The 115,343-nt window shown below is 60.9% G+C and carries 104 protein-coding genes (2 of these 104 running past the window's edge); 48 read left to right on the top strand and 56 right to left on the bottom strand.

Annotation, left to right across the window (positions count from 1 at the left end; all coding sequences use genetic code 11):
- Positions 1–867: the final stretch of a hypothetical protein gene (locus BM403_RS19750; RefSeq protein ID WP_093544312.1), read on the top strand. It extends 957 nt beyond the left edge of the window; the window shows 867 of its 1,824 coding nt (coding positions 958–1,824); the start codon falls outside the window, past its left edge; it ends in the stop codon at positions 865–867.
- 7 nt (positions 868–874) lie between these two features.
- Here the strand turns inward: BM403_RS19750 and BM403_RS19745 are convergent, their stop codons facing one another.
- Both BM403_RS19745 and BM403_RS19740 read right to left on the bottom strand, forming a co-directional pair.
- Positions 875–1,192, bottom strand: a complete 318-nt coding sequence (locus BM403_RS19745) for a PA4575 family protein (RefSeq protein WP_015885972.1) — start codon at positions 1,190–1,192, stop codon at positions 875–877.
- Positions 1,193–1,566: 374 nt separating this feature from the next.
- The gene (locus BM403_RS19740) at positions 1,567–4,005 is read right to left on the bottom strand and encodes a Lon protease family protein (RefSeq protein ID WP_015885973.1); all 2,439 of its coding nucleotides are present in this window, start codon (positions 4,003–4,005) and stop codon (positions 1,567–1,569) included.
- 269 nt (positions 4,006–4,274) lie between these two features.
- On the opposite strand from BM403_RS19740, the gene BM403_RS19735 reads away from it, so the two are divergent.
- The 4 genes from BM403_RS19735 to BM403_RS19720 all read left to right on the top strand — a co-directional run bounded on the left by BM403_RS19735 (position 4,275) and on the right by BM403_RS19720 (position 7,871).
- Positions 4,275–4,763 (top strand): DUF3015 domain-containing protein, encoded by a 489-nt coding sequence (locus tag BM403_RS19735; RefSeq protein WP_015885974.1) that lies wholly within the window; start codon positions 4,275–4,277, stop codon positions 4,761–4,763.
- 92 nt (positions 4,764–4,855) lie between these two features.
- Positions 4,856–6,709, top strand: a complete 1,854-nt coding sequence (locus BM403_RS19730) for an Lnb N-terminal periplasmic domain-containing protein (RefSeq protein ID WP_093544309.1) — start codon at positions 4,856–4,858, stop codon at positions 6,707–6,709.
- 246 nt (positions 6,710–6,955) lie between these two features.
- Positions 6,956–7,312, top strand: a complete 357-nt coding sequence (locus tag BM403_RS19725; RefSeq protein ID WP_093544306.1) for a hypothetical protein — start codon at positions 6,956–6,958, stop codon at positions 7,310–7,312.
- A gap of 70 nt (positions 7,313–7,382) precedes the next feature.
- Positions 7,383–7,871 carry a GreA/GreB family elongation factor gene (locus BM403_RS19720; RefSeq protein WP_093544303.1) on the top strand — a complete coding sequence of 163 codons (489 nt, stop codon included), beginning with the start codon at positions 7,383–7,385 and terminating at the stop codon, positions 7,869–7,871.
- Here the strand turns inward: BM403_RS19720 and gdhA are convergent.
- Both gdhA and ettA read right to left on the bottom strand, forming a co-directional pair.
- Positions 7,868–9,205: an NADP-specific glutamate dehydrogenase gene (gene gdhA / locus BM403_RS19715; RefSeq protein ID WP_093544300.1), complete on the bottom strand. Its 1,338-nt coding sequence runs from the start codon at positions 9,203–9,205 to the stop codon at positions 7,868–7,870. The genes BM403_RS19720 and gdhA overlap by 4 nt on opposite strands.
- Before the next feature lie 259 nt (positions 9,206–9,464).
- On the bottom strand, positions 9,465–11,129 hold the full coding sequence (gene ettA / locus BM403_RS19710; RefSeq protein WP_015885979.1) for an energy-dependent translational throttle protein EttA: 1,665 nt from the start codon (positions 11,127–11,129) through the stop codon (positions 9,465–9,467).
- 163 nt (positions 11,130–11,292) lie between these two features.
- Between ettA and BM403_RS19705 the strand changes: the two genes are divergently transcribed.
- The 3 genes from BM403_RS19705 to glyA all read left to right on the top strand — a co-directional run bounded on the left by BM403_RS19705 (position 11,293) and on the right by glyA (position 17,355).
- Positions 11,293–11,904 (top strand): LysE family translocator, encoded by a 612-nt coding sequence (locus BM403_RS19705; RefSeq protein ID WP_015885980.1) that lies wholly within the window; start codon positions 11,293–11,295, stop codon positions 11,902–11,904.
- Between the two features lie 116 nt (positions 11,905–12,020).
- Positions 12,021–15,872: a bifunctional diguanylate cyclase/phosphodiesterase gene (locus BM403_RS19700; protein WP_093544297.1), complete on the top strand. Its 3,852-nt coding sequence runs from the start codon at positions 12,021–12,023 to the stop codon at positions 15,870–15,872.
- Positions 15,873–16,101: 229 nt separating this feature from the next.
- Positions 16,102–17,355 carry a serine hydroxymethyltransferase gene (gene glyA / locus BM403_RS19695; RefSeq protein ID WP_015885982.1) on the top strand — a complete coding sequence of 418 codons (1,254 nt, stop codon included), beginning with the start codon at positions 16,102–16,104 and terminating at the stop codon, positions 17,353–17,355.
- A 118-nt stretch (positions 17,356–17,473) separates the two neighbouring features.
- Here the strand turns inward: glyA and yjiA are convergent, their stop codons facing one another.
- The 3 genes from yjiA to BM403_RS19680 form a co-directional block, all read right to left on the bottom strand.
- Positions 17,474–18,433, bottom strand: a complete 960-nt coding sequence (gene yjiA, locus BM403_RS19690) for a GTPase (RefSeq protein ID WP_015885983.1) — start codon at positions 18,431–18,433, stop codon at positions 17,474–17,476.
- Positions 18,434–18,581: 148 nt separating this feature from the next.
- A complete protein-coding gene (locus BM403_RS19685; RefSeq protein WP_003176208.1) occupies positions 18,582–18,779 on the bottom strand; it encodes a YbdD/YjiX family protein in 198 nt (65 codons plus the stop codon).
- A 15-nt stretch (positions 18,780–18,794) separates the two neighbouring features.
- Positions 18,795–20,861: a carbon starvation CstA family protein gene (locus BM403_RS19680; protein WP_046034269.1), complete on the bottom strand. Its 2,067-nt coding sequence runs from the start codon at positions 20,859–20,861 to the stop codon at positions 18,795–18,797.
- A gap of 174 nt (positions 20,862–21,035) precedes the next feature.
- On the opposite strand from BM403_RS19680, the gene BM403_RS19675 reads away from it, so the two are divergent.
- The 4 genes from BM403_RS19675 (at position 21,036) to BM403_RS19660 (ending at position 24,666) form a co-directional block, all read left to right on the top strand.
- Positions 21,036–21,404, top strand: coding sequence for a PilZ domain-containing protein (locus BM403_RS19675; RefSeq protein WP_093544294.1), 369 nt, complete (start codon positions 21,036–21,038; stop codon positions 21,402–21,404).
- Between the two features lie 376 nt (positions 21,405–21,780).
- Complete coding sequence (locus BM403_RS19670) at positions 21,781–22,926, top strand: mandelate racemase/muconate lactonizing enzyme family protein (protein ID WP_093544291.1); 1,146 nt, start codon at positions 21,781–21,783, stop codon at positions 22,924–22,926.
- A 25-nt stretch (positions 22,927–22,951) separates the two neighbouring features.
- Positions 22,952–23,881 carry a LeuA family protein gene (locus BM403_RS19665; RefSeq protein ID WP_093544288.1) on the top strand — a complete coding sequence of 310 codons (930 nt, stop codon included), beginning with the start codon at positions 22,952–22,954 and terminating at the stop codon, positions 23,879–23,881.
- 38 nt (positions 23,882–23,919) lie between these two features.
- Positions 23,920–24,666 (top strand): sulfite exporter TauE/SafE family protein, encoded by a 747-nt coding sequence (locus tag BM403_RS19660; protein ID WP_064053086.1) that lies wholly within the window; start codon positions 23,920–23,922, stop codon positions 24,664–24,666.
- 27 nt (positions 24,667–24,693) lie between these two features.
- Here the strand turns inward: BM403_RS19660 and BM403_RS19655 are convergent, their stop codons facing one another.
- The 4 genes from BM403_RS19655 to katB are packed head-to-tail and all read right to left on the bottom strand — an operon-like array spanning position 24,694 to position 28,987.
- Positions 24,694–25,428: a hypothetical protein gene (locus tag BM403_RS19655; protein ID WP_093544285.1), complete on the bottom strand. Its 735-nt coding sequence runs from the start codon at positions 25,426–25,428 to the stop codon at positions 24,694–24,696.
- 16 nt (positions 25,429–25,444) lie between these two features.
- On the bottom strand, positions 25,445–26,812 hold the full coding sequence (gene radA, locus BM403_RS19650) for a DNA repair protein RadA (protein WP_003235145.1): 1,368 nt from the start codon (positions 26,810–26,812) through the stop codon (positions 25,445–25,447).
- Positions 26,813–26,847: 35 nt separating this feature from the next.
- Positions 26,848–27,387: an ankyrin repeat domain-containing protein gene (locus tag BM403_RS19645; protein WP_015885988.1), complete on the bottom strand. Its 540-nt coding sequence runs from the start codon at positions 27,385–27,387 to the stop codon at positions 26,848–26,850.
- Between the two features lie 58 nt (positions 27,388–27,445).
- A complete protein-coding gene (gene katB / locus BM403_RS19640) occupies positions 27,446–28,987 on the bottom strand; it encodes a catalase KatB (RefSeq protein WP_093544282.1) in 1,542 nt (513 codons plus the stop codon).
- Between the two features lie 287 nt (positions 28,988–29,274).
- On the opposite strand from katB, the gene mscL reads away from it, so the two are divergent.
- Entirely contained in the window at positions 29,275–29,694 is a 420-nt protein-coding gene (mscL, locus tag BM403_RS19635) for a large-conductance mechanosensitive channel protein MscL (RefSeq protein ID WP_015885990.1), read from the top strand.
- 161 nt (positions 29,695–29,855) lie between these two features.
- Here mscL and BM403_RS19630 read toward each other — a convergent pair whose 3' ends face one another.
- Complete coding sequence (locus BM403_RS19630; RefSeq protein WP_093544279.1) at positions 29,856–30,632, bottom strand: ferredoxin--NADP reductase; 777 nt, start codon at positions 30,630–30,632, stop codon at positions 29,856–29,858.
- 382 nt (positions 30,633–31,014) lie between these two features.
- Between BM403_RS19630 and BM403_RS19625 the strand changes: the two genes are divergently transcribed.
- Positions 31,015–31,725, top strand: a complete 711-nt coding sequence (locus tag BM403_RS19625; RefSeq protein ID WP_015885992.1) for a helix-turn-helix transcriptional regulator — start codon at positions 31,015–31,017, stop codon at positions 31,723–31,725.
- 158 nt (positions 31,726–31,883) lie between these two features.
- Entirely contained in the window at positions 31,884–33,008 is a 1,125-nt protein-coding gene (locus BM403_RS19620) for a methyltransferase (RefSeq protein ID WP_093544276.1), read from the top strand.
- A gap of 66 nt (positions 33,009–33,074) precedes the next feature.
- Here BM403_RS19620 and BM403_RS19615 read toward each other — a convergent pair whose 3' ends face one another.
- From BM403_RS19615 to BM403_RS19605, 3 genes are read right to left on the bottom strand one after another with little or no spacing between them, the layout of a single operon-like run.
- Positions 33,075–33,242, bottom strand: coding sequence for a DUF2474 domain-containing protein (locus tag BM403_RS19615; RefSeq protein WP_010206690.1), 168 nt, complete (start codon positions 33,240–33,242; stop codon positions 33,075–33,077).
- Between the two features lie 12 nt (positions 33,243–33,254).
- Entirely contained in the window at positions 33,255–34,262 is a 1,008-nt protein-coding gene (gene cydB, locus BM403_RS19610; RefSeq protein WP_015885994.1) for a cytochrome d ubiquinol oxidase subunit II, read from the bottom strand.
- Between the two features lies 1 nt (position 34,263).
- Entirely contained in the window at positions 34,264–35,703 is a 1,440-nt protein-coding gene (locus BM403_RS19605; RefSeq protein WP_015885995.1) for a cytochrome ubiquinol oxidase subunit I, read from the bottom strand.
- Positions 35,704–36,019: 316 nt separating this feature from the next.
- Here BM403_RS19605 and BM403_RS19600 point away from each other — a divergent pair, with 316 nt between their 5' ends.
- Positions 36,020–37,270 carry an MFS transporter gene (locus BM403_RS19600; RefSeq protein WP_093544274.1) on the top strand — a complete coding sequence of 417 codons (1,251 nt, stop codon included), beginning with the start codon at positions 36,020–36,022 and terminating at the stop codon, positions 37,268–37,270.
- Between the two features lie 121 nt (positions 37,271–37,391).
- Here the strand turns inward: BM403_RS19600 and BM403_RS19595 are convergent, their stop codons facing one another.
- The 4 genes from BM403_RS19595 to BM403_RS19580 all read right to left on the bottom strand — a co-directional run bounded on the left by BM403_RS19595 (position 37,392) and on the right by BM403_RS19580 (position 41,606).
- Entirely contained in the window at positions 37,392–39,575 is a 2,184-nt protein-coding gene (locus BM403_RS19595) for a xanthine dehydrogenase family protein molybdopterin-binding subunit (protein WP_093544272.1), read from the bottom strand.
- Complete coding sequence (locus BM403_RS19590; RefSeq protein ID WP_046034262.1) at positions 39,572–40,561, bottom strand: FAD binding domain-containing protein; 990 nt, start codon at positions 40,559–40,561, stop codon at positions 39,572–39,574. Before BM403_RS19590 ends, BM403_RS19595 begins: the two co-directional genes overlap by 4 nt.
- The gene (locus BM403_RS19585) at positions 40,558–41,064 is read right to left on the bottom strand and encodes a (2Fe-2S)-binding protein (RefSeq protein WP_015885999.1); all 507 of its coding nucleotides are present in this window, start codon (positions 41,062–41,064) and stop codon (positions 40,558–40,560) included. The genes BM403_RS19590 and BM403_RS19585 overlap by 4 nt, the downstream gene beginning before the upstream one ends.
- 95 nt (positions 41,065–41,159) lie before the next feature.
- A complete protein-coding gene (locus BM403_RS19580) occupies positions 41,160–41,606 on the bottom strand; it encodes a DUF4879 domain-containing protein (RefSeq protein ID WP_093544270.1) in 447 nt (148 codons plus the stop codon).
- Between the two features lie 173 nt (positions 41,607–41,779).
- On the opposite strand from BM403_RS19580, the gene BM403_RS19575 reads away from it, so the two are divergent.
- Positions 41,780–43,075: an NCS2 family permease gene (locus tag BM403_RS19575; protein WP_015886001.1), complete on the top strand. Its 1,296-nt coding sequence runs from the start codon at positions 41,780–41,782 to the stop codon at positions 43,073–43,075.
- The gene (trmA, locus tag BM403_RS19570) at positions 43,072–44,151 is read left to right on the top strand and encodes a tRNA (uridine(54)-C5)-methyltransferase TrmA (protein ID WP_093544267.1); all 1,080 of its coding nucleotides are present in this window, start codon (positions 43,072–43,074) and stop codon (positions 44,149–44,151) included. The genes BM403_RS19575 and trmA overlap by 4 nt, the downstream gene beginning before the upstream one ends.
- Here trmA and BM403_RS19565 read toward each other — a convergent pair.
- The 9 genes from BM403_RS19565 to BM403_RS19520 all read right to left on the bottom strand — a co-directional run bounded on the left by BM403_RS19565 (position 44,134) and on the right by BM403_RS19520 (position 55,908).
- Entirely contained in the window at positions 44,134–44,601 is a 468-nt protein-coding gene (locus tag BM403_RS19565; protein WP_093544264.1) for a DUF2442 domain-containing protein, read from the bottom strand. The genes trmA and BM403_RS19565 overlap by 18 nt on opposite strands.
- Positions 44,598–45,026, bottom strand: coding sequence for a DUF4160 domain-containing protein (locus BM403_RS19560; RefSeq protein ID WP_093544262.1), 429 nt, complete (start codon positions 45,024–45,026; stop codon positions 44,598–44,600). Before BM403_RS19560 ends, BM403_RS19565 begins: the two co-directional genes overlap by 4 nt.
- A 135-nt stretch (positions 45,027–45,161) precedes the next feature.
- Positions 45,162–46,478, bottom strand: a complete 1,317-nt coding sequence (locus tag BM403_RS19555; protein WP_015886005.1) for a TolC family outer membrane protein — start codon at positions 46,476–46,478, stop codon at positions 45,162–45,164.
- Positions 46,475–47,800, bottom strand: coding sequence for an HlyD family type I secretion periplasmic adaptor subunit (locus BM403_RS19550; protein WP_093544260.1), 1,326 nt, complete (start codon positions 47,798–47,800; stop codon positions 46,475–46,477). The genes BM403_RS19555 and BM403_RS19550 overlap by 4 nt, the downstream gene beginning before the upstream one ends.
- Positions 47,797–49,533, bottom strand: a complete 1,737-nt coding sequence (locus BM403_RS19545; protein ID WP_093544258.1) for a type I secretion system permease/ATPase — start codon at positions 49,531–49,533, stop codon at positions 47,797–47,799. Before BM403_RS19545 ends, BM403_RS19550 begins: the two co-directional genes overlap by 4 nt.
- Before the next feature lie 173 nt (positions 49,534–49,706).
- On the bottom strand, positions 49,707–50,339 hold the full coding sequence (locus tag BM403_RS19540) for a heme acquisition protein HasA (protein ID WP_015886008.1): 633 nt from the start codon (positions 50,337–50,339) through the stop codon (positions 49,707–49,709).
- Between the two features lie 103 nt (positions 50,340–50,442).
- Positions 50,443–53,199 carry a TonB-dependent receptor gene (locus tag BM403_RS19535; RefSeq protein WP_093544256.1) on the bottom strand — a complete coding sequence of 919 codons (2,757 nt, stop codon included), beginning with the start codon at positions 53,197–53,199 and terminating at the stop codon, positions 50,443–50,445.
- 1,125 nt (positions 53,200–54,324) lie between these two features.
- Positions 54,325–55,323, bottom strand: coding sequence for a FecR family protein (locus BM403_RS19525; RefSeq protein WP_093544254.1), 999 nt, complete (start codon positions 55,321–55,323; stop codon positions 54,325–54,327).
- A 63-nt stretch (positions 55,324–55,386) separates the two neighbouring features.
- On the bottom strand, positions 55,387–55,908 hold the full coding sequence (locus tag BM403_RS19520) for an RNA polymerase sigma factor (protein ID WP_015886011.1): 522 nt from the start codon (positions 55,906–55,908) through the stop codon (positions 55,387–55,389).
- Between the two features lie 207 nt (positions 55,909–56,115).
- On the opposite strand from BM403_RS19520, the gene aroQ reads away from it, so the two are divergent.
- Both aroQ and BM403_RS19510 read left to right on the top strand, forming a co-directional pair.
- On the top strand, positions 56,116–56,565 hold the full coding sequence (gene aroQ, locus BM403_RS19515; RefSeq protein ID WP_093544252.1) for a type II 3-dehydroquinate dehydratase: 450 nt from the start codon (positions 56,116–56,118) through the stop codon (positions 56,563–56,565).
- Positions 56,562–57,410, top strand: a complete 849-nt coding sequence (locus BM403_RS19510) for a shikimate dehydrogenase (RefSeq protein ID WP_093544250.1) — start codon at positions 56,562–56,564, stop codon at positions 57,408–57,410. Before aroQ ends, BM403_RS19510 begins: the two co-directional genes overlap by 4 nt.
- A gap of 134 nt (positions 57,411–57,544) precedes the next feature.
- Here BM403_RS19510 and BM403_RS19505 read toward each other — a convergent pair whose 3' ends face one another.
- Positions 57,545–58,186 (bottom strand): TetR/AcrR family transcriptional regulator, encoded by a 642-nt coding sequence (locus BM403_RS19505; RefSeq protein ID WP_093544248.1) that lies wholly within the window; start codon positions 58,184–58,186, stop codon positions 57,545–57,547.
- 77 nt (positions 58,187–58,263) lie between these two features.
- On the bottom strand, positions 58,264–60,165 hold the full coding sequence (quiC, locus tag BM403_RS19500; RefSeq protein WP_093544246.1) for a 3-dehydroshikimate dehydratase QuiC: 1,902 nt from the start codon (positions 60,163–60,165) through the stop codon (positions 58,264–58,266).
- A gap of 221 nt (positions 60,166–60,386) precedes the next feature.
- Here quiC and BM403_RS19495 point away from each other — a divergent pair, with 221 nt between their 5' ends.
- Positions 60,387–61,721, top strand: a complete 1,335-nt coding sequence (locus BM403_RS19495; RefSeq protein ID WP_015886016.1) for an MFS transporter — start codon at positions 60,387–60,389, stop codon at positions 61,719–61,721.
- Positions 61,722–61,734: 13 nt separating this feature from the next.
- Here BM403_RS19495 and BM403_RS19490 read toward each other — a convergent pair whose 3' ends face one another.
- Positions 61,735–62,613: a DMT family transporter gene (locus BM403_RS19490; RefSeq protein ID WP_046036589.1), complete on the bottom strand. Its 879-nt coding sequence runs from the start codon at positions 62,611–62,613 to the stop codon at positions 61,735–61,737.
- A 199-nt stretch (positions 62,614–62,812) separates the two neighbouring features.
- Between BM403_RS19490 and BM403_RS19485 the strand changes: the two genes are divergently transcribed.
- Genes BM403_RS19485 through BM403_RS19475 form a run of 3 tightly spaced genes read left to right on the top strand, consistent with a single transcriptional unit; the run spans position 62,813 to position 65,160 of the window.
- The gene (locus tag BM403_RS19485) at positions 62,813–63,226 is read left to right on the top strand and encodes a membrane lipoprotein lipid attachment site-containing protein (protein WP_015886018.1); all 414 of its coding nucleotides are present in this window, start codon (positions 62,813–62,815) and stop codon (positions 63,224–63,226) included.
- Positions 63,227–63,282: 56 nt separating this feature from the next.
- Positions 63,283–64,170: a KPN_02809 family neutral zinc metallopeptidase gene (locus BM403_RS19480; RefSeq protein ID WP_015886019.1), complete on the top strand. Its 888-nt coding sequence runs from the start codon at positions 63,283–63,285 to the stop codon at positions 64,168–64,170.
- Positions 64,171–65,160 (top strand): hypothetical protein, encoded by a 990-nt coding sequence (locus BM403_RS19475; RefSeq protein WP_093544244.1) that lies wholly within the window; start codon positions 64,171–64,173, stop codon positions 65,158–65,160.
- A gap of 57 nt (positions 65,161–65,217) precedes the next feature.
- On the opposite strand, the gene BM403_RS19470 is transcribed toward BM403_RS19475, so the two are convergent.
- The 3 genes from BM403_RS19470 to BM403_RS19460 are packed head-to-tail and all read right to left on the bottom strand — an operon-like array spanning position 65,218 to position 67,291.
- Positions 65,218–65,817, bottom strand: coding sequence for an HAD family hydrolase (locus BM403_RS19470; protein ID WP_093544242.1), 600 nt, complete (start codon positions 65,815–65,817; stop codon positions 65,218–65,220).
- Positions 65,814–66,683, bottom strand: a complete 870-nt coding sequence (tesB, locus tag BM403_RS19465) for an acyl-CoA thioesterase II (RefSeq protein WP_015886022.1) — start codon at positions 66,681–66,683, stop codon at positions 65,814–65,816. Before tesB ends, BM403_RS19470 begins: the two co-directional genes overlap by 4 nt.
- A 38-nt stretch (positions 66,684–66,721) precedes the next feature.
- The gene (locus BM403_RS19460; protein ID WP_015886023.1) at positions 66,722–67,291 is read right to left on the bottom strand and encodes a GNAT family N-acetyltransferase; all 570 of its coding nucleotides are present in this window, start codon (positions 67,289–67,291) and stop codon (positions 66,722–66,724) included.
- Positions 67,292–67,366: 75 nt separating this feature from the next.
- Here BM403_RS19460 and BM403_RS19455 point away from each other — a divergent pair, with 75 nt between their 5' ends.
- Both BM403_RS19455 and BM403_RS19450 read left to right on the top strand, forming a co-directional pair.
- A complete protein-coding gene (locus tag BM403_RS19455) occupies positions 67,367–68,287 on the top strand; it encodes a histone deacetylase family protein (protein WP_015886024.1) in 921 nt (306 codons plus the stop codon).
- A gap of 171 nt (positions 68,288–68,458) precedes the next feature.
- Positions 68,459–69,685, top strand: a complete 1,227-nt coding sequence (locus tag BM403_RS19450; RefSeq protein ID WP_093544240.1) for a TIGR03862 family flavoprotein — start codon at positions 68,459–68,461, stop codon at positions 69,683–69,685.
- A gap of 136 nt (positions 69,686–69,821) precedes the next feature.
- Here the strand turns inward: BM403_RS19450 and BM403_RS19445 are convergent, their stop codons facing one another.
- Positions 69,822–71,156: an RNA helicase RhlE1 gene (locus BM403_RS19445; RefSeq protein WP_015886026.1), complete on the bottom strand. Its 1,335-nt coding sequence runs from the start codon at positions 71,154–71,156 to the stop codon at positions 69,822–69,824.
- 48 nt (positions 71,157–71,204) lie between these two features.
- Positions 71,205–72,101: a drug/metabolite exporter YedA gene (yedA, locus tag BM403_RS19440; RefSeq protein WP_093544369.1), complete on the bottom strand. Its 897-nt coding sequence runs from the start codon at positions 72,099–72,101 to the stop codon at positions 71,205–71,207.
- Between the two features lie 160 nt (positions 72,102–72,261).
- Between yedA and BM403_RS19435 the strand changes: the two genes are divergently transcribed.
- Positions 72,262–72,723, top strand: coding sequence for an Lrp/AsnC family transcriptional regulator (locus BM403_RS19435; RefSeq protein ID WP_046036585.1), 462 nt, complete (start codon positions 72,262–72,264; stop codon positions 72,721–72,723).
- A 252-nt stretch (positions 72,724–72,975) separates the two neighbouring features.
- Complete coding sequence (locus BM403_RS19430; RefSeq protein ID WP_093544238.1) at positions 72,976–73,215, top strand: DUF3077 domain-containing protein; 240 nt, start codon at positions 72,976–72,978, stop codon at positions 73,213–73,215.
- A gap of 223 nt (positions 73,216–73,438) precedes the next feature.
- Here BM403_RS19430 and BM403_RS19425 read toward each other — a convergent pair whose 3' ends face one another.
- From BM403_RS19425 to BM403_RS19415, 3 genes are all read right to left on the bottom strand, one after another.
- The gene (locus tag BM403_RS19425) at positions 73,439–74,050 is read right to left on the bottom strand and encodes a 3'-5' exonuclease (protein WP_015886032.1); all 612 of its coding nucleotides are present in this window, start codon (positions 74,048–74,050) and stop codon (positions 73,439–73,441) included.
- Between the two features lie 43 nt (positions 74,051–74,093).
- On the bottom strand, positions 74,094–74,570 hold the full coding sequence (locus BM403_RS19420) for a LabA-like NYN domain-containing protein (RefSeq protein WP_015886033.1): 477 nt from the start codon (positions 74,568–74,570) through the stop codon (positions 74,094–74,096).
- A gap of 117 nt (positions 74,571–74,687) precedes the next feature.
- A complete protein-coding gene (locus BM403_RS19415) occupies positions 74,688–75,434 on the bottom strand; it encodes a DUF2076 domain-containing protein (RefSeq protein ID WP_093544236.1) in 747 nt (248 codons plus the stop codon).
- A 176-nt stretch (positions 75,435–75,610) separates the two neighbouring features.
- On the opposite strand from BM403_RS19415, the gene BM403_RS19410 reads away from it, so the two are divergent.
- Both BM403_RS19410 and BM403_RS19405 read left to right on the top strand, forming a co-directional pair.
- Complete coding sequence (locus tag BM403_RS19410; RefSeq protein ID WP_015886035.1) at positions 75,611–76,270, top strand: YciC family protein; 660 nt, start codon at positions 75,611–75,613, stop codon at positions 76,268–76,270.
- A 40-nt stretch (positions 76,271–76,310) separates the two neighbouring features.
- Positions 76,311–77,399 carry an endonuclease/exonuclease/phosphatase family protein gene (locus tag BM403_RS19405; RefSeq protein ID WP_015886036.1) on the top strand — a complete coding sequence of 363 codons (1,089 nt, stop codon included), beginning with the start codon at positions 76,311–76,313 and terminating at the stop codon, positions 77,397–77,399.
- A gap of 122 nt (positions 77,400–77,521) precedes the next feature.
- On the opposite strand, the gene hrpB is transcribed toward BM403_RS19405, so the two are convergent.
- Positions 77,522–80,032 carry an ATP-dependent helicase HrpB gene (gene hrpB, locus BM403_RS19400; protein ID WP_093544234.1) on the bottom strand — a complete coding sequence of 837 codons (2,511 nt, stop codon included), beginning with the start codon at positions 80,030–80,032 and terminating at the stop codon, positions 77,522–77,524.
- A 124-nt stretch (positions 80,033–80,156) separates the two neighbouring features.
- Here hrpB and BM403_RS19395 point away from each other — a divergent pair, with 124 nt between their 5' ends.
- Both BM403_RS19395 and BM403_RS19390 read left to right on the top strand, forming a co-directional pair.
- On the top strand, positions 80,157–80,576 hold the full coding sequence (locus BM403_RS19395) for a hypothetical protein (RefSeq protein ID WP_043205945.1): 420 nt from the start codon (positions 80,157–80,159) through the stop codon (positions 80,574–80,576).
- 9 nt (positions 80,577–80,585) lie between these two features.
- Complete coding sequence (locus BM403_RS19390) at positions 80,586–81,479, top strand: cation diffusion facilitator family transporter (protein WP_093544232.1); 894 nt, start codon at positions 80,586–80,588, stop codon at positions 81,477–81,479.
- On the opposite strand, the gene BM403_RS19385 is transcribed toward BM403_RS19390, so the two are convergent.
- Entirely contained in the window at positions 81,476–82,549 is a 1,074-nt protein-coding gene (locus BM403_RS19385) for a DUF6515 family protein (RefSeq protein WP_046036579.1), read from the bottom strand. The genes BM403_RS19390 and BM403_RS19385 overlap by 4 nt on opposite strands.
- Positions 82,550–82,946: 397 nt before the next feature.
- On the opposite strand from BM403_RS19385, the gene BM403_RS19380 reads away from it, so the two are divergent.
- Both BM403_RS19380 and BM403_RS19375 read left to right on the top strand, forming a co-directional pair.
- On the top strand, positions 82,947–83,426 hold the full coding sequence (locus BM403_RS19380; protein WP_003176264.1) for an Lrp/AsnC family transcriptional regulator: 480 nt from the start codon (positions 82,947–82,949) through the stop codon (positions 83,424–83,426).
- Between the two features lie 199 nt (positions 83,427–83,625).
- Positions 83,626–83,835 carry a DUF2788 domain-containing protein gene (locus BM403_RS19375; RefSeq protein ID WP_025999909.1) on the top strand — a complete coding sequence of 70 codons (210 nt, stop codon included), beginning with the start codon at positions 83,626–83,628 and terminating at the stop codon, positions 83,833–83,835.
- On the opposite strand, the gene BM403_RS19370 is transcribed toward BM403_RS19375, so the two are convergent.
- From BM403_RS19370 to BM403_RS19355, 4 genes are all read right to left on the bottom strand, one after another.
- Positions 83,830–84,465 (bottom strand): pseudouridine synthase, encoded by a 636-nt coding sequence (locus BM403_RS19370; protein ID WP_046036578.1) that lies wholly within the window; start codon positions 84,463–84,465, stop codon positions 83,830–83,832. The two genes, BM403_RS19375 and BM403_RS19370, sit on opposite strands and share 6 nt — an antisense overlap.
- 71 nt (positions 84,466–84,536) lie before the next feature.
- Positions 84,537–86,009: an AMP nucleosidase gene (amn, locus tag BM403_RS19365; RefSeq protein ID WP_162471075.1), complete on the bottom strand. Its 1,473-nt coding sequence runs from the start codon at positions 86,007–86,009 to the stop codon at positions 84,537–84,539.
- A gap of 178 nt (positions 86,010–86,187) precedes the next feature.
- A complete protein-coding gene (locus BM403_RS19360; RefSeq protein WP_093544230.1) occupies positions 86,188–87,843 on the bottom strand; it encodes an acyl-CoA dehydrogenase family protein in 1,656 nt (551 codons plus the stop codon).
- Between the two features lie 67 nt (positions 87,844–87,910).
- On the bottom strand, positions 87,911–90,301 hold the full coding sequence (locus BM403_RS19355) for a hybrid sensor histidine kinase/response regulator (protein WP_015886044.1): 2,391 nt from the start codon (positions 90,299–90,301) through the stop codon (positions 87,911–87,913).
- Positions 90,302–90,577: 276 nt separating this feature from the next.
- On the opposite strand from BM403_RS19355, the gene BM403_RS19350 reads away from it, so the two are divergent.
- The 4 genes from BM403_RS19350 (at position 90,578) to BM403_RS19335 (ending at position 94,098) form a co-directional block, all read left to right on the top strand.
- On the top strand, positions 90,578–91,375 hold the full coding sequence (locus tag BM403_RS19350; RefSeq protein ID WP_093544228.1) for a hydroxymethylpyrimidine/phosphomethylpyrimidine kinase: 798 nt from the start codon (positions 90,578–90,580) through the stop codon (positions 91,373–91,375).
- A gap of 18 nt (positions 91,376–91,393) precedes the next feature.
- Positions 91,394–92,023, top strand: coding sequence for a thiamine phosphate synthase (thiE, locus tag BM403_RS19345; protein WP_015886046.1), 630 nt, complete (start codon positions 91,394–91,396; stop codon positions 92,021–92,023).
- A gap of 11 nt (positions 92,024–92,034) precedes the next feature.
- Entirely contained in the window at positions 92,035–93,318 is a 1,284-nt protein-coding gene (gene hemL, locus BM403_RS19340) for a glutamate-1-semialdehyde 2,1-aminomutase (protein ID WP_093544226.1), read from the top strand.
- A 225-nt stretch (positions 93,319–93,543) separates the two neighbouring features.
- Positions 93,544–94,098 carry a tetratricopeptide repeat protein gene (locus tag BM403_RS19335; protein ID WP_015886048.1) on the top strand — a complete coding sequence of 185 codons (555 nt, stop codon included), beginning with the start codon at positions 93,544–93,546 and terminating at the stop codon, positions 94,096–94,098.
- Positions 94,099–94,244: 146 nt separating this feature from the next.
- Here BM403_RS19335 and BM403_RS19330 read toward each other — a convergent pair whose 3' ends face one another.
- Entirely contained in the window at positions 94,245–94,571 is a 327-nt protein-coding gene (locus BM403_RS19330; RefSeq protein ID WP_003194436.1) for a DUF1820 family protein, read from the bottom strand.
- Between the two features lie 131 nt (positions 94,572–94,702).
- Between BM403_RS19330 and miaB the strand changes: the two genes are divergently transcribed.
- The 5 genes from miaB to lnt all read left to right on the top strand — a co-directional run bounded on the left by miaB (position 94,703) and on the right by lnt (position 100,115).
- Positions 94,703–96,031, top strand: coding sequence for a tRNA (N6-isopentenyl adenosine(37)-C2)-methylthiotransferase MiaB (miaB, locus tag BM403_RS19325; protein WP_015886049.1), 1,329 nt, complete (start codon positions 94,703–94,705; stop codon positions 96,029–96,031).
- Positions 96,032–96,246: 215 nt separating this feature from the next.
- Positions 96,247–97,251 carry a PhoH family protein gene (locus tag BM403_RS19320; RefSeq protein WP_015886050.1) on the top strand — a complete coding sequence of 335 codons (1,005 nt, stop codon included), beginning with the start codon at positions 96,247–96,249 and terminating at the stop codon, positions 97,249–97,251.
- Positions 97,244–97,702 (top strand): rRNA maturation RNase YbeY, encoded by a 459-nt coding sequence (gene ybeY / locus BM403_RS19315; RefSeq protein ID WP_046036575.1) that lies wholly within the window; start codon positions 97,244–97,246, stop codon positions 97,700–97,702. Before BM403_RS19320 ends, ybeY begins: the two co-directional genes overlap by 8 nt.
- A gap of 41 nt (positions 97,703–97,743) precedes the next feature.
- Positions 97,744–98,583 (top strand): HlyC/CorC family transporter, encoded by an 840-nt coding sequence (locus BM403_RS19310; RefSeq protein ID WP_010206772.1) that lies wholly within the window; start codon positions 97,744–97,746, stop codon positions 98,581–98,583.
- 8 nt (positions 98,584–98,591) lie between these two features.
- Positions 98,592–100,115 carry an apolipoprotein N-acyltransferase gene (lnt, locus tag BM403_RS19305; protein ID WP_064052967.1) on the top strand — a complete coding sequence of 508 codons (1,524 nt, stop codon included), beginning with the start codon at positions 98,592–98,594 and terminating at the stop codon, positions 100,113–100,115.
- Between the two features lie 123 nt (positions 100,116–100,238).
- Here the strand turns inward: lnt and BM403_RS19300 are convergent, their stop codons facing one another.
- Both BM403_RS19300 and BM403_RS19295 read right to left on the bottom strand, forming a co-directional pair.
- Entirely contained in the window at positions 100,239–101,000 is a 762-nt protein-coding gene (locus BM403_RS19300) for a YdcF family protein (protein WP_093544224.1), read from the bottom strand.
- Between the two features lie 98 nt (positions 101,001–101,098).
- Entirely contained in the window at positions 101,099–101,416 is a 318-nt protein-coding gene (locus tag BM403_RS19295) for a hypothetical protein (protein WP_043205955.1), read from the bottom strand.
- Positions 101,417–101,678: 262 nt separating this feature from the next.
- Here BM403_RS19295 and leuS point away from each other — a divergent pair, with 262 nt between their 5' ends.
- From leuS to BM403_RS19270, 5 genes are all read left to right on the top strand, one after another.
- Positions 101,679–104,285: a leucine--tRNA ligase gene (gene leuS, locus BM403_RS19290; RefSeq protein WP_093544222.1), complete on the top strand. Its 2,607-nt coding sequence runs from the start codon at positions 101,679–101,681 to the stop codon at positions 104,283–104,285.
- Positions 104,286–104,373: 88 nt separating this feature from the next.
- Entirely contained in the window at positions 104,374–104,979 is a 606-nt protein-coding gene (gene lptE, locus BM403_RS19285) for an LPS-assembly lipoprotein LptE (protein ID WP_015886055.1), read from the top strand.
- 39 nt (positions 104,980–105,018) lie between these two features.
- On the top strand, positions 105,019–106,056 hold the full coding sequence (gene holA, locus BM403_RS19280) for a DNA polymerase III subunit delta (RefSeq protein WP_064052972.1): 1,038 nt from the start codon (positions 105,019–105,021) through the stop codon (positions 106,054–106,056).
- A 217-nt stretch (positions 106,057–106,273) separates the two neighbouring features.
- On the top strand, positions 106,274–106,438 hold the full coding sequence (gene arfA, locus BM403_RS19275; RefSeq protein WP_003176285.1) for an alternative ribosome rescue factor ArfA: 165 nt from the start codon (positions 106,274–106,276) through the stop codon (positions 106,436–106,438).
- A gap of 61 nt (positions 106,439–106,499) precedes the next feature.
- Positions 106,500–107,825 (top strand): lytic murein transglycosylase, encoded by a 1,326-nt coding sequence (locus BM403_RS19270; RefSeq protein ID WP_015886057.1) that lies wholly within the window; start codon positions 106,500–106,502, stop codon positions 107,823–107,825.
- A gap of 131 nt (positions 107,826–107,956) precedes the next feature.
- On the opposite strand, the gene BM403_RS19265 is transcribed toward BM403_RS19270, so the two are convergent.
- The 8 genes from BM403_RS19265 to rodA form a co-directional block, all read right to left on the bottom strand.
- Positions 107,957–108,877, bottom strand: a complete 921-nt coding sequence (locus BM403_RS19265) for a S66 peptidase family protein (protein ID WP_064052191.1) — start codon at positions 108,875–108,877, stop codon at positions 107,957–107,959.
- Positions 108,878–109,059: 182 nt separating this feature from the next.
- Positions 109,060–110,061 carry a lipoyl synthase gene (lipA, locus tag BM403_RS19260; RefSeq protein ID WP_057444888.1) on the bottom strand — a complete coding sequence of 334 codons (1,002 nt, stop codon included), beginning with the start codon at positions 110,059–110,061 and terminating at the stop codon, positions 109,060–109,062.
- Between the two features lie 26 nt (positions 110,062–110,087).
- Complete coding sequence (gene lipB, locus BM403_RS19255; protein ID WP_015886060.1) at positions 110,088–110,735, bottom strand: lipoyl(octanoyl) transferase LipB; 648 nt, start codon at positions 110,733–110,735, stop codon at positions 110,088–110,090.
- Entirely contained in the window at positions 110,735–111,010 is a 276-nt protein-coding gene (locus BM403_RS19250; protein WP_015886061.1) for a DUF493 domain-containing protein, read from the bottom strand. The genes lipB and BM403_RS19250 overlap by 1 nt, the downstream gene beginning before the upstream one ends.
- A gap of 84 nt (positions 111,011–111,094) precedes the next feature.
- A complete protein-coding gene (locus tag BM403_RS19245) occupies positions 111,095–112,252 on the bottom strand; it encodes a D-alanyl-D-alanine carboxypeptidase family protein (protein ID WP_015886062.1) in 1,158 nt (385 codons plus the stop codon).
- 180 nt (positions 112,253–112,432) lie between these two features.
- Complete coding sequence (locus BM403_RS19240) at positions 112,433–113,437, bottom strand: septal ring lytic transglycosylase RlpA family protein (RefSeq protein WP_015886063.1); 1,005 nt, start codon at positions 113,435–113,437, stop codon at positions 112,433–112,435.
- The gene (gene mltB, locus BM403_RS19235; protein ID WP_093544220.1) at positions 113,437–114,447 is read right to left on the bottom strand and encodes a lytic murein transglycosylase B; all 1,011 of its coding nucleotides are present in this window, start codon (positions 114,445–114,447) and stop codon (positions 113,437–113,439) included. The genes BM403_RS19240 and mltB overlap by 1 nt, the downstream gene beginning before the upstream one ends.
- Positions 114,448–114,464: 17 nt before the next feature.
- Positions 114,465–115,343, bottom strand: the 3' portion of a protein-coding gene (rodA, locus tag BM403_RS19230; RefSeq protein WP_015886065.1) for a rod shape-determining protein RodA. Its footprint extends 225 nt past the window's final position; only the last 879 of its 1,104 coding nucleotides appear in the window; its start codon lies off the right edge, out of view; its stop codon occupies positions 114,465–114,467.

The raw sequence follows: 115,343 nt of genomic DNA, 5'->3' as shown, positions 1-115,343 counted from the left end.
CAGCTTACCGATGAACAAAAAGCCTTCGAACACAAGCAGAGCAGCCATTACGCCAAGGTGTATTTCAATGGTGTGATCGACAACCTGCAGGTCAACGTACTGGATTTCTCCACCGCTACCCGCACCCGCAAGGACCTCGACCTGCCGGTGCTGCGTTTCGACAAGAACAGCCTGCAACAAACCGTACAGGCCTTGCCGATGCCGGTCACCGTGTATGACGACGGCGCCGCCAGTTGGCTCAAAGACGCGAGCATGACCGAAGAACAGTTGAAAAACAGCGTCACCATCAGCCAGTCGGTCGAAGACGCCAGCGCGGCGCACATCGTGTTTGACCACCCTTTCACCTTCAATGACGACCTGGTGGGCAGCGAGCGCAACAGCAGCGAATCACCGGTGACCTTCTTCACCGCCGACGAAAAAGGCGAACGCGGCGAGCCGATCGAATTACCGACCGAGGCCTTCGAACTGAACCCAGCACGCGGCACCCTCACCTACGATCTCAACCTGTTTCCGGAAAACCCGGCGTATGTGGTGGGCTCGATTCCGCTGTTCCTGGCGACCATCGAGAAAGCCGAGATAGACGTGGCCAAGCTGCCTAAAGGACTGTCGCTCAAGGACAACGCGCTGGTCGTCGACCAAAAGGAATTCCCCGCCGACAGCTGGCGCTTCTACGCCAAGGACGCCAGCGGCAACTACCTGAAGGAAATCCTCGGTGTGAGCCACCGCGCCGAGGAGTACGGTACGGCGATGTTTGACGTGCATTACTTCTACGGCCAGCCGACGACCCTGGAAAGTTACCAGCGCACCGACCTGAGCACCGTGCAATACGGCTTCGAAGTCAAACTGGACAAGCCCGAGAGCAAGTAACCGGCGCCTACAGAGCCAGTTGGTCATGCCCACCGTTGAGTTGGCGCAGATGGGCCTGCATGTGCAGGCACCAGATCTGCGGATCGCCCGCCAGCTCATAGCCGTGCAGGGTCAGGCTGTCCACGATGGATTCGAGAATATTTTCCGCCACGAAAGGCCCTGGAAACGGGCCTTGGGACTTGATGGTGGACGGCTGTTCACCGGTCATTCCGGCGGCAAACAACAAGGTCCACATCCCGTTATCCCCCGCAAGAGGGCGAATGGAACATTCAATACGGGTGACCAGGCCAAAGCACTGGCGGGTGAGGCAGAGGTTGCGCGACATGGCGGCGGCCCTCGGTAGATCGGTGTTCAACCTGCGCCTGGGGCGAGGCTGTTTCTATCCAGCGACTCCTGTGGATATCCCTTGAGCTCAGAATAGAAGAAAACCACGACAAACCAAGGTTGTAGAGACCAACGGGCGTCGGCGCTAAAGTCTCGCCAAATTTGTGACGGTTTTGCCCGTCATGTGGTGAGCGGGCTGTTGTGGTGAGCGGGCTTGCCCCGCGCTGGGCTGCAAAGCGGCCCCAGTGGGACCGGTGCGGTGTGCCAGTGAGATTGAATTGTTTGGTTTTGGGGCTGCTACGCAGCCCAGCGCGGGGCAAGCCCGCTCACCACAACAAGCGTGCTCACCACAACAGCCCACCAGTCACGACACCATCAAGTCGGCTTGGCTTCCGCCAGCGCCTGTTGTGCCAACTCTTTCTCCGCTTCTTTCAGGTCCTCTTCGCTGATCATCTCGGCAATTGCCCGCAGACGCTCTACCACGCGCGCATTGACCGTGCCTTCCGGGAACTGACCTTCTGCATCCGGCTCACCGGCATCCTCGCCCACCAGCAGGCTCAATGCCTCATCCGCCTGGCGCACCGCATAGATATGGAACTGCCCGGCACGCACGGCCTGCAGCACCTTCTCATCGAGCATCAGCGTGGCGACGTTGGCCTGGGGAATGATCGCCCCCTGCTCCCCGGTCAAACCGCGCGCTTCACACAGGCGGAAGAAGCCTTCGATCTTCTCGTTGACCCCGCCCACCGCCTGCACTTCACCAAACTGATTGATGGAACCGGTGATGGCAAAGCACTGCTTGAGCGGGGTTTTCGACAAGGCCGAAATCAAGGTGCACGCCTCGCCGAGGGACGCACTGTCGCCGTCCACGTAGCCGTAGGACTGCTCCAGCGCGATACTCGCGGAGATCGCCAGCGGGAATTCCTGCGCATAACGGCTGCCCAGGTAACCGGTGAGGATCATCACGCCCTTGGAGTGAATCGGCTGGCCGAGGTTGACCTCACGCTCGATATCGACAATACCGCTGCCGCCCGGGTACACCGTGGCGGAAATCCGCGCCGGCACGCCAAAGGCCGAGTCACCGACTTCCAGCACCGTCAGCCCGTTGCACTTGCCCACCGCCGCACCGGCGGTGTCGATCAGGATGACCCCGGCGAGCATGTCGTCGAGAATCCGCGCCGACACTCGCCCAGTGCGCGTGGCCTTGGCCTTGAGTGCACGCTCGATATGGCCGGCGTCGGTCATCTCGTCACCCGCCAGGTGGCGAATGAAATCCGCCTCGCTGACCAGCTGGAACAAGTCCCCAATGCGCGCCGACAAGCGCCCCTGGTGTTCCGCCAAGCGTGCGCTGTAAGTGGCCAGCCGTGCCACCGCATCCGAGGTCAGCGGCGCCATGCCTTCTTCCGAGGTGCGGGTTTTGAGCAACTGGGCGAACTGCTCCAGGCTTTCGTCGACCATCGGGATGTCTTCGTCGAAGTCCACCAGCACCCGGAACATCTCCTGGAAGTCTGGGTCGGCGTCCTGCAACGCGTAGTACAGCTGGCGGGAGCCGATGATGATGACCTTGACCTGCAACGGGATCATCTGCGGGTTGAGGGTCACGGTGGCCAGGCGGCCCAGCTCGCCCAATGGCGATTCCATCTTCAGCTTGCGCGACTGCAGGGAGCGCTTGAGGGCGTCCCAGACAAACGGCTCACTGAGCATTTTTTCGGCTTCAAGAATCAGGAAACCGCCGTTGGCACGGTGCAGCGCACCTGGGCGCAACTGACGATAAGTGGTGTAGAGCGCGCCCTGGTCGGTGCTGTACTCGATACGGCCGAACAGGTTGTCGTAGGTCGGGTGCGGTTCAAACACCACCGGTGCGCCACCGTTGACCGGATGGCCGACCACCAGGCTCGGGCAGTACTGTTCTTCAAGCAGCTTGCGCGCCTGGGCGTCGGTCTTGGCGTCGTCAACCAGTTGCTCGACCACGGTCTTGAGCAGGTACACCTGCATGGCTTGCAGGTAACCGCAGACAGCCGCATTTTCCGCGTACTTTTCCGACAGCGGTGCGAGCAATGGCTGCAGGGCCAGGGTGATGGTTTCTTCGTTGAACTGGCGCAGTTGGTTGTTGGACTCACGCTTCCACTGCGGCAGGCTGGCCAGTTCTTCGTTGAGGCGCTCTTCCAGCTCGGAAATATCCGTGTGGAAACGCTCACGGTCGGCTTCCGGCAACTGCGAGAACTCGGCCTCGTCCAGCGCCTTGCCGTCGAGCATCGGCGTGAACGCGATGTTGGTGCTGTCACGGTACAGCGCCACGTCCTTTTCCAGGGCCAGGCGTTCGATCACGTCCAGCGCCTTGTCGTAGCGCTGGTTGAACGCACGGTCGATGGCGCTTTTGCGTTGTTGATACGTCGGGTGCTCGAAGACCGCCGGGAAAGTGGCCACCAGGTTGTCGACCAGGCCGTTGATATCGCTGATGAACGCCGCTGCGCCGCCGCCCGGTAATTCCAGGGCACGCGGTTCGCGAGGCTCATCGAAATTGTTCACATAGACCCAGTCCGCCGGGGTCTGCAGGCGCTTGCCTTCGGCCTTCAGGTAGCGTTTGACGAACGAAAAGCGGCCGGTACCCGGCTCGCCCATGACAAACACGTTGTAACCAGGGCGTGGCATGGCCACACCGAACTGCAAGGCTTCAACCGCACGTTCCTGGCCAAGCACACCGCGAAAGGGCTCCAAATCATTGGTGGTCGAGAAGCTGAACTGTTCAGCGGAGAAAGGGCGAGTCAGCGCTTCGGGCGCTAGACGCAAGCTGGCAGCAACAGGATCAGGCATCGGGCTTCCTTACATCAGGCGGGGCAGATGACGGCATTCTGGCTCCCGCTTACGCGCTCTGGCAAGGCGCGCTTGAGGGAAAGCCGTAGACGCGGGATGCGTCCTGCAAAAAAAACACGACATCGCGAATTGTTTTATAAAAACACACGGAACCCTTGGAACGTGCCTAAACTCCAAACTGCGCGGGTTGGACTAATAACCGATCCCTAGGGCGCTATGAAGTGCCTGAACCCTTGTCCATTGGTTTGCACACAATAGAGAACAAAGCTATGAAACGGATCCTTCTCGGTACTCTCTTCACCGTCGTCTCCCTCAATGCAATGGCAGAAGCACCAGGTGGCCCGAACTGCGGTTGGGGCAACATGTTGTTCGAAGGCCAGCGCGGTACTCCAGCTCACTTCCTGGCTTCCACCACCAACGGTACTTCGGGTAACGCCACCTTCGGCATGACCTCGGGCACCAACGGTTGCAGCACCAACAGCGCCCTGACTTACGGCGGCAAATCGTGGATTGCCATGAATGGCATGATGAACGAGCTGTCCGAAGACATGGCCAAGGGTAACGGCGAAGCGCTGACCACCTACGCTGTGGTACTGGGCGTTGCGCCTGAAGATCGCGAGCACTTTGCTGCCGTGACCCACGAGCACTTCCAGCAGATCTTCAGCAAGGCTGACGTGACCGCTGACGACGTGCACAACAACACCATTGCTGTACTGAAAAGCGATGCCCGTCTGGCGAAATACGCTACCCAGGCTTAAGCTCGATCCGCCCGCGTCTTTCGAGGCGCGGGTTTTATTTTTTCGACCTGTCCCCCTTGGGTCTTTTTTTTATTCCGACTTAAGTAGCCCCCATGCTCAAACGCCTCGCTTGCCTGGCTCTCTTCGCCTGCGCCCCGCTGCATGCGGCCCCGCACCTCGATGATCAACGTTTGCAGCAACTGGCCAACGACCCTTTCTGGTTGTCTTTGGGCCACTACGAAGCCGGAAAAATCAGTGGCTGGCGCAGCTATGTCAGCGACAAAAAGTTTTTCCTCGCCGCTGACGGCGCCCACCACCCGGACGCCGAACTCAAGGCCACGGTCGACGCCCTCTACGCCCCGGCCAGCCTGGGTGAAAAACACGCCCAATGCGTTTACCCCGCGCGCACCCGCTGGCTCAAGGACCAGTTGCACCTGGCCGACCTGCCCGCTGTCGACTGCAAAGAATTCAAGCAGTGGTTCAAGGACGTTGCGCCCCACAGCGCGGTGATGATCTTCCCGGCGGCCTACCTCAACAGCCCGTCGTCGATGTTCGGCCATACCCTGCTGCGCATCGACCAGGCCGACGTGCAAAGCAACAACACCGCCTTGCTCAGCTACGCGATCAACTTCGGCGCCTACATCGAAGGCTCCGACAACAGCATCCTCTACGCCTGGAAAGGCCTGATGGGCGGTTATCCCGGCCTGTTCGCGCTGGTGCCTTATCAGGAGAAGTTGTCGGAATACCGCAGCCTCGAAAACCGCGACCTGTGGGAATACCGCCTCAACCTCACCCAGGTCGAGACCGAACGCATGGTCGAACACGTGTGGGAACTCAAGCAGATCCAGTTCGACTACTTCTTCTTCGACGAAAACTGCTCCTATCGCCTGCTGGAACTGCTGCAAGTGGCCCGCCCCGGCCTGCGCCTGACCGAACAATTCCCGCTGACCGCCATCCCCACCGACACGGTAAAAGCCGTGAAGGACGCCGGCCTGGTCGAGAAAATCGACTATCGCCCCTCCCGTGAACGCGAGTTGCTGGAACGCGCCAAGCCGTTGGACAGCGACGAGCAACAATGGGTATTGAAGGTCAGCGACGACCAGAAGCAACTGCAGGAGCCGGCGTTCAAAGCCCTGCCCCGCGAACGCCAGGCCCTGATCATCGACGCCGCCTACCGCCTCGGCCGCTACCGCGCGAATGGCTTGGAACGCGACACCGAACGCTCCCAACGCAGCTTCGAACTGCTGCGCGCCATCAACCAGAACCCCGCGCCTGACCTGAAGATCACGCCCCCAGGCCTGCCGGAAAACGGTCACGAATCGCGCACCTGGCAAGCCGGCATCGGCACCCGTGGCGACAAAGCCTTTGGCGAATACGGCCTGCGCATGGCCTACCATGACCTCAACGACAACGCCGAAGGCTTCCCGCTGGGCGCGCAGATCGAAATCCTGCAAATGAAACTGCGCCAGTACGAAGGCAACCACTGGCAACTGCAGCAACTGGACCTGGCCACCATCCGCTCCCTGACCCCGCGCAACGCGCTGTTGCAGCCGTGGTCATGGCAAGTCACCGGCGGCCTGGAGCGAGTACCGGGCAAGCACGACGACGAAACCCTGGTCGCCCACGTCAACGGCGGCGCCGGCGGCACCTGGCAACTGCGCGACGACATGCTCGGCTTCGCCCTTGGCACCGTACGCGTGGAACACAACAACGACTTCAACGAAGCCATCTCCCCGGCGGCCGGGTTCAACACCGGTGTGCTGTGGAAGAATCCGCTGGGCAACCTGAGCCTGGAAGCCAAAGGGGACTTCTTCACCAACGGCGAAGTGCGGCGCAGCATCAGCCTGAACCAGCAGTGGGAATTGTCCCGCAACCTGGGCCTGCGCCTGAGTGCACAGCGCGAGTACAGCCATTTATCAACGCCGGTGAATGAAGTGATGCTTGAAGTGAAGTGGTATCACTACTGACCGGTAAGACCCGGCGAGGATCCAATGTGGGAGGGGGCTTGCTCCCGATGGTGGTGTGTCAGTTAAGTATCCAGTGACTGACATACCGCTATCGGGAGCAAGCCCCCTCCCACATTTGGTTTGGTGTTGAGCTGAAAGCACTGTGCGGCACGCTCACAACACCTTTCTCACGCGCCTTTCACACCTCCTCGACAAATCCCCTTCTAGACTCTCCCTATCAGCCGTGAAACGGCCAGGGAGTACGCCATGTGGCGGTCTGCGGTATTGCTGTGTGTGTGGGTGGGGCTGTCGGGTTGCCAATCGACCCATCAGGATTTACTGGCCAAAGGTTACCCACCGGCCTTTGCTGATGGTTTTGACGATGGCTGCGGCAGTGGTCGCCAAGCGGCTGGCGTCATCAGCGGGGAGTTTCGCAAGAACGTGCCGCGTTATCTCAAAAACCGCGAATACGCCGAAGGCTGGGAAGATGGTTTTCGCCAGTGCAAAGCCATGCGTGAGAATGAAGAGCTGCGTGACTACAAAGACAATCACTGGGACGACCGCGACCGCGCCTGGCAGCACGAGAAAGACCGCGACGCAGCCCGGGCCTATCGCTCGCAATAGGTCGTTTTCAGACATCCATCGAAACTAAAGCGCGGCGACCATGGCCCAAGCTCCATAGAGGGAGAACGTCATGAGCCGAGCTTTTGTAAACGAAGACAACGCCGCCGCCCAGGCCGACCAGCCGGTGGAGCGCCAGGTCAGTGAGCAGCCCAACCGCCTCACCGCGCAAGGGCTGGCGCAGTTGCAGGCCAAGGTTGCGCAGTTGCAGCACGCATACAGCATCGAATCCGGCAAGGGCGATAAACAGCGCCAGGCTGACCTTGAACGGGATTTGCGTTACTTCAACCAGCGGCTGCAAAGCGCCCAGGTCGTGGCACCGGCCACCTCCACCGACAAGGTGCAGATCGGCAGTTGGGTGACCTTCGCCAACGAACAGGACGAGCAGCAGCGCATCCAGTTGGTTGGCGAAGACCAGGCCGATGCCAACGCCGGTTTGATCAACTGGGGCTCACCCCTGGGCCGCGCATTGCTGGGCGCTCAGGTGGGCGACGAGGTGCTGTGGCAGCGCCCCGTCGGCGATCAGTTGATCGAAGTGCTGCGCATCGAGCCCGAAGTTTAGACGATGCCTTGGGCCAACATCGCGTCGGCGACTTTCACAAAGCCCGCGATATTCGCGCCTTTGACGTAGTTGACCCGGCCGTTTTCCTCACCGTAGTGCACGCAGGCATGGTGGATCGATTGCATGATGTTGTGCAGCTTGCTGTCCACTTCGCCAGCGGTCCATAGCAGGCGCATGGCGTTCTGCGACATTTCCAGGCCACTCACGGCCACGCCGCCGGCGTTGGATGCTTTGCCGGGCGCGAACAGAATGCCCGCGTCGATAAAGATATCCACAGCCTCCAACGTAGTCGGCATGTTGGCGCCTTCGGCCACGCAGAGGCAACCGTTGCGCAGCAGGGTGCGGGCGGCTTCGGCGTCGAGTTCGTTCTGGGTGGCGCAAGGCAGTGCGATATCACAGGCCAATTCCCACGGGGTTTTACCGGCGCGGAATTCCAGGCCATAACGCGCGGCCAATTCGCTGATGCGACCACGCTGGACGTTTTTCAACGCCAGCAGGGCTGACCATTGCTCCTCGGTCAAACCGCTTTCGGCGTACAGGGTGCCTTCGGAGTCGGAGAGGGAGATCACTTTGCCACCCAGGTCCATGACCTTACGCGCCGCGTACTGCGCGACGTTGCCGGAGCCGGATACCGCCACACGCTTGCCTTCCACCCGCTGGCCATTGCGCTTGAGCATTTCTTCGGCGAAGTACACGCAGCCGAAACCCGTGGCTTCGGGCCGAATCAGGCTGCCGCCGTAGGTCATGCCCTTGCCGGTCAGCACGGAGGTGAACTGGTTGCTCAAGCGTTTGTACTGACCGAACAAAAAGCCGATCTCGCGCGCGCCCACGCCGATATCGCCGGCCGGTACGTCCACATCTGCGCCGATATGCCGGTACAGCTCGCTCATGAACGCCTGGCAAAAGCGCATGACTTCGGCGTCGCTCTTGCCCTTGGGGTCGAAGTCGGAGCCGCCTTTGCCGCCGCCCATCGGCAGTGAGGTCAGGGAATTCTTGAAGGTTTGCTCGAAGGCGAGGAACTTCAACACGCCGAGGTTCACCGATGGGTGGAAGCGCAGGCCGCCTTTGTACGGGCCAATGGCGCTGTTCATCTGGATACGGAAACCGCGATTGACCTGGACCTTGCCGTGATCATCCACCCAAGACACCCGAAAGGTGATCGCGCGTTCCGGCTCGCAGAGGCGCTCCAGGATGCCCGAGGTCAGGTAGTGGGGGTTGGCTTCAAGAAACGGCCACAGACTACGTAGGACTTCTTCTACGGCCTGGTGGAATTCTGGCTGGTCAGGGTCGCGTTTCTTGAGGCGGGCAAGGAAAGATTCCACGGATTCGATCATGAAAAGTCTCGGCAGATTGATTGTTTTTAAATGAGATTGAGCCGGACCTTAGCAACTCGAATCGCACCTGAAAAGCGCAAAATGTCGCCTTTGTGAATTTAAATGGTGCATTTGATATAAATACACGCGCTGACTCGCACCAAAAAAGGGATTTCAACTCAGGGTACGCACCAATAGTTAAACCGCCTGGGTCTTCCAGAAAAATACGCAAAAAAAAGCGGAGCCCGAAGGCTCCGCTCTTTCACACCACCCACCCCGATCAGGCGAGTTTTTTGTGGCGTACACGGTGCGGCTGGGCAGCGGCTTCGCCCAAACGCTTTTTACGGTCCGCTTCGTACTCGGTGTAGTTACCTTCGAAGAACACCGCTTGGGAGTCGTCTTCGTACGCCAGGATGTGGGTCGCGACGCGGTCAAGGAACCACCGATCGTGAGAGATCACAATGGCGGCGCCCGGGAAGTCCAGCAGGGCTTCTTCCAGGGAACGCAGGGTTTCAACGTCGAGGTCGTTGGACGGTTCGTCGAGCAGCAGCACGTTGCCGCCCTCTTTCAGGGTCAGAGCCAGGTGCAAGCGACCGCGCTCACCACCGGACAGGTCCTTGACGAACTTCTGCTGGTCGCCGCCCTTGAAGTTGAAACGGCCGACATAGGTACGCGACGGGATTTCATAGTTGCCGATACGGATCTGGTCGGAACCTTCGGAAATCTGCTGGAACACTGTCTTGCTGCCGTCCAGGTCTTCACGGCTCTGGTCCACACAGGCGAGCTGCACGGTTTCGCCGACTTCGATAGTGCCTGAATCCGGCGTTTCCTTACCCATCAGCATGCGGAACAGGGTGGATTTACCCGCACCGTTACCACCAATAACGCCGACGATCGCGCCTTTTGGCATGGAGAACGACAAGTTGTCGATCAACACGCGGTCGCCATAGCCTTTGGAAACGTTCTTGAATTCGATGACCTTGTCACCCAGGCGCGGGCCGGCCGGGATGTAGATCTCGTTGGTCTCGCTGCGCTTTTGGAATTCCTGCGATTGCATTTCTTCGAAGCGTTGCAGACGTGCCTTGGATTTGGACTGGCGGGCCTTGGCGCCTTTGCGCACCCACTCCAGTTCTTCCTTCATGGCTTTTTCATGCGCCGATTGTTGCTTGGATTCGGCAGCCAGACGGTCGGACTTGGCTTCCAGCCAACCGGAGTAGTTGCCCTCGTAAGGGATACCGGCGCCGCGGTCGAGCTCGAGGATCCAACCGGCAACGTTGTCCAGGAAGTACCGGTCGTGCGTGATCGCAACCACGGTGCCCGGGAAGTCGTGAAGGAAATGTTCCAGCCAGGCGACGGAATCGGCGTCCAAGTGGTTGGTAGGCTCATCGAGCAGCAGCATGTCGGGGGCCGACAGCAGCAGGCGGCACAGGGCCACACGACGCTTTTCACCCCCCGACAGGAATTCGACCTTGGCGTCCCAGGCCGGCAGGCGCAGCGCGTCGGCGGCGACTTCCAGCTGGCGCTCCAGGTTGTGACCGTCGCCGGCCTGCAGGATGGCTTCAAGCTTGGCCTGTTCCGCTGCCAGCTTGTCGAAGTCGGCATCCGGTTCGGCGTAGGCGGCATAGACTTCATCCAGGCGCGCCTGGGCGTCCTTGATGACGCTGACGGCCTCTTCGACCACTTCACGTACGGTCTTGGTCGGATCCAGGATGGGTTCCTGTGGCAGGTAGCCGATGTTCAGGTCGGGCATCGGGCGGGCTTCGCCTTCGAACTCAGTGTCGACGCCGGCCATGATTTTCAGCAGCGTGGACTTACCCGAACCGTTGAGGCCGAGCACGCCGATCTTGGCGCCAGGGAAAAAGGACAGCGAAATATTTTTCAGGATTTCCCGCTTCGGAGGGACAACTTTACCCAGCCGATGCATGGTGAAGACGTATTGAGCCAAAATGTGGACCTCATGAAAAAGTGAGAACAGGCCTACGTAGCGTCATGGCGCGGTACATAGCATTGCGAATCCTCAAGGTTAACCTAAGTGACCGAGCGTATCGAAATCTATCTGTTAGATTAGCCGGCCATCCCCCCCTCAGCGGTTTCAGGAAACAACCTTCATGCTCAGCGTCATGTCTGCACTCGCGTTGCTGCTGTTAATGCCGGGGCCCACCAACACATTGCTATTGCGCTCGGGATTACTCACCGGGTTCAGGCGCGCCTGGCCACTGAGCCTGCTGGAATGCCTGGCGTACCTGGTGCAAATATCCTTTTGGGGCTACCTGCTCAGCCATCTGGGCGACAGCGCGCCATGGGGGCTCAAGCTCGTGCAGTTCGCTTCGGTCTGTTATTTGATCAGGACTTCCTACCTGCTGTGGTGCAATCCCGACGAAACACTCAACTCCGCGCCTGCAGCACGCGTATCCAAACTGCATTTCTTTTTGCTGACGCTGATCAACCCCAAGGGCTTGCTGATCGTCTCGTTCATCGTCCCGATGCAGACGTTTGCCGACGTGAACCTGTATGTGCAGTTCGTCGCACAATTCACGCTGGTGGTGATACCAGTGGGGTGCACCTGGGTACTGTTCGGTGCCCGCATCAAACGAGGCGGATACGCCTGGTTGACGCCCCACACCATCAACCGCGCAGCCTCTGTGGTGATCAGCCTCTTCACGCTGGCGATCCTGACCCGGCTGGCAGACAGCCTGATCCATACCGGCAGCGCGCTTTAGTCCCCGCCAAGCGGGGCTGGCACTTTGCCACAAGTCAAGGCATGCTAGCCGCCCTCCGGGCGTCCGGCTTATAGTGCACGTCGCGCGCCAGTCCAGCCAAACCGCAGGATCACAGCTTGTCCAAAGTCACGCCGCCAACTCCCCTGCGCGCCGCTCATATTGCGCCGGGAGCGCCCCTGCACGGCACCCTCAAAGGCGCATTGGCGACGCTCGTCCTCATGCTGCTCGCCTTATTGTTCTGGCAACTGCTGGACCAGCTGCAGCAAAACCAGAAAAACCAGCAGCAATACACCATCGACTACAGCGCCGACCTGGCTGAACAGATCAGCCTGAACATGGCCCTGAGCGCAAAAATCGCCCTGAACCTGCTGCCGATGATCGAACCACCGCGCGACAGCGAACAGCAACAGGCGTTGATGCGCACCCTGCAGCGCTCGCTGCCGGAGCTGCGCAGCCTCGCCCTGCTCGCCCCCAGCGGCGCGGTGATCAGTGACAGCGCCAGTGACAGCCAGGACAGCGCCTTGCTCGAGGAGTTGGTGCAGCGCAGCCACGGCCAGTCCTACTACCTGAGCAACAGCAACGACGGCACCCTCATCTATTTATTGCTGCACCAGCCCAGCGGTGGCTCGAGGGTTTACTGGGCGCTGCGCCTGTCGCCCAATTACCTGGCAAACCTCACACGCCAGGACGGCCAGGGCCTGCGCCCCATGTGGGCCATCGAGAATCGCCTCAACCACCGCGTCATCAGCCGCGACAGTGGTATGCCGGCGCAGTGGACGTCCGCCCTCACCCCGGACGAATTGAATAAAAGCGTACTGGTCACGCCCCTGAGCAAAAGCGACTGGCAGCTGCGCGGGTTGTTCGACCGCACCGCCGTGCTGGAACAACTGCTGCCGGCGTTCATCGGCAAATGCCTGCTGGGCCTGGCCTTCTCGCTGATCCCGGTAATCGTGCTGCTGAACATGCGCCGTCGCCAGCGCCAAGTGCATGAAGGGCGGCGACGCTACCAGGATATTTTCGAAGGCACCGGCGTGGCCCTGTGCGTGCTTGACCTGTCAGGCCTGAACGCCTTCTTCCAAAGGACCCCACTGGAGACTCGCGAGCAACTGCACGCCTGGCTGCAGGACAACCCCGATGAGCGCCAGCAACTGCTCAAGGAACTGCGCATCACCGAGGTCAACCAAGTGGCGGTGCGTCTGCTCAACGTGGGCTCTTGCGAGGAGGCCTGGGAGCGCCTGATCGATGACTGCCCGCGCAACGCCACCTCCATCGGCTACCAGATCCTCGAAGCCGTGCTGACCCAACAGCACCAGTTGGAGCTGGAAATCCAGCTCAAGGACATTGCCGGTAACGAGCAGTACCTGTGGCTGGTGATGCGCCTGCCGGAGCAGCAGGACGACTCCAAGGCCGTGATCCTCAGCATCAGTGATATCACCAGCCGCAAGCTGATCGAATTGTCGTTGGTGGAGCGCGAAAGCTTCTGGTCGGACGTGGTGCGCACTGTCCCCGATCACCTGTACGTGCAGGACGTGATCAGCCAGCGCATGATTTTCAGCAACCACCATTTGGGCCACACCCTCGGCTATAACAAAGCCGAACTGCAGCAAATGGGCGAATACTTCTGGGAAATCCTGCTGCACCCCGAGGACGCCGAGCACTACCACGACTTGCGCCAGCAACAACGCCAGGTCGGCTACACCACCCAATTGCAATGCCAGTTGCGCTTTCGCCATCGCAACAACCAATGGCGGCGTTTTGACATCCGCGAACAGGCCCTGGCCCGCGATAAGTCTGCGCAGATCACCCGCATCATCGGCGTGGCCAAGGACATCACCGATCAGATCGAAGCCAGCGAATCCCTGCGCGACAGCGAACAGCGCTACCGCATGCTCGCCGAAAGCATCAGCGACGTGATCTGCTCCACCGACAGCCAGCTGGCCCTCAATTACATCAGCCCTTCGGTCAACGCCGTGCTGGGCTATGACGTGGATTGGGTGTTCAAGAACGGCTGGCAGTCGATCATCGCCAACCCGCAGCAACTGACCGGCATTTATAGCCTGGTGGAACAGGTCAGCCGCGCCTTGGGCGATATCGAAGCACTGAACAAGCTGCGCGATGAGATTCAAACCCAACTGTTCCTGTTCGACTGCCTGCGCGCTGACGGTCGCAAAGTGCCGATCGAGTTACGCCTGGTGCTGGTATGGGACGAACACGGCGCCTTCGAAGGCATCCTTGGCGTGGGCCGCGATATCAGCCAGCAACGCCGTGCCGAGAAAGACCTGCGCATGGCGGCCACGGTCTTCGAACACTCCACTTCGGCGATCCTGATCACCGACCCCGCCGGTTACATCGTGCAAGCCAACGAGGCGTTCAGCCGGGTCAGCGGCTATGCGGTCAGCGATGTACTCGACCAGTTGCCGAACATGCTCACCGTCGACGAACAACAGGAAGCCCACCTGCGCTACGTGCTCAAACAGTTGCACCAGCACAGCACCTGGGAAGGCGAAGTGTGGCTCAAGCGCCGCAATGGCGAGCATTACCCGGCCTGGGTCGGCATTACCGCCGTGTTCGACGACGAAGGCGACCTGGCCAGCTATGTGTGCTTCTTCAGTGATATCAGCGAGCGCAAGGCCAGCGAGCAGCGCATCCACCGCCTGGCCTACTACGACGCCCTGACCCACCTGCCTAACCGCACGCTGTTCCAGGACCGCCTGCACACTGCGTTGCAGTCGGCCGAACGGCAGAAGTCGTGGGTGGTGCTGATGTTCCTCGACCTCGACCGCTTCAAGCCGATCAACGACTCCCTGGGCCACGCCGCCGGCGACCGCATGCTCAAGGAAATGGCCACGCGCCTGCTGGGCTGCGTGGCCGAAGACGACACCGTGGCGCGCATGGGTGGCGACGAGTTCACCTTGCTCCTGCAACCGCGGATCAGCCGCGAAATGGCGCTCAACCGTGCGATCCATGTGGCCGAGCAGATCCTCGCCAGCCTGGTGAAACCGTTCGTACTGGAAGGCCGCGAGTTCTTTGTGACGGCCAGTATCGGCATCGCCCTCAGCCCGCAGGACGGCAACGAGCTGAGCCAGTTGATGAAAAACGCCGACACCGCGATGTATCACGCCAAGGAACGCGGCAAGAACAATTTCCAGTTCTACCAGGCGGACATGAACGCCAGCGCCCTGGAGCGCCTGGAGCTGGAAAGCGACCTGCGCCACGCCCTGGACCAGAACGAATTCGTGCTCTATTACCAACCGCAGTTCAGCGGCGACGGCAAACGCCTGACCGGCGCCGAAGCCTTGCTGCGCTGGCGTCATCCGCGACGTGGCCTGGTGCCGCCGGGGGATTTCATCCCGGTGCTGGAAGAATTGGGCCTGGTGGTGGACGTGGGCGACTGGGTGATCAGCGAAGCCTGTCGCCAGCTCAAGACCTGGCACCAGAACAAGGTCCGCGTGCCGAAAGTCTCGGTGAACATCTCGGCGCGGCAGTTCTCCGACGGGCAGTTGGGCACGCGCATCGCCACCATTCTCAAGGACACCGGCCTGCCGCCGGCGTGCCTGGAGCTGGAGCTGACCGAAAGTATCCTGATGCGCGAAGTCAACGAAGCCCTGCATATCCTCGACAGCCTGAAAAACCTGGGCCTGAGCATTGCGGTCGACGACTTCGGCACGGGTTATTCGTCGCTCAACTACCTCAAGCAATTCCCCATCGATGTGTTGAAGATCGACCGCACCTTCGTCGACGGCCTACCGTCCGGCGAACAGGATGCGCAGATCGCCCGCGCGATTATCGCCATGGCCCACAGCCTGAACCTGGCCGTGATCGCCGAGGGCGTGGAAACCCATGAGCAGCTGGACTTCCTGCGTGAGCATGGGTGTGACGAGGTGCAGGGCTACTTGTTCGGGCGGCCGATGCCGGCGAATCGGTTCGAGGCGCAGTTCAGCAATGATGCGCTGTTCATGTTCGACTGAAATTCTGCGGTGAGGCTACTGGCCTAATCGGGGGCAAGCCCCCTCCCACATTCTGATCTGTGAACACATTCAACTGTGGGAGGGGGCTTGCCCCCGATTAGGCACTCACAGCCACCGCCTATCCCAGATGAGCCCCGCTTGTCCGCGACATGATGTCCTTTCATATGCCATCTAAAACCCATTGGGTTAGAATGCCCTCCTTTTCTGCCCCCGATCCTTGAGGACCGCCATGTTCAGCCGTGATTTGACTATTGCCAAGTACGACGCCGATCTCTTCGCCGCCATGGAGCAAGAAGCCGTGCGCCAGGAAGAGCACATTGAGCTGATCGCTTCGGAAAACTACACCAGCCCTGCGGTGATGGAGGCTCAAGGTTCGGTTCTGACCAACAAGTACGCCGAAGGCTACCCAGGCAAGCGCTACTACGGTGGTTGCGAGTACGTCGACGTGGTTGAGCAGTTGGCCATCGACCGTGCAAAAGAACTGTTCGGCGCCGATTACGCCAACGTCCAGCCGCACGCCGGTTCCCAAGCCAACAGCGCCGTGTACCTGGCCCTGCTGCAAGGCGGCGACACCATCCTGGGCATGAGCCTGGCCCACGGCGGTCACCTGACCCACGGCGCCAGCGTTTCGTCCTCCGGCAAGCTGTACAACGCCGTTCAATACGGTATCGATGCCAACGGCCTGATCGACTACGACGAAGTCGAGCGCCTGGCGGTCGAGCACAAGCCAAAAATGATCGTGGCCGGTTTCTCTGCCTACTCGCAGATCCTGGATTTCCCACGCTTCCGCGCCATCGCCGACAAGGTGGGTGCGTACCTGTTCGTTGACATGGCTCACGTAGCCGGTCTGGTCGCCGCTGGCGTCTACCCGAACCCGGTGCCTTACGCTGACGTAGTGACCACGACTACCCACAAGACCCTGCGCGGTCCACGTGGCGGCCTGATCCTGGCACGCGCCAACGCCGAGATCGAGAAGAAGCTGAACTCCGCCGTATTCCCTGGCGCCCAAGGTGGCCCGCTGGAGCACGTCATCGCCGCCAAAGCGATCTGCTTCAAGGAAGCGCTGCAGCCTGAGTTCAAGACTTACCAGCAACAAGTGGTGAAAAACGCCCAGACCATGGCCAGCGTGTTTATCGAGCGCGGCTTTGACGTGGTGTCCGGCGGTACTGAGAACCACCTGTTCCTGCTGTCGCTGATCAAGCAGGACATTTCCGGTAAAGATGCTGACGCTGCCCTGGGCAAAGCCTTCATCACCGTGAACAAGAACTCCGTGCCGAACGACCCACGTTCGCCGTTCGTGACTTCGGGCCTGCGCTTCGGCACCCCGGCGGTGACCACTCGCGGCTTCAAGGAAGCAGAGTGCAAGGAACTGGCTGGCTGGATCTGCGACATCCTGGCTGACCTGAACAACGAAGCCGTGATCGACGCGGTGCGTGAGAAGGTCAAGGCCATCTGCAAGAAGCTGCCGGTGTACGGCGCTTGATTGCAGTTGCTTGACTAAAAAGCCCGGCGCTTGAGCCGGGCTTTTTTATGCTTGAAAACACTGCATTCTCAACCTGTGCAAGCCCCCTCCCCCATTTTTGACTGTGTTTCAGGTCAAGTCAGGGTTGATAGACCTTTGCAAACCCTTCGCGAATCTTGTCTTCCGGCAATTCGTCGGCAATAAACACAATCACACTCTCCCGTGCCTCGCCTTCGGCCCACTCGGTATCCCAATCGAAACCGTAGAGCTTAAGCACACCCTGGAACACCATGCGCCGGTCTTCCCCGGCGATGTTCAACACGCCCTTGTAACGCAGCAATTGCTTGCCATGGTCTTCCAGCAGTTCGTTCATGAACTCACTGAGCCGGTCGATATCCAGCGGTTCCTCGGTACGCAGCACCAGGCTGGAAATACGGTCGACGGACGGCGCGGCGCTCACCGGGCGCAGGCTCATGCCGGCGTTGAGGTTGAAACCGCGCACATCGAGCAGTTCAGCCAGGTCAATGATGCCATGGTCCACCACGCGTATCGGCGCACGGCGGTTGATGCGCGTGAGGCGTTCGCTGAGCGCATCGAAGGTGGCGTCATCCACCAGGTCGCGTTTGCTCACCAGCAGGCGGTCGGCAAAACCGATCTGGGCCTGGGCAATGGTCTGGGTCAGGTGATGTTCAGCGTGGGCTGCGTCCACCAAGGTGATGATGCCATCGAGGATGTAGCGCTCGCGCAGTTCCTCATCGATGAAAAAGGTCTGGGCCACGGGGGCGGGGTCGGCGAGGCCGGTGCACTCGATCACCAGGCGGTCGAAGGCGATCTCGCCGCTGTCCAGGCGCTCGAGCAGCAGGTACAGGGCTTTGGTCAGGTCGGTGTGGATGGTGCAGCACACGCAGCCGTTGGACAGGGTCATGACTTGCACCGGTTCGGCGCCCAAGAGCTGGGTGTCGATACCGGCGTCACTGAATTCGTTTTCGATCACGGCGATTTTAAGGCCATGCTCGGCCTTGAGCAGGTGGCGCAGCAAGGTGGTCTTGCCGGCCCCGAGGAAGCCGCTGAGGATGGTTACTGGAATGGGAGAGGACAAAATATTCTCCTTGGAGGAATACAAAAACAAATGTGGGAGGGGGCTTGCCCCCGATAGCAGTGTGTCAGGCACGGGTATGTCACTGACACATCGCTATCGGGGGCAAGCCCCCTCCCACAATAAACCACTGCTAGCCCGGGTTACCGAGTCAGCAGCACTTGGGCCCACCCTTGCCACCGTAACGGGCCTCTTGGCGTTCCCGGAAGAACGCCTTGTAGTCCATCATCGGTTTGTCCGGGTGTTTGGTTTGCATATGCTCGACGTAGGTGTCGTAGTCGGGCATGCCGACCATCAGGCGCGCGGCCTGACCGAGGTATTTACCGAGGCGACTGATGTCATTGAACATGGTTGCAATCCTCGATCACGCGTCCGGAACAGCCTGGAACGGGGCTTCTTTATCCGTACGTTCTTTGTTGCCCCAGGCGGCGACGCCGACCTTGAGCGCATAGAACAGGATGCTGAATACCACGAACAAGAACAGCGCCGTCAGCGTTGCGTTGGTGTAGGCGTTCCAGATCACGTGCTGCATCTGGTCGATGCTCTTGGCCGGGGCCAGGATCTGACCATTGGCCAACGCATCGCTGTACTTCTTGGCCAGCGACAGGAAGCCGATCGCCGGGTTGGCGTCGAACAGCTTGATGAAGCCCGCGGTGGTGGTGCAGATCAGCAGCCAGACGGCCGGCAGCATGGTCACCCAGATGTAGCGTTGGCGTTTCATTTTGATCAGCACAACGGTCGCCAGCATCAGCGCGATACCCGCCAGCATCTGGTTGGAGATACCGAACAGCGGCCACAAGGTGTTGATGCCGCCCAGTGGGTCGATCACGCCTTGGTACAGCAGGTAACCCCACATGGCCACGCAACCGGCGGTCGCGATCAGGTTGGCGGTCCATGACTCGGTGCGTTTCAGCGCGGGCACGAAGGAGCCCAGCAAGTCCTGCAGCATGAAGCGACCGGCACGGGTACCGGCGTCGACGGCGGTCAGGATGAACAGCGCTTCGAACAGGATCGCAAAGTGGTACCAGAACGCCATGGTGTTTTCACCCGGCAGTACGCTGTGCAGGATCTGCGCGATACCTACCGCCAGGGTCGGTGCACCGCCGGCACGCGCCAGGATGGTGGTTTCACCGATGTCATGGGCCACGGCCGACAGGGCTTCAGGGGTAATTGCAAAACCCCAGCTGCTGACGGTTTGCGCCACGGTCACCACGTCGGTACCGACAATAGCGGCCGGGCTGTTCATGGCGAAGTAAACGCCAGGCTCGATCACCGAAGCGGCAACCATCGCCATGATGGCCACGAACGATTCCATCAACATGCCGCCATAACCGATGTAGCGGGCATGGCTTTCGCTGGCCAACAACTTGGGCGTAGTGCCCGAAGAAATCAGCGCGTGGAAACCCGAGACCGCGCCGCAGGCGATGGTGATGAACAGGAACGGGAACAAGCCGCCCTTCCACACCGGGCCGGTGCCGTCGATGAACTGGGTCAGTGCCGGCATTTTCAGGTCGGGCATGGTCACCAGGATGCCGATGGCCAGGGCGATGATGGTGCCGATTTTCAGGAAGGTGGAAAGGTAGTCACGCGGTGCAAGGATCAGCCACACCGGCAGTACCGCTGCAACGAAACCGTAGCCGATCAGCATCCAGGTGATCTGGATCCCGGTGAAGGTGAAGGCCTTGGCCCACACCGGATCAGCAGCAATCTGCCCACCCAGCCAGATCGAACCCAGCAGCAACAGCACGCCAATGATCGAGATTTCACCGATGCGGCCCGGGCGGATGTAGCGCATGTAGATGCCCATGAACATCGCGATCGGGATGGTCGCCATCACGGTGAAGATGCCCCACGGGCTCTCGGCCAGGGCCTTGACCACGATCAGCGCCAGCACCGCGAGGATGATGATCATGATCAGGAAGCAGCCAAACAGCGCGATGGTGCCGGGGATGCGCCCCATCTCTTCGCGAACCATATCCCCCAGGGAACGGCCGTTACGACGCGTGGACAGGAACAGGATCATGAAGTCCTGCACCGCACCGGCCAGGACCACGCCGGCAATCAGCCAGAGCGTGCCGGGCAGATAGCCCATTTGCGCCGCCAGCACCGGGCCGACCAGCGGGCCTGCACCGGCAATCGCGGCAAAGTGGTGACCGAATAGGATGTGTTTGTTGGTCGGCACATAGTCCAGACCGTCGTTGTTGAGCACTGCGGGGGTGGCCCGCCGTGGGTCGAGTTGCATCACATTGTTAGCGATGAACAAACTGTAGTAACGGTACGCAACCAGGTAGATGGCCACAGCCGCGACCACAATCCACAAGGCGTTGATCGCCTCGCCGCGGCGCAAGGCCACTACGCCTAGGGCGCACGCTCCTACAATTGCCAGCACCAGCCAGGGTAGGTGGCGTAGCAGGCTATTATTATTTTTCATTTTTATATTCCAGCCAGGGTGGACAGAAAGGACAGCCATCCGGAGTTTAGCGCTACTGGCCTTAAAGGCCACCCCCCTACGTTGGTCTAGAGCCTTCTAGGGGCAAAAAAAGCAGAAATAACGGCCCGATGATGGCGCAGGGCTACAATCCTTCTAACCACAGAGGGTTTCACCATGACCGAGCAGCCGTCTGACCGCCGTCGTTTTCGCCGGATCGCCTTTGATGCCAAGACCGAACTTCGGCAAAACGGGCACGAATGGCCAGTGCAATTAGTAGATTTGTCGCTGAAGGGCCTGTTGGTGCAACGGCCCGAAGACTGGAAGGGCAATAAGGCGCTGCCGTTCGATGTCGACATACGCCTGGACCCCAAGGCGCATATAAAGATGCAAGTGAAGCTCACTCATGAGGATCATGGGCAACTGGGTTTTGTGTGCAAAGACATCGATCTGGAGTCGATCAGCCACTTGCGGCGGCTGATCGAGTTGAATCTGGGCGACCAGGAAGAGCTAGAGCGAGAGCTGGGTGCTTTGCTGGAGGTATGAACCCCCGCTAAAGAAGCGAGGCTGCGGTCTTCTCAATACATGCATCAGGCCGCTCGCCTCAGCCCCCAATAAAAAGTCATAAACTTAGATCAAATCATCATAAAACCCAGCCATCGCACCCCGCAATCAACCTATAAAGCAGTCACAAGAACGACAAAAACCATTTGAATAAATACTGTAATAATTCAAGCCGCTTTGAATTCAATGAAAAAAAACAAGCGCCGCCCATCTATTTCAAAAATCAATACACACAAAAATTAAATTATTTTCATGATAACTCCGCGAGTCAGGGCAATTTTCGCACTTGATAAAAATGCAACTGACAAACTACATTCTACCTGCCCTTCCAGCCTGACCTCTAACAGGATGTTAAATCATGCTAATTTCCAAAGCTGAAATCTTCTTGACCGAAATACCCTATAAAAACCCCTATCAAACCGCTACCAACATAACGCCTAAGGGACGACATGTAGTATTAAAGTTAACGACTGATACCGGCGTTGTAGGGTGGGGAGAATCAGGGATTATCTCAAGACGCTACCCGGCTCAAGGCGATACTCCCGAAACAATGTTGGCGGTACTTGAAAGCTATCTGTGCCCGGCAATTATTGGCAAAAACCCCTGCACATTCGAAGTTATCATGAGCCAGCTCGACACGCTGATTAAAGGGCATCTCTTTGCGAAATGTGCGATTGATCATGCTCTTTTAGATCTCGCGGGGAAAGCACTTAATGTTCCGGTTTGCAACTTGTTAGGCGGCGCATACAACCTCAACTATACCGTCAGCCGAAGCTTGCCATTTGCCTCCGCCAAAGAGGTCACTGAACGAGCACTTCAACTGCAGGCAGAGGGTTATAACCGATTGACATTGAAAGGATCCGGAGTATTGAAGGACGACTACACGTGTTTCAAGGCTGTTAGACAGGCATTAGGGGATCACTTTGAACTTGAAGTAGACCCGAACTGCGCCTATGACATCCCCACCGCCATCCAATTTATAAAGCGTATTGAGCAGTACGGTGTTTTCGCTGTCGAGCAGCCAACGCCCGGTCATGACATCGCAGGGTTGGCGGAGGTGAAGCGCAATGTAGCGACCACTATCATTGCCGATGAAAGCCTATTTACCAGTAGAGACCTCAAGGACATCATTAGCCTCAACGCAGCACATGCCATATGCTTGAAGCCCTTTAAATCAGGAGGCATATTAGCCTCACGCCGGCTGTGTGCGGCTGCTGAAGTGGCAGACCTTCAAGTTAGTACGGGCAGCATGCACCCCTTCGGTATTGGCACCGCAGCGCTCCATCATTTTGTTGCCACACTGAAAAATGTGGCAACCACCGGCTATGGATGCCCCGCCGAGAGGTTCGCCGATGATATTGTTGACGAGAGCGGTTATTCATTTCGTGACGGCAGAGTGACACTTGCTATCGACAAACCCGGCCTCGGCGTTGAAGTCAACGAAGATAAATTGTTGACGTATTCGTCACAACGCAAAGTCGTCGAAAGTGCTACGCACGTCTAACCCTCAAGACAATGGACTTCTTGTGATGACATTTATTACGCTTGTAGACTCAACGTTGCGAGAAGGCAATCAAGCGCCAGGCGTCAAGCTGACAGTCAAGTCCACGCTGGCCATTGGCCGAGCACTTGCAGACGCGGGCATTGATTTCATCGAAGCTGGTCACCCATATGCATCAAAGCAAGAGTGTGATCGGGTCACTTCACTTGTACAGTCGAAACTTGCAAAAAATATATTGGCGCACTCGCGCGCGCATCGCGATGACATCGATGCCGTTTATGCAACGGGGGCCAACTGGATAGGCATATTTGCAGGTATTAACGAAGCCTCACAAAAGTACAGACTCAGGAAAACAAAGGAAGAGATACAAGAACTCGTCAGGCGCAGTATCCTTTACGCAAAATCACTAGGACTGAACGTACGGTACACCATTGAGGACGCCTCAAGAACGGATCAAAGAGAACTGATTGAAACGTATAAAATTGCCGAAGCCGCCGGAGCTGATCGCATCTGTTATGCAGACTCACTGGGCATCTGCGAGCCGTTTAAAGTTCGGTCCACAGTACAGTTGATTAAACAGGCATTGCCCAACATTGACTTGGAAGTGCATTTCCACGATGACCGGGGTTTGGCAATGGCAAATACGCTGGCCTCCATCGAGGCAGGCGCCACATTCGTGTCCTGCACCGTAAATGGCATCGGAGAACGATGCGGTATCACTGAAACCTGTTTACTGATTACAAATCTTCACTTCAGTTCGATATTGTGCAGTGGCAAAAGCCAGAAGGTATTAAACCTCAGCCGCCTTGTATCAAAAGCGATGGGTGACACCTTTGATCGTCGTCGCCCAATTATTGGCGAATATAGCTTTGTACACACCGCAAAACTTCATTTAACAGCCAATGCCAGGGACCGCAACTGCTATCACTGGATAGACCCCCTCTACTTGAGCGAATAATAAATAATGCACTTCATCAGGATGGCGGGCACCTCAATATGGTTGAGCATGAATGGCTGACAGGCGCTGGGTTGGTGCTGCTGGGTGTTATAACGGGTTTTATCGGAACCAATACGGGAGGCAGCGTATTTCTAACCGTTCCAGTGATGATCTGGCTTGGGATACCCCCTCAGTCTTCGATAGCGACCGCTCGCCTGGCTTCGGTAGGCACTATGTTCGCCGGCTTGAGGCACTTTCATAACAGTGGAAAAGTGGATTACAGGCTAGCGGCCCCCGCGGCGGCACTTGGGTTGGCGGGCGCCTTGATCGGTGCAAGTCTGCTCGTGCAAATAGACCCCGCGCTGCTGCATAAAATCATTGGCGGCCTGACGCTACTCTTGGTGGCACTTTCACTCATCAGGAAGCCTCATTCGCCGAAGGCCACCCCCTCATCGCTCAGGCGCTTTTGCGGCTATGTACTGTTTGTTCCCGTGGGCATGATTGGCGGTTTATTTGGCGGACAAGCCAAGTTATCAACTTATTTGTATATTATTTTTTTTAAAAAAACGATCAGTGAGTCAATTGGTACTCGGAAAGTCGGAGGTCTCATCCTCTCAGTGGGATCGTTAATAATATTCGGTATCAGCGGCATCATTAATTGGCAGTACGGATGTTGCCTGATCATAGGCACGCTGGTGGGCGCCAATGCGGGCGCCAAGTTTGCTCTACAGAAAGGCGATAAGTGGATGGAGAGCGCTTTCAATGTCGTCGTCGTTGCCTTGGCGTTGAAAATGCTCTTCTGGTAGCGGTTCTCTCACGGGAAAAACGACAGTTCAGGGAAATGCCGTACGCGTAGGGAAGTCGCTTTCCGTGTCCCAGTAGCCCGCTTTCTGCCTCACCGCGACCTGCCACTGCCCATCCACAAAACGATAGGTTTGGTAGCGGGTGGCAAAATCATCCTCGCCATCACCGTCCATAAATGAAGAGATTTGCAGCAGCTCATCCGCGCCACCTTTGACCGGCGATGCAACCTGCCACGCGGCCTTGCCGGTCTGGGCCAAGGTCAGCGTTTTGACCTTGCCGTCAGCGTCCTTGTAACTCATAGGCTCAAGTTTTTGCTTGGCCGGCAGCAGCAGTTGAGTCGCCGGGCCACTGTAACTCCCCATTGGCGCGGTCTGATCAATGATCAGAAAATACACCGCGTCCGGCAGGCCTTTGAGCGGGGCTTTCTTGATCTCGGCCAAAGGATAACCGAGGTCGTCGTGCGCGACTAAATCCCCCGACGCCGACAGCAATCGCACCTGGGCTCCGAGCAGCGGGTTTTCTACCAGGTCACCGGGTTCGTCGAACGAATCCTCATCCAGGCCACTGCCCCAACTGTCCTTGTGCATTTGTGCGCTGATGCGTTGATCTTCGAGTACCTGCAAGACGCTGCCGTCTTGCGTCACTAGTTTTTGGGCCAGGCGGTAACCGGCCGGCAGCTTGGCCGCGTCGGCCCAGGCCATCGCAGGCAACCCGGCCAACGCGATAAACAAGGCGATTACGCCCCACCTACTCGATCGTTGCATTGCATCCATCCTTGATCTACTCGAAAAGTGCATCCAACGCCTGCTCCAAGCGCGTCACCCCAATAATCTGTATCCCCGGCGGCGACTCCTTCGGCGCATTACCCTTGGGCACGATGGCGCGCTTGAAGCCGTGCTTGGCTGCTTCCTTGAGGCGCTCCTGGCCGCTGGGCACCGGGCGAACTTCGCCCGACAGCCCGACTTCGCCAAACACCAGCAGGTCATGAGGCAAAGGCCGATTGCGCAAGCTCGACATCACAGCCGCCATCAACGCCAGGTCGGAGGCGGTTTCCAATACCTTGACCCCGCCCACTACGTTAAGGAACACGTCCTGGTCGTGGGTCGGAATACCACCGTGACGGTGCAGCACCGCCAGCAGCATCGCCAACCGGTTCTGATCCAGGCCCAGCGTCACGCGGCGCGGGTTGGCCAGATGGCTGTCATCCACCAACGCCTGCACTTCCACCAGCATCGGGCGAGTGCCTTCCCACGTCGCCATCACCACGCTGCCTGGGACTTCTTCCTGGGCGCGGGTCAGAAAAATCGCCGACGGGTTGGAGACTTCTTTCAATCCGCGGTCAGTCATGGCGAACACGCCCAACTCATTCACCGCGCCGAACCGGTTCTTTACCGCTCGCAGCAAACGCAGGCGGCCATCGGATTCGCCTTCGAAATACAGCACGGTGTCGACCATATGCTCCAGCACGCGTGGCCCGGCCAATGCGCCCTCTTTGGTCACATGGCCGACCAGGAAGATCGCCGTGCCGCTCTGCTTGGCATACCGCACCAACAGCGCGGCGCTCTCACGCACCTGGGATACACCGCCCGGCGCCGATTGCAGTTGCTCGGTGAAAATCGTCTGGATCGAGTCGATCACCATGACCTTGGGTTTTTCGATCCGGGCCGTGGCGATGATGCTTTCGATGCAGGTTTCGGTCATCACCCGCAGTTGGTCCTGGGGCAAGCCCAGGCGGCGGGCGCGCATAGCGACTTGTTGCTGGGATTCTTCGCCCGTGACATACAGCGCCGGCATGCGGCTGGCGATGCTGCACAGCGTCTGCAACAGGATGGTCGACTTGCCGATACCAGGGTCACCGCCGATCAGCACCACCGAGCCGTCCACCAGGCCGCCGCCCAACACGCGGTCGAGCTCACCGGAGGCTGTGGAGAAGCGCGGGATTTCTTCGACGCTGACTTCGGCCAGGGTCTTGATCTGCGCCTGCTGGCCGGTCCAGCCGGCACGGCCGGTGGGAGCCGCCGCGCCGCCGCTTTCGATCATGGTTTCAGTCAGGGTGTTCCACGCGCCGCATTCGGTGCACTGGCCGGCCCACTTGGGAAAGGTCGCGCCGCACTCCGTGCAGCCGTACATGCGCTTGGCCTTTGCCATTTGAGAACCTCCAACCGAAAAACCGCGATGATAGCTCAGCGCGGCGCCGGGGTCCGGATTTCACCGCTGGCCAATCGTGAAGCACTGTTGCCGATCGGGTCTTCAGCATTGAGGTCCGCGCCCTTGGCTTTAAGTTCGTCCAGCAACTCGACACGCTTGAACAGCCCGGCGTACATGGCCGCGGTCTGCCCGGCACCGTTGCGCTGGTCGGGGTTGCAGTCGGTGGCGAGCAGGCGCTGGGCAATCTTCAGTTCGCCTTTGAAAATCGCCCCCATCAGTGCGGTGTTACCACGTTTATCCTGCACGCAGGCGTCGGCGCCGGCGCTGAGCAGGCGTTCCACGAACGGGCCCTGTCCATGGTAGGCGGCGAGGATCAGCGCGGTGTAGCCCTTATCGTCCTGAGTGTTGAGGCTGTAGCCGGAGTCGATAAAGGTATTGAGCATGTCGATATCGCCCCGCCGGGCAGCGTCGAAATAGTAGTCTTGCAACTGGGCCTTGAGCGCCACCGGGTCAGGGGACTCGGCCTGGGCGACAAAGGCCAGCATGGCCATCAGCAAACCGATAGAGATACGCATGAGGTGTTCTCCTGCAAGGGTCGACGCCCAGGCATGGGCGTCGACCGCAACCAACGGATCAGTCAGTCAGTTTTTCAGCCAGCGCTTTCACGCGCGCCAGGTCACCTTTGGCGACCTTGGCCACGCCAGTGCCGTATTCCGGGTCGGCCTTATAGAGGAACGACAGGATGATGTGCTTGCTTTCGTCATCCGTGGTGGCCAGGGAGCCGCCGAAGTTATCGATCAGGTCCTGACGCTCTTTGGGGCTGTAAGAGCGATACAGGTCACCGGCCTGCTTGAAGTTCTGCTCGCGCTGGATCTTCGCTTGCTGGGTGCTGCCCGACAGCGCCGACTGGCTGTAACGCGCGCTCTGTGGCTCTTCGCGAGGTTCCAGGCGGCTTGGCTGGTAGTTCACGCCGCTGGTGGTCTTGCCAGTATTGAGTGCACCGTCCTGGTTACCGTTGTTGACGGTCACCCGTGGCGCGTTGATCGGCAGTTGCAAGGCGTTGGCGCCCAGGCGGTACATCTGGGTGTCGGCGTAGGAGAACACGCGGCCTTGCAGCAGGCGGTCTTCCGACGGCTCGATGCCCGGCACCAGGTTGGCCGGGGCCATGGCCACCTGCTCGGTTTCCTGGAAGACGTTGGCCGGGTTACGGTTCAACACCATCTGTCCAACTTTGCGCTCGGGCACATTAGGCCAGATCTTGGTGGCGTCCAGCGGGTCGAAGTCGAACTTGGCCAGGTCTTCAGGCTTGAGCACCTGCACGTACAGGTCCCACTTGGGGAAGTCGCCCTTGTTGATATGGGTGACCAGGTCGTTGGTCATGTGGCTGTAGTCACGCCCCTGCACTTCGGTGACTTGCTTGGGATCAAGATTCTTGATGCCTTGCAGGCTCTTCCAGTGGAACTTGACGTAGTGCACCTCGCCCTTGGCGTTGATCAGCTTGTAGGCGTGCACGCCGTTGCCGTCCATCTCCCGGTAGCTGGCCGGGGTGCCGGAGTCGGAGTACAGCTCGGTGAGCGTACGGGTGGACTCAGGTACGTGGGAGAAGAAATCGAAGCGACGGGAATCGTCATCCAGGTTGGTGCGCGGGTCCGGCTTGAAGGCGTGGACCATGTCCGGGAACTTGATGGCATCACGGATAAAGAACGTCGGGAAGTTGTTGCCGACCAGGTCCCAGTTGCCGTCGGCGGTGTAGAACTTGGTGGCGAAACCGCGTGGGTCACGCAGGGTTTCCGGGGAGTGGTTGCCGTGGACTACGGCGGAGAAGCGCACAAACACCGGGGTGGCTTCGCCGGCTGCGAATACCTTGGCCTTGGTCAGGTCGCTGAGGCTGTCAGTGACGGTGAAGGTGCCGTGGGCGCCGGTGCCACGGGCGTGTACCACGCGCTCGGGGATGCGCTCGCGGTCAAAGCGTTGCAGCTTTTGAATAAGCTGCACGTCTTGCAGCAGCACCGGGCCATTAGCGCCGGCGGTCTGCGAGTTCTGGTTGTCCCCGACAGCGGCACCATTATCGCGGGTCAGGTTAGCGGCTTGCACTGAGAGGGAAAGCAGGCTGGCGGTCACCAGTACCAGCGCGGTTCGCGCTGCAACAGGCCCGCGGGTCATTGGGGTTTTCATCAGGGTTTCCTCTGGTTTTTTTAGTGCACATTCAGTTGTGCTTGCCAGAGGCTAGTGACCCGAGCGCCAGAAGATAAATAGAAAAGCCATACCAACCCGATTAATAAAATAATCTGGTAAGCCACTGATGCCACGCGTATTTCGCGCGCGATTGGTGGCACTTTGCAAACTATTTGCGATTTAATGTGTCGATTAAAGCTAACAGTGTTAGCGGTTGTGTCAGGCAAGCCCGCTACGACTGACTTACACTAAGTGCCACCCTTCTCATCTGTAACAAGGAATAACCTATGGGCGTGATCAGTGAGTTCAAGGCCTTCGCGGTCAAAGGTAATGTGGTCGACATGGCCGTCGGTATCATCATCGGCGCAGCCTTCGGCAAAATTGTTTCTTCGTTTGTAGGCGACGTGGTGATGCCGCCCATTGGTCTGTTGATCGGTGGCGTGGACTTCGGCGACCTGGCGATCACGCTCAAGGCGGCGCAGGGCGATGTGCCTGCGGTGGTGCTGGCATACGGCAAGTTCATCCAGAGCGTGATCGACTTTGTGATCGTCGCGTTTGCGATCTTCATGGGGGTCAAGGCGATCAACCGTCTGAAGCGTGAAGAGGCGGTAGCGCCTAGCCTGCCACCGACGCCGACCAAGGAAGAAGTATTGCTGGGTGAGATCCGCGATCTGCTCAAGGCGCAGAATGACAAGCCGCTTCCGTAAGCACAGGCTTGGAAAAAAGGCGCCTGCTTGAGGCTAATGCCAGTCAGTTAAGAAGCAGCAAGAGCGAACAGTAACCTGTGACGAGGGCGCTTGCTCCCTCGCCACAGGTACGGTGCTCACCCTTAACTGACTGGCATTACCTGCTTGAGGCGCCTTTTTTATTACCAGTAGTTTTCCACGGCCACCTGGCCAGGGCGGCGGCTCAAGCTCAGATTCATGTCGCGCTGTTTGAGCAACTGGCGCGTGTCATCGACCATCTGCGGGTTACCGCAAATCAGCACGCGGGAATGTTCCGGGGTCAGTTCGACGCCGGCCGCGCGTTCCAGCTCGCCATTTTCGATCAACGTGGTAATACGCCCATTCAGCGCGCCCGGATGTTGCTCACGGGTGACGATAGGGATGTAGGTGAGCTTATGCGCATGCTCAGCCAGGTACTCGCGCTCGCCCAGTTCCTTGATCAGCGACTGATAAGCCAACTCCCTGGCTTCGCGCGCGCTGTAGACGAGGATGATGCGCTCGAATTTCTCCCAGACTTCGAAGTCCTGCAGGATCGACAGGAACGGCGCCACGCCAGTACCGGTGCCCAACAGCCATAAGTCGCGACCATCGACGAAGCGATTCAAGGTCAGGAACCCCGTGGCCTGGCGCTCCACCATCAAGGTATCGCCCACTCTCAGGCGGCTCAGTTCACTGGTGAACTCACCCTCCGGGACGACGATCGAGAAGAAATCCAGGTGCTCATCAAACGGCGAAGACACCAAGGAATAGGCGCGCCATACGGTGCTGCCATCCGCCTTGGTCACCCCCAGGCGCACGAACTGGCCGGCGGTAAAACGAAAGCCTGGGTCGCGGGTGGTGCGCAGCGTAAACAGGCTGGGGGTCAGCGATTGCACATCGAGCAAGGTCTGGCGGGTAAATTTCTCAGCACTGGCCGTCATGGGGGGCTCCGTTCTACAGGTGCCCTAGTGTCCCTCAAAGTCGCCTGTGGAAACACCTATGGTTGGTAGTGGCATCGTAAACCCACAGAACAGTGGCAATTTAATACCAACCCCAAAACATTTCGCTATTAGCGTGTATCACAACGTCACAAACATACTGTTAGTTGAGCATTACAGCGTGCCCAACCCACTAAAAAACCGTAAGAAACTAAATGACGCCTTTTTGAGGCTTACTAAACATCCAGTGAAAAAACCTTAAACCCTGCCGCGTAAGAACAAAAATTTCCTTTCGCAATGTAGGCCCTGTCCTACACTCACTGGCGTACAGCGTTGGGGGTCCAGGACGTACCCCAAGTCAGAGAAAACCCATGGAGAGTTACCAATGCTTAACTGGCGCAACACTAGACTCCCCAAACTGGAAGGCGAGAACGAGATCACCAGTGTATTTGAGATGGTTATCAACCAAACGTATGAACTCGGCTTCCAATATTGTTCCTTCAAAATGAGCTCGCAGGTATCCGAAAACCAAACCAATCCGATTGAATTCACCAACTATCCGAAAGAATGGACGACCGTGTATAACCAAGCGCGCTACTTCGATGTAGATCCCGTTGTTAAACACTGCAAGCGATGTGTATTACCCGTCGTCTGGGAGGGAACCTTATTTAAAGATGCACCCAGCCTATGGTCCTTGGCCCAAACCTTAAATGTGAACGTGGCATGGACCCAGGCCGTGCATGATTTCCAGGGTGTGTTCAGCATGCTGACCCTGAGCCGTGGCACCGACGATGTAAGCCCGGTAGAGTTGTATGAAAAGGCGGGCCACGTCTTGTGGCTGTGCCATGCCATGCATGCCGTCGTGGCGCAAAAATACGCCGGTAAACCCAGCGCCCTGCCACCGAGTAAGCTGACGCCACGGGAAACTGAAATTCTCAAGTGGTCCGCCATGGGCAAGACAGCGTCGGATATCGCTACCATCCTTTGTCTGTCGGAGCGTACGGTGGGGTTTCACATCAGCAGTACGTTCAAGAAACTGGGGGTCAATAACAAGATTGCCGCCGTGCTCTGTGCCTCCAAAGCGGGGCTGTTCTAACCGTGCAGAAACACCGCATGTAATCGCTCTGAAAAAAACGTAACATTTACGCCCGGTTCTGAGTGATGAGCAGCCCCCCAGGTGCCGCTCGACGTTCGCTCAGACGGTTCGGCCCATGACTGCCGAACACCCATCGTTTACCCAGAGCCTGTCCCGCCATGCCCCTGCTCGAAAGCCCTTTCGCCCAGCTCGATCTGATCCGCCAGCCAGAGCAACATAACGATCCGCTGCAAGCCTTCGACGCTGCCGACGAATACCTGCTGAGCCATTTGGCCGATCAAACGCCGAACGCCAGCACCCGCGTGTTGGTCCTCAATGACAGCTTTGGCGCCCTGGCCGCCAGTCTCGAAGGCAAGGTGCAGGTCACCTCCAGCGGCGACTCGTTCCTCGCGGCCCAGGGTCTGGAGAAAAACCTGGTGCGCAATGGCAAGACGTTTAACGCCGTGCCGTTCATTCCCGCCAATCAGACCCTGGCCGGGCCTTTCGATCGCGTGCTGATCCGCGTTCCGAAAACCCTGGCCTTGTTGGAAGAACAACTGATTCGCTTGCAGGGCCAACTGGCACCGGGTGCCGAAGTCATCGCCGGGGCGATGATCAAGCATTTGCCACGGGCGGCGGGCGAATTGCTGGAGCGTTACATCGGGCCGATGCAAGCGTCGCTTGCGGTAAAAAAGGCGCGTTTGCTGATCGCCTCCGTTGAAGACCGCCCCGTTGCCGTCTCGCCCTACCCCACCCGCTACACCGTGGACGCACCGGCCATTGAATTGCTGAACCACGCCAATGTGTTCTGTCGCGAAAGCCTGGACATCGGCACCCGGGCGTTCCTGCCACACCTGCCGAAGAACCTGGGCAGTGCCCGCGTGGCAGACCTGGGCTGCGGCAACGGCATACTGGCGATCGCCAGCGCGCTGCAGAACCCCGAGGCGCACTACACCTTGGTGGACGAATCCTACATGGCCGTGCAATCGGCGCAGGAAAACTGGCACGCCGCCCTCGGCCAGCGCGAGGCGGTCATACGCGCCGGCGATGGCCTGGCAGGGCAGGCGCCCGACTCGCTGGACGTGGTGCTGTGCAACCCGCCCTTCCATCAGCAACAGGTGGTCGGTGACTTCCTTGCCTGGCGCATGTTCCAACAGGCACGGGACGCCCTGGTGGTAGGCGGCGCCCTCTATATAGTCGGCAACCGTCATCTGGGTTACCACACCAAGCTTGCGCGCTTGTTCCGGGGTGTCGAGCAAGTCGCCACCACGCCAAAATTCGTGGTCCTCAAAGCGCGCAAATAAAAAAACCCTGCTTCTCTTGCGAAAAGCAGGGTTGAAAAGCCGGGCCGCGAGGCCCGGATCGGGATGTCAGTGGGTCGTCAGGCCGGCCGCATTCATGAACATGCGCATCAGGCTGGCCACGACGAACAGGGCCAGCACGCTGCCGGTCCAGATCATCGCCAACCACCCCAGGCGCCGCCACAGCGGCTGTTTCTCGGCCTGTTCAATCTCGTGCAACGAAGGTTTGCCGGACATGGAACTACCCTCCTAGTGATAACCGTCTTCGTGGGTGACCTTGCCGCGGAACACGTAGTAGCTCCAGAAGGTGTAGCCCAGGATGAACGGAATGATGAATAACGTGCCCACCAGCATGAAGCCCTGGCTTTGCGGCGGCGCGGCAGCGTCCCAGATCGACACTGAGGGCGGAATGATGTTCGGCCACAGGCTGATGCCCAAACCGCTGTAGCCCAGGAAAATCAGCACCAGCGTCAGCAGGAACGGTGTGTAGTGCGCATTACGCGCCACGGCGCGGATCAGCCCGTACATGGTCACCAGCACCAGGATCGGCACCGGCAGGAACCAGAACAGGTTCGGCAGCGTGAACCAGCGCGAAGCGATTTCCGGGTGCGTCAGTGGCGTCCAGATACTCACGATGCCGATGACCGCCAGCACCACGAAGGCCAACGGCCGCGCGAGGTTGTGCATCTTTTCCTGAAGCGGGCCTTCGGTCTTCATGATCAGCCAGGTGCAGCCGAGCAACGCATAGGCCACGATCAGCGCCACGCCGCAGAACATCGTGAACGGCGTGGCCCAGTCCAGCGAACCGCCGGCGAACTGACGGTTGACCACCGGGATGCCGTCGATAAACGCCCCCAACGCCACGCCCTGGAAGAACGTCGCGGCCAGCGAGCCGCCGATGAACGCCTTGTCCCACAGGTGACGTTTATGGTCCTTGGCCTTGAAGCGGAACTCGAACGCTACGCCACGGAAGATCAAGCCGATCAGCATCAGGATCAACGGCAGGTACAGCGCCGACAACACCACCGAATAGGCCAGCGGGAACGCGCCGAACAACGCCGCGCCGCCGAGTACCAGCCAGGTTTCGTTACCGTCCCAGACCGGCGCCACGGTGTTCATCATCACGTCACGGTCGGTCTTGCCCGGGATAAACGGGAAGAGGATGCCGATACCCAGGTCGAAGCCGTCCATGACCACGTACATCATGATGCCGAAAATGATGATCACGGCCCAGATCAGCGGAAGATCAATACCCATCTCAATTCCCCTTGTGCTGGATGTGCGCGTGATCGTCGTCGGCACCGTCATCGGCTGCAGACAACGGACGAGCCGGCGTGCGTTTCTGGCCAGGGCCACCGTGGGTAGGTTCGCTGCCTTCGTGGGTCTGGGGCCCTTTGCGCACCAGGCGCATCATGTAGCCCAGCCCCGCACCGAACAGCGCGAAGTACACCACTACGAACAACACCAGGGTGATCGTCATCTGCGCCAGGCTATGCCCGGAAGAAGCGTCCGCCGTGCGCATCAGCCCGTAGACCACCCACGGCTGGCGGCCGATCTCGGTGGTGAACCAGCCGGCGAGAATCGCGATCAGCCCGGACGGGCCCATCCACAACGCCAGGTACAGGAACGGTTTGGACGTGTACATTTTGTCGCCCCGGCGCAGCCAGAGGCTGAACAGGCCGGTGAAGATCATCAGGAAGCCCAGGCCGACCATGACCCGGAACGACCAGAACACGATGGTCGAATTTGGGCGGTCCTCAGGCGGGAACTCCTTGAGCGCCGGCACCTGCTTGTCCAAGGAGTGGGTCAGGATCAGGCTGCCCAGATAGGGGATTTCCACCGCGTACTTGGTTTTTTCGGCCTTCATGTCGGGCCAGCCAAACAGGATCAGCGGCGTGGGTTCGTTGCCGATGTTTTCCCAGTGACCTTCAATCGCAGCGATTTTCGCCGGCTGATGCTTCAAGGTGTTAAGACCATGGAAGTCGCCGATCACCGCCTGGATAGGCGCGACGATCAAGGCCATCCACATCGCCATCGAGAGCATTTTACGGATCGCCGGGTTGTCCTTGCCGCGCAACAAGTGCCAGGCCGCCGAGGAGCCGACGAAGAACGCGGTGGCCACAAAGGCCGCGGTGGCCATGTGCGCCAGGCGATAGGGGAACGACGGGTTGAAGACGACGGCAAACCAATCGGTCGGAATCACCCGGCCATCAATGATTTCAAAGCCCTGGGGCGTCTGCATCCAGCTGTTGGACGAGAGGATCCAGAACGTGGAAATCAGCGTCCCGACGGCCACCATCACGGTGGAGAAGAAGTGCAGGTTGCGCCCGACCTTATTCCAGCCGAACAGCATTACGCCGAGGAAACCGGCCTCAAGGAAGAAGGCCGTGAGCACTTCATACGTCAGCAGCGGCCCGGTAACGGCGCCGGCGAAGTCCGAGAAGCGGCTCCAGTTGGTGCCGAACTGGTAAGCCATGACCAGGCCGGAGACCACACCCATGCCGAAGTTGACGGCAAAGATCTTCGACCAGAAATGGTAGAGGTCACGGTAGGTGTCGTTACGGGTCTTGAGCCACAAGCCTTCCAGCACCGCGAGGTAACTGGCCAGGCCGATGGTGATCGCCGGGAACAGGATGTGGAAAGAGATGGTGAACGCAAATTGAATTCGGGCGAGATCTAGCGCCTCCAAACCGAACATAAGTCTTCCTCTGTCAGGTAATACCGGCTGCTGGCGGAAGCCTGCACCCACTGCCCCCACGGATATGGAGTCTGGCGAATTTCAATTCGTTTCTTTTTTTAACCATCGCGTAGGGAATCTGGCCCTGAGGCCGCCAGGTCAATGCCCGGGCGGGCATTGATCTGGATCAAGCATTGCTAAAAGAGTAGTCCCATTTTCAGGAATGAACTGTGTGGTCTTTTGCCGCGTGACAGACTGCCTCAGCTCAGTTGTTGCAACTATCTGTTACAACTTAATGATAATCTCGGCCCTCCTCCAGCCCGGACCTGAAGCCCCGATGCCTAGTGAACCCGCGTTGCTGTTGCGTTATCACCGCCCTTTCATCGCGTTCTGGCTGGCGCGCATCTTTACCGCCAGCGGCTTCCAGATGCTCACCGTGGCCATCGGCTGGAACCTCTACCAACTGACCGGCAATGTGCTGGACCTGGGGTTGGTTGGCCTGGTGGAGTTCGTGCCGCGCGTGCTGTTCATGTTGCACACCGGGCACGTGGCCGATCGCTATGAGCGGCGCAAGGTCGCGGCCATCTGCCAGACCGTGCAGGCGCTGATAGCCCTGAGCCTGGCGATTGGCGGCCTGACCGGCAACGTGACCCGCGAGATGATCTTTATCCTCGCCTTCCTGCTCGGCGCCGCGCGCTCGTTTGAAATGCCCACCACCCAGGCCATGTTGCCAAGCATCGTGCCCAGCGCGTTGTTCCCACGGGCCGTGGCGTCGTCGCAGTCGGCCCAGCAGTTGGCAACCATCGTCGCGCCGGCGCTCGGCGGTTTGCTCTACGCGTTTGGCAGCGTGTGGGTGTATGGCCCCACGGTGGTGCTGTACCTCATTGCCTGCGTGCTGACCCTCAACCTGCCCGCACGCCAGACGCCGCTCAACAAAGGCAAGGCCACGCTGGATTCGCTGTTAGCCGGCATCCATTTTATCCGCAGTCGCCCGGACATCCTCGGCGCCATCTCCCTCGACCTGTTCGCCGTGCTGCTGGGCGGCGCCACCGCGTTGCTGCCGGTGTTCGCCAAGGACATCCTGCTAACGGGTGCCTGGGGCCTGGGCCTGCTGCGGTCGGCGCCGGCCGTGGGAGCGTTGTTGATGTCGCTGTGGTTGGCGCGGTTCTCGGTGGACCGCCATGTAGGCCGTGTGATGTTTACTGCCGTTGGCGTGTTCGGCGTGGCAACCATTGCCTTCGGCCTCTCCACGTCGTTCTGGTTTTCCCTGGCGGTGCTGGTGGTGCTCGGGGCGGCGGACATGATCAGCATGGTGATCCGCGCGTCGTTTGTGCAGTTGGAGACACCGGATGAAATGCGCGGGCGAGTCAGTGCCGTCAACGGCCTGTTCATCGGCGCGTCCAACCAATTGGGCGAGTTCGAATCCGGGATTACCGCCCACTGGTTCGGCACCGTGCCCGCCGTGGTCATGGGCGGGATCGGGACGCTGGTGGTGACTGGGGTGTGGATCAAGCTGTTCCCGACCCTGGCGAATCGGGATCGCATGCATGTGCCGGTGGAAGAGCCCGCTCAAAAAACCAGCGTATAACCCATGTGGGAGGGGGCTTGCCCCCGATAGCGCCATGTCAGTCACAGCATCGTTGACTGACCCCCCCCATCGGGGGCAAGCCCCCTCCCACCTTTAGATAATCAGTGCTTGCCAGAGCATGTCAGAGCACCTTATCCAAGGTGATCGGAAACTCCCGAACCCGTTTGCCGGTGGCGTGATAAATCGCATTCGCCACCGCCGCTGCCACGCCGACAATACCGATTTCACCAACCCCCTTGGACCCCAGGGCGTTGACGATCTCGTCATGCTCCTCGACAAACACCACGTCGATCTCGCCAATATCCGCGTTTACCGGGAGGTGGTACTCGGCCAGGCTGTGGTTCATGTAGCGCCCCAGTTGATGGTCGATCTGGGTTTCTTCGTGCAGGGCCATGCCGATACCCCACACCACACCGCCAAGGATCTGGCTGCGCGCCATCTTCGGGTTGACCACACGCCCGGCGGCAATCGCGCTGACCACCCGACGGACCTTGATGGTGCCCAGGTCTTCATCCACCTGCACCTCGACAAATACCGCCGAATGGGTGGCGGTGCTGTAGCCCTCGCGTTTTTTGTCGGGCTCGCTGTCGACCTGCACGTCCAGCGCGTCTTCGCCACTGTCCTTGACCAACTGCGCCAGCGAAACGCTCACGTCGCCCGTATGCAACTGGCCGTCTTCGAAGCGTACGGATTCGGCGTCCTTGAAGACCGGGTAAGTCTGGCGGGCAATCTCCAGCAACTTGGCATTCAGCGCCTCGCAGGCTTGCTGTACGGCGGTCCCCACAGAAGACACGGTAAACGATCCGCCCTGCAGCGGCGCGGTGGGCAATGACGAATCGCCCAGCATAAACACTACGTCCTCGACCGCCACACCACTGGCCTGGGCCGCGATCTGGGTCATCACCGTGTACGTGCCGGTGCCGATATCGGTGGTGGCGCTGCTGACCGTCAGCTTGCCCTGCGCGTCAATCCGCGCCTTGGCACTGGCCTTCATCTGCATGGCCTCCCATACCCCACCGGCCATGCCCCAGCCGATCAGCTGGCGGCCGTCGCGCATACTGCGCGGTTCCGGGTTGCGCTGGCTCCAGCCGAAACGCTCGGCACCTTCGCTGTAGCATTCGCGCAGGGCCTTGCTCGACCAGGGTTTGTCTTCGTTCTGGTTGCGCTCGGCGTAGTTGATCAGCCGCAGTTGCACCGGGTCGATCCCCAGCGCGCAGGCCACTTCGTCCATGGCGCACTCCAGGCCGATCACGCCAAGGGCGGCACCGGGAGCGCGCATGTCCAAGGGCGTGAACACATCCAGGGGCACCAGTTTGTAGGTCAGTAGCACGTTATCGCAGTGGTAGAGCATGCCGCTCCACTCCACCACATGTTCGCTGAAATCCTCGAAGCGCGAGGTCTGGCCGATAGCGGTGTGTCCGAGTGCCAGCAGGCGTCCGTTGGCGGCGGCGCCCATTTGCAAGCGCTGCAAGGTGCGCGGGCGGTAGCCGAAAGTGAACATCTGTTGGCGTGTCAGGGTGACGCGCACCGAGCGCTTGAGCGCCAGCGAGGCCATCACGGCCAACGGCAACTGGTACTGCGGGCGCAAGCCGGAGCCAAAAGCGCCGCCGACGAATGCGGCGAAGATGCGCACCTGACTTTTATCCAGGCCAAAGACTTTTTGCACATAGGCCTGGCAATTCTGTGGGCCCTGGGTCTTGTCATGGATATGCAAGGTGCCATCGGGTTGATACAGCACGGTGCTGGCGTGGGGTTCCATCGGGTTGTGGTGTTCGATGGGCGTGCTGTAGTGCAGATCCAGGCTGACGGCGGCGCCGCTCCACTCGGCCTGGAAGTTGCCACGCGGCGCGGGCGGGGTTTGCGGCGAAGCATGGGCCTGTTCCTGCAAGGCCATCAGGTCGGTTTCGAAGGCTTCGGTTTCGTACTCGATGTCCACCAGGGAAGCGGCATGCCGCGCCAGCTCCAGGTTATCGGCGATCACCAAGGCCAGGGGCTGGCCGCTGTACAGCACGCGGTCGTTGTACAGCGGGCGGAACGGCGAGCCATCGGCGGCGTCGTCGTCTTGGAAAGCGTCGTCGTAGCTGGCGATTCTCGGCCGGTTGAGGTGATGGATAACCTCCACCACGCCCGGCAGGGCCAGCGCCCTGGAAGCATCGATGCGCAGCACACGGCCCTTGGCGACGGTGCTGGACACCACGCTGCCGTGCAGCAGGCCATGCTCGGGAAACTCCCCGGCATAACGTGCCTGGCCGGTGACTTTGAGCAGACCGTCCACCCGGTCCAAGGGTTTGCCGATAGCGGTCATGGCTGTTCTCCTGCGACAGCAGCGTCGCTCAGGGCGCGAATGATCGCCCGGCGCGCCAGCTTGATCTTGAAGCCGTTGTGCGCCAGCGGCTCGGCGTCTTGCAGCAGGGCATCGGCGGCGTGGCTGAAGGTTTCGCGGCTGACGACCTGGCCGATCAGGCCGGCTTCCACGGCGCGGTCACGCCAGGGTTTGTGGGCCACGCCGCCGAGGGCCAGGCGTGCATCAACGATAATGTCGCCGTCCAGTTCAAGCGCTGCGGCAACGGAAACCAGGGCGAAGGCATAAGACGCGCGGTCGCGGATTTTCAGGTAGTGACTGTGGCTCGCCAGGTTATCGGCGGGCAGCTCGATCGCGGTGATCAACTCATCGTCAGCCAATTGGTTGTCCCGTTGCGGCGCATCACCGGGCAGGCGATGGAAATCGGCAAACTCGATGATCCGCGCACCACCACGCCCTTCCACATGCACCCGCGCCTCCAGCGCAGCCAGCGCGACGCACATGTCGGACGGATGGGTCGCGACACACTCTTCACTGGCGCCGAGGATCGCATGGATGCGATTCAAGCCGGTTCGCGCCGGGCAACCGCTGCCGGGTTCACGTTTGTTGCAGGGCACGGTGGCGTCATAGAAGTAGTAGCAACGGGTGCGCTGCAACAGGTTGCCGCCGGTACTGGCCATGTTGCGCAGTTGCGGCGAGGCGCCCGCGAGGATGGCTTGCGACAGCAATGGATAACGCTGTTCGATCAACGGGTGCCAGGCCAGGTCGGCGTTGCTCACCAGGGCGCCGATCAGCAGTCCGCCTTCGGCCGTTTGCTGAATGTCATGCAACGGCAGGCCGGTGATGTCGATGAGGTGCTCGGGGCGGCTGATATTTTCCTTCATCAAGTCCAGCAGGTTGGTGCCACCGGCAATAAAGCGCGATGCCGCGCTGCTGAGGTGGACCGCCTCCTGTACATCCGCCGGTTTGCTGTAATGGAAGGGGTTCATTGCTCACCTCCCACGACGTCCACGATGGCATCGCGGATATTGCTGTAGGCACCACAGCGGCAGAGGTTGCCGCTCATCAGCTCTTGGATTTGCGCGGTGTCGTGGGCACGGCCTTCATTGACCAGGCCGACGGCGGAACAGATCTGGCCGGGGGTGCAGTAACCGCACTGGAAGGCGTCGTGCTTGATAAAGGCTTGCTGCATCGGGTGGAGCACGTCGCCGTCGGCCAGGCCTTCGATGGTGGTCAATTCGGCGCCGTCGCACATGACGGCGAGGGTCAGGCAGGCGTTGACGCGTTTGCCGTCGCGCAAGACGGTGCAGGCGCCGCATTGGCCGTGGTCGCAGCCTTTTTTGCTGCCGACCAGGTCCAGTTGCTCGCGCAGCAGGTCCAACAGCGTGGTCCAGGGCAACACGTCCAACTGGCGGTCCTGGCCGTTGAGGCGCAGGCGTATCGGGTGGCTGACGAACGGCTGGGCCGCCGCGCCATTGGGGGTCGCGCTCATAAACACCTCACGGGTTGGTGTACATCCGCGGCGTTAGAAAAGTCGCCGTCTCAGGGGTACGACTTCCCGTGGTTTTGAGCGTTCAAGAAGATTGATCAGCGGATATTGAGCAGGGTTTTCAGGGTGTTTCGCGGGGGGTTGATCGAGGCGTTGCTGTATTCGAACCAGCCCTGGGCCTCCACATTCAGGTCAAACACATAGATGTAGCCCATCAACGTGCCGGCCCCGCTGCAGGCCTCGCTGACGTTGCCGACCTGGCATACCGGCGTGCGCTGGCCGTTCAACACCGCGCCATTAAAGAGGCCAACCGGGTTATTGCCCAGGCCGACTTCCATGACAGAAACCTTAGTGGGCCCACGGTGCGTACACATCTGGGTCGTGCTCACACGCTCAGGAATGGTTTCCGTGCAACGCGCCGACTCAACCTTGAACACACGCACTTCGCTCAACGGCGGTGCAGTCGCGCCCCACGCCGGTGCTGCACCGAGCAACAGGCTGATACAGGGGATCAGGGCTAGACTCCACGGGCTGGCGTTTTTCATGCGGCGGATGACCTTCGTTTAAACGTCGGCGCAGTATGCCTCAAGGCCTCGGCTGCTGGTATGATGCGCCGCTTTTTCCGATCCTCTCTGAAACCACAGGCGCTTGGCGCAGTTTGTGCTTTGACTTAGAGGTCAACAAATCACGACGCCACAGAGCGTCACTGGGAGCAGGCATGCTGGAAAAGCTGTTTCAACTCAAGGCACACAACACCAACGTGCGCACCGAGATCCTCGCGGGCATCACGACATTCCTGGCCATGGCCTACATCCTGTTCGTGAACCCGAGCATCCTCGGCGAGACCGGCATGGACAAAGGCGCGGTCTTCGTCGCCACCTGCCTGGCCGCCGCCATCGGTTCGACCGTGATGGGCCTGATCGCCAACTACCCGATCGCCCTTGCGCCGGGCATGGGCCTCAACGCCTTCTTTACCTACACCGTGGTCCTGCACATGGGCCACACCTGGCAGGTTGCGCTGGGGGCGGTGTTTATCTCGGCGGTGCTGTTCTTCCTGCTGTCGATCTTTCGCATTCGTGAGTGGATCATCAACGCCATCCCCCTGCCACTGCGCTCGGCGATTGCCGCCGGTATCGGCCTGTTCCTGGCGCTGATCGCCCTGCATAACGCCGGGATCGTGGTGAGCAACCCGGCCACCATGGTGGGCCTGGGCGACCTGAAACAACCCGCGCCGATCCTGGCCACCCTGGGTTTCGTGCTGATCGTCGCGCTGGAAGCCCTGGCCGTACGCGGCGCGGTGCTGATCGGCATCCTGGCGGTGACCATCGCCTCGATCGTATTGGGCTTCACCCCGTTCATCGGTATCACCTCGGCACCACCGTCCCTGGCCCCGACCTTCCTGCAGTTGGATATCAAGGGCGCCCTGGATATCGGCCTGGTCAGCGTGATCTTCGCCTTCCTGTTCGTGGACCTGTTCGATAACTCCGGCACCTTGATCGGCGTGGCCAAGCGCGCCGGCCTGATGGGCAAGGACGGTCACATGCCGAAAATGGGCCGTGCGCTGATCGCCGACAGTACCGCCGCCATGGCGGGCTCCCTGCTGGGCACTTCGACCACCACCAGCTACATCGAGTCCGCTGCGGGCGTGAGCGCCGGTGGCCGTACCGGCCTGACCGCCATCGTGGTCGCGATCCTGTTCCTGCTGGCGTTGTTCTTCTCGCCACTGGCCGCCAGCGTGCCGGCCTACGCCACCGCGCCGGCACTGCTGTTCGTGGCTGTGTTGATGACCCAGGGCCTGGCCGAGATCGACTGGGACGACATCACGGTTGCAGCGCCGGTGGTGGTCACCGCCCTGGCGATGCCTTTCACTTACTCCATCGCCAACGGCATCGCCTTCGGTTTCATCGCCTGGACCGCCATCAAGCTGCTTTCGGGCCGCTACCGTGAGCTGAACCCGGCATTGGTGATTCTGTCGATTCTGTTTGTAATCAAGCTGGGCTGGTTCAACGCATGACTTTTGACGCCGCACGCTACACCGCTCAACTGCAAGACAAGGTCACGCGCTTGCGTGACCTGCTGGCACCGTTTGACGCGCCAGAGCCACAGGTCTTCGACTCGCCGCTGCAGAACTTCCGCCTGCGCGCCGAGTTCCGCCTGTGGCGCGAAGGCGGTGAGCGCCACTACGCGATGTTTTCCCAGGACGACAAGCGCACGCCGATCCTGATCGAAGAGTTCCCCATCGCCAGCCAACGCATCAACCAATTGATGCCGCAGCTCAAGGCCGCCTGGCAAGCCAGCGCCGCCCTGAGCCACAAGCTGTTCCAGGTGGAGTTCCTGACCACCCTGGCCGGCGATGCGATGATCACCCTGTGCTATCACCGCCCACTGGACGAGCATTGGCACACCGCCGCGAATAAGCTCGCCACCGACTTGAACGTCAGCATCATCGGCCGCTCCAAGGGCAAGCGCGATGTGATCGGCCACGACTATGTGGTGGAAAAACTCGAGGTCGGTGGCCGCACGTTCAGCTATCGCCAACCCGAAGGCGCCTTCACCCAACCCAACGGCACGGTGAACCAGAAGATGCTCAACTGGGCCTATGACGCCCTGGGCGATCGCCCGGACGATTTGCTCGAGTTGTATTGCGGCAACGGCAACTTCACCCTGCCCCTGGCAACACGTGTACGCAAGGTGCTGGCGACCGAGATCAGCAAGACCTCGGTGAATGCGGCCTTGAGCAACCTCGATGAAAACGCGGTGGGTAACGTCACCCTGGTGCGCCTCTCCGCCGAAGAACTCACCGAAGCGCTGAATGAAGTGCGCCCGTTCCGCCGCCTGCACGGTATCGACTTGAAGAGCTATGAGTTCAGCAGCGTGTTCGTCGACCCGCCGCGCGCCGGCATGGACCCGGACACCTGCGAACTGACCCGGCGCTTCGACAACATCCTGTACATTTCCTGCAACCCGGAGACGTTGGCGGCGAACATCGCGCAATTGCATGACACGCACCGGATTACGAAGTGCGCAATGTTTGACCAGTTCCCGTGGACGCACCATATGGAATCCGGTGTGTTACTGACTCGGCGGTAGTTCAACGTCCTCAGGTTCCTTCTTGCGTGGCCGCCCGCCCTTCTTGCCATTGGCTCGGGCGGCGGCGGATTTGGCGGCGCTGCTTTTGCGACCGTTGCGCGACGCAACCAAACTGGTGGCTAGGTCCATGAGCGGTTTGCTGGTGGCGATCAGGCCCGTGACCGAAACATCCAAATCCCGGGCCTCACAGCACAGCGCCTTGCCGCCAAAGCCGACTTCCAGTTGCTCAAAGTCCTCCAAGGAAAACCCCTCGAACTCGGGCAGGCCAGCCACCGGCAGTACAACGCGACTGCCGTCGCTGAAGCCGATGGAAATGCAGTTGTCTTCATAACGCACAGAGCTGGCGCGGGCATAAAGGTGCCGTGTCTTGCGCCCTGGGGCTATCGCCTTTTCGACGTCCGCTTCAGTGAGCGGTTTGTAGGGTACAACCTTGGCTTTTACGATTTTCATAAATCAATCCCCACACAGTCTGGTGCTCTTACCAGATTCAGAATTGTCCGTTGCGCAACGACATCGTGCCGGGCGCTTGCGATGACATGGACTCCATGTCGAATAACTAACCCTGGCACCAATTCACCGGCCTCCCAATCCCAAGAATGATTCTCCAGGCAGACCGTTTGCAGGTATTCCCACCAGATCCTGCGTGCCCGCGCCAGGTAATGCCGCTGCATGATCGCCCCGCGTATTTCTTTCAAAACCGCCATGGGTGGCTGCCGACGCTCAGGCTCTACGTCCCACAATTCCACGTCTCCATCCAGAAAACTGAAACGAAAACGCGCATCCCACTCCTTCCCCCTGACATGCACATGGGGCGGGCAATGCTCCTCCCTGATAAACACCGAAATCACATATCCCTTGTAAGCGCCTACTCTCATCGTAACCCATCCGTTAGGTTATTTTCCGCCAGGTAACAATTTTCCCCTGTCACCCGACAACCGGCTCCATTTTCCCGAAGCTGTTTCACAGACTAGTAAGCACAAAAAACCCGGCGAATGCCGGGTTGTAACCACTCATGCCGAGGGCTGGAAATACCCCGCCAAGGCCCGCAAGTCCTGCTCGCTCAGCAACCCCGCGTAATACTTCAACTGAATCCGAGCCAGCAGATACGCATGCCGCGCATTCGCCAGGTCGCGGCGGGCGGTGAAGAGTTGTTGTTCGGCGTCGAGCACGTCGAGGTTGACGCGCTCACCGCCGGTGACGCTTTTCTGGGTCGCGGCGACCAAGGCAGTGGCCGAGCTGACGGCCATTTCATAGGCGCGCACTTTGGCGGCGCCGCTGGTGTTGAGGTTGAACTGCTTGCGCAACTCCACCAGCGTGGCCGAGGTTTGCGCGTCCAACTCGTACTGGGCCTGGGACAGCTGGTTCGCCGCCTGGCGGGTGGAGGCCGACACCCCGCCGCCGGCAAACAGTGGCAGGCTGACCTGAATGCCGACACTGTTGGTGTCGTACTGTTGGTTGTAGCTGCTTTCCGAGTCAGAGCGGGTCTGGCGACTGGTGGCGTACAGGCTGACCTTGGGCAGGTGGCCTGCACGTTTGCGCTCCACTTCGTAGGACGCTACGTCCAGGGCGTGGTGCTGGGATTTAAGCTCCGGGTTATTGGCCATGGCCATGTCGCGCCAGGTCTCGAAACGGTTGGGCTGCAGGGGCGGGATGTCGAATTGGCGCGTCAATGGTGCCAATTCTTCGATCTGCAGCGGCTGGCCGACGATGGCTTCCAACTCGCGCAGGGCACTGTCCTGAGCGTCCAGGGATTCGATTTCTTCTGCCTGGGCCAAGCTCAGGCGCGCCTGGGTTTCCAGCACATCGGTGCGCGTGCCCTCACCGCCCTTGAGCAGGCGATCATTGAGTTGCAGGCGCTCGGCATACGCGCGTTTCTGCGCACGGCTCAGCTCGATACGTTCTTGCGCCAGCAAGGCCTGGCTGTAGGCATTGAGCACCCGCACCGCCAGTTCCTGGCTCTTGCCGCGAAAGCGCTCGTCGGCCATCAAGGCCTGGGCGGTGCCCTGGCGAAACCGCGCATAGGCTTCGTAATCCAGCAACGGTTGCTGCAAGGTCAGGGTCGAAGCATAGCTGCGGTAGTCACGGTCGCTGGTGACCTCACCCGCCGTCACTTCAGACGCGTTGCGCGAGTTGTTATAGCTCCATGACAGGTTCGGCAACAACGCCGCACGCCCGATCACGCGATGTTCTTCACCGGCTTCACGCTCCTGGATAGCGGCCTGAAAAGTCGGATCATTGCGCAGGGCCAAGTCGTAGGCATCCAGCAAACCCAAGGCGTGCGCCGCCGAGGTACAACCGAAAAACAGGGTAAACAGCAGCGCCTTCATTCTTCCACCAGGGCCATATGGGTGCGATCCAGCAGGGGTTTGAACAGGTAGTTGAGCATCGAGCGCTCACCGGTCTTGATGAAGGTTTCCACCGGCATGCCGGGACGTATCTGCACGCCGTCCAGTTGTTGCATGCCGGCCGCGCTGACCTGGGCGCGCAGCGTGTAGTAAGGCTCGTCGGTGCGTTCATCGACCTGGCGATCGGCCGAGACCAGTGTGACCTCACCGGCCACCCGTGGCGTGGTGGCCTGGTTGAAGGCCGAGAACAGCAACTCCACCGGCAAGCCCGGATGCACCTTGTCGACCATCTGCACCGGCACGCGCGCCTCCACCAGCAAGGGTTCGCCCTGGGGCACGATGTCCATCAACGCCTGGCCGGGCTTGATTACGCCGCCCTCGGTGTACACATCCAGCCCCACCACCACACCGGACGCCGGGGCGCGCACCAGGCTGTTGGCCAATTCGAACTCGGCCGAGGCCAGTCGATTGCGCAGGTCGTCGCTGCGGGTACGGGTCTCGGCCAACTGGCCGCGCAGGTCTTTCTGGAAGTCTTCGCCGAGCTGACGGATGCGTAGCCGCAGTTCGAGCACCTGGCGCTGCAACTGACCGATACGGCCATAGTCCTCGGCGATGGCGCCATCGACCTGCGAGTACAGGCGCTCGCTGTCGAGCAGGCGGTTGCGTGGGATGTACCCGTCACGCGCCAACGCGCGCAGGCCTTGCAGTTGCTCACTCAACGCCGCGCGTTGCTGGACTTTGCTGGCTTGCGAATCCCGCGTACCGCGCAGCTGCGCCTCGGCGCCGGCGATGGTTTCGCGCAGGCCTTGTTGCTCGGTAGCCAGGGCCTGGGCACGGCTATTGAACAGCTGCCGTTGCAGGTTCAGGGTGGCCGCTGCTTCAGGATCGTCGAGCAGTTCGGGAGCAAAAGTGATTGCCGACAACCCTTCACTTTCGGCACTCAAGCGCGCTTCGCTGGCCAGGGACGCCACGTACTGGCTGCGCAGGGACTGCATCTGCCCGCGCAATGGGGTTTCCTTCAAGCGCAGCAGCACCTGGCCGGCACTGACCACCTCACCGTCGCGCACGTCAATGCGCTCGACGATACCTCCCGCCGGGTGTTGCACGGTCTTGCGATGGCCCGAGACCATGACCTTGCCCGACACCGCCACGCCCTTGTCCAACGGCGCCAACGCCGCCCAACCGAGGAAACCGGCAAAGCCACCGAGCACCAACAGCCAGCCAATGCGCGAGTATTTTTTGTCATCCAGCGCCAGCACGTTGTTCGGCGCCTCGCAGACCAACACAGGTTTGCTCTGGCTCATGCCTGTTTTCCTTCACCGAGGCGGTAACTCATGCTCAGGGTCGACACCGGCTTGCTCGCCACGGGCTTCTGCCGTGCCTCCAACACACGCGCCGTAGGGCCGAACGCCTGCAATTGACCGTCCTTGAGGATCAGCAACTGGTCAGTCAGGCTCAGCACGTTGGGTTTGTGGGTGATCAGGATCACGGTACGGCGCTGTTGCTTGAGCTGGCCGATGGCTTGGAGCAGGGCGTGCTCGCCCACCTCGTCGAGGTTGGCGTTGGGTTCATCCAGCACGATCAACGCAGGCAGGCCGTACAGCGCACGGGCCAGCGCAACGCGTTGCTTCTGGCCGCCGGACAAGCCGGCGCCGCCCTCCCCCAATTGCGTGTCGTAGCCTTGGGGCAGTTGCAGGATCAATTCATGCACGCCAGCCATTTGCGCAGCAGCGAGGACTTTATCCGCGTCGACCTCGGCAAAGCGTGCGATGTTTTCCGCAATGCTGCCGGCGAACAATTGAATGTCTTGCGGCAGGTAACCGATGTGCGGACCTAACTGCTGCTTGTCCCACAGGGCCAGGTCGGCACCGTCCAACCGCACCTTGCCGGCCAGGGGCGCCCAGGCGCCCACCAGTATTCGCGCCAGGGTGGATTTGCCGCAGCCCGACGGCCCGATCACGCCCAGCACGTCGCCTGCCGCCAGGTTAAAACCGAGGTTGGCCAGCGCCGGCCGACGGCTGCCGGGGGCACAGGCGCTGATGTGCTCGACGCTCAGTTGGCCTTTAGGCACCGGCAGGCTCATAGGGACTGGTCGCGCCGGGTTGGCCTCCAGCATCTGCGACAAGCGTTCGTACGCCAGCCGCGCCGAGCCCCATTGCTTCCACACGCCGATCAGTTGGTCGATGGGGGTCAACACCCGGCCCATCAGGATCGAGCCGGCAATCATCATCCCCGGCGTAATATCGCCCTGCACCGCCAGCAACGCGCCCAAACCCAGGACCAGGGATTGCAACGCGAGGCGCACGCCCTTGGACCAGGCGCTGACGGCTGCGGTCTTTTCACTGGCCAGGTTTTGCTGGGCCAAAAACGCTTGATGCTGGCCGAACCAGCGTGCGCGCAACGTGCCGAGCATGCCCATGGCTTCGATGGTGTCGGCATTGCGCAGGTTGGCCGTGGCCTGCTGGCTGGCGCTGATGGACAGTTGGCTGGCCAGGGCCATCGGAGCCTGACTGACGTGGTGGTTAACCCACGCCAGCGCCATCAACAGCAGCGCGCCGACCAGTGCCAGCAGGCCGAGCCAGGGGTGAAACAGGAAAATCACCAACAGGTACACCGGAAACCACGGCGCATCGAAAAACGCGAACAACGCCTGGCCGGTGGCGAACTGGCGCAGCGTGGTCAGGTCATGCAGCGCCTGGCCGGCCGCCTGGGTGCCGCCCTTGAGTTGCGCTTCGAACGCCGCGTCGTACACCCGCTGGTTCAAGCGCATGTCCATCTGCGTGCCGAGGCGAATCACCACCTGGCTGCGCACCCACTCCAATGCGCCCATCAGGCCGAACAGGCCGAGGATCATCAGCGTCAGCATCAACAGGGTCATCTGATTGCCCGAGGCTAGCACCCGGTCGTACACCTGCAGCATGTACAGCGCCGGGGCGAGCATCAGCAGGTTGATCACCGCCGAGAACAGGCCGATGTTGAAGAAGCCACTTTTATAGGCCGTGAGGGCGGCCAGGGTTTCGTTGCCGGCGTGGCGCATCTGGGGATTCTCAAAGGGTTGAGCGGGCAGCGTCATCGCGTTGACAGGCCATGCGACGCTGCGCAGAATTCGGCACCGCCGTCGCCTGAAGAGTTAGAAGGCTTGGGCAACGGCGGTGTGTCATGCGGCGAATGGGAGAGCGATCTTCCATTCGCTTTTTTCATGCAGCGGATTTAGGCCGCGAGTGCCCAGTCCTGGGCCACGTCCTGCACGCCCACCAGTGCAACGTCGGTGGTGGTCGAGGACGCCGCGTGGGCCGCGAGGCCGGCGGAGATCTCGTCGAAGGTGTTGGCCGTCGACAGGCTCGGGTCGATAGCGCCCAGCAGCTCGTTGAGTGCCGATTCCAGTGCACTGGTGTTGCCCTGGATCAGGCCGTAGATCACGCTCTGCACATCGTTGCCGACGCGGCCTGCACCTTCGGCGGCGGACAGGTCGAGGCCATTGAAGGCGACTTTGTAGGCACTCAGGTCGAAGTCGCTGCCACTGCCGCCGGTCAGGCCAGTGCCCAGCTCGACGTTATCCAGTTCGCCCCACAGGTAGTGGTTCAAGTTGCTGCTGGCCGGCAGTGTTGGATTGAACACGTAGTGCAGGCCGTTGCTGGTGTCGCTGTCGGCGATGAACGCGTAGTCGGAGTTGTTGGCGCCATGGGACGCGTATTGGTCACCGGCGAAGGTCCCGTTGCTGAAACCACCGTTGTTGCCGCCAGTGCCATGACCTGCCGTGGCAAAACCAAGAGCCCAGTCCGACAGGTAGTCAGACAGCGAAGTAGTGCCCAGGTACGACTCGTAGCTAACAGAAATAGTCATCACTAAACCTCATAATTACAGCGCTATTGATCAATGCGCAGCTGCGCACTTTTTACCCAACCCTGGGCAAAACCGTGGTTGATGCGGTGCCGTGGCACCGGTATCAGAATTTGTATTCGAGCATTCCGCTCAAGGTCCGGCCGCGAGCCAGGCTGAGGTTGTTGGCATCGCCCATGGCGACGAAATACGCTTCGTCCGTGGCGTTTTCCAACGCCAACGCGATGTTCAATTGATCGGTCATCCAGTAACTGGCGTAGACGTCATACACGGTGTATTTGGGCCACATGGCCTGGTCGATCAGGTTGTAGCCCTGGTTGTCCAGGTTTTCCCCGTTACCCGAGCTGTAGCGAACACGCACACCGGTATCCAGGCGCTTGTCCAAAAAGCGCGCGCCCAACGTCAACGACGCGCGATCAGCGGGGGTGTAGGTGGCGTTGCCCATGATCTTGCCGCAGCTTTCCTTGGCATTGGCGGCCTCGTCATCCAACAATTCGTAGCGGGTCACAGGGCGGAAACCGATGGTGCCGTTGGGCCGGGTAAACCGTTCGATAACGGTGGTGCTGGGACCGGCCTTCTTGGCCCCGCCCAGGTAGTAGTTCTTCGAACAGAACTCGTTGCTGCCGATCATGTGCGTGTAACTAAGGTTGGTATACGCACGCCCCATGTCGTAGTTGAGTTGGTACTCAAGGCCCCTGAACCGCGTGTCATTGAGGTTGTTGGTATACGCCATGATCCCGTTGAAACCCCCAACGGACGTCTCCGGCAAACTCACACTGGTATTGAGGAAGGTGAAATTCTTAATCTTGGTGTCGAAGTACGCCACCTTGATGCCCAGTCGGTCGTCATTGAAAAAGAGCGACTCCTTGAACACGTTCATCCCCACTTCCCAATCGCGAGACTCCTCTGGCTTCAGGTAAGGATTGGGGAATACCCGTTCATTCGAACCACCCCCGTGGGGGCGGCCGCTCATAAAGGTTTCAGTGACAGCCGGCGGGCGCCAGCCCTTGCCCCAGCGGGTATACAGTTGCAGCCAGTCGACCCCAGGCTTGATGCCGATACCGAAGGTCGGCGAAAACCGTCCGTCTTCACGGTCGATATCAAAAATGTCCTCGACACGCTTCGCGCCCGTCGTACTGGTGTAAAACCGGTCGCGCTTCCACAGCGTCATCCCGGTGACACCCTCCAGCCGATAACGGTCGTAACGCAGCCCGGCATCCACGGTCAGCCAGTCGTCATATTCGTATTGCAGGTTATTGAACACACTGGCGATGGTGCGCTTGCCTTCCGGGTCGGCACTGGGGGTGTAGGGCAGTGATCCGGAGTTGATCGTGTTGGTGGACTCGATCTTGTTGGTACTGGGCTTGAAGGTGTCCTGATACATCTCCAGGCCATAGTTCCAGCTCAGATGCCCCACGCGGCCCAGGTCGAAGCGCGCCGTGTTTTCGCCCTGCAGGCCCCAGGTATCGGTCTGGAAATGGTCGGTGTATGCCGGCGTATAGTTGCCGGAACTCAGGGACGCGAGGTTGCCGGCGTTGGAACGATCCAGTTGGGTGGTGACGTAATAGAGCTTGGCCTTGAAATCGATCAGCGCGTTATCCGGGCTGTAGCTGTAGTCCAGCGCCGCGTTTTTCGCGTTGAGGTTGTTCTTGCCGGTGCGTACGTAATAGCTGCTCTGAAGATCATCACTGATGTAGCCCCAGGCATCATTGCTGTCGGTATCGCTTTCCAGGTAGCTCAATTGCACGCGCTGATCGTTGGGCAGGTTCAGGCCGAACTTGACGATCTGCGACCGGGTCACGCTGCCGGTATCACCGACTTCGCTGTTCAACCAGTCGTCGAAGGCGACCGGGGCATACTTCCTGGCCCGCAGATTGGTGCCCAGGTTCTGGTCATTGTGGGTGCCGGCCCGGTAGTTGCCGAAATGGCGCTCGCTGTAGCCGAGCAGCACATCGCCGCGCTCATCACCAAAGGCAAACACGCCACTGCCATTGAAGTAGGTACCGTTGCCCAGCTCACCGATACCGCTGCCCGCGCGAAAACGTCCGCCGATCTCTTTACCATCCTTGAGGAACTCGCTGGCCTCCAGGGTCTTGAACGAGGCGATCCCGCCGAGTACGGCCGCCCCACCCTGCCCCGACTGGCTGCCCTTGTCGATCTCGATGCTGGAAATGAACTCCGGGTCAATCAGCATGGTGCCATTGCGCTGCTGGTGCCCATTGACGTTGAAGTTCTGGCGCATGCCGTCGATGTTCATGTTCACACGGCCATAGTCCTGAACGCCGCGAATGTTCACGGAAAGACCAGGGTCGCGTTGGTCAACGGCGGTGTAGACCCCCGCAGTTTCCTCCAGCATGTCGGCCGCGTGACGGGGTGGGCGCTTGTCGATCATGTCACGGCTGATGACTGCCACGGACTTTGGGGTCTGGTACACCCAATCGCTGGCCTGGCCATTGGTGTTACCGGTAATGGTGGTAGTGCCCACGGTCATGGCGCCGTCGTGATCGTCACTGACGCGGTTGAGCGTGACCTGGCGCTCGCCGGTAAAGCGATACTCCACCGGCGCGGCACCGAGCAAACGGCCCAGGCCTTCCTGCACGCTGAAACTGCCCTTGATCGCCGTACTGCTCAAGCCTTGCAGGCGCTGGCTGTCAAACAACACCTGCAAGCCAGCCTGGTCGGCGAAGGCCAGCACGGCACTGCCGAGAGATTGCACGGGGATATCGAACGTCAACACAGCAGGTTGGGTAGCGCCCGATTGAGGCTGCGCGGCATACACCGGCGCCACTGCGGCGAACAGGCCCAAGTGAATGGAAAGGGCTAACCGGCTACCGGTGATACGCCCCTTGTTGAGTGCTGACATTTCGATTGTTCCCTGCGCTAAGCGTTTTTTGTTTATGCGAATGCTTCTCACCTAGCAAGACGTGCGACGCGCAGGAAGTCAGTAAGACTTTTCCAAAAGTTTTTTAACGAAGGGGTTCAAGCAGGAAACTGAGCCGGCTTGCCGGCGATAGCCATAGATACGGACACACCGTTGTAGCAACCGAGACTAACCACGATGCGAAGCGAGCCGCTCTTGATCGTGATCTAGCTTTTGATCTCAGGCGCCCCGTCAAACACGCTGGCCGGAATTCGACAGGGATTTGGGGGGTAAACCGGCAGGGATGCCGGTTTAGCCGCCCCGCGCCATGGATGGCGCGTGGCGGCGGCCCCCCAAATCCCTGGCGGATTACGGGCACACCGAGCCTAGGCGAGGTGCCGAGTGTTGGGGCGAAGGCCTTTTGGTTACTTTTGGGCCTTTTCCAAAAGTGACCCGCCGTAAGGGCGGAACCCATAGTGGCCGAGACCTAAATAACGGATATGTACCGGGTCTGATCCAACATCCTGGTCGTCTACCAGCGCGCCAGCGGGAGCAAGCTCCCTCGCCACAGGTCCTGCGCCATACCCAGAATTGTGTAGATACCGAGGCCCGATGGCGCTGAATCAGTCAACTGATGAATTGACTGACACACCGCTATCGGGGGCAAGCCCCCTCCCACATTTGGATCGCGGGGTAACCGTTAGATTATGGTCGTCTGCCAGGCCGCCAGCGAGAGCAAGCTCCCTCGCCACAGGTCCAGCGCCATAGCCAGAATTGTGTAGATACCGAGGCCTCGATGGCGCTGAATCAGTCACCTGATGAATTGACTGACACACCGCTATCGGGGGCAAGCCCCCTCCCACATTTGGATCGCGGGGTAACCGTTAGATTATGGTCAGCTGTCAGGCCGCCGGCGGGAGCAAGCTCCCTCGCCACAGGTCCAGCGCCATAGCCAGAATTGTGTAGATACCGAGGCCCCGATGGCGCTGAATCAGTCACCTGATGAATTGACTGACACACCGCTATCGGGGGCAAGCCCCCTCCCACATTTGGATCGCGGTCAGCTGTCAGGCCGCCAGCGGGAGCAGGCCTAACTCACCACAGGTCCAGCCCACACCTACAGGAAAATCAATAGATCAAGCTGAGGCCCGCCAGATCCAAACGCTGCACGTGCAGCTCCTGGGTGAGAATGCCAAGGGCAGTGTCGAGCATATCAAGCCGAAACACCCCGCTGACCTCGCGATCCCCCAGCGCCGAATCCGCCAGCACCACACGCCCAGGACGGTAGCGGTTAAGTTGCTCGATGACCTTGGCCAGCGGTTGGCGATCAAAGATCAACACACCGCGGCGCCAACTGGTGGCCCGCTCTACATCGAGCTGGTCGATGGGCACGATGCCTTCCTGGAGGTTGTAGCGTGCAGCCAGGCCCTCCTTAAGCACCCTGTCGGCCGGACCTTTTTTCGGAATAGCTTGCAGGGAAACCTCGACACTGTGCTCCAGCACCCCAACCCACGCCTGGCTATCGCCCTCGCGCGCCACCACAAACCGCGTGCCCAGCGCACGGGTTTGCCCCCCCGCGCTCTGCACCACAAACGGCCGGGTTTCCTGGCCCACCCTCGGCGCCACATCAAAGATCGCCGAGCCCTTGAGCAGACTGATACGGCGTTGCACACCGTCGTAGTCCAGGCGAATGGCACTGCCGGAATCCAGCTCTACGGTACTGCCATCGGCCAGGTGCACGGTGCGCACCTCGCCTTTCTGGGTGATGTAGTCGGCTTGCAGGCGCAACAACACGTCCGGCCCGCGCACCCAGCCAACACCGACCACCACCACGACCAGCGCGACAGCCGCCGCACGTTGCCATGGCCTGCGTCGCTTGGACCGGCGCGCCGGCAGCGTCGCCGCCGGCGGGCGTTGACGCTGCAGCGGTTCGTCCTTGTACACCTCACCCAATGCGGCCCACGTCTGTTCGGCAAAGCGCAAGGCCGCTTCGTGGCGGCTGTCGCAGGCGATCCAATGCTGCAGCTCGGCCTGCTCCTGGTCGGTCAGGGCACCGGCGTGCAAGCGCACCGCCCACTCGGCGGCGGCCTCGGTAATGCTGTGCTGTTGCGGACCCTGGCTATTCACGTGTGAATCTCGAATTTTTCGTTATGTAACGCTGTGACGACTGACCTGGCATTTTTCGGTAATTCATTCGTCGGATGGCGCCACCTCGCCTTCCTGCAAGCGCTGCATCACGTAGGCCAACGCCTTGGCCAAGTGCTTTTGCACGGAACTGTCAGAAATGTCCAGGTGCCGGGCGACCTGGGCGTGGGTCATGCCTTCGATGCGGTTGAGACGGAAAATCTGCTGGGTGCGTTCCGGCAACTCCGCCAGTGCCTGCTTCAATGCCTGTCGCTGTTGCTGCGCCATTGCCTGAGCCTCCAACCCGGCCACGTCATCTTCAATCTCGGCCAGCGCCTCATGGGGCACGGAGTCTGTCTTGCGCCGTGCTTCCTGGCGAATATGGTCGATCAGCAGATTGCTCGCCGTTCGATAGAGATAGCCCTGGGAGTTGTCGATGCGCTCGCCGGCCGGTTTTTCCGCCAGGCGCAGGAAGCTCTCCTGCACCAGGTCTGCGGCCAACTGCGGGTCCCGTACCTTGCGTGCCAGATACCCACGCAAGGTATCGGCATGCTTGAGAAACAGGCCTTTGAGATCCACGTCCGACAAACCGACTCCCTGGAATGTTAAGGAAACAGGCGGGCATCTTAAGCGTTGTCGAGAATTATTTTCAATTGATATCTAATCTGATTCCAGCGCGTGAAGGGTCTGATTAACAGTTCGATAATCGAACAGATCCGCTGCCATCAATTGACCAAATTAACTAACCAGTACATTTTATCCCCACAACGAACAATAACTGTGGAGACCCTCCCTATGCCGCCCATCGTGCTGGTGCTCAACGGCCCCAACCTCAACCTGCTCGGCACCCGTGAGCCCGCCACCTATGGCCATGAAACCCTGGCCGATGTCGCTGTCCTGTGTGGCCGCAGCGCCGAACAGCTCGGGCTGAAAATTGAATTTCGCCAGACCAACCACGAAGGCGAATTACTCGACTGGATCCACGGCGCCCGCGCCCGTTGCGCCGGCATTGTGATCAACCCGGCAGCCTGGACGCACACGTCGGTGGCGATTCGCGATGCGCTGGTCGCCAGCGAAGTGCCGGTGATCGAAGTGCACCTGTCCAACGTGCATGCCCGTGAGGCGTTCCGTCATCACTCTTTCGTATCGCCCATCGCCAAGTCGGTGCTCGCCGGGTTCGGCAGCCATGGCTACCACCTGGCCTTGGAACATTTCAGCCACCTGCTCAAAGGGGCGGCCCGATGAAACCGCGCATTCTCGCCGGCTTGATCGGCAGCGGCATCCAGGCCTCGCGCACCCCTGCCCTGCATGAACAGGAAGGCGATGCCCAAGGTTTGCGCTACCTGTATCGCCTGATCGACCTTGAACCGCTGCGCCTGGACATCAATGCCCTGCCCGACTTGCTGGAGGCCGCCGAGCTCATGCACTTTACCGGGCTGAACATCACCTACCCGTGCAAGCAGGCAATCCTTCCATTGCTTGATGAATTGTCCGACGAAGCCCGGGGCATTGGCGCGGTTAACACGGTGGTGTTCAAGGACGGCAAACGCATCGGCCACAACACCGATTGCCTTGGGTTCGCCGAAGGGTTTCGGCGCAACTTGAACGACGTCGCCCGCCAACGCGTGGTGCAGATGGGCGCCGGCGGTGCAGGTGCAGCAGTGGCCCATGCGCTGCTGGCGGAAGGCGTGGAGTACTTGAGTATTTTCGATGTAGACGCCAGCCGAGCGCGCGACCTTGTGGATAACCTGACTCAGCGCTTCGGCACGGGGCGTGCGCAGGTCGGCACACACTTGGAAAATGCGATGGCCGAGGCCGATGGTTTGGTCAACACCACACCGATGGGCATGGCCAAGTTGCCCGGCACGCCGGTGCCTGCATCCTTGTTGCGGGCTGAATTATGGGTCGCCGAAATCGTGTACTTCCCGCTGGAAACCCAACTGCTGCGCGACGCCCGCGCCTTGGGTTGCCGCACGCTGGATGGCGGCAACATGGCGGTGTTTCAGGCGGTGAAGGCGTTCGAGTTGTTCAGTGGAGAAGCGCCGGATGCACAGCGGATGCTGCTGCACTTCCAAAGCATGAATACCTGACGGTAGAAACCGGAGCAAAATGTGGGAGGGGGCTTGCCCCCGATGGCGGTGGATCAGCCACCTTATCAGGAACTGGCCTGCCGCAATCGGGGGCAAGCCCCCTCCCACATTTGATTGCATTCCAACCTGAGTACTCAGGCCTGCAAGTAGCGCATCACCGACTCACAAATCATCTCGCGGTGCCGCTGCTTGATCGCCTCATCCGACAGTTCGATCTGAAAGATCTCACTGAACGTATGGCGGTTGGACACCCGGTAAAAGCTGAACGAATTGATCAGCAAGTGAACATCCAGCGGCTCCAACCCTTCCCGAAACACGCCCATCTCGGCCCCACGACGCAACGTCGTACCCAGCGCCTCGAGGATGTTGCTGTTCATCGCCTTGATCGAATCCGAACGCTTTACGTATTCGGCATTGTGGATATTTTCGATGCTGACGATGCGCACGAAATCCACGTTCTGGTCGTGGTGATCAAACGTGAACTCCACCAGCCGCCGAATAGCATCGCGCGGTTCCAGGGCGGTGAGGTTCATGCGGGTTTCGGTGTTGCGGATGTCACCGTAGAGCTTCTCCAGCACCTCGACGTACAACTGCTCCTTACTGCCGAAGTAGTAATAGATCATGCGTTTGGAGGTGTGGATGCGCTCGGCGATCGCATCCACGCGAGCGCCGGAAAGGCCCTGCTGGACAAACTCGACAATGGCTTCCTGGAGTATGTTTTCGCGGGTCTTTTCCGGGTTGTTCTTCCGGCTCTTGCGGGGTGCCTCGGAGGTCATGGTGCGCTCACGGCCAGTGTTATGCAGGCGCTGATTATGGGCCGCGAGGCCTCCCGAAGGAAGCACCTCGCCAGCCGTTATAAACGCGCCTGGCGCACCGCACCGCTGCGCGATTTGGCCATCGCCGCCAGGCGCACCGCCACGTTGGCCGCGCCGTAGCCGGCATAACCGTTCTTGCGCTGGATGATCTCGAAGAAAAACCGCCCTTCAAACGGCTCGGTGTACACGTGAAACAACTCACCGCCTTGGGCGTCGCGGTCGTACAGCACGTTGTAGTACGCCAGCTCGCTGAGGAATTCGTCGTCGAAATCGAAACGCGCCGCCAGATCATCGTAATAGTTGAGCGGAATATCCAGCAGCGGCACACCCGCGTCTTTGGCGCGGCGCACTTCGGCGAAAATATCCGCGCAGTCGAAGGCAATGTGGTGCACGCCCGAGCCGCGATAGCTCGACAGTGCGTGGGAAATGGCCGTGTTGCGGTTCTCGGAGATATTCAGCGGCAGGCGGATCGAACTGCAGCGGCTGCGCAGGGCGCGGCTTTTCACCAAGCCGTAAGGGTCAGGCAGCACCACTTCGTCGTCGGCTTCGAAATCCAGCAGGCTCTTGTAGAACAGCACCCAACTGTCGAGGCTGTCGGCCGGCAACGCCATGGCCATGTGGTCGATGCGCAACAAGCCGCCGCTGGTTGAAGCGGCGGGCTGCAGGTTGAAGTCGGTGTCGTACAGCCCGCCTTCGCTCGGGTCCACCAGGTAAATCAGGCTGCCATCCGGCGCGCGCACCGCCGCCAGCTCCAACTCGTTGGGCCCGACCAGGCCGCGATACGGCTGGCCCTTGTACGCCACCGCCCGCTCCAGCGCCTTCGCGCTGTCCTTGACCCGAATCGCGGTGGCGCACAACGACGGCCCGTGGGCTTCGAAAAAGTTGTGGGCAAACGAATAGGGTTCACAGTTGAGAATCAGGTTGATATCGCCCTGGCGCAACAGGCTCACGCTCTTGGAGCGATGCTGCCCGGCCTTGACGAACCCCAGGCGTTCCAACCAATGAGTGAGCTTGGCGCCGAGGCTTTCGTCAACGGCAAACTCGAGGAACTCGATGCCCTCGTATTCGCTGGCCGCCGGGGTATCAAACAGAATCTCGGCAGGTTGCGCGGGCGCTTCCTGTTTCAGGCGCTCGCGGGTTTTCTCTTCCAGGTACAGCAAGGAGCGCAGGCCATCCGCTGCGTTCGCCCGAGTTGGCGCGGCGCGGAAGCCGTCGTTGAAAATCTCCAGGGACAGTGGCCCGGTGTAGCCACTCTTGATGATCGGTGCGAGGAAACCCGCCAGGTCGAATTCGCCTTGGCCGGGGAAGCAGCGAAAATGCCGGCTCCACTCCAGGACGTCCATGGCCAGGACCGGCGCGTCGGCCATTTGCACGAAGAAAATCTTGTCGCCGGGGATGTCGGCAATGGCGCTCGGGTCGCCCTTGAGCGACAGGGTGTGAAAGCTGTCGAGCAACACGCCCAGGCTGGGGTGATCGACCTGACGCACCAGGTTCCACACCTGTTGCCAGGTGTTCACATGCTTGCCCCAGGCCAAGGCTTCATAGCCGATACGCAGGCCACGGCGGCCAGCATGTTCGGCCAGCAGGCTCAAGTCATCCAGTAGAATGCGTTCATCACCCACGCAATCGGCCGAGGCATTGCTGCACACCAGCACCAAGTCGGTGCCCAACTCCTGCATCAGGTCGAACTTGCGCTCGGCACGCTCGAGGTTGCGCGCCAGGCGGTCACGGCGGCAACCTTCAAAGTCGCGGAACGGCTGGAACAACGTGATAGCAATGCCGAGGTCGGCACACATCTGCCTAACTTCACGCGGGCTGCCATCGTAATACAGCAGATCGTTTTCGAAGATTTCGACGCCATCAAACCCGGCGGCCGCGATGGCTTCGAGTTTTTCCGGCAGGGTTCCGCTCAAGGAAACGGTGGCAATAGAGCGTTGCATGGGCGACTCCCGGCATTTGAGACTGGTCTTATTTACGGCAAATTATTGGCCGCTAAACTGTCGACAGCAATTAAAATGTACGAACCGGTTAGTTTTTGGTGCGATTATCGAACACTATGCCTGTTTGGCGAATTGACGATTTTTTAAGCGCTGCGCACCATCGATCCAGTAACAAAGACCCAGAACACACCATAAAAATTTCAAAAAACGGGTACAACCACATGCCTCTGCAAAACTCCGTCCTGGCCGACCGCCCGGGCAACCCGCACGCCGGCATCGGCGACAAGATCCGCGGCGCCCTGGCCGTGGGCAAAACGCGCTGGGGCATGCTGGCCCTGGTGTTTTTCGCCACCACCCTCAACTACATCGACCGCGCCGCACTGGGCGTGATGCAACCGATCCTGGCCAAAGAGATGAGCTGGACGGCGATGGACTACGCCAACATCAACTTCTGGTTCCAGGTCGGCTACGCCGTCGGCTTTGTGCTGCAAGGCCGCCTGATCGACCGGGTCGGCGTCAAACGCGTGTTCTTCTTCGCCGTACTGCTGTGGAGCCTCGCAACCGGCGCCCACGGCCTGGCCACCTCGGCGGTGGGCTTTATGGTCTGCCGCTTTATCCTCGGGTTGACCGAAGCCGCCAACTACCCGGCGTGCGTCAAGACCACGCGGTTGTGGTTCCCGGCGGGTGAACGTGCCGTGGCCACCGGCATCTTCAACGCCGGTACCAACGTCGGCGCGATGATGACCCCGATGCTGCTGCCGTTGATCCTGCATGTGTGGGGCTGGCAGGCGGCGTTCCTGTGCATGGCCTCGCTCGGTGCGATCTGGCTGGTGTTCTGGGGTTTGAAGTACTACAACCCGGAAGACCACCCTTCGGTCAAACAATCCGAATTGGACTACGTGCAGCAGCAAGTCGAGCCGGAACAACCGGGCGTCCCCTTCAGCCGTATCCTGCGGATGCGCGGCACCTGGGCCTTCGCCATCGCGTATGCCCTCACCGCGCCGGTGTTCTGGTTCTACCTGTATTGGCTGCCGCCGTTCCTGAACCAGCAATACAACCTGGGCATCAACGTGACCCAGATGGGCATTCCACTGATCATCATTTACCTGACCGCCGACTTCGGCAGCGTGGGGGGTGGGATTCTGTCGTCGTTCCTGATCGGCCGAGGCATGAACTCGATCAAGGCACGCCTGCTGTCGATGCTGCTGTTTGCCTGCTGCATCGTCGGCGTGATCATGGCCGCCGGTTCCAGCCAGCTGTGGGTCGCGGTGTTTGCCATCTCCCTGGCGATTGGTGCGCACCAGGCCTGGACCGCCAACATCTGGAGCCTGGTGATGGACTACACGCCCAAGCACATGATGAGTACGGTGTTTGGTTTCGGCGGCATGTGCGCGGCCATCGGCGGTATGTTCATGACCCAGATCGTCGGCCACATCCTCACCGTGACGAACAACAACTACACAGTGTTGTTCACCCTGATCCCAGCGATGTACTTCATTGCGCTGACCTGGATGTACTTCATGGCGCCGCGCAAGATCCCTACCGTAGACGTCTGAGCAACCGTCTGAGCTATCTGCGCCGCTGCTGCCAGGCAGCGGCCAACCCGCTCATGCAGATCACCCCGATGCCGACCACCGTGGTCACATCGGGGGTATGGTTGAACACCAGCCAGCCCAACAACCCCGCAAACACGATCTGGCAATAGCCGAACGGCGCCAGCAAAGCCGGCGCCGCGAAGCGAAACGCTTGGGTCAGCATCAAGTGCGCGGTCATGCCGCACGTGCCCAGGGCCAGCATCAACACGCCATGCCACAGCGTGGGGATCTGCCAGAAGAACGGCACCATGGCGCTCATCACCAAGGTATTGCACAGCCCGGCAAAGAAGTTGCTGGTGGTGGGGGTGTCGAACTTACTCAGGATGCGCGTGAGCAGTTGGTAAAAGCAGAAGAACAGCGCCGAACACAGCGGCAGCAACACCGCCGGCGTGAAGAGTTCGCCGCCTGGATGGATGATCACCAGCACCCCGATAAAGCCACAGATCACCGCCAGCCATTGGCCGCGTGTCACATGCTCACCCAGCAGCGGCACCGACAGCGCCGTCACCAGAATGGGTGCCAGGAAGTTCACTGCCGTGGCTTCAGCCAAGGGGATGTAATGCAGCGCCGCCGTGAAGAACAAGCTGGTGCCCAGCAGACACAGCGCCCGCACCACCTGCATCCCCGGCCGTTTGCTGCGCAGTACGCGCAACCCCGATTGCGGCAGGAAAATGCCGGCCATCAGCAAGGTGTGCACCAGGTAGCGCGCCCACACCACCATCACGATCGGGTAGAACCCGGCCAGGTATTTGGACAGGGCATCGTGGCTGGAGAACAGGAACGTCGCCAGTACAATCAGCAGAATGCCTTTGAAAGGATGGTTGATGCCGGAAAGGGGGGTACTGACAGTCATTGGATTCTCTTGCGTGGCGAGCTGAACGCTGAGCACTGAACGAAGCAGCGCTCAACCCGGTAATCTAGCAGCCGGGCCGGAGTCTGCCCCAAGAGCATAACCAAACACCGGGCGAACAGCGCACTAAATCACGGGATTCGAGTCCAACGCTGCACGATTGCCCTCGCGCTGTACACTTTTTAACCAAGGCCTTGCCGCTATGAAAAAAACGTTTTTTATTCTGTCTGCCCTTGCTCTGCTGACTGCCTGTAATCAGGAATCCAAGGAAGCGCCAAAACCCGCACCGGCGTCCGTACAAGCGACCCTCGTGCCGCAAACGCCGCCTACCGACAAATGGGTGGGCAAGTGGATCGGCGTCGAAGGCCTGTACCTGACCATCGCCAAGGACGACAGCATCGGCCGTGGTCACTACCTCCTCACCATGCAATACGGCCTCGACGCCGATGACGCCGGCACCTTCAAAGGTGAGGCCAATGAAGACGGCATCGCCTTCAACCGTCCGGACGGCCCACAACTGCTGCGCGCCGGTGACGGTGAAGCCACCGGGCTGAAATGGCTGGCGGATAAAAAGGACTGCCTGATTGTCGATACCGGCGAAGGGTATTGCCGCTAATAACGGCCATACTCAACCAACATCCCTGTAGGACCGTTCATCAAGAGGATTGCCCCATGCTATGGAAAAAAGGCCGACGCAGCGACAACGTGGTGGATGCCCGCGATGACAGTGGCGGTGGTGGCGGCGGCATGCGCTTTGGGGGCGGTAAAGGCTTGAGCCTGACGGCGATCGTGCTGATCGTCGGCATCGGCTGGATGACCGGCCAGGACCCGTTGCAGATCCTCGGCCAACTGACCGGCCAGATGGAACAGGCGCCCTCGGTGAGCACGCAATCGCGCCAGGCGCCGCCGGCCAACGATGAACAAGCCGATTTTGTGCGGGCCGTGTTGGGCGATACCGAGGACACCTGGGGCCAGGTGTTCAAGGAAAACGGCCTGGCGTACAAGAACCCGAAACTGATTCTGTTCCGTGGCCGGGTCAACTCCGCCTGCGGTGGCGCCACCTCGGCCAGTGGCCCGTTCTATTGCCCGGCTGACCAACAGGTGTACCTGGACCTGGACTTCTTCCGGGAAATGTCGCAACGCTTCCAGGCCGCCGGCGACTTCGCCCAGGCCTATGTAATCGCCCACGAAGTCGGGCACCACGTGCAGACACTGCTGGGCATTTCGTCGAAGATCCAGGCCGCACGCCAGCAAGGCCGCCAGATGCAAGGCGACGGCGGCCTGTTGGTGCGCCAGGAGCTGCAAGCCGACTGCTTCGCCGGGGTGTGGGCCAACCGTGCGCAAAAGCGCCTGAACTGGCTGGAACCCGGTGACATTGAGGAAGCACTGAATGCGGCCAACGCCATTGGCGATGACCGCTTGCAGCAACAGGGTCAAGGGCGCGTCGTACCGGACTCTTTTACCCACGGCACCTCGGCGCAGCGCGTGCGCTGGTTCAAGACCGGCTTCGCCCAGGGCCAGATCACTCAATGCGACACCTTTGCCGCCAAGAGCCTCTAGATGAATAAACGATTGGGATTGCTGCTGGGTGCGCTAGTCACCTGTTCCGCCTTGGCCGCCGAGCCTGTCGTAAAAGAGCATGGCGTCAAAGAAGTCAGTCCCGATCGTTTCCACCTGGAGGCCGGCGACCTCAGCCTGGGCTTGAGCCAGGACTGGCGACAGCCACTGCCCACGGTCACCCGCGCCTTGATCATCGTGCACGGCCGCCTGCGCAATGCGCAGACCTACCTGCAAAGCGGTGAAGATGCCGCCGAGCATGCCGGGCTTACCGCCAGCACGCTGGTGATCGCGCCGCAGTTTCTCAACGCGTCCGACGTGAAGCGCAACCACCTGGGCCACTCGGTACTGCGTTGGAAGGGCAACGACTGGATGGCCGGCGAGCCCTCGACCGGACCGGGCCAAATCAGTTCCTACGGCGCGCTGGACCAGATTATCAAGCACCTGGGCAACCGCACATTGTTCCCGGCGCTGAAAGAAATCGTGGTCGCCGGCCACTCCGGCGGCGGCCAGGTGGTGCAGCGTTTCGCCCTCACGGGCCACGACCACCCGATGCTGCAGACCGAAGGCATCAGCCTGCGTTACGTGGTGGCCAACCCGTCGTCCTACGCCTACTTCAGCCCGCAGCGCCCGGTGAAGTTCGACACCGCCAGTTGCCCCGGCTTCAACGACTGGAAATACGGCATGCAAAACCTGCCGGATTACGCCAAAGGTCAGCGCGCCGAGCAGCTTGAAAACACATACGTATCACGCAACATCACCTACCTGCTGGGCCAACAGGACACCGACCCGAACCATCCCGCGCTGGATAAAAGCTGCGCCGCCGAGACCCAGGGCGCGTATCGCCTGATTCGCGGGCACAACTATTTTGACTACCTCAAGCAGCGGCATTCGCAGTTGAGCCATAGGCTGGTGGAGGTGCCGGGGGTGGGGCATAACGGGGATGGGATGTTTACGTCGCCGGAAGGCCAGAAAGTACTCTTCGGGAAATAACTGCCGAAACCGGATTAAACATATGGGAGGGGGCAAGCCCCCTCCCACATTTGATTGTCAGCGTATGGGCTGGATCATCCGGCGCAGCACCGCACAATCCTCGGCATGCCAATCCGCCAATTCAGGCCAGGGATTTTCCGGCAGGTTCACCAACACCGTCCGCGCCCCCGCCGCCCGGCCACAGTCCAAGTCAAAGCGATAATCGCCGACCATCACCATCTCGCTCGGCGCCACGTCCCAGGCTGCTGCCAGTTTCAGCAAACCACCCGGGTCCGGCTTCGGCGGCGCATCTTCACGTCCCAGCACATCCTCGACGGCAAAGCAGTCCGCCAGGCCAATCGCCTCCAGCGTGATATGCGCCAATTCCCGCGCATTACGGGTCAGGACACCCAGGCGATCACCACGCCCGGCCAGCTCGCGCACCAGTTCCACTGCACCTTCAGCCGCGACGGAACCCTGCGCCAGCTCCCGTTCATGCTCCAGCAGCCAGGCATGCTTGGCCGCCGCGACCTCCGCCGGCAATGCCGCCAAGTGAGTGAGGATGTCGTCCTCGGGTGGAATCTCCAGCGCCACGCGAATGGCCGCAAAGTCATGCACGGCCACCGTGAGGGTGCCGTCCATGTCGAACACCCAGTGCCTGACGTCCGCCAGGCTCATGCCCAATCCTTGCGATGACGAATCAAACCTTCCTGCGTCACCGAGGCCACCAATTGCCCGGCGCGGTTGTACACGCTGCCACGGGAGAACCCACGGGAATTACCGGCCCACGGGCTGTCCATGGCGTACAACAGCCAATCATCGGCACGCAGGTCGGCATGGAACCACAACGCGTGGTCGAGGCTGGCGACTTGCATGTCTTTCTGCCACACGGTCTTGCCGTGGGGCAGCAAGGAGGTGGTCAGCAGGCCGAAGTCCGAGGCGTAGGCCAGCAGGTACTTATGCAGCGCAGGTGTGTCGGCCAGGGCGCCGTCGGCGCGGAACCACACGTATTTGACCGGGTCGGAGGGCTGCGGGTTGAACGGGTCTTTCTCGGTCACCGGGCGCACTTCGATCGGTTTGGGGCACAGCAGCTTGTCGCGCATGTGCTCGGGGATCAGGTGCGCCCGCTGCTGGGTCAGTTCCAGCTCCGACGGCAAGTTTTCCGGACCGACCACTACGGGCATGGTGGTCTGGTGATCGAAGCCTTGTTCGTCGTATTGGAACGAAGTGGTGCAGGTGAAGATCGGGTGGCCCTTCTGGATCGCCGTCACGCGGCGCGTACTGAAACTGCCACCGTCGCGCACGCGGTCCACCGAGTACACCACCGGCAACTTCGCGTCGCCAGGGCGCAGGAAATAACCGTGCAGGGAATGCACATGCCGCGCTTCTTCTACGGTCTGGCTGGCTGCCGACAACGACTGGCCGAGCACCTGGCCACCAAACAATTGGCGAAAGCCCAGGTCCTGGCTGCGGCCGCGAAAGAGGTTTTCCTCGATCGGCTCCAGGGTCAGCAAGTCCACCAGATCTTCCAATACTTGGCTCATAGAGCAACTCCTAAAATCTACGGGGCATTCCGGGCTGCCTATCCGTGCAGCGTGTCCAACCATTGGGCGCGGGTGATGCGATACAAAACATGATGGCGCAGCGGGTCATCGGCTGCGACCTTGGGGTGTTCAAAATCTGCCAGCGGATCGTAATGCATACCGATGGCCTGCATGACTTTTTGTGATGGCAGATTGGCTTCGGTGGTGAACGCGACGATTTCGTCCAACTGCAAACGGTCGAAACCACAGCGCAACGCCGTCCAGGCCGCCTCGCTGGCGTATCCCAGGCCCCAGTGCTCGCGGGCCAGGCGCCAGCCGATTTCAACCGCCGGGGTAAAGTCGGTTTCAAAGCTGACATTCGCCAGCCCGGTGAGGCCGATGAATTCACCCGTGTCCTTGCGCTGTAACGCCCACAGGCCAAAGCCGTATTCGGCGAAGTGGCCGCGAATCCGGCCGATCAAGGCGGCGCTTTCCAGGTGGCTCAACGTGGCCGGGAAATAGCGCATCACCTGCGGGTCGGCGCACATGCGTGCAAATTCCAGCAGGTCGCTGTCGCGCCATTGGCGCAGCACCAGGCGTGCACTTTCCAATTCAAGTATCGGCTCCATGGGTCCCCTCCCTTGCCATGTGCGTGAGTGTACCGCGCTGTTAAGATCCCTCGCAGGTTCCCGTCAGAAAATCCCATGCCTTTGCCATTGATCTACCACGATGACTACAGCCCCGAGTTCCCGGCGGAACATCGGTTCCCCATGGACAAATTCCGCCTGTTGCGCGACCACCTGGTGGACAGTGGCCTGACCGAGGACAGCCAATTGCTGCGCCCGCAACTGTGCCCAGCGCAGATTCTGGCCCTGGCCCATGACACGGGGTATATCGAACGCTACATGAGTGGCGAACTGTCCCGCGAAGACCAGCGCCGCCTCGGCCTGCCGTGGAACGAAGCCCTGGCCCGGCGCACCGTGCGTGCGGTCGGCGGCTCGATTCTCGCGGCAGAACAGGCGCTGGAACACGGCCTGGCGTGCCACCTGGCGGGCGGCACCCACCACGCCCATTACGATTACCCAGCGGGCTTTTGCATCTTCAATGACCTGGCGGTGATCAGCCATTACCTGCTGGCCAGCGGCCGGGTCAACCGCGTGCTGATCTTCGATTGCGACGTGCACCAGGGCGACGGCACCGCGCGCATCCTCCACGACACGCCGGATGCCATCACCGTGTCGCTGCACTGCGAAAAGAACTTCCCCGCACGCAAGGCCCAGAGCGACTGGGACATTCCGCTGCCCATGGGCATGGGCGATGCCGATTACCTCAAGGTGGTGGACGACGCGCTCAACTACCTGCTGCCGCTGTATCAACCGGACCTGGTGCTCTACGACGCCGGCGTCGATGTGCATAAGGACGACGCCCTCGGTTACCTCAAGCTGACAGACGCCGGCGTCGCCGCCCGCGACGAAAGCGTGATGCGCCACTGCCTGGGCCGCGATATTCCGGTGATGGGTGTGATCGGCGGCGGCTACAGCAAGGACCGCCCCGCCCTGGCCCGTCGCCACGGCATCCTGCACCACAGTGCGCAACGGGTGTGGACGTCATCAGGTTGTCACTGAATCGTGGGCGTTACCCACATTGCCTGTGGAACCACCTGTGGATAACTTGAGCGTAAGCCTCTGAAAGCGAGCAGCCGTAAGGCTTGTAGGAAAGTGTACGTTTTTTGATCAGGCAGCCACGCTGTCGTCGGGTAGAATACGCGGCCTATTCAAGCCACCAAAGCCCTGCCCATGCCCCAGACCTCACCTCACCACGTCACCCTGATCGGTGGCGGCCCTGCCGGGCTGATGGCGGCCGAAGTCCTGAGCCAAGCGGGCGTGCGCGTGGACCTGTACGACGGCATGCCCTCGGTGGGGCGCAAATTCCTGCTGGCCGGCGTGGGCGGCATGAACATCACCCACTCCGAGGCGTACCCGGCGTTTTTGTCGCGGTATGCCGAACGTGCGCCGCACATGGCGCCGCTGCTGCGTGGGTTTGGCGCCGAGGCGTTGTGCGAATGGATTCACGGCCTGGGCATCGAGACCTTCGTCGGCACCTCCGGCCGAGTATTCCCGACCGATATGAAAGCCGCCCCGCTGCTGCGCGCCTGGCTCAAGCGCCTGCGCGATCAAGGCGTGGTTATCCACACCCGGCATCGTTGGGTGGGGTGGAATGCAGAGGGTGGTTTACTTATCCACAGCCCGGACGGCGATAAAGTTGTCCACAGCGACGCCGTGCTGCTGGCGTTGGGCGGTGGCAGTTGGTCGCGCCTGGGTTCCGACGGTGCCTGGCTCAAGCTGCTGGAAGACAAAGGTGTGCCCTACGCCCCCTTGCAACCGAGCAACTGCGGCTTCGAGGTGTCGGCCTGGAGCGAATTGATGGTCAGCAAATTCTCCGGCGCGCCGCTGAAGAACGTTGCCATTGGGCTGGCGGATGACAAGCCTCGGCTGGGCGAATGCGTGGTCACGGCGACCGGTATCGAAGGCAGTTTGATCTATGCACTGTCGGCGCCGATTCGTGAGGCAATCAATCGCAACGGTTCGGCCACCGTGCATATCGACTTGCTGCCGAGCAAGCCGCTGGACAAGGTCCAGGCCGCCTTGGCCAAGCCGCGGGGTTCACGTTCGATGAGCAAGCATTTGCACAGTCAGTTGGGGTTGGAGGGGGTGAAGGCCGCGCTGTTGCGTGAGTTGGCACCGGCCGAGCACTTCAATGACCCGGCGCAACTGGCGGTGGATATCAAGGCCTTGCCGTTGACGCTGGTGAAGACACGGCCAATGGATGAGGCAATCAGTACGGCGGGCGGGGTGCCGTTTGAGGCGCTGGATGAGCGCTTGATGCTCAAGCAGTTGCCGGGGGTGTTTTGTGCGGGGGAGATGCTGGATTGGGAAGCGCCGACCGGGGGCTACCTACTGACAGGATGCTTTGCCAGCGGAAGGGCGGCTGGGCGGGGGATGTTGGAGTGGCTTAAGCGCTGAGATGTGTGGTGAATCCAGAGCCGGCATCGCAGGCAAGCCAGCTCCCACATTTTGATGTGTGAATACAGTCAAATGTGGGAGGGGCGGTGCGACGATTCGACTTGCCCCCGATGAGGCCATCAGCAGCGCCGAAAAATCACTTCTTCTTACGCGGCCCAGTATTGAACACCGGCACCTTGCGCACCGGCTTGATCGAAGGCTCCACCGGCGCCGCATCCCCGCTGTCCACCCACTTACCCAGGTTGCGCTTACCGCCACCCCCCGACGTTTTAGGCTTCTTCGGTTTTTTCGGCTTCTTCACCACCTGCCCACTGGCGTCGGTGTCCGGCACACGGTGCTCCGGTTCGAAGTCCGGCTCCATCTTGCGGGTCAGGGTCTGACGCGTGAGCATCTCGATCGCCGACAGCATGTTCACTTCATCGGCACACACCAGGGAAATCGCCTCGCCGGTGTTGCCCGCACGCCCGGTACGACCGATGCGGTGGATGTAATCCTCGGCCACGATCGGCAGGTCGAAGTTGACCACCAGCGGCAAATCTTCGATGTCCAGGCCACGGGCCGCCACGTCGGTGGCCACCAGGATCTGCACTTCGCTCGACTTGAAGCGGTCCAGCGCACGTTGGCGGGTGGCTTGTGGTTTGTCGCCGTGGATACCGTCGGCGTTGATGCCCAGGCCTTGCAACTTATCCACCAGCGCATCCACGCCGTTACGGGTCTTGGCGAACACCAGCACCTGCTTCCAGCGGCCTTTGCGCATCAAGTGCACAAACAGCTCCGGCTTGCGCTTCTTGTCCACCGGCACCACCCACTGCTTCACGGTGTTGGCGGCGACGTTGCGCGGGCTGACTTCGATGGTCAGCGGGTCGTTGAGCATCTGCCCGGCCAGCAGGCGGATCTCATCGGAAAAGGTCGCGGAGAACAGCAGGGTCTGGCGCTTTTTCGGCAACATGCGGTAGATGTTCGCCAGCTCTTCGGAGAAGCCCAGGTCGAGCATGCGGTCGGCTTCATCCAGCACCAGGGTTTGCAGCTGGTTGAGTTTCAGCGCGTTCTGGCGGAACAGGTCGATCAGGCGGCCAGGCGTGGCGACCAGAATATCGACACCTTTGCGCAGCTTCATCATCTGCGGGTTGATGCTCACGCCGCCGTACACCGCGTAGGTGGTGAGTGGCAGGTGTTGGGCGTACTCGGCGACGCTGGCATGAACCTGCTCGGCCAGCTCGCGGGTCGGGCACAGGATCAGCGCACGCGCCGAGTTGGCGGCGACTTTCGGCCCTTCGGTGGTCAGCAGTTGCAGCAGCGGCACGGCAAAACCGGCGGTCTTGCCAGTGCCGGTCTGGGCCGCGGCCATCAGGTCGCGACCGGCCAGCACCGCCGGAATGGCTTGCGCCTGCACCGGCGTCGGGGTCTGGTAGCCAAGCGTCTCAAGGGCGCGCAGCAAGGGTTCGATCAGGCCAAGGGTGGCGAAAGTCATGTGTTTACCGTAGGAAAAATTCAGCGCAAGGGCGTAATGCGCCGCAGTTTACCTTATTTCCGGCTTGGGCTTTCGCCACTGGGGCAAGCTGATCAGCAGCACCGCGCTGATGATCACCAACATCGCCAAGGCTTCTTCCAGGCCGATGGTCTCGCCGATAAACACGATCCCCAGCAACACCGCCACTGCGGGGTTGACGTAGGCATAACTGGTCGCCGCTGCGGGACGTACGTGCTTGAGCAGGTACATATAAGCGTTGAAGGCGATGATCGAGCCGAACACGGCCAGGTACGCCAGGGCCAGCCAGCCTTCCAGCGGCGGCATGGCTTGCAGGCGTTCGCCGGTGAGCGCGCTGGCGATCAACAGCGTCACGCCGGCCACCAGCATTTCCGCAGCGCTGGCCATGGCTCCCGGTGGCAACGGCAGGCGCCGACTCCACACCGAACCAAACGCCCACGACGCCGCAGCAAACAGCAGCAAAGCAGCACCCATCGGGCTCGATTGCAACGTGCTGCCCATATTGAGCATAGCGATGCCGATCATCCCCAAGATCACGCCCGCCCATTCCAGCCGGGTATTGCGCGCGCCCCAGAAATAACCGCACAACAACGTGAACAGCGGTACGGTCGCCACCGCCAGTGCCGCCACGCCGGACGACACGCCAGTGTGCTCGGCCACACTCACTGCGCCATTGCCGAAGGTCAGCAGCAAAATGCCAATCGTGGCCGCCGCCTTCCACTGCTCCCACGTCGGCGCGGGCGCTCCACGCCAGCGCAAAAACCCGTACATCGCCGCACCCGCCACCAGAAAACGAATCCCGCCCAGCATCAGCGGCGGCCAGTACTCCACGCCGATGCGAATCACTAAATAGGTGGACCCCCAAATCACATACAACGCAAAAAAGGCAGCGATCAACGGTAAGGGGAAGCGACGTGGGCCAGGCATTGGGTAGCTCTGCGGCATGAGATAGGAGGCTTATTCTAAAAAAGCAGGTCGTTAAACATAAGTTACAAAACCTGTTTAAAACGCCGTTACACTTTTCAAAGCATGGTTATGAACGCTATAACCCGTGTTTTCGAAAGCCGCACGCAACTGGAGCCTTATCATGGACAAATACGACCGTATGCTCCTCAGCGCCCTGCTCGAAGACGGCCGCGCGTCCTACGCGCAATTGGCCCGCACGGTAAACCTCTCCGCCCCCGCCGTGGCCGAGCGCGTGGCCAAGCTGGAGGCCTGCGGCGTGATCACCGGGTATCAGGCCAAGGTGGACTTGTCGAAAGTAGGTTTGCCGATTCAGTGCGTGATTGAACTGCGACTGACCAATCATGGGAGCCAGAAGGTTTATGACGCATTGGCGGAAATCCCTGAGCTGACGGAATGCCATCGGGTGACCGGTGACCCGTGCGTGATCATGCAGGCGGCGGTGGGCTCGATGCCGGAGTTGGAGAATCTAATCAACCGGATCGCGAAGTTCGGGTTCAGCAAGACGTCGATCATTTTGTCGAGCGCGATAGAGCGGCGGGTGCCGTTGGGGCAGTTGGAGGGCAATGGGAAAAATGGTGGCTGAACCGCCGCCATCGCGGGCAAGCCCGGCTCCCACATTTGTAATGCATTCCAACTGTGGGCGCCGGGCTAGCCTGCGATGGCGTCAATCGACTCACTACTTCCCGTTCTTTTGAAGGACATTTCCGAGCGACGTTTGATGTCTTGTTCTGGGCGAACTCCACCACTAGTCTTCTCCACGCCATCGATCCCTCGATGACCGGAAGTGCAAGCCGAAATTGGCGGAGGAGAGAGTTACAAGTCCCGGAGATTCAACATGGTCAAAGCAACCTCAACTGATCCCCAAGCAAACTTCCCCAGCGAAGATGCCCTGCTCAACCGCCGAGCCATCGACTACTACCTCAAAGCCTGCGCCCCGGACGCACCTCATTTCGCCCTGAACGACAACCTGAGTTTCGAAGACGCCCTCGCCCATGCGGCGGATTTGCTGCATTGCGCGGTGGAGATGGCGAAGGGGGTGGTGGATCGGGCGTTGGAGTGTGTGCAGTCGCGATAGCATGTGGCGAGCGGACTTTTTGTGGTGAGCGGGCTTGCCCCGCGCTGGGCTGCGGAGCAGCCCCAAAACCTGATACCCCGTTCTAACTGAAAGAACGCGGCGTCCTTAATTGGGGCTGCTTCGCAGCCCAGCGCGGGGCAAGCCCGCTCACCACAAAAAGCCCGCTTACCACAGCAAGCCCGCTCACCACAAAAGCACGCTCCCACACGGATTTGTGGCGAGGTCAGAACCCGCGATGCTTCTTCAGGTGCTCATTGATCTTCGCCGCTGGCACTTTCTGCAAGGTGCACAGCAGTTCGTGGGATAGCTCGCGCAAGCCGTGGGTGCTGCGCAGTTCCTGGGCCAGGTGCGCGGTCAGGTTGGCGGCCATCTCCGCATCCGCCATCGCCCGGTGAGCCTTGCCGGTGTGGGGCAGTTGGGCGAAGGCGTTGAGCGTGCCGAGTTTGTGGTTGGGCGCGGTGGGCATCAAGCGGCGAGCCAGTAGCAGGGAGCAGGCGAATTTTTGCAGGCGGGTGCGGCGGATCAAGCCCAGTTCGTAGTCCCAGAATTTCTGGTCGAACGCGGCGTTGTGCGCCATCAGTGGCGTGGTCCCGACGAATTCGTTGACTTCGTTCATCACCCGCTCGGCCGGTGGCGCGCTGCGCAGCATGGCGTTGCTGATGCCGGTGAGTTGTTCGATAAAGCCCGGCACGCGCACGCCGGCGTTCATCAGGCTCTGGTAGCGGTCCACGATCTGGCCACGCTCAAGGATGACCACAGCGATCTCCGTGGCCCGGCAATGACTGTTCGGCGTAATGCCGGTGGTTTCAAAGTCGATGACCGCTATACGTTCCAAACCTGTTCCCACTCCGTCTAACTGTTTATTAAGCCGCCGCGCTCTATTTGAGCAGCAGCGCGCCTTCGATCGGCACGTAGCGGCTGGCCGCGCGTATCAGCGAGTTGGCCGTCAGCCCCGGTACGCCGTAGGCCACCGCTTCGACGCCATGCTTATTGATGATGCGGTCGAGCAGCATGTCGAAATCACCGTCGCCGGAAGCCAGCACGATTTCGTCGACGTGGTCGGCGGCGTCCATGATGTCGATGGTGATGCCCACGTCCCAGTCGCCCTTGGCCGAACCGTCGCTGCGCTGGATGTAGGGCTTGAGTTTTACCGTAAAGCCCAGGTTGCGCAGGATCTGCTGGAATTGCTGCTGCTTGCTGTCGCCACGGTCGATGGCATACGCGTACGCCTCGACGATCTGCCCGCGCGAGCTGATATCAGCCCACAAAGCGGCGTAGTTGAAGTGGCAACCATAGGCCTGGCGGACGGTGTAATAGAGGTTCTGAACATCGGCGAACACTGCAATTTTCTTCACCGCACTTCCTCATGACAGCCAGGCGCCAGGGCCCGGAAAGGGTGCCAGTATGCCAGCCGCGAGTGAGTTGCCGGGAAAAATCAGACCGGGGCGACGAAGCGCCCCGGCCAAGATGCGTCAGACGAAGGAATCGTCATCGCCGAAAGAGGAAGAGTCGTCGGAATAATCGCTGTCTGCGAAGCTGTCCGAGCTGTTGCTGCCCCAACTGTCGTTACCGGCAAACTTCTGGTCATCATTGCCCCAGTTGCCGTTGTCACTGGCAGGCGCCGGCTCTTCGCGGATGATTTCTTCCACCACTTGCGGTTGTTGCGAGTTGTGGTTGAACAGGCTGCTGATACCTTCGGCCAGCAACACACCACCGGCCACGCCGGCAGCGGTTTTCATCGCGCCGCCGAGGAAACCGCTGCCCACTGGCGCTGCGGCAGGCGCCTGTTGCGGCTGTTGATAATTCTGCTGCGGCGCCGGCTGGCCAAAGGACGGCCGTGCCGGTTCACGCCAGCCACCGCCGGAGGACGTCGGCGCATTTTGGGCGGGTTGCGGGTCACGGGAACCGCCGCCGCCAAAGATGCTCGACAAGAACCCACCGCCACTCGAAGGCGCAGGTTGTGCTGATTTAGCCCGTTGCAGCTCATCCTGCAATTGCTGGATCTGCTGCGCCTGCTGTTTGTTCTGCGCGTCGAGACTCTTGAGCGCGTGTTCCTGCACCAAAATCGACTGGGTCATGTAGTACCCAGCGGCCGGTTGGCGAGTCATGTGCTCCTTGATCCGCGCTTCGGCCTGGGCGTCGCGGGGGGCTGAGTCCGTTTCGGCTTGCTGCAACCGTGAAAACAGTCCATCGATCAGGGTTTGCTCTTCGCTGTTCATGGCGACCTCGTTAGATTGCCGGTAGAAATCGTGGTGTCGCCTTTAATCAGGCGCCGTCCTAGTTATGGGGGTGTTACGAGTTGTTTCAATGGTCTTTACTCAAGGTTTACGTTTGCTTACCGCCAGTGATGATCGGTTAAAGTGTTGCCCTTGCTTTCAGGCCTGCGATGAACTTGATGAATCCGTTAGACGTATTGCGCGACTCTTTCCGCTTCACCCAACGCAACCTGGGCGCCATCGTCCAGCTGTGCTTGCCGTTGGTGATTTTCGAAGCCCTGCTGCAACAGGTGCTCAACCACGTGGTGGGCCCGGATGCGTTCCCCGGCTACAGCGTGGTGGTGGGGTTGCTGGTGTACCCGCTGTACACAGGCGCGCTGATCCTGTTTCTGGATGCTCGCACACGGGGCGAGTCGCCGCGCACTAAAGATATATGGGCCATGGCCCTCACCCTGTGGCCGCGCTTCGCCCTGCTGACGGCCATGAGCACGCTGCTGATCCTGTTGGGGCTGTCGCTATACTTCCTGCCGGGCCTGTGGCTGATGGTGGTGCTGGCCTTTGCCGAGTACCTGCTGGTGCTGCGCGGCATGCCGGCGCTGGAGGCGATGAAGGAAAGCTTCCGCCTGAGCCGTGGGCATTTCTGGATGATCCTGGTGTGCCTGCTGTGTGTGATGACCCCCTTGTGGCTGCTCAAGGGCGCCAGTGTTGCGGCGTATCCCGAGCCTGCGCCGCTGCTGGGACTGTTGCTGGACAGCGCCCACAGCTTCCTGCAACTGTTTACCAGCGTGGTGCTGTTTCGTTTATTCATGCTGATCGGTGGCGATGCAGACGCACGGTGATATGCTCCGTGCCACTCCTGAAACGCTATAAGCCGAGCCGATGACCCGTTTATTGCGCATCACCCTGCTGGGCCTGTTGATCATCACAGGCCTGCTCGTCACCCTGATCTACAGCCTCACCTGGCGCCCCGAGCCGAAGGAAACCCTGCCGGTGAGCTGCGTTGCACCGCGTGCGCCCACGCTGCTGCCGGGGCAGGCGCTCAAGGTCATGACCTGGAACGTGCAATACCTGGCCGGCAAGAACTACGTGTTCTGGTACGACACCGCCGACGGCAGTGGCCCGGACGACCGTCCCACCGTGGAAGACATGGCCGCCAGCCTCGACGAAGTGGCACGGGTGATTCGCGATGAACAACCCGACATCCTGCTGCTGCAGGAACTCGACGAAAACGCCAAGCCCTCCCATTACCAGGACCAGCTTGCCCTGCTGCAAGAGCGCCTGGTCGACCTCTACCCCTGCAGCGTCCAGGCCTTCGACTGGAAGGCCGACTTTGTTCCCGACTGGCATATCTTCGGCAGCGTCGGTCGCAAGCTGGCGACACTGAGCCGCTACCAGATCGAGCACGCCGAACGCCTGCAGCTGCCGGCGCCCGAAGCCAATATCATCAGCCGCCAGTTCCAACCCAAGCCCGCCCTGCTGTTGACCTACCTGCCGCTGAGCGACGGTGGCCAACTGGCCGTGCTCAATACCCGCCTGGACGGTGATAGCCCTGGGCGCAGTGCGGTGCAGGAACAAGTAAAAACCACGGTCAAGCTGCTGGATAAATTCGAAGGCCGTGGCACGCCCTGGCTGATCGGTGGCGATTTCAACCTGCTGCCCCTGGGGCAATTCCTGCGCCTGGACGCCGGCAAGCGCGGGCAGTATTCGCCGGACAGCGAGCTGCATTTGCTGTGGGACAAGTACCCGATGATCCCGAGTAATAGCCAATCCAGCGGGATTGACCGTGAGAAATGGTTGACCCACTTCCCCAACGACCCGAGCGTGGACGGGCCCGACCGCACGCTGGACTACCTGTTCTACAGCCCGCGGATCAAGCGGGTGGAGGCGAAGGTGCGCCAGGAGGATACGTTGCGTATTTCCAACCATCTTCCGGTGATTGCCCGCTTCCTGCTGCCCGCCGCGCCATAACCAACACCGCAAAACCCATGTGGGAGGGGGCTTGCCCCCGATGGCAGTGTGTCAGCCAATACCTCTCTAGCTGACAGACCGCCATCGGGGGCAAGCCCCCTCCCACATTTGGACCTGTGGCGTTACGACTTGCGAGGTTTTATCCGCGCAGTTGCTTCAGCCACCAACGGATCATCCGGCCAATAGTGCTTCGGGTACCGCCCCTTCAAATCCTTCTTCACCTCGGCGTAGGTACTGCGCCAGAAGTTCGCCAGGTCCTGCGTCACCTGCACCGGCCGACGCGCCGGGGACAGCAGGTGCAGCTTCACCACCTGGCGTCCGCCGGCAATGCGGGGTGTATCCGCCAGCCCGAACAATTCCTGCAAACGCACCGCCAGAATCGGCGGCTGCTCGCTGTAGTCCAGCCGCACCGACGAACCCGACGGCACTTTCACGTGCTGCGGCGCCAGTTCGTCCAGGCGCTGGGGCAACGGCCAGGGCAGCAGGTTGTGCAGGAAGCTGGAGATATCCAGACTGGCGAAGTGGCTCAGCCGCGAGACTTTGCCCAGATAGGGCATCAGCCAGTGCTCGAGGCTGGCGAGCAACGCCTTGTCGCTGATGTCGGGCCATTCGCTGGTTTTACCGGCGTCCAGCTGGCGCAGCAGCATGACGCGGGCCTGCCACTGGCGCAGCTCCGGCGTCCACGGCAGCAGTTCCAGGCCTTTGCGGCGCACCAGGTTGACCAGCGCCTGGCTGCGTGCGGATTCGTCGAGACCGGTCAACGGCTCACGGCTGAGCACCAATTCGCCGACTTTGCGTTGGCGTTCGGCGCGCAGCACGCCTTCGCGTTCATCCCAGTCCAACTGGTCGACGTTGCACACTTGTTCGGCGAGCACCGTGTCGAACAGCATCGGGTCAAAATCCGCCGCCAGGTAGATGCGTTCTTCACGCTGGCCCTGGCGACTGCCCAGATCGGCGATGACCAGCCAGGGTTGCTTCATGAGGCTGTCAGCCTCGGCGAACACTGCAGCGCGGCCATTGGCCAGGCGGTATTCGGCACCACCGGGGCGCCGTTGCTGGGCGACACGGTCCGGGTAGGCCAGGGCCAGCAAGGCACCGAGCCAGCGCGGGTGATCGGGGTCGGCAACGGGTTGAGCCGCCTGGCCTCTTAAGTAGCCACGATATTGTCGCGCCAGTTGCTTGGCCCGCTGCACGCCGCCTTGGCTGCCGCGGGCGCGCTCCTCGCCGGACAGAAGCGCCAGCCGACTGTGCAAATCCGCACCGCCACCGCGCAAGATATCGCGCTCTCCCAGCAAGGCGGCCACGTCGCATGCCGTCGCCGCCAACCCGAGATCTTGCCCGCGCAGCAACAAATGGGCGATACGCGGATGGGCCGGCAGCTCGGCCATCTTCTGCCCATGGGCGGTGAGCGTGTCGTCATTCAAGGCGCCGAGGCGCTGCAACAAATCCTGAGCCTGGGCATACGCAGCGGTCGGCGGCACATCCAGCCATACCAACTGCGCAGGCGTGACGCCCCAGCGCGCCAACTGCAGCGCCAGGCCGGCCAGGTCGGCCGCCAGAATTTCCGCACTGCCGTACGCAGCCAACCCTTCATGCTGGTCCTCGGACCACAAGCGATAACACACCCCAGGTTCCAGACGCCCTGCCCGGCCGGCGCGCTGGGTGGCACTGGCGCGGGAGATACGTTGGGTGTCGAGGCGGGTCATGCCGCTGCCGGGGTCGAAACGCGGCACCCGCGCCAACCCGGCATCGATCACCACGCGCACGCCGTTGATGGTCAGGCTGGTCTCGGCGATGTTGGTCGCCAGCACGACTTTGCGTTTGCCCGCGGGCGCCGGGTCGATGGCCGCGCGCTGGGCGTTGAGGTCGAGCTCGCCATGCAACGGGCACAGCAGCACATCGGTGCGATCGCCCAAGGCATCGGCCAACTGCTGGTTGACCCGGCGAATCTCCGCCTGCCCCGGCAAGAACACCAGCACGCTGCCGGTTTCGTCATGCAGGGCTTCGAGGATCGTTTGCACAACACGCGGCTCGATGAATTCACCCGGCTGGTACGGCCGCCCCCAGCGCATCTGCACCGGGAACATACGCCCTTCGCTGCGCAGGATCGGCGCGTCATCCAGCAGGCTGGCCAGGCGTTCGCCTTCGAGGGTGGCGGACATCAGCAGGATTTTCAGCGGTTGCTCATCGCGAAACAGCTCGCGGCCATTCAGGCTCAGGGCCAGCGCCAGGTCGGCATCAAGGCTGCGTTCATGGAACTCATCGAAGATCAGCAGGCCCACGCCGTCCAGCGCCGGGTCGTCCTGCAGGCGGCGGGTGAGGATGCCTTCGGTGACCACTTCGATGCGGGTGTTGGGGCCGACTTTGCTGTCCAGGCGGATGCGATAGCCGACGGTTTCACCGACCTTCTCGCCCAACTCGCTGGCCAAGCGTTCGGCCGCCGCACGGGCGGCGAGACGACGGGGTTCGAGCATCAGAATGGTCTGCCCGGTCAGCCATGGCTCATTCAACAACGCCAACGGCACACGGGTGGTTTTACCGGCGCCGGGCGGCGCTTCCAGCACGGCCTCATGGCGAATCGCCAAGGCGTCACGCAGGGCGGGTAAAACATCATCAATCGGCAACGAATTCATACTGGCTCCAAAGCAGAGCGGCGAGTATAACGGCGAACTGCCGAGTGCCGACGATGGTCTCAAGGCCATTGCCATAAGACCGTTGCTATATAGTCCCGTATCAACCGTGTTCAGGAGAGTTTCCATGCGTATCGCTTCCCGTGTCATCGGCGGTGTCCTCGCCGTCACCCTGCTGAGCCAACTGACGGCTTGCGGCTCGATTTTCTACCCCGACCGCCGTGGCCAGATCGACGGCAAGATCGACCCGACCATTGCCGTGCTCGATGCCGTGGGCCTGCTGTTTTATGTGATCCCTGGCCTGATCGCGTTTGGCGTGGACTTCGCCACCGGCGCAATCTATTTCGAACCGGGCAAGACCGCCCAGGTCGACCCGCAAAAACTCCACGAAGCCATTGGCGCCGATGGCAAGGTCGACAACGCCAAACTGCAAAGCATCATCCAGAAAGAAACCGGCCGCACCCTGCCGCTCGACGACCCGCGCATGATCCAGTTCAAGGGCAGCGTGCAACAGCTCGCCAGCCTTGGCCTGCAACCCGCCGCTTAAGGACCGTCTATGACCATCAGCCCCGAACACGCCAGGCTCCTGCGCCTGGCCACCCGCGCGTCGGTGGGCGTGGCCTGTGCACTGATTATCACCAAGGCCATCGCCTGGTGGCTCAGCGGCTCGGTGAGCATGCTCGCCGGCTTGACCGACTCCCTGCTGGACGGCGTGACTTCGCTGCTGAACCTGGTCGCGGTGCATTACGCCCTGCGCCCGGCCGATGACGATCACCGTTACGGGCATGGCAAGGCCGAGTCGCTGTCGGGCATGGCCCAGGCGCTGTTTATCGGCGGCAGTGCGGTACTGATCGCGTTCCAGGCCTACGAGCGCCTGCAACATCCAGAGCCGGTGGGCGCGCCGTGGTTAAGCATTGGCGTGATCATCTTTTCCCTGGTACTGACGGTGGCGCTGTTGATACTGCAACACCGGGTGATCCGCGAAACCGGCTCCAACGCCGTGCGTGCGGACTCGCTGCACTACCGCTCCGACTTGATGCTCAACGGCAGCATTCTCGTGGCACTGGTGCTGGCGGGCATGGGCTTTCATCAAGTCGACGCCTGGTTCGGCCTGGGCATCGCCGCCTACATTTTGTGGAGCGCGATCCAGATCGCCCGGGAAAGCTTTGCGGTGCTGATGGATGAAGAGCTGCCGCCGGACGTCAGCCAGCACATGCTGGAACTGGCCCGTGGCGTACCGGGGGTGTTGGGTGCGCATGATTTGCGCACGCGGATTTCCGGCAGCCACTGGTTTGTGCAACTGCACCTGGAACTGCCGGGGGAATTGACGCTGTCAGTGGCCCATGGCATCAGCGACCAGGCCGCCGATGCCATTCACAAAGCCTACCCGCGCGCTGAAGTGCTGGTGCACGCCGACCCGCGGGAAGTGGTCACGGGCAATAAAACCTAGTATTGCACCTGATAACCACGACTGCTCAGGCAGTTGCCCTGGGCCTGGCGGTAGGTTTGCACCACCGCCGGGTCGGGGGCGTAGGTCACTTGCTGCGGGTCGAAACCACTTTGCTGCACCGCCCAGCGATAACAGTCATAACCGTCCTGCTGCACCTGGGCCGGTGACTGGCCGTTGGCGGGATACGCCACCACGTCATAACCATTACCTTGCGGCGTAGGCTGCGGCGACGGCACGGCGGTCGGCGGTTGCACCACCACGTACTGCTGGGAGCTGCTTTCGTAGGTGTAGTAAGAGCCCGCTGCGAGGAAGAACAGCGCACTGCCTATCCACACTTCACGCGCATAGTCCGGCAGGGAATGCACGCGGATGCCATACGGCGGCGTCACCACCACATAACGTGGGCCTTGTGGGCGGTACCAGTAGCCGCCGGAGTAGAAGTAATCCTGGCCACGGTAAGGCACGCGGTAATTGTGATCGGGGAAGCGGTCGACCACGTAACCGGGGCGATGTTGCGGGCCTGGGCCCCAGCCATTGCCGTGCCCGTCGGGGCGGCCTGGCCAGCGGTTGTCACCGGGGCGAGAGCCTGGGCCGCCGGCCTCCCAGTGCGGGTTGCCATCATTGCGTCGAGGGATGTCGCGGTAGTAACCCTGGCGGGGTTCCTGGGTCTGGCGCACGGTGTCGGGGCGACTCTGGATCGGCAGGTTATTCGCGGGTTGCGGTTGCGGCGGTTGCACCGGTCGCCCCTGCTCATTGCCTTGGGGGCGCCCCTGCCATTGGCCACCACCGTTCTGGCCACCGCGATCAAAATGCTGATTCTGTGGGCGCGGCTGATTGTTTTCGGGCCGTGCCTGAGTGTTTTCCGGCCGTTGCGGGGCATTTTGCGGGCGCGGTGGGTTGTTCTGCGGACGCGGCTGTTCATTTCCACCAGGCCGACCGCCCTCCGGCCCTCTTTCATGCTGACCACCGCCGTCACCGCGCGGTGCGTTGTCACGCTCGTCGGCGACTGCCTGGGCGCCAACGGTGACCATCAGCAAACCTACACCTGCCAAACGCCAGATGCGCTTCATGCTATTCCTCACTGCGGATTAGGGCCTGTCCATGAGACTGGAAAAGCCAGGCCCGGTTCTCGCACAGGTTATCAGCAGGCAAAAGAAAAGGGGTGACCCGTCGGCCACCCCTTGAGAACTTCGTCCTGGCTCAACGCTTTTGACGTTGGCTCACCTCACGCCGTCTTGTGGACAGTGTGCAGCCTGGAGGCCGGCTCAACCCTGCTGAGGTGGCGGCCGCAGCAGGCCTGATTGGGCGAGCTGCTGTGGACTGTTGTCCAGGCGGTGATTCTGTTGATAAAGATACCCGCCTGCGCCCGACAGATGATTGCGAAGATTGCGTCAATAAACAGTGCTTGCGCAATTTTTAACCCTTCATGGATAATTCACCGCAATAGTTACGACAAAGGCCATCCCAATGAGCAAGCTTGACCGATACGACCTGAGTATTTTGGCGGAATTGCAGCGCGACGCGAGGATCTCCAACCAAGAGTTGGCCGAACGCATCGGCTTGTCGCCGTCGCCGTGCTCGCGCCGGGTCAAGCAGTTGGAGGACGACGGCTACATCTCCCGTCAGGTCGCCTTGCTCGACCGCAAGATGCTCGGGCTGAGCCTGACGGCTTACGTGCTGATCGGCATGGACCGCCACACCCCCGAGCGCTTCGAGAATTTTGAAGCGGCGATCCGCACCCTGCCGCAAGTGCTGGAGTGCAGTTTGGTGACGGGGATGGATGCTGACTATCAGTTGAAAGTGGTGGTACCGGACATGGATCACTACCAGAAACTGCTGCTGGGGCATTTGACCCGCATTGAAGGCGTGACCAGCGTGCGTTCCAGCTTTGTGCTCAATCAGGTATTGAACAGCACCGAACTGCCCCTGACCCACCTGCGCACTTAAGATCGGTGAAGGTCAAATGTGGGAGGGGGCTTGCCCCCGATGGCTGAGTGTCAGTCAGTTATTTATCAACTGACCCACCGCTATCGGGGGCAAGCCCCCTCCCACATTTGGATTGCACTTCGATCCAGGTCAATGTTGCGTCTGTAACGCTGCCGTATACTTCCCGTCTGCCCTGTCGGAAAAATACCCCGTGAACAACATCGACCCCGCCCTCTTCGAAGAATGGATGATGACCGGCCTGGTCACGATCCTGATCATTTTCATGGGCTTTATCGTTTGGGACTTGGCGAAGAAGTCCAAGGCCGGGCGCTTTGGCTCGTTCATCCTGTTCTTCGTACTGGGCCTGGGCGTGGCCGCGTTCATCATCAAGAGCGTGGTGATCGGCCTGATCGAGTCCGGCGCTTTATAAGCGCGCCGGCACTTCTTTCCATTGGCCCTGATCCAGGCCATCGATTGTCCAATCGCCAATTCGTACACGCACCAGGCGCAACGTGGGCAGGCCCACGGCCGCGGTCATACGCCGCACCTGGCGGTTACGTCCTTCACGAATCACCAATTCCAACCAATGGGTCGGCACGCTTTTGCGAAAGCGCACGGGCGGGTTACGTGGCCATAACGCGGGCTCTTCCAATAGCCGCGCTTCGGCAGGCAAGGTCTTGCCGTCGTTGAGCGCTACGCCGTCGCGCAAGCGTTGCAGCTGCTCTTCGGTGGGCTCGCCTTCCACTTGCACCCAGTAGGTTTTCGCCAGTTTGTGCTTGGGGTCGGCAATCCGCGCTTGCAACTGGCCGTCGTTGGTCAGCAGCAACAGGCCTTCGCTGTCACGGTCCAGGCGGCCCGCCGGGTAGATACCGGGGATGTCGATAAAATCCTTGAGGGTCGCGCGCCCGCCTTCGTCGCTGAACTGGGTCAGCACATCGAACGGCTTATTGAACAGGATCAACTTCGGCTCGGCCGGTGGTGCCTTGGCGACACGCCGCGCAGCGGAATACGGGGGTTTCACACCAGGGCGGCGTGAATCGGGACGGGAGGGACGGGACATGGCAAAGGAACATCTAACGGTCAGGACCGACAATGCTAGTGGCCTGACCGTTAAATAACCATCCCAACCGCTTAGCGGAACGGCGGTTCGTCGAAGCTGCGCAGTTTGCGCGAGTGCAGCGAGTTAAGTTCGGTACGCAGCAAATCCACGGCCTCAATGCCGATCTTCAAGTGCTGGCTCACCGCACGTTCATAGAACGCATTGGCCGAACCCGGCAGCTTGATTTCGCTGTGCAGCGGTTTGTCCGACACACACAGCAACGTGCCGTACGGCACCCGCAGGCGATAACCCTGGGCCGCGATGGTGCCGCTTTCCATGTCCACGGCGACGGCGCGGGACAGGTTGATCAGCGGGCGCTCCTGGGCCCAGCGCAGTTCCCAGTTACGGTCGTCGTAGGTCAATACGGTGCCGGTGCGCAGGCGTTTTTTCAGCTCTTCGCCTTTTTCGCCGGTGACATTGGCAGCCGCTTGCTGCAAGGCCATCTGCACTTCGGCCAAGGCCGGGATCGGGATATTCGGCGGCACCACCCGGTCGAGAATCCCGTCGCGGCGCATGTAGGCGTGGGCCAGTACGTAATCGCCGATGGTCTGGGATTGGCGCAGTCCGCCGCAGTGGCCAATCATCAGCCAGCAATGCGGGCGCAGCACCGCCAGGTGGTCGGTGATGTTCTTGGCGTTGGACGGGCCGACGCCGATATTCACCAGGGTCACACCGTGGCCATCAGTGGCTTGCAGGTGATAGGCCGGCATCTGGTAACGGTGCCACACCACGCCTGCGGCAATCGCCGACGCTTCGCCGTGGTCCATGGCCTTGTCGATCACCACGTTGCCCGGCAGCACCATGCGGATAAAGCGCGGGTCGCTGCGTAGTTGCTCCAGGCCATGCAAGATGAACTGGTCGACATAACGGTGGTAGTTGGTCAGCAGGATCCACGGCTGTACATGGCGCCAGTCACTGCCGGTGTAATGCACCAGGCGACGCAACGAGAAATCCACGCGGGCAGCATCGAACAGCGCCAGGGGCAGCGGGTCGGTGTTTTCCCAATCGTAGAGGCCATCGGCGATGCCATCGGTGGCGGCCGACAGGTCGGTGCTGGGGAACACGCGCGCCAGGGTCGCGGCGGTCACGCCGGAGCCGGCCAGTTCGTCGCCCTGCTCCACCACGTACGGGTACGGGATGTTCTGCTGGCTGACGCCGACTTCCACCGTCACGGTGAAGTCGTGCATCAGCGGCACCAGTTGTTCCAGCAGGTACTTACGAAACGCTGCAGGATGGGTGACGGTGACGCTGTAGGTCCCCGGCAACTGGACCTTGGCATAGGCGCGGGTGGTCTGAGGGACTTCGCCGTGGCAGTGGTAGGTCAGGCGCAGTTCCGGGTAGCGAAACAGCGCACGTTGTGCGGCGTCGGGCTCGACGCGGTCTTTGAGGTATTGCTTGAGGGCTTGATTGAGCGCGCCGGTAGCACGCTCATGCAGAGCCGCCAGCCGATCGACGGCCTCTTCGGCGGTTTGAACGACAACAAAAGCTTCGGTCACGGTAAGCATCCTGTGTTCTGACTTGCAGGCCTTTATCTTGCCTGTATCCCGGCCGCACCGAAACACCAGAGTTGGAATGCAGTAAATGTGGGAGGGGGCTTGCCCCCGATAGCTGACGGTCAGCCAACACCTCTGTCGCTGACAAACCGCTATCGGGGGCAAGCCCCCTCCCACATTTTGACCGCGTTTACATAGATGAATGCGGGCTTGAGCGAGCGACGATGGCGTCGACATCAACGCCTCGCGGCAACGTGCCATACACCCGGCCGGACGACTCGCCCAACCGACTGGCGATAAACCCATCACTCACCGCCGCAATCCCCGCCTCGAGCAGCAACTTGGCCTGCAACGCCACGGCAATGTCCTCGGTGAGCTGCCGCGCGCGGTATTGGATGTCCTGGGTGTCCATGAACGCCGACTTCAGCTGTTCGATATGCCGCGCCAACAGCCGGTCGCCATGCCCATCCCCCAACTCCACAAACAGCGCCTCCAACACACCCGGCTCTTTCGACAACGCCCGCAGCACGTCCAGGCACTGCACATTGCCGGAACCTTCCCACGTCGAATTCACCGGCGCCTCACGGTACAGACGCGGCAGGATGCTGTCCTCGACATACCCGGCACCGCCCATGCACTCGGCGGCTTCGTTGATCATCGCCGGGGCGCGCTTGCAGATCCAATACTTGCCCACCGCTGTCACCAGACGGGAAAACTTGGCTTCCTGCTCATCACCCAGGTGATCCAGCGCCCGGCCCATGCGCAGGCTCAAGGCCAGTGCGGCCTCGCTTTCCAGCGCCAAGTCGGCCAGCACGTTCTGCATCAGCGGTTGCTCGCTGAGCACGCGGCCACCCACGGAACGATGGGCACAATGATGGCTGGCCTGGGTCAGCGCCTGGCGCATCAGGGCGCTGGAGCCGACCATACAATCAAAGCGGGTCATGGCGACCATCTCGATGATGGTCGGCACGCCACGACCTTCCTCGCCGATCATCCAGGCCAGGGCGCCACGGAACTCCACTTCGCTGGAGGCATTGGAGCAGTTGCCGAGCTTGTTTTTCAGGCGCTGGATATAGAACTCGTTGCGCGTGTCATCCGGGCGGTGCCGGGGCAGCAGGAAACAGGTGAGGCCCTTGTCGGTCTGGGCCAGCGTCAGGAAGGCATCGCACATCGGCGCCGAGCAGAACCACTTGTGGCCCACCAGTTCATACGCCTGGCCGGGGCCGCCCGCGCCTACGGGGTAAGCGCGGGTGGTGTTGGCGCGCACGTCGGTGCCGCCTTGTTTCTCGGTCATGGCCATGCCGATGGTGGCACCGGCCTTATGGGCGATGCCGACGTTGCGCGGGTCATAGTCGGTGCTGAGAATCTTCGGCAGCCAGGTCTTGGCAAGGTCAGGTTGCAGGCGCAGGGCCGGCACGCAGGCGAAGGTCATGGTCAGCGGGCAGCCGGTGCCCGCTTCGGCCTGGCTGTGCAGGTAGGTCATGGCGGCGCGGGCCACATGGGCGCCGGACTGCGGATGAGCCCACGGCAGCGACGGCAGGCCGTGCTCGACGGCCGTGCGCATCAGCTCGTGGTAAGCCGGGTGAAACTCCACTAGGTCGATGCGATGGCCATAACGGTCGTGGCTGCTGAACACCGGTTTGTTCTGGTTCGCCAGGAATCCGGCCTCCATCAGCGGCCCGCCGGCCAACGCACCGTACGCATCAATGCGCGCGTGTGCCCAGCCGGCGCCAAAGCGGCGCGACCATTCCTGCAGGGGCAAATCGATGCGGTACAGGTTGGTGCCGTCCAGGGACGGGGGCTGGTTGGTGACGTCGTGGGTTTCGGCGAACTGATGCAGGTTCATGACGGGCCTCCTGGAAAAGGCCACGTTTATTTGAGGCCTGAATTTCAGTTAAGCACCGTCATACGCCTTAAAACAGTGGCATACCCGCCGAATGTCCGGCGCTTTCGCCCTCTACCTTGCCCAGTAACCGCCGCGCCAACACCGCCTGCAAGGCCTCGAAACGTACGGGTTTGGCGAGGCGTTCGGAGACGCCGATGCCATGGCAGTGCTCGCGCTCCGACACATTCAGTGAGGTACTCAAGGCGATTACCGGCAACTCGCCGCAACCAGGCAGTGCACGGATCTGACAGCACAATGAGAAGCCACCTTCGGGAAGGTCCAACAACACCGCGTCGAAATTCCCACCCTGCAAGGCCGCCAGTGCATTCGGCCCACTGTCTACGGTTTTCACCCGATAGCCGAGCTTGAGCAGCATGCCGCGTACCACCAGTTGGCCGACGCTGTTGTCATCCACCAGCAGCACCGAGCAGTCCTGCGGGGCGCGCTGCTTATCCGGGACGGGGCTGGATTCGGCCGGTAGCGGGCTGACTTCCATTTCCAGCTGGAAGCGGCTGCCTTTGCTCGGTTCGGAATGATGAGTGAGGCGCCCGCCCAGCAACTCGATCAGCTGCCGACAAATGGCCAGGCCGATACCCAGGCCACCGTATTCGCGGGTGGTGGAACCATCGAGCTGGAAGAAACGCTGATACAGCGTGGCCTCGTCGAGGAAAGCGAAGCCAATACCGGTGTCGGTGACGATAAAGCTCAGGCGCAAGCCACCGTCACTGTGGGGCACGCCGACCACCCGCAGGCGAACCGAGCCCTCGTGGGTGAACTTGAACGCGTTATCGAGCAGGCAATCGAGGCACTGCAGCAGTTTGTCGGCGTCACCCAGCACACGGTCCGGCAGTTCGTCCGCCACGTCGATGGAAAACGCCAGGCCTTTGCTCTGGGCGCTGGCGCTGAACTGCTGGCGCAAGGTGTCGAGCGTACCGCGCAGGCTGAACACCTGGGGCTGGGCATTCAGGCGTCCGGCCTGCAATTCGGTCAGGGTGAGAATGCCGTTGACCATGCGCATCATGTCCCGCGCCGAACCGGCGGCGGTTTGCTGGTACTGCGCCAGGTCCGCGTCCAGGGGCACGGTTTGCATCAGCTCAAGGGAGCCAATCACACCGTTCATGGGGGTGCGCAGTTCGTGGGTCAGGGTGGCGAGGAATTCATCCTTGAGCCGGTTGCTGCGGGCCAGTTGCGCGTTGAGCACCTCGAGCTTCTGGCTGGCATCGAAGAGGATCTGCGCCTGTTGTTCGCGCATGGCGTTGATGCGGTCGGCCAAGGCCAGGGACAACAGCGCCACTTCAATGGCGGAGCCGATCTGGCTGGCGTACATGGTCAGGAACACATTGGGCAGGTAGCCCAGCACCATCAGGGTATTCACCACCCCACCCAGCAGGAACGCCGACCAGGCAATGATGAAATAGCGCGCCACCCGCTGGCCGCAATACCAGGCCTTGATGGCGGCGACAAAGATGGTCACGGTAAACACCAATGCCAAACCGGTGGCCAGGCGCAGCGCCAGGGCGTAGCTGGTCATCAACGACAACAGCATCACTACGCCACCACCCGCCACCAGCGCCAGCAGTAGACGGTTGATCCAGCGGCTGTGCTGGGCGGTGTGCAAAAAGCTGCGCGCAAACAGGCTGCCGAAGAGCGCTGCCGCACCGATCAGGAACGGCGTCGCGGCATTCGCCCACCAGGGGTTGTTCGGCCAGAAATACTCCACCGCCGCGCCATTCACCGACAGCTGATACATGCCGAACGAAGCGATATACAAGATGTAATAAAGGTAGCTGGTGTCGCGCACGCTGAGGTAGATGAACAGGTTGTAGACCAGCATCCCCAGCAACACGCCATAGATCAGGCCCAACACATACAGGCGCAGCGGCTGTTGTTCCAGGTAGGCCGTGCTGGACCAGAGCGTCAATGGCGCCTGGATCGAACCCTCGCTTTGCAGGCGCAGGTAGACGGTTTTTGTCTCGCCCGGCGTGAAGTCGACCTTGAACAGGTAGTTGTTCTGGCGAATCTCACGGGCGGAAAACGGCAGCGCATCCCCCGTGCGCCCGGCCAGGCGGTAGGTGCCGGTGCTGTCGGGCAGGTAGAGGTCGAGGTGGTCGAGCGGCGGGTACGCCAGCTCCAGCAACCAGGTGCGTTGCACGTCGGGGTTTTGGGCCAGGTAATGCAGATTGACCTTCAGCCAGAACACCGAGCGCGAGTAGCCGGCGTTCAGCGTGTCTTTATCGTGGGGTTTGAACTGCGTGGCGGCGGAAGGCGCGCTGACGTCGGCAATCGTGAGGGCGTCGGTCGGGTCTTCGAGCACTTGCATGGCTCGGCCCAGCGGCAGGCTTCGCGTGTCCTGGTTGAACTCGATGGCGCTGGCGAGCATCGGCAGCCCGCACAACAATAAAATCAGCAAATAGCGCATAGAGCCCCAGCGTGGCCTGTCCGGTTATGTCAAAAAGCCCCCCATTCCTTTTGAGATGACGTACACCGGTCATACAGTTAGTCGTTTGGATCCACTCTAGCATAGCCATTAAAGGCTATTGGACACCATTGAAATAATTTTTTGAAAGGCTCTAGAACAAGCGTCCCAGACGGTTTTAACGGCCAGCACCGTGCCAAAAAAGCGCGGTAATCCGGACAAAATTCAACCATCGCCAGACGGCCCCGCCAAAAGCGTTTGGTGGTAAGCTCGCGCACCATGAATATCTACAGCTCTCGCCCCGTTGTCCTCTGTCTCTCCGGCCATGATCCCAGTGGTGGCGCCGGCTTGCAGGCAGATATCGAAGCCCTGCTCGCCCAGGGTTGCCATGCGGCCCCGGCCGTTACCGCCCTGACCGTGCAGAACACGGTCAATGTCAGCGATTTCCGCGTGCTCGACCGCGAGTGGGTACTGGCCCAGGCCAATGCCGTGCTCGGCGACTCGGACGTGGCGGCGGTCAAGCTGGGCATGCTCGGCTCCACCGCGATGGTCGACACCGTGGTCGAGCTGCTGCAGGCGCATCCGCACCTGCCGGTGGTGTGCGACCCGGTGCTGCGTGCCGGCGGCGGCGGCAGCCTGGGCAAGGACGAAGTCGGCTATGCGATGCGCGAGCGGCTGTTGCCGCTGTCGCTGATCGCCACCCCGAACCTGCCCGAAGCGCGCATCCTCGCTGAACTGCCTGAAGGCACCGCGGACGAATGCGCCGAGAAGCTGTTGCCGTATATCAAGCACCTGCTGATCACCGGCGGCCACGGGGACGAGCACGAAGTGCACAACCGCTTATACAGCCGCGACGGCACGCGCCAGACCTTTACCTGCCAGCGCCTGCCCGGCAGCTATCATGGTTCGGGCTGCACGTTGGCCAGTGCATTGGCCGGTCGGATTGCCCACGGTGAAGGCTTGGTCAGCGCCGTGCAATCGGCACTCAACTACACTTGGCGCACCCTGCGTGACGCTGAACAACTCGGCCAGGGCCAGTTTGTACCGCGCCGGTTGCCGCTGGATTTCTGCTCTTAAAAGCACGAGGCCTGCCTGATGAAACTACGTGGCCTTTACGCCATTACCGACAGCCAACTGTTGGCCGGCAAATTCCTCGCCTACGTCGAAGCGGCGTTGGACGGTGGCGTGACCCTGCTGCAGTACCGCGACAAAAGCAGCGACGAAGCCCGCCGCCTGCGCGAAGCCGAAAAGCTGCGGGAGCTGTGCTCGCGCTACAAGACCCAACTGATCATCAACGACGACGCTGAACTGGCCGCGCGCCTCGGCGTCGGCGTGCACCTGGGCCAGACCGACGGCCCACTGACCCCGGCCCGCGCACTGCTGGGCTCCAAGGCCATCATCGGCTCGACCTGCCACAGCCAGATCGAACTGGCCGAACAGGCCGCCAAGGAAGGCGCCAGCTACGTCGCCTTCGGCCGCTTCTTCAATTCCAACACCAAGCCCGGCGCTCCGGCCGCCACGGTCGAGATGCTGGCCCAAGCCCGTGCGCGCGTGCAGCTGCCGATCTGCGTAATCGGCGGCATCACCCTGGAGAACGCCGAACCGCTGGTGGCGCACGGCGCCGACCTGCTGGCGGTGGTGCACGGCCTGTTTGGCGCCGACAGTACGCAGGAAGTCACGCGCCGCGCTCGCGCGTTCAACGATCTGCTTAAAATTTCAGTTTAGAGAGCCCCCTCATGTCCCGTTCCGAAACGCTGTTTGCCAATGCTCAGAAACACATCCCCGGCGGTGTGAACTCCCCCGTGCGTGCGTTCAAGAGCGTCGGCGGCACGCCACTGTTCTTCAAGCATGCCGAAGGCGCCTACGTCACCGACGAAGATGACAAACGCTACGTCGACTACGTCGGCTCCTGGGGCCCGATGATCCTCGGCCACAGCCACCCGGACGTGCTGGACGCGGTGCGCAAGCAGCTGGAACACGGCCTGTCGTACGGCGCGCCGACCGCCATGGAAACCGAAATGGCGGACTTGGTGTGCGCCATCGTGCCGTCGATGGAAATGGTGCGCATGGTCAGCTCCGGCACCGAAGCCACCATGAGCGCGATCCGCCTGGCCCGTGGTTTCACCGGCCGCGACAGCATCATCAAGTTCGAAGGCTGCTACCACGGTCACTCCGACAGCCTGTTGGTGAAAGCCGGCTCCGGCCTGCTGACCCAGGGCGTGCCGAGCTCGGCCGGTGTCCCGGCGGCGTTTGCCAAACACACCCTGACCCTGCCGTTCAACGACATCGCCGCCGTCGAGCAGATGCTCAATGAAGTGGGCCAGGACGTGGCGTGCATCATCGTTGAGCCAGTGGCCGGCAATATGAACTGCGTACCGCCGGCGCCGGGTTTCCTCGAAGGCCTGCGCGAGCAGTGCGACAAGCACGGCGTGGTGCTGATTTTCGACGAAGTGATGACCGGTTTCCGTGTCGCCCTCGGCGGTGCCCAGGGTCACTACGGCGTCACGCCGGACCTGAGCACCTTCGGCAAGATCATCGGCGGCGGCATGCCAGTGGGCTGCTTCGGCGGTAAACGCGAGATCATGCAGCACATCGCGCCGCTGGGCCCGGTGTACCAGGCCGGCACCTTGTCCGGTAACCCGCTGGCGATGGCCGCCGGCCTGACCACCCTGCGCCTGATCAGCCGTCCAGGCTTCCACGCCGAGCTGACCGACTACACCACGCGCTTGCTCGACGGCCTGCAACAGCGCGCCGATGCCGCCGGTATCCCCTTTGTTACCACCCAGGCGGGCGGTATGTTCGGCCTGTACTTCAGCGGTGCCGACGATATCGTCACCTTTGATGACGTGATGGGCAGCGATGCCGACCTGTTCAAACGCTTCTTCCACCTGATGCTGGAAGGCGGCGTGTACCTGGCGCCGAGCGCCTTCGAGGCCGGCTTCACCTCAATCGCCCATGGCGACGCCGAGCTGAAACTGACCCTCGACGCCGCTGAACGCGCCTTCGCTGCACTGAAATAATTGGCCGCAAAAATCAGACACCGCCCAAACGGTGTCTGATTTGCTACTTTGCCTACAGAGCTTTCCGAGTTTTTTCGAGAAATTACCTGCAATCCGGCAGATAACTTGCCCAACCAGCAGAAAAACGAGTAAAGACTTTGTAAGCAGAGGCCTGCTTATTTCATAATGCGCGCTTATTGGATCCCACGAGGGTCCGCGTGCCCCGTCAGAGGTAAGTCGATTCCCATGAAACGCACCGGCCGCACCCTGGTTCTGGGCTGCCTGTTGCTCCTTCAGCCGCTGCTGGCACATGCACAAGCAGGCGGCAACTCGTTGTTAATCCCAGCGATGGGTCGCTGCACCCTCAATACCCAGCCAGACAGCCAGGCCGAATCCCTGAGCGCGTGCCAGAAACAGGCTGACGGCGGGGATGCGCAAGCGCAATACGAGTTGGGCGAGTACTTCCACGACAGCAAAAACCCTGCACGCGACCTCAACAAAGCCTTGAGCTACTTCGAGAAAGCGTCGTTGCAGGGCCATGCGCAGGCGCAATTCGAACTGGGTAACATGTTCTTCAAAGGCGAAGGCGTACCGGCCAATAACGTCCAAGCGTATATCGTGCTGAAAATGGCGGCGGTCAACGGTGCGGAAGATGCGCTGGATACGGCCGACGAAGTGGCCGAGCACATGCAGCGCGATGAACTCGAAGTGGCGACCCAGGTACTCGGCCAGATTTTCCGTAATTACCTGCAGGAACTGCAGAGCGCGGATGGGCGTTCGCCCTTCTCCCCCCTGCCCTAGACCCTGCCCTTGTGGCGAGGGAGCTTGCTCCCGCTGGGCTGCGACGCGGCCCCAGTCCCCCTTCACTGACTTCTATATGACACACCTGTATGGCATTGGGGCCGCTTCGCGCCCCAGCGGGAGCAAGCTCCCTCGCCACAAAAGACTTATTTCTCAGGCATCGGCATCGGAAACGGCATCACATTGCTGGTGCCCCGCGCCTCGCTGATCTTCGGCGTGCCCAGGCGCTCGACTTCATCGATGCGCACAATCGAATGCATCGGCACAAAACTGCGCACCACGCCTTCAAACTGAGCCTTGAGCTTCTCCTCGCCCGGGTCGACGACCAACTGGGTGCGCTCGCCAAAGACGAATTCTTCCACCTCCAGGAAACCCCACAGATCGCTCTGATAGATCTGCTTGGCGTACATTTCGAACACCTGGCCCTGGTTGAGGAAAATCACCTTATAGATTGGAGCTTCACGTTTGGTCATGGTGGGCGAGGAACACATGGGGGATATAAAAGAGGGCGCGAACTATAGCATGGCACCCGATGCACAGCGCTAGGAACCGATGGGCATGACCCCTATAATGCGCGGTTCTTTACCACCAGTTGACGATTCCCATGGCCAAGAAGCTTTACATCGAAACCCACGGTTGCCAGATGAACGAGTACGACAGCTCGCGCATGGTCGACTTGCTGGGTGAACACCAGGCCCTGGAAGTCACCGCTCGCGCCGAAGATGCCGACGTGATCCTGCTCAATACCTGCTCGATCCGCGAGCGGGCCCAGGACCGTGTGTACTCGCAGCTGGGCCGCTGGCGCGAATTGAAGCTGGCCAACCCGGACATGGTGATCGCCGTCGGCGGTTGCGTGGCCAGCCAGGAAGGCGCCGCGATCCGCGACCGCGCGCCCTATGTCGACGTGGTCTTCGGCCCGCAGACCCTGCACCGACTGCCTGAAATGATCGACGCCGCCCGTATCACCAAGCTGCCGCAGGTTGACGTCTCGTTCCCGGAAATCGAAAAGTTCGACCACTTGCCCGAGCCGCGTATCGACGGGCCGAGCGCCTATGTGTCGGTGATGGAAGGCTGCAGCAAGTACTGCACGTTCTGTGTGGTGCCCTACACCCGTGGCGAGGAAGTCAGCCGGCCATTTGACGACGTGCTGTCGGAAATCATCCACCTGGCCGAAAACGGCGTACGCGAAGTGACCCTGCTGGGCCAGAACGTCAACGGCTATCGCGGCCTGACCCAGGACGGCCGCCTGGCCGACTTGGCGGAGCTGATCCGCGTGGTCGCAGCGGTGGACGGTATCGAGCGGATTCGCTACACCACCTCGCACCCGCTGGAGTTCTCCGACAGCCTCATCCAGGCCCACGCCGAAGTGCCGGAACTGGTCAAGCACCTGCACTTGCCGGTGCAGTCGGGTTCGGACCGCATTTTGTCAGCGATGAAGCGCAACCACACCGCACTGGAATACAAATCCAAACTGCGCAAACTGCGCGCGGCGGTGCCGGGCATCTGCATCAGCTCGGACTTCATCGTCGGCTTCCCCGGTGAAACCGAGAAAGACTTCCAGCAGACCATGAAGCTGATCGAAGACGTCGGTTTCGACTTCTCCTACTCGTTCGTCTACAGCCAGCGCCCCGGCACCCCGGCGGCCGACCTGGTGGATGAAACCCCGGAAGCGCTGAAAAAAGAGCGTCTCAACGCCTTGCAACATCGCTTGAACCAGCAGGGTTTCGAAATCAGCCGACAAATGGTCGGTTCCACCCAGCGCATCCTGGTCACCGACTATTCGAAAAAAGACCCGGGTGAACTGCAGGGCCGTACCGAGAACAACCGAATCGTAAACTTCCGTTGCGACAATCCGACCCTGATCGGCCAGTTTGCCGATGTGCACATCGATGCGGCTCAGCCCCATTCGTTGCGTGGGTCGTTGTTGCAATAATGACCTGATTAACACCGACTCAATGTGGGAGGGGGCTTGCCCCCGATGGCGGCGAATCAGATCACACATTTATTGCTGACACATCGCTATCGGGGGCAAGCCCCCTCCCACATTTGAACTGCATGGCATCAGGTTTAGATAAGTGCTTTCGTACCCGCGCCTCTGGCGTTATTCTCTATTTCACCTCAACAGCCAAAGGGCGGCTAAAAGCGACCTTGAACGCACCCATAGTAGAACCCCACCGTTTTCTCCTCGAGCCTTTTGAGGCTCGCCGTTTCGCCAACCTGTGCGGACAGTTCGACGAGCACCTGCGCCTGATCGAACAACGCCTGAGCATCGAGATCCGCAACCGCGGCAATCAGTTCGAGCTCATTGGTGAACCTCAACACACCACGTCCGCAGAAAACCTGCTGCGCCGTCTCTACCGCGAAACCAAGGGCAGTGAACTGTCGCCGGAAACGGTGCACCTGTACCTGCAGGAATCGGCAGTGGAAGACCTGGCCAACAATCCTGTGGCCGAAGCCAGCGTGGCCCTGCGTACCAAAAAAGGCATGATTCGCCCGCGCGGCTTGAATCAGCAGAAGTACGTCAAGGAAATCCTCGGCAACGACATCAACTTCGGCATCGGCCCCGCCGGTACCGGCAAGACCTACCTGGCCGTGGCCTGCGCGGTCGACGCACTGGAGCGCGAGCAAGTGCGCCGCATCCTGCTGGTGCGCCCGGCGGTCGAGGCGGGCGAAAAGCTCGGCTTCCTGCCCGGCGACCTGGCCCAGAAGATCGACCCGTACCTGCGCCCGCTCTACGACGCACTTTACGAGATGCTCGGCTTTGAATACGTGGCCAAGCTGATCGAGCGCCAGGTGATCGAGATCGCCCCGCTGGCCTACATGCGCGGGCGCACCCTGAACAACAGCTTCATCATCCTCGACGAAAGCCAGAACACCACAGTCGAGCAAATGAAGATGTTCCTCACCCGGATCGGTTTCGGCTCTACCGCCGTGATCACTGGCGACGTCACCCAGGTCGACCTGCCCAAGGGCACCAAGTCGGGCCTGGCCCAGGTGATCGAGGTGCTCAAGGACGTACCGGGCATCAGCTTCACGCACTTCATGCCCAAGGACGTGGTCCGCCATCCGCTGGTGCAGCGTATTGTCGAAGCCTACGAGCGCTTCGACCATCGCGACGATGCGCCGGCCAAGGACGTGCGCCGCGATGCTTGAGCTAGACCTGCAGCTGGCCACCGAAGCGCCCGCCCCCAGCGAAGCACAGTTCCGTGAATGGTGCGCCCTGGCCCTGCGCCAGCGCACCGCCGACTCGGAACTGACCATTCGCCTGGTCGACGAGCCCGAGGGCCGCGAGCTGAACCACACCTGGCGCCAGAAGGATTACGCGACCAACGTGCTGTCCTTCCCCGCCGACGTGCCGGATGAACTGCTGGATATCCCGTTGCTGGGCGACCTGGTCATCTGTGTCGAGGTGGTGGAGCGCGAAGCGAAGGAACAGGGCAAGGAACTTGAGGCCCACTGGGCTCATCTAGTCATCCACGGCTGCTTGCATCTCTTGGGTTACGACCATATAGACGATGACGAAGCCGAGGAAATGGAAACACTGGAACAAACGTTGCTTGCAGAATTGGGTCATCCGGACCCGTATGCAGACGACGACGCTTAAAAACACTCAACTGTAACAATAAAGGATTCAGAGTAATCGCTATGAGCGAAGACCGATCGAGCAACGGGCAGAAGTCATGGCTGGGTAAACTGACCCAGGCTTTTGCCCACGAGCCGAAAAACCGCCAGGAGCTGCTTGAGCTGCTGCGCGAGGCCCATCAGAACAAGTTGCTGGACAGCGAAGCGCTGGCCATTGTCGAAGGCGCCATCCAGGTGGCTGACCTGCAAGTACGGGACATCATGGTCCCGCGCTCGCAGATGATCAGCATCAAGGCGACCCAGACTCCACGGGAATTCCTCCCGGCCGTGATCGACTCGGCGCACTCGCGCTACCCGGTGATCGGTGAAAGCCATGACGACGTCATGGGCGTCCTGCTGGCCAAGGACCTGCTGCCTCTGATCCTCAAGGAGAACGGCGACAGCTTCAACATCAAGGACCTGCTGCGTCCGGCCACCTTCGTGCCTGAGTCCAAGCGCCTGAATGTGCTGTTGCGCGAGTTCCGCGCCAACCACAATCACATGGCCATTGTGATCGACGAATACGGTGGCGTGGCGGGCCTGGTCACGATTGAAGACGTGCTGGAACAGATCGTCGGCGACATCGAAGACGAACACGACGTTGAAGAAGACAGCTACATCAAGCCACTGCCCAGCGGTGACTTCCTGATCAAGGCATTGACGCCGATCGAGAACTTCAACGAGTTCTTCGACAGCGAATTCTCCGACGACGAGTTCGACACCGTCGGCGGCCTGGTGATGAGTGCGTTTGGCCATCTGCCAAAACGTAACGAAACCACCGAGATCGGCGCTTATCGCTTCCGCATCCTGAATGCCGATAGCCGCCGGATTCACTTGATTCGCCTGACACCTATTGCTCGCTAAGGACTGAAATGCGCCGTCTCACCGCTCCCGGCTGGCCCGGTAATGTGCTGGCCGTGGTGGCCGGTGCTATCACTACCCTGGCGCTGGCGCCGTTCGATCTGTGGCCATTTGCACTGGTAGCGGTCGGATTCTTCTATGTAGGGCTGCGTGAATTGAGCCCCCGGCAGGCGCTGGGCCGTGGCTGGTGCTTCGGTTTCGGCCTGTTTGGCGCCGGCACCAGCTGGATCTACTACAGCATCCATCACTTCGGCGGCGCTTCGGTGCTGCTGGCTGGCTTCTTGATGCTGCTGTTTACCGCCGCGATTGCCTGGTTCTTCGCCCTGCCCGCCTGGTTGTGGGCGCGCTGGTTGCGCCGCAATGAGGCGCCGTTGGCGGATGCGCTGACGTTTGCCGCGTTGTGGGTCGGCCAGGAAGCGTTTCGCGGCTGGTTCCTCACCGGTTTCCCGTGGTTGTACTCCGGTTACAGCCAACTCGACGGCCCACTCACTGGCCTGGCGCCCGTGGGCGGCATGTGGCTGATTTCCTTTGCCCTCGCACTGACGGCGGCCCTGCTGTGCAACCTGCCGCGCCTGTTGGCCACTAAGCGCAACGCGTTTATTGGCGCAGGCCTGGTGTTGCTGGTAGCGCCCTGGGCGATCGGCCTGGCACTCAAGCATCACGCCTGGACCAGCCCGTCTGGCGCGCCGCTGAGCGTGGCGGCCATTCAGGGCAATGTCGAACAAAGCATGAAATGGGACCCGGAGCAGCTCAACGCGCAGCTCGCGCTGTACCGCGACATGAGCTTCAGTTCCAAGCGTGTCGATTTGCTGGTGTGGCCGGAAACGGCGGTGCCGGTGCTCAAGGAGTCCGTTGAGGGCTACCTGGGCATGATGGGCAAGTTCGCCGCCGACCGGCACACCGCGCTGATCACCGGCGTACCGATCCGCCAGGAAGTGCACCACCAGAAGCGCTACTTCAACGGCATCACCGTGGTCGGCGAAGGCGACGGTACCTACTTGAAACAGAAGCTGGTGCCCTTTGGTGAATACGTGCCGCTGCAAGACATGCTGCGCGGCCTGATTGCCTTCTTCGACCTGCCGATGTCGGACTTCGCGCGCGGCCCGTCCGACCAGGCGATGCTCCAGGCCAAGGGCTATCAGATTGCGCCGTTCATTTGCTACGAAGTGGTGTACCCGGAGTTCGCTGCCGGGCTGTCAGCCCAGAGCGATTTGCTGCTGACCATCAGCAACGACACCTGGTTCGGCCGCTCGATCGGTCCCCTGCAGCACCTGCAAATGGCGCAGATGCGCGCGCTGGAAGCCGGACGCTGGATGATCCGTGCCACCAACAATGGCGTGACCGGCCTGATCAATCCTTTTGGGCAGATCACCGCGCAAATCCCGCAATTCGAGCGCGGCATCCTCTACGGAGAAGTCGTGCCAATGCATAACCTCACGCCGTACCTGCAATGGCGTTCATGGCCGTTGATCATCGTGTGCCTGGGGTTGTTTGGCTGGGCATTGCTGGCGGGCCGGATGGCCAAAACCGTCTGACAGAATCAAAACTAACTAATGTGGGAGGGGGCTTGCTCCCGATAGCGGAATGTCAGTCGGTACCTCCGATACTCATACACCGCGATCGGGAGCAAGCCCCCTCCCACATTTGGATTTGCGGTGTTATCGGTAAAACAACCGGTAGCCTATCTGCCCCACTGCTTCATTGATCAACTGCCCGCTCTGCCACACCGACTTGAACTCCGGCATCCACCCGCCCAGCGGCCTGGCGTTGTCCACGCCCAGGAAACCCACGGGTGCCGGCACCACGGTAAAGCCGGCCTTCTCAAAGCTCCACACCGAACGCGGCATATGCCAGGCCTGAGTAACGACCACCACGCGCTTGATACCCTCGGGCAGCAGGATCTCGGCGCTCATCTGCGCATTTTCCCAGGTCGTACGGCTGCGCTCTTCTTTCCAGCGCACCGTCACGCCAAAGTCATCCTGCATCGACACCGCCATCAACGCCGCCTCACTGGGCGGCGTGCCGTAATGCAGGCCACCGGTAGTCAGCACCGGCAGCCCGGACGCCTTGGCCAATCGTGCGGCATAACGCTGGCGCTCCAGGCCGATACCCGTGGGCTGGTCGGTGCCCCAGGCCGGATCACCGCGTTCACGCCCCGAGCCCAAGACCACGATGGCATCGGCGCGCTGGGCCAGGGTCGACCAGTCATCACGGGCCAACGGCGGCTCGCTTTCCAGCGCCCGTGCGCCCCACTCCACCGCCACCGGCAGGCTGATCAGCCACATGCCCCCCAAACCCAGGGCGAAGCAGCCAGCCGCCAAGCGCGGGCGGCTGCGACGAAACCACCAGGCAAGCGCCAGCAGCAGCAAGAAAATGCCGGGCGGCAGCAGCAGTTGTTTGATGAAATAACGAATAGGCATCGGGCATCTCCATAGATGCCCGAAGCCTAAGGTGTAACGGGGTTTAGCGACAATCTTTACAGTGAAATGGCGGTGATGCCGTTCAGGGGGGCAGTGAATTACTTGTAGCGGGCGGACCGGAGCTTTTCCGGGCCACGACCGGCCGACAAGTCCTTGAGCCACACCACCTTGGCTGAATGCGTAGGCTCCTTGATGGGCGGGGTTGCCACCCAGGGAGGCGCGCTGCGCCCATTGCGTTCCAGATAAGCCTTGATCAGTTCCAGCTCCGCACGGCTCAAGCCACGCAGTTCCAACTCAACAGGCCGTTCATCACGCAATCGGCCCGCCGTCCTCGCTGCATCCAATGCACGACCCAATCGGTCGATCAGTCCTTCGTAGATATCCGGTTTCGATACGATTCGCTGCGATTCAACCATCCCCTCACCTCATTGAAGATATGACTCACTCCCCAATAAACAGCGTAGCCCCCGTGGCTGTACCTGCCTGGCGCCGCGACAGACGGCCCTGCCTGCGCAATCAGGGTTTCCCTCGATAGAGTGGGGTCATGTATGCTACGGCGCTTCCTGTAACTCCACTTCCCGCAGGGTTTGGGCACGGACGCGCCGCTTTTTGGTGTCGATCAACCCAAGCCATGCACCGAAGAGGATTAGGCCACCCCTATTCAGTTCAAAAGTAGCCATGCACGAACACTACCAGCCCCGTGAAATAGAAAATGCCGCCCAATCCTTCTGGGACGAGCAGAAGTCCTTTGAAGTCAGTGAACAGCCAGGCAAGGAGACATTCTATTGCCTATCGATGTTCCCTTACCCCAGCGGCAAGCTGCACATGGGGCACGTGCGCAACTACACCATCGGTGACGTGATTTCGCGCTACCAGCGCATGCAAGGCAAGAACGTCCTGCAACCCATGGGTTGGGATGCCTTCGGCATGCCGGCGGAAAACGCCGCGATGAAAAACAACGTGGCCCCCGCCAAGTGGACCTACGAAAACATCGCCTACATGAAGAACCAGCTGCGCAGCCTGGGCCTGGCGGTGGATTGGTCACGCGAAGTGACCACCTGCAAGCCGGACTACTACCGCTGGGAACAATGGCTGTTCACTCGCCTGTTCGAAAAAGGCGTTATTTACAAAAAAAGCGGCACCGTGAACTGGGACCCAATCGACCAGACCGTCCTGGCCAACGAGCAAGTGATCGACGGGCGCGGCTGGCGTTCCGGCGCGCTGATCGAAAAGCGCGAAATCCCGATGTACTACTTCAAGATCACCGCCTACGCGGATGAACTCTTGTCGAGCCTCGACGATCTGCCGGGCTGGCCCGAACAGGTCAAGACCATGCAACGCAACTGGATCGGCAAGTCCAAGGGCATGGAAGTGCAGTTCCCGTACAACGTCGACTCGATCGGCGAAGCGGGCGCACTCAAAGTCTTCACCACCCGTCCGGATACCCTGATGGGCGCGACCTACGTCGCCGTGGCCGCCGAACACCCGCTGGCCACCCAGGCCGCCCAGAACAACCCTGAGCTGCAAGCGTTCATCGCCGAATGCAAAGGCGGCAGCGTGGCCGAAGCCGACGTCGCCACCCAGGAGAAAAAAGGCCTGCCGACCGGGCTGTTCGTCGAGCACCCACTCACCGGTGAAAAGCTGCCGGTCTGGGTCGCCAACTACGTGCTGATGCACTATGGCGATGGCGCAGTCATGGCTGTGCCGGCCCACGACGAGCGCGATTTCGAGTTCGCCACTAAGTACAGCCTGCCGATCAAATCCGTGGTGCGCACCAGCTCGGGCGACACCAACCCGGCCCCGTGGCAAGACGCCTACGGCGAGCACGGTGAGCTGATCAACTCCGGCGAGTTTAACGGCCTGGACTTCCAGGGCGCCTTCGACGCCATCGAAGTCGCACTGATCAAGAAAAACCTCGGTGCCTCGCGCACCCAGTTCCGCCTGCGCGACTGGGGCATCAGCCGCCAGCGCTACTGGGGCTGCCCGATCCCGATCATCCACTGCGAAAGCTGTGGCGACGTGCCAGTACCGGAAGACCAATTGCCGGTCGTCCTGCCGGAAGACGTGGTGCCGGACGGCGCTGGCTCGCCACTGGCACGCATGCCCGAGTTCTACGAATGCAGCTGCCCGAAATGCGGCCAGCCTGCCAAGCGTGAAACCGACACCATGGACACCTTCGTCGAGTCCTCGTGGTACTACGCCCGCTACGCCTCGCCGCACTATGAAGGTGGCCTGGTGGAAAAATCCGCGGCCGACCATTGGTTGCCGGTGGACCAGTACATTGGCGGTATCGAACACGCCATCCTTCACCTGCTGTACGCGCGTTTCTTCCACAAGCTGATGCGTGACGAAGGCCTGGTGAGTTCCAATGAGCCGTTCAAGAACCTGCTGACCCAGGGCATGGTAGTCGCCGAGACTTACTATCGCCGTGAAGCCAATGGTGCGTACACCTGGTTCAACCCGGCCGACGTCGAGCTCGAGCGCGACAGCAAAGCCAAGGTCATCAGCGCCAAACTGATCGCCGACGGCCTGCCGGTGGAAATCGGCGGCACCGAGAAGATGGCCAAGTCGAAGAACAACGGCGTCGACCCACAGTCGATGATCGATCAGTTCGGCGCCGACACCTGCCGCCTGTTCATGATGTTCGCCTCGCCGCCCGACATGAGCGCCGAATGGTCCGACTCCGGCGTCGAAGGCTCGCACCGCTTCCTCAAGCGCGTCTGGCGCCTGGCGCACGCCCACATCAGCCAGGGCCTGCCAGGCAAACTGGACGTGGCCGCATTGAGCGACGAGCAGAAACTCATTCGCCGCAGCATCCACCTGGCCATCAAGCAAGCCAGCCAGGACGTGGGCCAGAACCACAAATTCAACACCGCCATCGCCCAAGTGATGACGCTGATGAACGTGCTGGAAAAAGCGCCACAAGCCACTGAACAGGATCGTGCGCTGGTGCAGGAAGGCCTGGAAACGGTCACCCTGCTGCTGGCCCCGATCACGCCGCACATCAGCCACGACCTGTGGAACCGTCTGGGCCACAGCGACGCCGTCATTGATGCGCGCTGGCCGGTGCAGGATGACAGCGCCCTGGTACAGGACACGCTGCAACTGGTGATCCAGGTCAACGGCAAACTGCGCGGCCAGATCGATATGCCGGCCACCGCCAGCCGCGAAGACGTCGAGGCGGCTGCCCGCGTCAACGAAAACGTGCTGCGCTTTACCGAAGGCCTGACGATCCGCAAAGTGATCGTCGTGCCTGGCAAACTGGTCAATATCGTCGCTAGCTAATCGGATCGGGCGCGGGGCTTGAGCCCTGCGCCGAACAAAGCCTTCAGGGCCTCGATAAGGCCCACATGGTTTCAAGGGGAGCAACAAAATGATCAAACGCAATTTGCTGGTGATGGGCCTTGCCGTGCTGTTGAGCGCTTGCGGCTTCCAGCTGCGCGGCACCGGCACCACTGACCTGACGATCAAGGAATTGGACGTCAGCGCCCGCGACGCCTACAGCCAGACAGTCACGCAGCTGCGTCAGGTCCTGGAAAACAGCGGCGTTCACGTCTACACCGGCGCGACCTACAAGTTGTTCCTGGCCAATGAAAAAGAAACCCAGCGCAACCTGAGCTACGCCAGCGCCGGGCGTGCGTCCGATATCGAACTGAGCACCCAGCTCAACTTTGAAATCCAGGGCCGCGACCACCTGCCCTTGATGGCTGACAACATCCAAGTGCAGAAAATCGTCAGCCACGACGGCAACAACCTCGTGGGTTCGGATTCCGAAATCATCCAGGTGCGCAAGGAAATGCGTCGTGAGCTGGTACAGCGCATGGTCCTGCGCCTGTCGATGATCACCCCGGAACAACTCGAGACCTTGCAGCAACGCGCTGACGACAAGGCCAAGGCGGATGCCGACGCACTGAAAGCCGCGCAAGAGTATGAAAACAACACGCCGAAACAATCGCCTGTTGAAGTACCTGTCGAGTAAGCCAGACGGGGCGCTTCAAACGCCCCGTTCGCCCTGCCTATGAAACTCGCCCCCGCCCAACTCGCCAAACACCTGCAAGGTGGCCTCGCGCCTGTCTACATCGTCAGCGGTGATGACCCGCTGCTGTGCCAGGAAGCCGCCGACGCGATTCGCACCGCCGCGCGCCAGCAAGGTTTCGATGAACGCCAGGTATTCAGCGCCGACGCCAGTTTCGACTGGGGCACGTTGCTGCAAGCTGGCGCGAGCATGTCGCTGTTTGCCGAAAAACGCCTGCTGGAACTGCGTTTGCCGTCGGGCAAGCCGGGTGACAAGGGCGCGGCCGCCTTCATTGAATACTGCTCACGGCCTGCCGAAGACACGGTCTTGCTGATCAGCCTGCCCAAGCTTGACGGCAGCGCGCAGAAAACCAAATGGGGCAAGGCCCTGGTGGAAGGGGCGCAAACCCAGTTCATCCAGATATGGCCAGTGGACAGCAACCAGTTGCCGCAGTGGATTCGCCAACGCCTGTCTCAGTCAGGGCTGTCGGCCACCCAGGACGCAGTGGAACTGATCGCCGCCCGAGTCGAAGGCAACTTGCTTGCCGCCGCCCAGGAAATCGAAAAGCTCAAGCTGATGGCCGAAGACGGGCAGATTACCGTCGAGACCGTCCAAGGCGCCGTCGCGGATAGCGCACGCTTTGATGTGTTCGGACTGGTGGACGCGATCCTCAATGGCGAACCCGCCCACGCCCTGCGCATGCTGGAAGGCCTGCGCGGTGAAGGCGTCGAGCCACCGGTGATTCTCTGGGCCCTGGCCCGGGAGTTGCGGGTGCTGGCCAACATCGCCCTGCAATACAGCCAGGGCACGCCGCTGGACAAAGCCTTCAGCCAGGCCAAGCCGCCGGTGTGGGACAAGCGCAAACCCTTGATGAGCAAAGCCCTGCAACGGCATTCGGCGCAACGCTGGGCGCAGCTTTTGCTTGAGGCGCAACGCATTGATGCGCAGATCAAGGGCCAAGCGGCCGGTTCGCCGTGGATGAGCCTGAGCCGTTTGTCGCTGTTGATGGCCGGCCAGCGCCTGACACTTCCCGCCGAATAACCCCTCTCTCAAATCACTGAAAATCCACTGTGGGAAGGGGCTTGCCCCCGATAGCGGTGTATCAGTCAAAGATGTATTACTGACACTCCCTCATCGGGGGCAAGCCCCCTCCCACATTTTGATTGCATTTACATTTTCACAAATGTGCTGGGCTTTACAGGCAAGCAACTTCGGCAGATGATTCGCACCGTTTCCCCCCTCCAAGAGAGAAGTAACCATGAGCAAAAAGCCATCCAAGCATGGCCCCAACAAGGCCAAATCCATCATCGCCCAGCCACTGTTCCGCAGCCGTCAGGAACGCGCCGGCAAGGGCAAAGGCAGCTACCGCCGCGAAGCCTTCCAGTCTAATAGCTGGGAGGCTTCTTACTTTCTGGCTGCCTGAAGGCAAGCGCCCCTCTGGCATGATAAGGTCTGCACCTGATTTGTAATCCCTGGACCTGTGCATGCCCTCTAGTCTTTCCCGTCGTTGGCACCTGCGCCAACTGATCGCTGCCTCCAGCCTCATTCTGCTTGTCGCCTGCGCCGAGAAACCCACCGCCGCCGACGCTCAACCGCTGCCCAAGCTCCAGACCGCACCCGTGGTAGCGCCCGCTGTCGTGGCCCCGCTGGCTGTGGATAACCTCGATATCCAACCGACCCAGACCTTTGCCGAATGGCAGGCGGCCTTTCGTGTGCAAGCCCTGCAGGCCGGCATCACCGCCGCCGTGTTCGACAATGCCTTCGCCAACGTCACCCCTGACATGGCGGTGATCCGCGCCGACCGCAGCCAGCCGGAATTTTCCCGCCCGGTATGGGAATACCTCGACGGCGCCCTGTCTCCCGTGCGCGTGCGTAATGGCCAGGCATTGCTGATCAAGTACGCCGACATCCTGCAAAGCATCGAGCAACGTTATGGCGTCGACCGCCAGGCGCTGGTGTCGGTGTGGGGCATGGAAAGCAATTTCGGCCAGTTCCAGGGCAATAACTCGGTGATCCGCTCCCTGGCGACCCTGGCCTACGAAGGCCGTCGCCCCGCGTTTGCACAAGCGCAGTTGCTGGCAGCGCTGCAGATCATCCAGCACGGCGATATCCAGGCCGACCAGATGAAAGGCTCCTGGGCCGGGGCCATGGGCCAGACGCAATTTATCCCCACCACCTACAACACCCACGCCGTGGACTTCGATGGCGACGGTCGCCGCGATATCTGGAACAGCCCGGCCGATGCCCTCGCCTCCACCGCGCACTACCTGCAAAGCTCCGGCTGGCAGAAAGGCCAGCCGTGGGGCATGGAAGTGAAACAGCTGCCGACGAACTTCGATTACGCCCTGGCCGATGGCGGCACCCGCAAGACGGTGGCTGAATGGCTGAAGCTGGGCATCCAGCTGCCGCCAGGCGCCAGCATGCCGCCCAACGTAGACCAACTGTCCGCCGCCTTGCTGTTGCCGGCGGGTTATCGTGGCCCGGCGTTCCTGGTGCTGGATAACTTCCGCGCAATCCTCAAGTACAACAACTCGTCGTCCTACGCACTGGCGGTGGGACTGCTGTCGGAGCGTTTCGGTGGCGGGGGTGTGATTCGCGGCGATTGGCCGAAGGATGAGCTGCCACTGAGCCGCTCACAGCGTATCGACTTGCAGACGGCGCTGAGTGCCAACGGCTATGACGCAGGCAACCCGGACGGGATTATCGGCGCCAATACGCGCAAGGCAATTCGTGCGGCGCAGCAAGCGCTGGGCTGGCCGGCGGATGGGTATCCGACGGTGAAGTTGCTCGAGTCACTGCAAAACCGCTAGATCTGCTTAGGGCGACTAATGCTATCGGGAGCAAGCCCCCTCCCACATTTGGGCCGCGTACATCCTTTGGAGTGCGGTCAAATGTGGGAGGGGGCTTGCTCCCGATAGCGTTTTTGCAGACGACAACACCTTCAGGCTCTGACCACCACATCCTGCTCCAACACCACCCGCTGCTCCCCCGCATCCAACCTCACCAACGCGCCCATCGGCAACGTCAGGTTCGGATCACAATGCCCACTGCGCCAGCCTGACAATACCGGAATGCATAACGGCGCAAAGGTCTGCTTGAGCAGCCGCTCCAGCGCAGCCTTGTCCACACCCGCCACATCCCCCACCAGCACACCCGCAACGTGTGCCAGCTTGCCCGCCAGACGCAGATGCGTCAGCAGCCGGTCGATGCGGTAGATCGGCTCGTTGACGTCTTCAATAAACAGGATGATGCCTCCTGCGTCGATTTCGTAAGGCGTGCCCATGACCGCCGCGATCATCGACAGGTTGCCACCCAGCAAGCGCCCGCAGGCGATGCCAGGCTCGATCGTGGTCAACGGGTAGGCCACCGGGTGCACCAACTCGCTGCCGGCGCCCAACTGACCGCGCAACAGGCTGAACAGTGACGACTCCGTGGGGGGTTGCTTGTCGCCCAACAGATCGGCATTGAGCATCGGGCCGTGGAAGGTCACGAAGCCCGCGTAACGGCTGATTGCCAGGTGCAGCGCGGTGATGTCGCTATAACCTACGAATGGCTTGGGGTTGGCGCGCAGCAGGTCAAAGTCCAAGCTATCGAGCAGACGCGGGGTGCCGTAGCCGCCGCGCAGACAGAAGATGGCATCGATTTCAGGGTCGGCGAAGGCGGCATGCAGGTCACGCAGGCGCACGGCATCGCTGCCAGCAAGGTAGCCGTCGCGTTCATAGACGCCGGGGAAGATTCGCAGGTCGTAGCCACGGGTACGCATCCATTGGCCGGCCTTTTCAACGTCCAGCGTGGCGGGGCCAGCGGGGGCGATCAAGGCGATGGTGCCTTCGGCACGCAATGCAGGTACGGCAGCAGTCATCCGCAGTTCTTCCTGAAATAACGCCAAACAAAATGTGGGAGGGGGGCGAGTTTACTTAAGATTAGATGGGGCTGCTTCGCAGCCCAGCGCGGGGCAAGCCCGCTCACCACAGCAAGCCCTCTCACCACAGCGAGCCCGCTCACCACAGCAAGCCCCCTCTCACATTGAGGCAGCGGTGCGGCTTACGAAACCAGGCTCGCCTTGACCAGCTTGGCCTGCTCGTCCGCATGGTACGAGGAACGTACCAGCGGGCCCGACGCGACGTTCTTGAAGCCCATCTTGTAACCTTCCTCGGCGAACCAGGCGAAGGTGTCCGGGTGCACGAAACGCTGCACCGGCAAGTGACTGCGCGACGGTTGCAGGTACTGGCCCAGGGTCAGCATGTCAATGTCGTGTTCGCGCATGCGCTTCATGACTTCGATCACTTCTTCGTCGGTCTCGCCAAGGCCCAGCATCAGGCCGGATTTGGTCGGAATGTGCGGCATCATCTGCTTGAATTTCTGCAGCAGGGTCAGCGACCACTGGTAGTCCGAACCCGGGCGCGCTGCCTTGTACAGGCGTGGCACGGTTTCCAGGTTGTGGTTGAACACATCCGGCGGCTCGGCGGCGGTGATTTCCAGCGCTACGTCCATACGGCCACGGTAGTCCGGCACCAGGGTTTCAAGCATCACGTTCGGCGACAGCTTGCGGATTTCGCGGATGCAGTCGGCAAAGTGCTGGGCACCGCCGTCACGCAGGTCGTCGCGGTCGACGGAGGTGATCACCACGTACTTGAGTTTCAGGTCGGCGATGGCGATAGCCAGGCTTTCCGGCTCGTTGACGTCCAGTGGCTTCGGACGGCCGTGGCCGACGTCGCAGAACGGGCAACGACGGGTGCAGATGTCACCCATGATCATGAAGGTGGCGGTGCCGCCGGAGAAGCATTCGCCCAGGTTCGGGCAGGAGGCTTCTTCGCACACGCTGTGCAGCTTGTGTTTGCGCAGCAGCGCCTTGATACGGTCGACTTCCGGCGAAACCGGGATGCGCACGCGGATCCAGTCAGGCTTCTTCGGCAGTTCGGTGGTCGGAATGATCTTCACCGGGATGCGTGCAACCTTCTCGGCGCCACGCAGCTTGACGCCGGCTTCCACCTTGGCACGCGGGGCCGGGGCCGGACGCTCGGTGATGTCCAGCGTCGGGATCATGGTTTGCACTGCATCAGTAGTCATAATCAGTCGATTCCGCCCGTAAGGGTCGTCTGCTCAGCATAGTCGAGGTGTTTGACGAGCTGCGCACGCAGCCGGGCACTAACCTCGGCAAATTTAATCGGTGTGGCGTGGTCACTCAGTTGCGTCATCGCCAACCCGGCATAGCCACACGGGTTGATCCGCCGGAACGGTGCCAGGTCCATGTCCACATTCAGCGCCAGGCCATGAAAGGAACAACCGTGGCGAATGCGCAGCCCCAGGGAAGCGATTTTCGCGCCGTCCACGTACACACCGGGCGCATCGGGCTTGGCCGCGGCGGTCACGCCGTAACTGGCCAACAACTCGATGAGGCAAGCCTCCATGCGGCTCACCAGGTCACGCACGCCAAACCCAAGCTTGCGCACGTCCAGCAGCAGGTAAGCCACCAGTTGACCGGGCCCATGGTAAGTCACTTGACCCCCTCGGTCGACCTGCACCACCGGAATATCACCCGGCAGCAACAGATGCTCGGCCTTGCCGGCCTGGCCCTGGGTGAAGACCGGCGGGTGTTCCACCAGCCAGATTTCATCTTCCGCCGACGTGCCGCGTTCATTCGTGAACCGCTGCATGGCGTGCCAGACGGGCTCATAGTCCATCCGGCCGAGCTCGCGAAAGCCCAGGACGTGAGACATCACAACACCATGTGCACGAAGCCGGTGGCCCGCAGTTCGCTGTTGATGTTGTAGAGCTGGTCTTGATCAGTCGCAACGATGTGCAACTGAATCGTGGTGTATTTGCCGGTAGAGCTGGAGCGCTCATCCACGCGCTGATCGTTGATCGTCGCGTGTTTACGCACGATCTCGAGGATCAGGTCTTTACGGCCGACACCGGTATCGCTGATCACCTTGATGGGATAGTCCACCACCGGGAATTCGATCTTTGGCGCCTTTACTTCTTTATCGGTCATGGCGTAACGGCCTCGTAAGCGTAAGCCGTGGCGACGGGCAAAGCCCCGTGTCGGATCAACACGGGGCTTTGCAGGTGCACACTATCAGTTGAACAAGCTGTAGAAGAATAGACGGATGCTATCCCAGACGCGGCGGAAGATACCACCTTCGTCGACGGCGTCCAGTGCGATCAGGTCGGCACTGTGAACCACTTTGTCGTCCAGCTTCACTTCAACCTTGCCGATCACATCACCCTTGGCGATTGGGGCAACCAACTGCGGGTTCATGGTCATGCTGGCTGCGAGCTTTTTCAGCTGGCCTTTAGGCATGGTCAGGGTCAGGTCTTCAGCCAGGCCAGCTTTGACTTGGGAGGTAGCGCCTTTCCACACTGGCGCGGTCGCCAGCTCAGCACCCTTCTGATAGAAGGTCTGGGTTTCGAAGAAACGGAAACCGTAAGTCAGCAGTTTTTGCGTCTCGGCCGCACGGGCCTGCTCGCTGTTAGTACCGAAGACCACGGCGATCAGACGTTGGCCGTCACGTACAGCGGACGACACCATGCAGTAGCCGGCTTCGTCGGTGTGGCCGGTTTTCAGGCCATCGACGGTCTTGTCGCGCCATAGCAACAGGTTGCGGTTAGGCTGCTTGATGTTGTTCCAGAAGAATTCCTTCTGGGAGTAGATCGCGTAGTGCACCGGATCGACGCGGATGATCGCGCGCGCCAGGATCGCCATGTCGTGAGCCGACGAGTAGTGCTCCGGGTTCGGCAGACCGGTCGGGTTCATGAAGTGGCTGTTGGTCATGCCCAGGTCGGCCACGGTTTTGTTCATCATGTCGGCGAACGCGTCTTCGCTGCCGGCGATGTGCTCGGCCAGGGCGACGCTGGCGTCGTTACCGGACTGGATGATGATGCCGTGCAGCAGGTCGCTCACAGTGACCTGCGAACCCACCTTGATGAACATCCGCGAACCGCCGGTACGCCAGGCGTTTTCGCTGACGGTGACCGGGTCGTTCTCGCCGATCTGGCCGCGACGGATTTCCAGGGTCGCGATGTAGGCCGTCATCAGTTTGGTCAGGCTGGCCGGCGGCAGGCGCTGGTCACCGTTGCTCTCGACCAGCACGTTGCCACTGGCAGCGTCCATGAGGACCCAGGACTTGGCAGCCAGTTGCGGTGAAGCCGGCACCATTTCAACCGCCCAGGCGGCCGGGGTGATGATCAGCGAGATAAGCAGGCACGTGCGTTTGGCTAAGGTGGTGATGTTCATCCGTCTCTCGAAATTGCTTATGGAAACTTGCCCTCGCGGGCAAAACTTATTCAGACAGCCCGCTTCCAGACTGTCACGTGTTCGGTTGCCCGCTCACCCCTTGCCCCCGGGTTTTTATTGTTCAACGAGCCAACAACCTGGGCCCAGGCCCGCGCACGGGCTTGAACCATCAATCTTTTATTATTCGGCAGTGACCACGCTGGGTTGCCCCAGGTTGGCCATGCGCACGCTGTTCTGTACTTGGGCGACTTCGCTCGGCGAGCCTATCGGGCCCATCCGCACACGGTGCAACGTCTGTTGATTACGCACGATGGAGCTGATGAAGACCGGTGCGTTGACCATACCGCTGAGCTTGGACCTTAACAGTTCTGCCGCATCCGGGTTGGCGAAAGCGCCGACCTGCAGGTATTGCCCGCCAGCCATCGAAGCGCCCGGCGCGGCATGGGGTACGACCACCGTGTCAGGCGCATGCTGTGCCGGTGGCGGCGTCCACTGCTCGATCTTGCCGGTTGAGGCGGTCACTTGCGGCTGCTGGGTTTGCGGTTCGTTAAGCATCAACGGCGCCGGTTTGCCGCGCTGGGCCCAATACTGCGCGGGGTCGATACCTTCGACCTTGACGCGCGCGGTACCGGTTTCGGCGTAACCGAGTTTCTTCGCGGCGGCGTAGGACAAGTCGATGATGCGGTCCGAATAGAACGGCCCACGGTCGTTGACGCGCAGGATCACCGTGCGGTTGTTGTCCAGGTTGGTCACCCGTACATAGCTGGGCAGCGGCAAGGTCTTGTGGGCCGCGCTCATGCCGTACAGGTCATACACTTCGCCGTTGGCGGTGTTCTGGCCATGAAACTTGGTGCCGTACCAGGATGCCGTACCCGACTGGACGTAAGTCTTGGAGTCCTGCAACGGGAAGTAGCTCTTACCCAGCACGGTATAGGGGTTGGCCTTGTACGGGCCGGTGTGCAGGGTTGGCGTGGCATCCGGGATCTTCGACACGTCGACGTCCCACCACGGCGCGCCGTCTTTGTGTGCGCGGTTGATGTCCAGGCCCGGCTGGGCACGGACGACTGCGCCGCCGGACTTTTGCGCCGGCGCGCGGCTGTTGGTGGTGGAACAACTGACGACCAGCAAGGACAACGCGGCGAACGCCACCAGCTTGAGCGGTTGTTTGAACGGCGATGCCCGCATTACTTGTTGCCCCGTGCTTGGACCAGCATGTCTGACAGCTGATGCACGGCCATGGCGTACATCACACTGCGGTTATAACGCGTGATTGCGTAAAAATTCTTCAGGCCCATCCAGTATTCCGGGCCGTTTTCGCCGTCGAGGCGGAACGCGGTCACTGGCATATCATCAGGCAGCGCATTCTGACTCGACCAGCCCAACGCCCGCAACTCCCCGACCGTCTTGGCCGGCTCGATGCCCTGGGTAAGCCCTTCATCGGCGCGATCGCCGGAGACATCGGCGCGAATCACCACCGGTTCGCCGCCGACCCAGCCGTGGCGCTTGAAGTAGCTGGCCACGCTGCCGATGGCGTCGTCGGGATTGCTCCAGATATTGATGTGCCCGTCACCGTCAAAGTCCACGGCATAGGCGCGAAAGCTGCTCGGCATGAACTGCGGCAAGCCCATCGCACCGGCGTAGGACCCTTTGAGGGTCAGTGGGTCGACCTGTTCTTCGCGGGCCAGCAGCAGGAATTCGCGCAGCTCCTTGCGGAAGAAGTCGGCGCGGGGCGGGTAATCGAAGCCCAGGGTCGACAAAGCGTCGATCACCCGGTAACTGCCGGTATTGCGCCCATAAAAGGTTTCAATGCCGATGATCGCAACGATCACCTGGGCCGGCACACCGTATTCCTGTTCGGCGCGCGCCAATACCGCTTCGTGCTGGCGCCAGAAGTCAACGCCACGCGCCACGCGGGCGTCGGTCAGGAACATCGGACGGTATTCCTTCCACTGCTTCACACGTTCGGCAGGGCGGGAAATGGCATCAAGGATCGCCTGCTTTTTCTGGGCTTCGCGGAACACGCCCATCAGCTGTTCACCGGCAAAACCATAGTCGCGGGTCATTTCACCGACGAACTCGGCGACCTGGGGTGAACCATCGTAGTCACCGGCCTGCGCCTCTTGCGTTGCGCCCAGCAGCCCAATCAGGCCCATCCAGGACGCATGCCGAGTCGCCCAGCCGCGCATTACTTGCATTGACATCTTCACCTTATTCAAACCTGTGCGATCCATTTGCGATGCGTATGAATCGACATCAAAACCCCAAACGCTGACAGCAATGTCACCAGCGAAGTTCCGCCGTAGCTAATGAACGGCAACGGCACCCCCACCACCGGCAGCAGGCCACTGACCATACCGATGTTGACGAAAACGTAAACAAAAAACGTCATGGTCAGCGCGCCGGCCAGCAATTTGCCGAACAGCGTCTGCGCCTGCGCAGTGATCACCAGGCCGCGACCGATCAGCAGTAAATAGATCAGCAACAGCGCGCAAATGCCTACCAGGCCGAACTCTTCGCCCAATACCGCGATAATGAAGTCGGTGTGGCTCTCGGGCAAAAAGTCCAGGTGCGACTGGGTGCCCAGTAACCAACCTTTACCAAATACGCCGCCGGAACCGATGGCCGCCTTCGACTGGATGATGTTCCAGCCGGTGCCCAGCGGGTCGCTTTCGGGGTCGAGGAAGGTCAGGATCCGCTGCTTCTGGTAGTCGTGCATAAAGAAGAACCACATGGCCACGGCCACGGGCACGGCGGCGGCCAGCACGCTGAGGATCCAGCGCCAGCGCAGGCCGCCCATGAACAGCACGAACGCACCGCCGGCCAGGATCAGCAGCGAGGTACCGAGGTCCGGCTGGCGCACGATGAGGATAAACGGCACGCCGATCAGGATCAGGCTGATCCCCACGTGCTTGAGCTGCGGTGGCAAGGTGCGTTTAGACAAGTACCAGGCGATGGTCGCCGGCATCAGAATCTTCATGAATTCCGACGGCTGGAAGCGAATCACCCCCGGAATGTTGATCCAGCGGGTCGCGCCCATGGCGTTGTGGCCCATCACGTCCACGACCACCAGCAGTAACACGCCCGCTACATA

Source organism: Pseudomonas sp. OV546 (assembly GCF_900116845.1).
In the GTDB taxonomy this organism is placed as follows: domain Bacteria; phylum Pseudomonadota; class Gammaproteobacteria; order Pseudomonadales; family Pseudomonadaceae; genus Aquipseudomonas; species Aquipseudomonas petroselini.
Note: the sequence above shows the minus strand (reverse complement) of the source record. Positions and strands in the feature narration are given on the sequence as shown.

Bases quoted from the DNA above. Each gene is read 5' to 3' on its own strand.
- BM403_RS19745 (WP_015885972.1), bottom strand. From the start codon at position 1,192: ATGTCGCGCAACCTCTGCCTCACCCGCCAGTGCTTTGGCCTGGTCACC.
- BM403_RS19740 (WP_015885973.1), bottom strand. From the start codon at position 4,005: ATGCCTGATCCTGTTGCTGCCAGCTTGCGTCTAGCGCCCGAAGCGCTG.
- BM403_RS19735 (WP_015885974.1), top strand. From the start codon at position 4,275: ATGAAACGGATCCTTCTCGGTACTCTCTTCACCGTCGTCTCCCTCAAT.
- BM403_RS19730 (WP_093544309.1), top strand. From the start codon at position 4,856: ATGCTCAAACGCCTCGCTTGCCTGGCTCTCTTCGCCTGCGCCCCGCTG.
- BM403_RS19725 (WP_093544306.1), top strand. From the start codon at position 6,956: ATGTGGCGGTCTGCGGTATTGCTGTGTGTGTGGGTGGGGCTGTCGGGT.
- BM403_RS19720 (WP_093544303.1), top strand. From the start codon at position 7,383: ATGAGCCGAGCTTTTGTAAACGAAGACAACGCCGCCGCCCAGGCCGAC.
- gdhA (WP_093544300.1), bottom strand. From the start codon at position 9,205: ATGATCGAATCCGTGGAATCTTTCCTTGCCCGCCTCAAGAAACGCGAC.
- BM403_RS19705 (WP_015885980.1), top strand. From the start codon at position 11,293: ATGCTCAGCGTCATGTCTGCACTCGCGTTGCTGCTGTTAATGCCGGGG.
- glyA (WP_015885982.1), top strand. From the start codon at position 16,102: ATGTTCAGCCGTGATTTGACTATTGCCAAGTACGACGCCGATCTCTTC.
- BM403_RS19685 (WP_003176208.1), bottom strand. From the start codon at position 18,779: ATGTTCAATGACATCAGTCGCCTCGGTAAATACCTCGGTCAGGCCGCG.
- BM403_RS19680 (WP_046034269.1), bottom strand. From the start codon at position 20,861: ATGAAAAATAATAATAGCCTGCTACGCCACCTACCCTGGCTGGTGCTG.
- BM403_RS19675 (WP_093544294.1), top strand. From the start codon at position 21,036: ATGACCGAGCAGCCGTCTGACCGCCGTCGTTTTCGCCGGATCGCCTTT.
- BM403_RS19670 (WP_093544291.1), top strand. From the start codon at position 21,781: ATGCTAATTTCCAAAGCTGAAATCTTCTTGACCGAAATACCCTATAAA.
- BM403_RS19665 (WP_093544288.1), top strand. From the start codon at position 22,952: ATGACATTTATTACGCTTGTAGACTCAACGTTGCGAGAAGGCAATCAA.
- BM403_RS19660 (WP_064053086.1), top strand. From the start codon at position 23,920: ATGGTTGAGCATGAATGGCTGACAGGCGCTGGGTTGGTGCTGCTGGGT.
- BM403_RS19655 (WP_093544285.1), bottom strand. From the start codon at position 25,428: ATGCAACGATCGAGTAGGTGGGGCGTAATCGCCTTGTTTATCGCGTTG.
- radA (WP_003235145.1), bottom strand. From the start codon at position 26,812: ATGGCAAAGGCCAAGCGCATGTACGGCTGCACGGAGTGCGGCGCGACC.
- BM403_RS19645 (WP_015885988.1), bottom strand. From the start codon at position 27,387: ATGCGTATCTCTATCGGTTTGCTGATGGCCATGCTGGCCTTTGTCGCC.
- katB (WP_093544282.1), bottom strand. From the start codon at position 28,987: ATGAAAACCCCAATGACCCGCGGGCCTGTTGCAGCGCGAACCGCGCTG.
- mscL (WP_015885990.1), top strand. From the start codon at position 29,275: ATGGGCGTGATCAGTGAGTTCAAGGCCTTCGCGGTCAAAGGTAATGTG.
- BM403_RS19630 (WP_093544279.1), bottom strand. From the start codon at position 30,632: ATGACGGCCAGTGCTGAGAAATTTACCCGCCAGACCTTGCTCGATGTG.
- BM403_RS19625 (WP_015885992.1), top strand. From the start codon at position 31,015: ATGCTTAACTGGCGCAACACTAGACTCCCCAAACTGGAAGGCGAGAAC.
- BM403_RS19620 (WP_093544276.1), top strand. From the start codon at position 31,884: ATGCCCCTGCTCGAAAGCCCTTTCGCCCAGCTCGATCTGATCCGCCAG.
- BM403_RS19615 (WP_010206690.1), bottom strand. From the start codon at position 33,242: ATGTCCGGCAAACCTTCGTTGCACGAGATTGAACAGGCCGAGAAACAG.
- cydB (WP_015885994.1), bottom strand. From the start codon at position 34,262: ATGGGTATTGATCTTCCGCTGATCTGGGCCGTGATCATCATTTTCGGC.
- BM403_RS19605 (WP_015885995.1), bottom strand. From the start codon at position 35,703: ATGTTCGGTTTGGAGGCGCTAGATCTCGCCCGAATTCAATTTGCGTTC.
- BM403_RS19600 (WP_093544274.1), top strand. From the start codon at position 36,020: ATGCCTAGTGAACCCGCGTTGCTGTTGCGTTATCACCGCCCTTTCATC.
- BM403_RS19595 (WP_093544272.1), bottom strand. From the start codon at position 39,575: ATGACCGCTATCGGCAAACCCTTGGACCGGGTGGACGGTCTGCTCAAA.
- BM403_RS19590 (WP_046034262.1), bottom strand. From the start codon at position 40,561: ATGAACCCCTTCCATTACAGCAAACCGGCGGATGTACAGGAGGCGGTC.
- BM403_RS19585 (WP_015885999.1), bottom strand. From the start codon at position 41,064: ATGAGCGCGACCCCCAATGGCGCGGCGGCCCAGCCGTTCGTCAGCCAC.
- BM403_RS19580 (WP_093544270.1), bottom strand. From the start codon at position 41,606: ATGAAAAACGCCAGCCCGTGGAGTCTAGCCCTGATCCCCTGTATCAGC.
- BM403_RS19575 (WP_015886001.1), top strand. From the start codon at position 41,780: ATGCTGGAAAAGCTGTTTCAACTCAAGGCACACAACACCAACGTGCGC.
- trmA (WP_093544267.1), top strand. From the start codon at position 43,072: ATGACTTTTGACGCCGCACGCTACACCGCTCAACTGCAAGACAAGGTC.
- BM403_RS19565 (WP_093544264.1), bottom strand. From the start codon at position 44,601: ATGAAAATCGTAAAAGCCAAGGTTGTACCCTACAAACCGCTCACTGAA.
- BM403_RS19560 (WP_093544262.1), bottom strand. From the start codon at position 45,026: ATGAGAGTAGGCGCTTACAAGGGATATGTGATTTCGGTGTTTATCAGG.
- BM403_RS19555 (WP_015886005.1), bottom strand. From the start codon at position 46,478: ATGAAGGCGCTGCTGTTTACCCTGTTTTTCGGTTGTACCTCGGCGGCG.
- BM403_RS19550 (WP_093544260.1), bottom strand. From the start codon at position 47,800: ATGAGCCAGAGCAAACCTGTGTTGGTCTGCGAGGCGCCGAACAACGTG.
- BM403_RS19545 (WP_093544258.1), bottom strand. From the start codon at position 49,533: ATGCGCCACGCCGGCAACGAAACCCTGGCCGCCCTCACGGCCTATAAA.
- BM403_RS19540 (WP_015886008.1), bottom strand. From the start codon at position 50,339: ATGACTATTTCTGTTAGCTACGAGTCGTACCTGGGCACTACTTCGCTG.
- BM403_RS19535 (WP_093544256.1), bottom strand. From the start codon at position 53,199: ATGTCAGCACTCAACAAGGGGCGTATCACCGGTAGCCGGTTAGCCCTT.
- aroQ (WP_093544252.1), top strand. From the start codon at position 56,116: ATGCCGCCCATCGTGCTGGTGCTCAACGGCCCCAACCTCAACCTGCTC.
- BM403_RS19510 (WP_093544250.1), top strand. From the start codon at position 56,562: ATGAAACCGCGCATTCTCGCCGGCTTGATCGGCAGCGGCATCCAGGCC.
- BM403_RS19505 (WP_093544248.1), bottom strand. From the start codon at position 58,186: ATGACCTCCGAGGCACCCCGCAAGAGCCGGAAGAACAACCCGGAAAAG.
- quiC (WP_093544246.1), bottom strand. From the start codon at position 60,165: ATGCAACGCTCTATTGCCACCGTTTCCTTGAGCGGAACCCTGCCGGAA.
- BM403_RS19495 (WP_015886016.1), top strand. From the start codon at position 60,387: ATGCCTCTGCAAAACTCCGTCCTGGCCGACCGCCCGGGCAACCCGCAC.
- BM403_RS19490 (WP_046036589.1), bottom strand. From the start codon at position 62,613: ATGACTGTCAGTACCCCCCTTTCCGGCATCAACCATCCTTTCAAAGGC.
- BM403_RS19485 (WP_015886018.1), top strand. From the start codon at position 62,813: ATGAAAAAAACGTTTTTTATTCTGTCTGCCCTTGCTCTGCTGACTGCC.
- BM403_RS19480 (WP_015886019.1), top strand. From the start codon at position 63,283: ATGCTATGGAAAAAAGGCCGACGCAGCGACAACGTGGTGGATGCCCGC.
- BM403_RS19475 (WP_093544244.1), top strand. From the start codon at position 64,171: ATGAATAAACGATTGGGATTGCTGCTGGGTGCGCTAGTCACCTGTTCC.
- BM403_RS19470 (WP_093544242.1), bottom strand. From the start codon at position 65,817: ATGAGCCTGGCGGACGTCAGGCACTGGGTGTTCGACATGGACGGCACC.
- tesB (WP_015886022.1), bottom strand. From the start codon at position 66,683: ATGAGCCAAGTATTGGAAGATCTGGTGGACTTGCTGACCCTGGAGCCG.
- BM403_RS19460 (WP_015886023.1), bottom strand. From the start codon at position 67,291: ATGGAGCCGATACTTGAATTGGAAAGTGCACGCCTGGTGCTGCGCCAA.
- BM403_RS19455 (WP_015886024.1), top strand. From the start codon at position 67,367: ATGCCTTTGCCATTGATCTACCACGATGACTACAGCCCCGAGTTCCCG.
- BM403_RS19450 (WP_093544240.1), top strand. From the start codon at position 68,459: ATGCCCCAGACCTCACCTCACCACGTCACCCTGATCGGTGGCGGCCCT.
- BM403_RS19445 (WP_015886026.1), bottom strand. From the start codon at position 71,156: ATGACTTTCGCCACCCTTGGCCTGATCGAACCCTTGCTGCGCGCCCTT.
- yedA (WP_093544369.1), bottom strand. From the start codon at position 72,101: ATGCCTGGCCCACGTCGCTTCCCCTTACCGTTGATCGCTGCCTTTTTT.
- BM403_RS19435 (WP_046036585.1), top strand. From the start codon at position 72,262: ATGGACAAATACGACCGTATGCTCCTCAGCGCCCTGCTCGAAGACGGC.
- BM403_RS19430 (WP_093544238.1), top strand. From the start codon at position 72,976: ATGGTCAAAGCAACCTCAACTGATCCCCAAGCAAACTTCCCCAGCGAA.
- BM403_RS19415 (WP_093544236.1), bottom strand. From the start codon at position 75,434: ATGAACAGCGAAGAGCAAACCCTGATCGATGGACTGTTTTCACGGTTG.
- BM403_RS19410 (WP_015886035.1), top strand. From the start codon at position 75,611: ATGAATCCGTTAGACGTATTGCGCGACTCTTTCCGCTTCACCCAACGC.
- BM403_RS19405 (WP_015886036.1), top strand. From the start codon at position 76,311: ATGACCCGTTTATTGCGCATCACCCTGCTGGGCCTGTTGATCATCACA.
- hrpB (WP_093544234.1), bottom strand. From the start codon at position 80,032: ATGAATTCGTTGCCGATTGATGATGTTTTACCCGCCCTGCGTGACGCC.
- BM403_RS19395 (WP_043205945.1), top strand. From the start codon at position 80,157: ATGCGTATCGCTTCCCGTGTCATCGGCGGTGTCCTCGCCGTCACCCTG.
- BM403_RS19390 (WP_093544232.1), top strand. From the start codon at position 80,586: ATGACCATCAGCCCCGAACACGCCAGGCTCCTGCGCCTGGCCACCCGC.
- BM403_RS19385 (WP_046036579.1), bottom strand. From the start codon at position 82,549: ATGAAGCGCATCTGGCGTTTGGCAGGTGTAGGTTTGCTGATGGTCACC.
- BM403_RS19380 (WP_003176264.1), top strand. From the start codon at position 82,947: ATGAGCAAGCTTGACCGATACGACCTGAGTATTTTGGCGGAATTGCAG.
- BM403_RS19370 (WP_046036578.1), bottom strand. From the start codon at position 84,465: ATGTCCCGTCCCTCCCGTCCCGATTCACGCCGCCCTGGTGTGAAACCC.
- amn (WP_162471075.1), bottom strand. From the start codon at position 86,009: ATGCTTACCGTGACCGAAGCTTTTGTTGTCGTTCAAACCGCCGAAGAG.
- BM403_RS19360 (WP_093544230.1), bottom strand. From the start codon at position 87,843: ATGAACCTGCATCAGTTCGCCGAAACCCACGACGTCACCAACCAGCCC.
- BM403_RS19355 (WP_015886044.1), bottom strand. From the start codon at position 90,301: ATGCGCTATTTGCTGATTTTATTGTTGTGCGGGCTGCCGATGCTCGCC.
- BM403_RS19350 (WP_093544228.1), top strand. From the start codon at position 90,578: ATGAATATCTACAGCTCTCGCCCCGTTGTCCTCTGTCTCTCCGGCCAT.
- thiE (WP_015886046.1), top strand. From the start codon at position 91,394: ATGAAACTACGTGGCCTTTACGCCATTACCGACAGCCAACTGTTGGCC.
- hemL (WP_093544226.1), top strand. From the start codon at position 92,035: ATGTCCCGTTCCGAAACGCTGTTTGCCAATGCTCAGAAACACATCCCC.
- BM403_RS19335 (WP_015886048.1), top strand. From the start codon at position 93,544: ATGAAACGCACCGGCCGCACCCTGGTTCTGGGCTGCCTGTTGCTCCTT.
- BM403_RS19330 (WP_003194436.1), bottom strand. From the start codon at position 94,571: ATGACCAAACGTGAAGCTCCAATCTATAAGGTGATTTTCCTCAACCAG.
- miaB (WP_015886049.1), top strand. From the start codon at position 94,703: ATGGCCAAGAAGCTTTACATCGAAACCCACGGTTGCCAGATGAACGAG.
- ybeY (WP_046036575.1), top strand. From the start codon at position 97,244: ATGCTTGAGCTAGACCTGCAGCTGGCCACCGAAGCGCCCGCCCCCAGC.
- BM403_RS19310 (WP_010206772.1), top strand. From the start codon at position 97,744: ATGAGCGAAGACCGATCGAGCAACGGGCAGAAGTCATGGCTGGGTAAA.
- lnt (WP_064052967.1), top strand. From the start codon at position 98,592: ATGCGCCGTCTCACCGCTCCCGGCTGGCCCGGTAATGTGCTGGCCGTG.
- BM403_RS19300 (WP_093544224.1), bottom strand. From the start codon at position 101,000: ATGCCTATTCGTTATTTCATCAAACAACTGCTGCTGCCGCCCGGCATT.
- BM403_RS19295 (WP_043205955.1), bottom strand. From the start codon at position 101,416: ATGGTTGAATCGCAGCGAATCGTATCGAAACCGGATATCTACGAAGGA.
- leuS (WP_093544222.1), top strand. From the start codon at position 101,679: ATGCACGAACACTACCAGCCCCGTGAAATAGAAAATGCCGCCCAATCC.
- lptE (WP_015886055.1), top strand. From the start codon at position 104,374: ATGATCAAACGCAATTTGCTGGTGATGGGCCTTGCCGTGCTGTTGAGC.
- holA (WP_064052972.1), top strand. From the start codon at position 105,019: ATGAAACTCGCCCCCGCCCAACTCGCCAAACACCTGCAAGGTGGCCTC.
- arfA (WP_003176285.1), top strand. From the start codon at position 106,274: ATGAGCAAAAAGCCATCCAAGCATGGCCCCAACAAGGCCAAATCCATC.
- BM403_RS19270 (WP_015886057.1), top strand. From the start codon at position 106,500: ATGCCCTCTAGTCTTTCCCGTCGTTGGCACCTGCGCCAACTGATCGCT.
- BM403_RS19265 (WP_064052191.1), bottom strand. From the start codon at position 108,877: ATGACTGCTGCCGTACCTGCATTGCGTGCCGAAGGCACCATCGCCTTG.
- lipA (WP_057444888.1), bottom strand. From the start codon at position 110,061: ATGATCCCGACGCTGGACATCACCGAGCGTCCGGCCCCGGCCCCGCGT.
- lipB (WP_015886060.1), bottom strand. From the start codon at position 110,735: ATGTCTCACGTCCTGGGCTTTCGCGAGCTCGGCCGGATGGACTATGAG.
- BM403_RS19250 (WP_015886061.1), bottom strand. From the start codon at position 111,010: ATGACCGATAAAGAAGTAAAGGCGCCAAAGATCGAATTCCCGGTGGTG.
- BM403_RS19245 (WP_015886062.1), bottom strand. From the start codon at position 112,252: ATGAACATCACCACCTTAGCCAAACGCACGTGCCTGCTTATCTCGCTG.
- BM403_RS19240 (WP_015886063.1), bottom strand. From the start codon at position 113,437: ATGCGGGCATCGCCGTTCAAACAACCGCTCAAGCTGGTGGCGTTCGCC.
- mltB (WP_093544220.1), bottom strand. From the start codon at position 114,447: ATGCAAGTAATGCGCGGCTGGGCGACTCGGCATGCGTCCTGGATGGGC.